We start from the raw sequence: 113,043 nt of genomic DNA, 5'->3' as shown, positions 1-113,043 counted from the left end.
GTGCGCAGCTGGTGGGCGGCGTCGCTGATGAAGCGGCGCTGCGTGGCCAGGCTGTGCTGCACCTGGCCGAGCAGCTCGTTGACGGCGCCGGCCAGCGCGCCCACCTCGGGCGGCGCGGCGCGCAGCTGCACCGGGTCCAGCGCATCGGCGCGGCGGCCTTCCATCTGGCGCTGCAGCTCAGCCAGCGGGCGCAGGCCGCGCCGGATGCCGGCCCACACGCCCATGCTCATCAGCGCGATCAGCAGCGACAGCGGCAGCGCCGTGTCCAGCAACATGCGCCGCGCCAGCAGCTCGCGCGGCTTGCTGGCGCGGGCAATCTGCACGCGCAATGGCGCGTCCACCGCGCCGGGCGCGCTCAGGCGCAGGTCCAGCGAGACCACGCGCATGGGCTCGGGCACCCGGGTGTCGAAGAACACCGGCTCGTTGAGCGTGGCGGCGCGCGGCGGCGCCGGCATGCGGGCGTCGCCCAGCAGCAGCTGGCCCGGCGGCGAGCTGACCATGTAGATGACGCGGTCGTCGGGGTTGGCCGGGTCGGCAGCCAAGATGTCCTGCGCCGAGGGCGGCAGGTCCACGAACAGGCCGCTGGCGGTGGGCCGGATCTGCCGCGCCAGCGCCCGCGCGGCCTGCACGAGCGAGGCGTCCACCAGCTCATCGGCATGGCGGGTGGCGGCCCGGTAGGCGCCAAAGGCGGCCACGCCCCACAGCACGATCTGCGGCAGCAGCAGCCACAGCAGCAGTTGCCGGTGCAGCGAGCGGCCGGCCGGCATGCTCAAGCCGCCGTGGCTTCCAGCAGATAGCCCAGGCCGCGCACGGTGCGCACGGCCAGGCCCGAGCCTTCGAGCTTCTTGCGCAGGCGGTGGATGTAGACCTCCAGCGAGCCGCCGCTGGCGCTGTCCTCGCTGCCCCAGGCCTCGGCGATCTGGGCCTTGGTGACGACGCGGTCGCGCTCGGTGACCAGCAGGTCCAGCAGCGTCCATTCGCGCGGGCTCAGCTCCACCGGCTCACCACCGATGCTGGCGCGCCGGGCCGTGCGGTCCAGCGTCAGGCCGCGCAGCTGCTGGGCCGCACCGGCCGGGCGGCCGCGGCGCAGCAGCGCGTGCAGGCGCGCCTCCAGCTCGGGGAAATCGAAGGGCTTGGTGAGGTAGTCGTCCGCGCCGGCCTGCAGCCCGGCCACGCGGTGCTCCAGCGCGTCCAGCGCCGTCAGCACCAGGATGGGCAGCGTGCGGCCCGCCTCGCGCACGCGCTTGAGCACGGTCAGGCCGTCCACCAGGGGCAGGCCCAGATCCAGGATGGCGACGTCGAAGTCCTGCTTCTTCAGCAGGTACTCGGCCACCGCGCCGTTCTCGGCCCAGTCCAGCTTGAAGCCGGCCCGCGTCAGCTGCTGCTGCAGCGCATCGGCCAGCACCGGATCGTCTTCGGCAAGCAGCAGGTTCATGGCCGCGCACTGTAGCGGCGCCAGCCCTACTGGTTAATACGATATTAAGTTTATTAACTATCGGTAATGATCAGTGCATGCTTCGCGCCGTGCTCCCTGCCCTGTTCGCCGCTGCGGCCCAGGCGGGCCCGCAGGTGGACGTGGTGCACTGGTGGACATCGCCGGGCGAGACGGCCGCCATGCATGCGCTGGCCGATGCCTACCGCGCCGCCGGCGGGCAGTGGCGCGATGTGGCGGTGGTGGCCTCGGCCCAGGCGCGGGCCGTGGTGCTGGCGCGCATGGACGCCGGCCACCCGCCGACGGCGGCGCAGTTCAACCCGTCCCAGCCCTTTCGCCAGCTGGCACGCCAGGGCCGGCTGCATGCGTTGGATGACGTCGCCCGCCGGGGCCGCTGGGCCGAGCTGCTGCCGGCCGTGCTGCTGGACGCCGTGCGCGTGGACGGCCACCTGTACGCCGCGCCGGTGGCCATCCACATGCCAGCCTGGCTGTGGAGCTCCAAGGCAGCGCTGGCGCGGGCCGGCATCAAGGCCGAGCCGCGCAGCGTGGACGAGCTGTTCGCCGCGCTGGACAAGCTGCAGGCGGCCGGCCTGATCCCACTGGCCCATGGCGGCCAGCCGTGGCAGGACCTGAACCTCTTCAACGCCCTGCTCGCCAACCAGGGCGGGCGCGACCTCTACCTCGCCGTGTTCCGCGACCGCGACACCGCCGCGCTGCAGGGCGACGCGCTGCGGCAGGTGCTCGTCAACTTCAAGCGGCTGCGCCGCTATGTCGACGCCGGCTCGCCGGGCCGCAGCTGGAGCGACACGACGGCGCTGCTCGTCAGCGGCCGTGCGGGCCTGAGCTTCATGGGCGACTGGGCCAAGGGCGAGTTCACACAGGCCGGCCAGCTGCCGGGCCGCGACTTCGGCTGCGCGCCGGGCCTGAGCCCGCGTGCGCCCTACATCGTGGACGGCGACGTGCTGGTGTTCCCCAAAGACCGCGACGGCAGCGCCCGGCCGGCCCAGGAGCTGCTGGCGCGCGTGGCCACGGCGCCGGCCACACAGCTGGCCTTCAGCGCGCGCAAGGGCTCCATCCCGGTGCGCACCGACCTCGACACCCGCTCGCTGGACGTCTGCGCCCAGGCCGGCGCCGCCGCGCTGCGCGACGCCCGCCGGCTGGTCGGCAACACCGAGATGCTGCTGGCCCCCGAGCAGCTGACGGCGCTCGAACGTGCCGTCAGCGATTACTGGAACCGCGACATCCCCGCACAGGCCGCGCAGCAGACGCTGGCCAAGATCTTGACCGACAGGAGACCTCCTTGACCCGCGTTCACATCCAGGACCTGAGCATCCGCTTCGGCAACCACGACGTCATCAAGCACCTCGACCTCGACGTGCACAGCGGCGAGTTCCTCGTGCTGCTGGGCCCCTCGGGCTGCGGCAAGAGCACGCTGCTGCACACCATCGCCGGGCTGAACCCGGTCAGCGGCGGCAGCATCCACATCGGCGAGCAGGACGCCACGCATGCCGAACCCAGCCAGCGTGGCGTGGGCATGGTGTTCCAGAGCTACGCGCTGTACCCGAACATGACGGTGAAGGAGAACCTCGCCTTCCCGCTGAAGATGGCCAAGACACCCAAGGCCGAACTGGAGAAACGCGTGGCCGCAGCGGCCGAGATGCTGCAGCTGGGCCCCTTGCTGGAGCGCCGGCCGGGCCAGCTCTCCGGCGGCCAACGCCAGCGCGTGGCCATCGGCCGCGCCGTCGTGCGCGAGGCCAAGGTGCTGCTGCTGGACGAGCCGCTGTCCAACCTCGACGCCAAGCTGCGCACCGACCTGCGCCGCGAGCTCAAGCAACTGCACCAGCGCCTGGGCAACACCATGATCTACGTGACGCACGACCAGGTGGAGGCCATGACGCTGGCCACGCGCATCGTCGTCATGCACCAGGGCGTGATCCAGCAGATTGGCACGCCGGCCGAGGTCTACGACCGGCCCAACAACCTGCGCGTGGCCGGCTTCGTCGGCTCGCCGGCCATCAACCGCCTCGAGGGCCAGGTGGGCGAAGGCGGCTGCTTTGTGTCGCCCGCGCTGACCCTGCCGCTGCCTGCGGCACTGGCCTCGCGCCAGCAGGGCGAGGCGCTGACGCTGGCCGTGCGCCCCGAACACGTGAAGCTGGGCGCCGAGCAGCCGTTCGCCGCGCAGATCCAGCTTGTCGAGCCGCTGGGCAACCAGCATGTGGTGTGGATGAACAGCGCCGGCTGCAGCGTCTCGGCCGTGCTGCAGGGCCAGCCCGAGGTGGCCGACGGCGCCAGCGTGCGCTTCGGCTTCGACACCGCCAAGGCGCTGTGGTTCAACGCCGAGGGCGAGCGCATCCCGACCTGACGTCGCTGTCACGAAGTTCTGCTGGAATGGGACTTGCGTGCTTGCCGTTCCCACTTCCCGCCTTTCGTTCATGCCCGACATCGCCCCACGGCCCCGCCTGCTGACCGCGCTGGCCCTGGCACTGCCCCTGTTCGCTGCAGCGCAGACCGCGCCCGCGCCGTCCAACGTTCCCGAGCGCGCGCTGCGCGATGCCGAGCGGGTGCTCAGCATCATCAAGTTCCATGCGGTGCGCCCGCGCCCGGCCGACAAGCCGCGCCGCCCGGCGACGACCGCCACCACGCGCCCGCCTGTCGCGGCCTCGGCGGCCTCGACGGCCGCGGCTGCAGCGACCGTGGCCGCCGCGGCGCCCGCCAGCGCGCCCCTGCCCGCCGCGGCCACGGAGTCGCCGCCGGCCGCGGTGCTTGCGGCCACGCTGACCGACACGCAGGCGGACACTCCGGCGGCGGCACCCGCCGGCCTCGCGCCCGCAACGGCAGTAGCCGCCACACCGGGCCCGACGATGGGCGAAGAAGACGCGGAGACCGAGGACCCCGAAGAGGTCGCGCTGCAGTTGCGCCATTTTGTGGCGCCGGTGTTGGCGCCCTCGGTGCAGGCCATGCTCGGCACGGGTGTGCGTCGCGTCGCGGTGCGCTTCACGGTGGCCGCCGACGGCACCGTCACCAAGGCCCAGGCCGCCGCCGACGTGCCGCCCCGGCTGGCGCGACCGGCCACCGAGGCGGTGCTGCAGTGGCAGTTCGAGCCCCTGCCCCAGCCCCGCACGGTGGACGTGGAACTGGCCCTGCGCCGCGAGTGAGGCCCAGACACCCCACCAGATGCGGGTGTCGATCAGCCTGACATGCCGGCGCAAGCAGAAACGCAACCCATTGATTTGAATAGGTTTTCCTGAGTGGCCCGCAGCTTGCTTAAGCCCCGCATCGCCATCGCTTCACCTCGAAGCCCCCAAGGAAAACGCATGAAGAACAAGATCACCCGCTGGGCCACCGCTGCCGCAGCCACTGCCGCCCTGTTGAGCACAGGCCTGGCCCAAGCCGACGCCATCCGCGTCAGCATGACGGTGGACAACTCCTACGCGCTGTACACCGGCACGGTGAACGGCGCCACCCAGTTCGTCGGCGCTGCCGGTGTCTGGGAAACGGTGGAAACCTACAACTTCAACCTGACGAGCGACGCTTACCTCTACGTGGTGACCGCGTCTGACCGGTCCACCGCGCAGGGTTTCCTGGGCCAGTTCGAGAACCTGACGGCCGGCTACAAGTTCTACAGCCATGACCCGCAATGGCAGGTGATGGCCACCGGCCTGGGTTCCAACGCGCCGTACGACGGCACGCAAGCCGCACTCGATCTGCTGTCCACCGAGATTCAGGACGCCAATGGCGGCGGCAACCAGTCCAACGGCTGGAAGAACTTCACGGCCGGCGGCACCAACGGTACTGCGCCTTGGGGTGCCCGTGCCGGCATCGACGCCGCCGCCCGCTGGGTCTGGTATGCCGGCGGCAACTGCAACGCCACCAACCCGACCCTTGGCGGATGCGACGCCGGTGAGTGGCTGGTGTTCCGCATCGCCGTGGCCGCCACGCCGGACAACCCGACCGGCACGCAACTGCCTGAGCCGGCCTCGCTGGGCCTGGTGGGCCTGGGTCTGCTGGCCGCTGCTGGCGCCGTGCGCCGCCGCCGCGCTTGACCAACCGGCAACGCTGCAACGACAAAGGGGGCCGAGGCCCCCTTTTTTCATGGCGTGGCCGGCATGACCTCAGGGCGCCGAAGCCGCTGCCGCGCCGGCTGCAGCCGGCAGCATCCAGCTGAAGCCCTCGATGCCTTGGGCGAACTGGTTCATCAGCTCTTTGTACGGACTGCTGGCCGGCCCCTTGAGCAGCACGACGAGGCGATAGCCGCCCCTGTCCGCCGTGTAGCTGATGGCGCGCACGCCATTGGGCAAGGTGCCCTCGAAGCGCGCGCCGTCCACGCCGCCGACGGCCTGCGGCTTCGCGGCGTCGCGGGTCAGCTTGCGGTCGAAGGGGTTGCCCATGCGCACGGCCGCTTCCTGCGCATCGAAAGGCTTGGCGGCATCGGGCTCGGTGTAGCTGCAGACGACGATGAAGACGGCGCGCGGCAGGTCGTTGGCGCGCGAGAACACCACCATGCCCGACGGCTTGCCGGTCTTGGCGTCGGGCTTGTCGTCACGGTCCAGCACCTGCAGACCGTCCGGTGCGGCGAAGCTGCCGCACGGCGTCTTCACGCTCTCGGCTTGGGCAGGGAGCATGCAGGCGAGGAGGGCGAATGGGACGAGCAGGCGGCGCATGGTGATGGAAAAAGCGGGCGATCATGCCCGCGCCCTCTCCTGCTCCACGCCCGGGCATTCCCTGAGCCCGCGGCCGCGTCGGGGTGCCCGCGTGCCGGGCGGCGGCCTACCGGGCTTGTCGGGCTTGTCGGGCTTCTCGTCGCGATCCACCGCGGTGACGCCGTCGCACCGGGGCCTGCGGTGGCCCGGCGCGCGGCGGGGGCGGAGATCAGTTCTCTTTGTAGATGCGCACCCAGTCGACCAGCATGCGCGACGTGGCCGGCGTGGTGGCGTCGGGCGCGCCGGGCCAGTCGCCGCCGATGGCAAGGTTCAGGATGACGAAGAAGGGCTTCTCGAACACCCAGGTGCCGCCGGCCGGCAGCTGGGCCGGCGTCAGGCGGTGGAACTCCTTGCCATCGACGTACCAGACGATCTCGTTGGGCCGCTTGATGATGGTGTAGGTGTGGAAGTCGTTGACCACCGGGGCGCCGAGGTCGACCGGCTTGCCGATGCCTTGCGCGCCCGAATAGCCGGGGCCGTGCAGCGTGCCGTAGGTCGAGTTGGGCGTCTGCGGCACGAACTCCATGATGTCGATCTCGCCCGACTTGGGCCACGGGTTGGTGGCGATGTCGGTGCCCAGCGCCCAGAAGGCCGGCCACACGCCCTTGCCGGTGGGCAGCTTCATGCGGGCCTCGACCTTGCCGTAGGTGAAGCTGACCTTGTTGTTGGTGTGGATGCGGGCCGACGTGAATTCGCAGGGCTTGCCGTTCCAGCAGGGGCCGGGGTTGGTGGCGCGCTCGGCGGTGATGACCAGCATGCCGTTGCCGTCGGTCTGGGCGTTGCGGGCGTCCTTGGTGTAGTACTGGTACTCGCGGTTGCCCCAGCCGTTGTTCTCGGCGTTGCCGAGGTCGTAGTTCCAGTGCGCGGCCTTGGGCACGGTGCCGGCGGCGTCGTCGAACTCGTCACTCCACACCAGCGTCCAGTTGTTGGACGGCGCGGGTGTGGTGGGGGTGGCGGGCGTGGCCGCCGGGGTGGCGGCAGTGGCCGATCCACCGCCGCCGCCGCAGGCGGTCAGGGCGATGGCGGCCGCAGACAGGACGCTGCGCCAGGGGCGCGTCACGCGGTTGATCGTGGGCATGGGGTGCTTGTCTCCAGGGTCGTTGTTGTCGGAAATCAGCCGCGCCACTGGCGCAGGAACTCGCGGTACCACTCGGCGCTGGCCTTGGGTGTGCGCACCTGGGTGTCGTAGTCCACGTGCACGATGCCGAAGCGCTTGAGGTAGCCGCTGGCCCATTCGAAGTTGTCGAGCAGGCTCCAGACCATGTAGCCGGCCATGGGCACGCCCTGCTGCAGGGCGCTGGCGACAGCGGCGATGTGGGTGCGCAGGTAGTCGATGCGGTCGTCATCCTGCACGCGGCCGTTCACGAGGCCGGCGTCGGGGAAGGCGCCGCCGTTCTCGGTGATGTAGACCTTGGGCAGGCGCGCATAGTCGTGCTTGAGCTGCACCAGCAGGTCGGTCAGGCCCTGGGGGTAGATCTCCCAGTCCATGTCGGACACGGGCAGGCCGCGGCCCTTGGCGTTCCAGTCCTCGCCGCTGGCGGCAATGACGGAGCGGGTGTAGTTGTTGACGCCCAGATAGTCCATGGGTTGGGCGATGACGCCCATGTCGCCGGCCTGCACCACCGGCGCGTCCGCGCCGAGGTCGGCGAGCGCGTCCTCGGGGTAGCTGCCCTTGAACAGCGGGTCGGTGTACCAGCGGCGGCCATGGCCGTCGGCCAGCTTCGCCGCGGCGATATCGGCCGGCATGGCCGTGGCCGGCACGGTGGACGACAGGTTGAGCACGATGCCCAGTTCGCTGCGCGCACCATCAGCCCGCAGCGCCTGCAGCGCCAGGCCGTGGCTGAGCAGCAGGTGGTGCGACACCTGGGCGGCCACGCGGCGGCTCTGGATGCCGGGCGCGAAGATGCCCTTGTCGTGGCCCAGCGTGGCGATGACCCAGGGCTCGTTGTGCGTGGTGAGGCCGGCGAGGCGGTCGCCCAGGCGCGCCTGCACGTGGCGGGCGTAGTCGACGAAGCGGTGCACGGTGTCGCGGTCGAACCAGCCGCCACGGTCCTGCAGGCCCTGGGGCAGGTCCCAGTGGTTGAGCGTCAACCAGGGCTGGATGCCGCGCGCCTTCAGCCCGTCGACGAGGCGCTCGTAGAAGTCCAGGCCCTGGGGGTTGAACGCGCCGTGGCCGTCGGCCTGCACGCGCGGCCAGGCGACGGAGAAGCGGTAGGCGTTGACGCCCAGCGACGCGATCAGGTCGAGGTCTTCGTCGAGGCGGTGGAAGTGGTCGCAGGCCACATCGCCGTTGCTGGCATCGGCAATGGCGCCGGGCTGGCGGCAGAAGCGGTCCCAGATGGACTCACCCTTGCCGCCCTCGGTGGCGGCGCCCTCGATCTGGAAGCTGCTGGTGGCGACGCCCCAGACGAAATCGGGCGGGAACTGGCGGTGCAGAGAATTCATGGGAGCTACTTACTTGACGGCGCCGGCCGTGAGGCCCGCGATCAGCTGACGCGACGAGATGACGAAGAGGACGATGAGCGGCAGCGTGGCGATGGCCGACCCGGCCATCAGCGCGCCCCACTCGGTGCTGGTGGTGCTGAACAGGCTGCGCAGGGCCAGCGGCAGCGTGTAGTTCTCGGCCGTGCGCATGACGATCAGCGGGTTCATGAAGTTGTTCCACGAACTGATAAAGGTGATGAGCCCCAGCGTGCCGAGCGCCGGCTTCATCAGCGGCAGCGCGATGCGCCAGTAGATGCCCAGCTCACTGGCGCCGTCGATGCGCGCGGCGCTGAGCAGTTCCTTGGGCACGGTGCTGGCGGCGAACTGGCGCATCAGGAAGATGCCGAAGGCGCTGGCCGCGCCGGGCAGGTAGAGCGCGCGGTGCGTGTCGATCCAGCCCAGCGCGTCCATGACCATGAAGCTGGGGATCATGTTCATGAACGACGGCACCATCAGCGTGGCCATGACGAGGGCGAACAGCGCCTGCTTGAAGCGGAACTCCAGCAGCGCGAACGCGTAGCCGGCCATGGAGCAGAACAGCAGCGTCAGCGCCGTGGACATCAGCCCCACATACAGGCTCCAGCCCACGTTCTTCCAGAACGGCAGCCGCGTGGTGAGCACCTGCAGGTTGTTGAGCAGCTGGTCGCTGAAGAACAGCGGCGGCGGCACGTTGAAGATGTCGGTGCGCGACTGCGTGGCGAACACGAACATGAAGTAGAACGGCGCCAGCATGAACAGCGCGCCGATGCCCACGATGGCGTAGGCCAGCAGCTTGGGTGTCTTGGTCATGCGGCCCCCTGGCGGTCGGCAAAGGCCTTGTTCGTCAGCCAGGTCAGCAACGCGATGAGGCCGAACATGATCCAGGCCAGCGCGCTGGCGCCGCCGAAGTCGCTGAAGTCAAAGGCCAGGCGGTAGAGGTACATGGCCACGGTCATCGCGGACTGGTCGGCGCCGCCCTTGCCGTTGGTGAGGATGAAGGGCTCCTCGAACAGTTGCAGCCCGCCGATGATGGACAGCGTGACGCCGAACAGGATCATGGGCTTGAGGCCCGGCAGCGTGATGCGCAGGAACTGCTGCCAGGGGCCGGCGCCGTCCAGCCGCGCAGCCTGGTAGAGGTCGTGCGGGATGGTCTGCAGCGCGGCGAGATACAGCACGAGGTTGAAGCCCACATAGCGCCAGAACACCACCATTGCGACGGCGGGCTTGATCGCCTCGGGCGAGCGCATCCAGTGGATGTTGTCGATGCCGAAGGCCGCATGCAGCGCCTGGTTGATGAGGCCGTAGTCGGTGGAGAACAGCGAGCCGGCCAGCATCGCGATGGCGACGGTGGACGTGATGTAGGGCAGGAAGTAGGCGCCCGAGAACAGCCCGCGCCAGCGGCCGAAGGCCTGGTGCAGGAACACCGCCAGCGGCAGCGCGACGAGGTGCTGCGGCAGGCCCGAGGCCAGCGCCAGCCACAAGGTGTTCCACAGCGACTTCCAGAACCAGCGGTCGGTCAGCGCGAAGATGAAGTTATCCAAGCCGACGAAGGTCATGGCCTCGATGCCGCTCGTGGGCTCCCAGGACTGGAAGGCGAGCCAGCCCGAGAAGGCCAGCGGGAACAGCCCGAACACGGCGAACAGGATCAGGAAGGGGCTGACCAGCACATAGGGCGCCCAGCGCGACGGGATGCGGAACTTCATCGGTTGGCCCTGTGAACCAGCAGCGCCTGCGCGTCGGCCAGCGCCTTCGCGATCGGCTTGCCGTACTCCAGCACGTTGTCGAGTTCGGCGTTGACCACCTCCTCGGCGAACTTGTGCTGCTTGTGCATCTTCATGACCGGGATGCGCCGTGCCGCCTCGCGCCACAGCACGCGCGCGGGCTGACCGCCGAGGAAGGGCACGGGCTGGTCGAAGAAGGCGTCGTCCTGCGCGGCCAGCAGCGCGGGGAAGGCATCCTGCGAGCGGAAGGCGTCGAGCTGGCGCTGGCGGTCCAGCGTCAGCTCCTGGATGAGCTGCCAGGCGAGCTGCTTCTTCTCGGGTGCCGAGCGGCGCGGGATGGCGTAGTAGGTGCCGCCGTACGCGCAGAAGGTGTTCTCGGGCAGCTGCGCCACGCGCCACTTGCCGGCCGTGCCGGGCGCCACCCAGTTGGCCATCTGGCCGGCCATCCAGCAGCCCGACATCTCGGTGGCCAGACGGCCGCGCTTGAGCATCTCGGCCCAGTCGTTGAACCACACCTCCACGCGCGCATCCAGGCCCTGCTGGCGCACCTGGCGGGCCAGCTCGAACGCGCGCACGAAGCGCGGCGACGTGACCTGGGCACGGCCCTGGCGATCGAAGTACTGGCCCTCGCCCGCAGGCGTGCCGGCCCGCACCACCATGTCCTTGAGCAGGCGCACATCGCCGATCAGGTAGGCGCCCGTGCGGGCCTTGAGCTGCGCGCCGGCCGCCACGTAGCTCTCCCACGAGTGCGTCAGGTCGGCCTCCTTCAGGCCCGCCTGGGCCAGCAGATCGACGCGGTAGAACAGCGAGCCCGGGCCGATGTCGGTCGGCATGGCGACGAGGCGGCCGTCGCGGTTGCGCGCGGTGTCGATGGCGAAGCTGACGAAGCGATCCTTGAAGCGCTCGGCCCCGAAGGCCGGCGCGGACAGATCCTCCAGCCCCGTGCCCAGCGAAAAGCGGCCCAGGTAGCTGGTCTCCAGCGCGATGACATCCGGCAGGTGGCCGGAGGTAGACAGCGCCGTCGTCATGGCGGTGTGGTGGTCGTCGTACTGGCGGCTCATGACCTCGACGCGCACGTCCGGGCGGGTCTGCGCCCAGCCCTTGAGCACGTCCTTGGCGATGACGTCCACCAGCGGGAAGGCGGCCACCGTCAGCGGCCGCGAGCCGGCCGCCGACACCGGGCCGGCCACGCCCCCCACCGCACCGCCCAACGAGGCGGCCAGCAGGTGGCGACGAGAGAAGGCGTGGGATGCAGACATGGTTTTGAAAGCGCTTTCAAGATTGTGCATGGACGGGCCCGCGGCCCCAGCAGCACAAACCCTAGGCCCTGCGCAGACGAAGGCTCAGCACCGGGACGCCCCATGGCGGTGCGGGTCTATCCGTCCCTGAGTTCGGCCACACGGCCCGGATTGCGGAGCCACGGGTTCAACGCGCAAACTGAAAGCGCTTTCAAGTCGCCGACACAGGCGACGGGCACCCCAAACCCTTTGTTGGAGACACCGCATGAATTGGCTGAGATCCCTGATCCGACCCGCCCTGGTGGGCCTGCTGAGCGCCACGACGGGCCTGGCCCACGCGCAATGGCAGCTGGTGTGGAGCGATGAGTTCAACGGCAGCATCGGCCCGAGCTGGGTGTTCGAGACCGGCACCGGCACGAATGGCTGGGGCAACAACGAGCTGCAGTACTACCGGCGCGAGAACGCAACGATCGAGAACAACGCGCTCGTCATCACCGCGCGGCGCGAGAACTTCGGCGGCATGGCCTACACCTCGGCGCGACTGAAGACGCAAGGCCTCAAGACCTTCAAGTACGGCCGCATCGAGGCGCGCATGAAGCTGCCCAGCTTCCTCGGCGCGTGGCCAGCGTTCTGGATGCTGGGCGCCAACCTGCCGCAGGTGGGCTGGCCGGCGTCGGGCGAGATCGACGTGATGGAGAAGATCAACGACGAGCAGAAGGTCTACGGCACCATCCACTGGCAGGACCACACCAACCAGTACGCGCAGTACAGCGGCAACCTCGCCACCACGGTGACCGACTGGCATGTCTACGCCGTCGAGTGGGACGCCAGCGCCATCCGCTGGTACGTGGATGGCGTGAAGTACCACGAGGCCAGCATCGCCAACGGCGTCAATGGCACCAGCGAGTTCCACAACGACTTCTTCCTGCTGCTGAACTTCGCCATCGGCGGCAACTGGCCGGGCTTCAACGTCAACACCGCCGCGCTGCCGGCCAAGATGCACGTGGACTACGTGCGCGTGTACGCACCGGCCTCTGGCGGTGTGGCCACCGTCTTCCAGCACTGCAACTACGGCGGCTACGCGGCTGCGCTGCCCGAAGGCAGCTACACCCGCGCGCAGCTGCAGGCCCGCGGCATCACCGACAACGACCTGTCCTCGCTGCGCGTGAATGCCGGCTACCAGGTGCAGCTGTTCGACGGCGACAACTTCAGCGGCGCCAGCGTCACCCGCAGCGCCGACAGCGGCTGCCTCGTGGACCAGGGCTTCAACGACCGCGCCACCTCGGTCATCGTGTCCAAGGCCAGCCCGGCCTGGACGCGCCAGATCGAGGCCGAGGCCTTCAACGCGCAGGCCGGCGTGCAGTTGGAGACCTGCAGCGAAGGCGGGCAGAACGTGGGCTGGATCGACGCCAACGACTGGATGGCCTACAACGGCATCACCTTCCCCAGCAGCGGTGCCTACCGCGTGGAGTACCGCGTGGCCAGCCCGGGCGGCGGCACGCTGTCGCTGGACCTGAACGCCGGCAGCGTGGCGCTGGGCCAGCTGGCCGTGCCCAACACCGGCGGCTGGCAGAACTGGACCACCATCTCCCACACCGTGAACATCAATGCCGGCACCTACAACGTCGGCCTGTTCGCACCGCGCGGCGGCTGGAACCTGAACTGGATCCGGTTCACCAAGCTGTAAGGCCGACAGCCCAGCGCCGGCCTGGCGCCGCAGCGCACCAGCCGGCCCGGGGGCGGCGCGGAATACCCGGAAGGGCCGCGTTCGCATCGACGCCTACACTCGGCCACCCCGCTCAGACCGCCGATGAACAACAAGACGCCCCCCGCCAAGAAAGCGCCTTCAAGCCGCCCCGATGGGGCGGTCACGCTGGAACAAGTGGCCGAACTGGCCGGCGTGTCGCCCAGCACGGTGTCGCGCATCCTCAACGGCACGGCCTCGGTCAGTGAGGCCAAGAAAGAAGCCGTGCAGGCCGCCATTCGCGAGCTGGGCTTCCGGCCCAACCCGGTGGCGCGCGGCCTGGCGGGCGGGCGCACGATGTCCATCGGCGTCGTCACGCAGATCATCTCCAGCCCCTTCTACGGCGAGGCGCTGCTGGGCATCGAGCGCGAGCTGGAGCGGGCCGGCTACGTGCCGCTGTTCGTATCTGGCAACTGGCACGAGGACGACGAGCGCAAAGCCATCGAGGCGCTGCTGTCGCGCCGCGTGGACGGCATCATCGTGCTGGCCGGCCGCCTGCCCGACGAGCAGCTCGTCAGCCTGGCCGGCGGCCTGCCGACCGTGGTGGTGGGGCGCCAGCTGCAGGGGCCGAAGCTGTACAGCTTCGGCTTCGATAACCGCCTCGGCGCCCGCCTGGCCACGCAACATCTGATCGAGCAGGGCCACCGACGCATCGCCTTCGTGGCCGGTGACCTGCTGCACGACGACGCGGTCGAGCGCCAGGCCGGCTACCTCGACGCCATGGCCGCTGCCGGCCTGGGCGCCGACCCCGAGCTCATCGTGCAAAGCGACTTCACCGCCGCAGGCGGCATGCTGGCCGTCAGCCGGCTGCTGGAGCGCCAGGTGTCGTTCACGGCGCTGTTCCTGTCCAACGACGAAATGGCCATGGGCGCCCGCCTCGCGCTGCACCGGCGCAACCTGCGTGTGCCGGACGACGTCTCCATGGTGGGCTTCGACGACGTCATCATGGCCCGCTACACCATGCCGCCGCTGACCACCGTGCGGCAGTCGGTCTACGAGATCGGCACCGAGGCCGCCACGGCCATGCTGGCCATGCTGCGCGGTGACAAGCCCGACGCCCGCCCGCCGGGCCCCGAACTCATCGTGCGCGAAAGCACGCGGCGCCTGCCGCGCTGACCTCCCCACCACCCGCCGCCGCTGTGGTGCGGCCCGGGAAAACCATGTGGCCGAACACCGGCCGCTGGCGCATCATCATCTGAAAGCGCTTTCAGACCATTTCTGCAAGCAGGCTTTCGACCAGACGCGCCCGCCAGAGCGCCGCAAAAGAACGCCCTTCTCCAGGGCGTCGCGGTACTTTCAGGGCGTCAAGACGTCCCTTGTTTCTGGCGCCGCTGCCGTTGTGGGCGCGCCGCAGACCAAGGGTGTTGCCTAGGTTGAAAGCGCTGCCAATCAAGTAATGTTGAAAGCGCTTTCAGTCCATCCAGGACATCACGAGAAGATCACCAACTCTGGAGACAAGTGCATGAGACAGCCCCGCCCCGCTCTTCGCCTTTCGCGCCTGGCCGCTGCCAGCGGCCTGCTTTTCGTCGGCGTGGCCGCGCAGGCCCAGGTGCCGAACGCCGGCCCCACGCCCAGCACGTCCGTGCCGCAGGCGCTGGCCAGCACCACGCAGCTGGAGACTGTCGTCGTCACCGGCATCCGCCGCTCGCTGGAGACCTCGGTCAACCTCAAGCGCCAGGCATCCGGCCTGGTTGACGGCATCGTCGCCGAGGACATCGGCAAGTTCCCCGACACCAACCTCGCCGAGTCGCTGAGCCGCATCTCCGGCGTCTCCATCGACCGCAGCAACGGCGAAGGCACGCGCATCACCGTGCGCGGCATGGGCCCGGACTTCAACCTGGTGCTGCTCAACGGCCGCCAGATGCCCGGCTCCAGCGTGGACGGCGGCGCGCCCAGCTCGCGCTCCTTCGACTTCTCCAACCTCGCAGCCGACGGCGTCGCCGCGCTGGAGGTCTACAAGACCAGCCGCGCCAGCAGCCCCACCGGCGGCATGGGCGCCACCGTCAACGTGCGCACGCAGCGCCCGTTCGACATCAAGGAAACCGTGGCCCAGTTCGGCGTCAAGCTGGTCAATGACCAGTCGGCCCGCCGCCTGCCCGGCGAGGAGCAGGGCAAGAAGCTGACGCCCGAACTCAGCGGCATCTACAGCACGCAGAGCAATGACGGCATGTTCGGCATCGCGCTGATGGGTACCTACCAGGTGCGCGACTCCGGCTACTCGCAGGCCAACGTCAGCAGCGGCTGGAAGAGCTTCGACGGCATCAAGGACAACGACTGGAACGGCCCCAACGCCGTCTGGGGCGGCCTGCCGCCGGCCTCGGGAGGCACCATCAAGAACCGCCCGGCTGCCGGCTCGATCTACAGCGTGCCGCAGAACATGAACTACTCGTTCACCGGCGTGCACCGTGAGCGCCTGAACGGCCAGCTGGTGCTGCAGTTCAAGCCCATGCAAGACCTGGTGGGCACGCTGGACTTCGTGATGTCCGAGCAGAAGTTCCGCCAGCGCCGCAACGACATCTCGGCCTGGTTCAACTACGGCGGCCAGTTCGGCGAGTTCCAGACCGGCACGCCGTCCTCGCCCATCATCTATGGCGAGAGCATCCCGGCGGGCAACGCCGACCTGGCCATGGGCGCCTCGCGCATCCAGACCAAGAACAAGAACCAGCAGATCGGCCTGAACCTGAAGTGGAAGGCCACCGATGCGCTGAACTTCGACATCGACGCCCACCACTCCACCGCCACCTCGGGCGCCAACGACCCGCTGGGCACCGCCGTCACGCTGGGCACCGCCTCGATGAACCGGGGCGACACCTTCGTCGACTTCAGCAACAAGTTCCCGGTGCTGGGCATCAAGGGCACGACGCTGGACCCCGCCAAGCAGGAGCTGCAGGGCTCGGTGTTCGGCAACAGCTACCAGAAGAACGAAGTCACGCAGCTGCAGACCCGCGGCAACTGGCGCATCGACGACGCCAGCAGCCTGGACTTCGGCCTGACGCTGACCGAAGTGCAGAACCGCTCGGCCTTTGCCAACGTGCAGCGCGACACCTGGGGCGCGAACGCTGCCGGCGGCCCGGCTGCCCTGCCGGACAACATCTGGAAGGCTGACTCCATCAGCAAGTACTTCAGCCGCATCCCGGGCTCCAATGACCCGCGGCTGTTCAACCAGTTCTTCTATTTCAACTTCGAGGACCTGCGCGCCGCGGCCATCAAGACGTTGGGCTCCGACACGCTGCTGAAGGCCTCGTTCGACTGGCAGGACGACTTCCGCACGACGGAAAAGTCGCAGGCCGTGTTCGGCCAGTACAACCTGAGCTGGGACTGGGGCGTGCCCATGGACGCTTCCATCGGCGCCCGCTACGAGCGCACCAAGGTCAGCTCGCCGTCGGTCGAGAAGATCCCGGTGTCCGTGGCCTGGGTGGCCAACAACGAAGTGCCCATCACCTTCAGCGGCACACGCTCCGCCGGCCGTGACGGCAAGTACGGCTACTTCCTGCCCTCCATCGACTTCAGCGCCGACGTCACCAGCGACACCAAGCTGCGCGCCAGCTTCGGCACGACCATCGGCCGCCCGGGCTGGAACGCCATCCAAGGCGGTTTGAAGATCGATCCGCTGGCCCGCGTGGACGGTGGCTCCGGCTCGGTGGGCAACCCCGACCTGAAGCCGCTGAAGTCCACCAACATCGACTTCTCGGCCGAGCACTACTACGCCAAGAGCAGCTACATCGCGGCCAGCTATTTCCGCAAGTCGCTGAAGGACTACAACGAAGCCATCATTGCCGAGACCAACCTGTTCGGCCTGCGCACGCCCATCGGCAGCGCGATGTACAAGGAAGCACAGACCACCGGCGGCTGCGGCGCCGACTCCGGGTGCATCCGCCAGTACATCTTCACCAAGTACGGCAACGCCCCGGGCGTGAGCGGCACGCCCAACACGCAGCTGGGCAGCATCACCGCGCAAGCCACCGATCCGCTGCTGATGTTCAAGCTGGGCACCTTCGTCAACAACAAGCGCACCAGCAAGCTCAACGGCATCGAGCTGAACGCGCAGCACGTGTTCGGCAACAGCGGCTTCGGCGTGTCGGCGAACTTCACCAAGGTCAAGTCCAACCTGGGCTACAACAACGCCAAGGTGGGCGCCCAGACCGACGTGCTGGTGGGCCTGGGGGATTCGGGCAACCTGGTCGGCTTCTTCGAGAACGAGACCTTCACGACGCGTCTGGCCTACAACTGGCGCGGCAAGTTCCTGGCCGCCAACTTCGGCGGTTCGGAAGGCGCCCAGCCGCTGTATGTGGAGCCCTATGGCCAGTTCGACCTCAGCGTGGGCTACAACTTCAACAAGCACCTGCGCTTCCAGTTTGAAGCCATCAACCTGACCGACGAGTACACGCGCACCCACCTGCGCAACGAGAACCAGATCGGCGCCGTGACCCAGCTGGGTCGCCGCGTGATGATCGGCGCGCGCTACAAGTTCTGAGCGTGAACCCCGGGGCCGGCTCAGCCGGCTCCGGGCAGACCCTCCAGGGGCAGGCGCATGCGCCCGGCCCCTACGAGACACCGTCTGGTTCGGCGGCGCTCGCCTCCTGGGGCGCCGCTCTTGTTCGCCATGTGGCGAAGCCGCGCGAGCGGCTTTTTTTGTTTGCCCCTCGTCTCACCAGGGTCGGTGCTGCACCCGGCCCGCGAGAGTGAAAGCGTCAAATACGCGCCATGAACGAACCCCTTCGCAACATCGTCGTGCTGGGCGGCGGCTCGGCGGGCTGGCTGGTGGCCGGGCTGCTGGCTGCCGAACATGGCGACACCCTTCGCATCACGCTGGTGGAGTCCAGCGACGTGCCCACCATCGGCGTGGGTGAAGGCACCTGGCCGTCCATGCGCGACACGCTGCGCCGCATCGGGCTGGACGAGACCGAGTTCATCCGCCGCTGCCAGGTCAGCTTCAAGCAGGGCTCGCGCTTCGACGGCTGGGCCCGCGGCGCGGCCGGCGAGGCCGGTGACCGCTACTACCACCCCTTCATGCTGCCCGTGGGCCATGGAGACGCCGAGCTGGTGCAGGCCTGGCTGGCGCTGCAGCCGCAGCGGCCGTTCGCCGACGTCGTCAGCCCCAGCGTGCAGGTGTGCGAGGCCGGCCGCGCGCCCAAGCAGGTGCAGACGCCGGCCTTCGGCGCCGTTGCCAACTACGCCTACCACTTCGACGCCGGCCTGTTCGGCCAGCTGCTGCGCGAGCATGCCGTGCAGCGGCTGGGCGTGCGCCACGTGGTGGACCATGTGGACGCCGTGCTCTCGCACGACAGCGGCCCGCGTGCCGGCGACATCGCGGCGCTGCGCACGCGCACCCACGGCGACCTCGACGCCGACCTCTTCATCGACTGCTCCGGCCTGCAGGCCCGGCTGATCGGCCAGCACTTCGGCGTGGCGCTGAAGAGCGAACGCGAGGTGCTGTTCAACGACGCCGCCCTGGCTGTGCAGGTGCCCTATGCCACGCCGGATGTGCCGCTGGCCCCGGTCACCATCGCCACCGCCTGGGCCAAGGGCTGGCTGTGGGACATCGGCCTGCCGCACCGCCGCGGCGTGGGCTGCGTGTTCTCGCGCGCTCATGCCAGCGAGGACGCAGCCCAGGCCGCGCTGCAGGCCTACCTCGACGCCACCGGCGCCCCGGCCGAGCGCCCCGTGCCGCGCCCCATCCGCTACGACCCTGGCTACCGCCAGCAGTTCTGGGTGCGCAACTGCGTGGCCATCGGCCTGTCCAGCGGCTTCATCGAGCCGCTGGAGGCCTCGGCGCTGGCGCTGGTGGAGCTGTCCGTGCAGCGGCTGTGCGAAGAGCTGCCCATGACGCACGCCACGCTGCCCGCCGTCGCGCGGCGCTACAACGACGACTTCGCCTACCGCTGGGCCCGCGTCATCGACTTCCTGAAGCTGCACTACGCGCTCACGCAGCGCGACGACAGCGACTACTGGCGCGCCCACCGCGACCCCGCCTCCTGGCCCGAGCGCCTGCGCGAACTGCTGCCGCAGTGGCGGCTGCGCGCACCGGCCCGGCACGACTTCGGCCGCAACGACGAGGTCTTCCCGTCGGCCAGCTACCAGTACGTGCTGTACGGCATGGGTTTTCGCCCTGACACCCGCCCGCCGTCCGCCGACAAACTGCAGGCGGCGCAGGCCTGCTTTGACGAAGCCGCCCGCCTGGCCCGCCGCTTCATCCCCGCCCTGCCCGGCCACCGCAGCCTGATCGATCACCTCCACGCCCAGAGCCCCGCCCGATGACCCGCCCTGCCCTGCTCGACAACGTCACCCACCGCCACCTGCGCGTCCACACCGAGCGCGCCGCCCACCTGGGCGACGCGCGCCAGTACTGCCTGGCCCTGCCGGCCGAATTCCGCCAGCTGCAGGCCCACTTCCCCATCGTGTTCCAGCTCGTCGACGGCGACGCCGGCTTCCAGCCGGTGGCCCTGTTCGGCCTGGAGGAAGGCCAGAACCTGTTCCTCACCGACGCCGGCTGGGACGCGCCCGCGCTGCCCATGGCGCTGCAGCGCGACCCCTTCATGATCGGCCGTGACAGCGAAGGCACGCTGAAGCTGCACATCGACCTGGACAGCCCCCGCATCGTGCGCCCCGAGGAGGGCGAGGTCGGCATGGCGCTGTTCCTGCCGCACGGCGGCTTCAGCGACTACCTGGACAACGCCGTGCAACTGATGGAGGCGCTGCACGCACAGGCGCAGCAGCTGCCCGCCTTCATCGAGGCGCTGACGCGCCACCAGCTGCTGGAACCCTTCGTCATGGACATCGAAACCACCGACGGCCAGCAGGGCCGGCTGTCGGGCCTGTTCACCATCCACGAGGAGCGCCTCGCCGCGCTGCCCGGTGCCGCGCTGGAAGCGCTGGCCCGCGACGGCCACCTGCTGCCCGCCTACATGCAGATCGCGTCGCTCGCGCAGCTGCCCGTGCTGCTGAACCGCGCCACCCGGCGCTGAATCGACGGCCACTGAGGCACCGACGATGCGAGCTGTCCCCGACTGGACCGGCCCCTTCGACCCGGCCGCGCTGCCGGCCGAACTGCTGACGGCCGCGCGCCCCTGCGTCGTGCGCGGCGGCTTTGCACACTGGCCGGTGGTGCAGGCCGCGCGCCAGTCCGACGAGGCGCTGGCCCGCTACCTGATAGGCCTGTACAACGGCACCCGCATCGGCCTGTTCCAGCTCGCCCCCGAGGCGCGTGGCCGCGTGTTCTACGCCGACGAAACGCTCAGCAGCTTCAACTTCGAGCGCTACGCCGCCACGCTGGACCAGGTGCTGTCCGGCCTGCTGGGCGTGGCGCACAGCCCCGAGCCGCCGGCGCTGTACGTCGGCTCCACGACGGTGGAGGCCGTGCTGCCGGGCTTCCTGGACGCCAACGTCATGGGCCTGGGTGAGCCCTTCGCCGATCAGGCGCTCATCAGCCTGTGGCTGGGCAACCGCACCCGCATCGCCGCCCACTACGACCTGCCCGACAACCTCGCCGTCGTGGCTGCCGGGCGGCGCCGCTTCACGCTGTTCCCGCCGGAGCAGATCCACAACCTCTACCTCGGCCCGCTGGACCCGACGCCCGCCGGCCAGCCCGTCAGCCTGGTGGACTTCGCCCAGCCCGACTTCGCCCGCTTCCCGCGCTTCGCGCAGGCGCTGGCCGCGGCCGAAGTCGTCGAGCTGGAGCCGGGCGACGCGCTGTTCATCCCCAGCATGTGGTTCCACCACGTCGAGGGCCTGGCGCCGGTCAACCTGCTCATCAACGCCTGGTGGCGCCAGACGCCCGAACACGTGGACTCCCCGCTGACCACGCTGCGCCTGGCGCTGATGACGCTGCGCGACCTGCCGGAGAAGGAGCGCCGCATCTGGCAGCACCACTTCCAGCACTTCGTGTTCGGCGCCGACGCGCACACCTGGGACCACATCCCCCCCGCCGCGCGCGGCCTGCTCGGGCCCATCGACGAGACCCTGTCCCGCCAGGCCCGCACCCAACTCCTCAACCAGCTGAAACGATGAACACCACCAAGCCCTTCAACCGCGTCGTCATCGCCGGCGGCGGCACCGCCGGCTGGATGATGGCCGCGCTCATGAGCAAGCTGCTGGGCAAGCAGCTGGACATCAAGCTCGTCGAGTCCGAGGAGATCGGCACCGTCGGCGTCGGCGAGGCCACCATCCCCGCGCTGCACACCTTCCACAACCTGCTGGGCATCAACGAAGCCGAGTTCATGGCCGCGACCAACGCGACCTTCAAGCTCGGCATCAACTTCGAGGGCTGGAAGAACATCGGCCAGGACTACTTCCACTCCTTCGGCGCGACCGGCAACGACCACTGGAGTGCCGGCTTCCAGCACTTCTGGCTCAAGGGGCTGGCCGAGGGCCTGTCCAAGACCTACACCGACTACAACCCCGAGACGGTGGCCGCCTTCGCCAACCGCTTCGCCCACCTGCCGCGCAACGGCCTGAACTACGCCTACCACCTGGACGCCGGGCGCTACGCCAAGTTCCTGCGCGCGATGAGCGAGGGCCACGGCGTGCAGCGCATCGAGGGCAAGATCGCCCGCGTGCTCAAGCACGAGGCCGATGCCGGCGCCGCCCGCGCGGGCGACATCGCGGCGCTGCAGATGGACGACGGCAGCCGCATCGACGGCGACTTCTTCATCGACTGCACGGGCTTTCGCTCGCTGCTGCTGGGCGAGGCGCTGGGCGTGGGCTACGAGGACTGGTCCTACTGGCTGCCCTGCGACCGCGCGGTGGCCGTGCAGACCGCGTCGGTGCGCGAGGCCTGGCCCTACACCCGCTCCATCGCCCACCCCTTCGGCTGGCAATGGCGCATCCCGCTGCAGCACCGCGTGGGCAATGGCCTGGTCTACAGCAGCAAGGAGCTCAGCGACGCCGATGCGCCCGAGGTACTCAAGCGCAATGTCGAGGGCGAGCTGCTGACGACGCCGCGCGTCATCCGCTTCACGCCCGGCCAGCGCGACAAGGTCTGGGAACGCAACTGCGTGGCCGTGGGCCTGGCCAGCGGCTTCGTCGAGCCGCTGGAGTCCACCAGCATCCACCTGATCCAGCGTTCGGCCATCCGCCTCATGCAGCTGTTCCCGGCCGGCGGCATCCAGCAGTCGGACGTGGACGAGTTCAACCGCCAGTCCAAGCGCGAGCTGGAGCACATCCGCGACTTCATCGTGCTGCACTACCACGTCAACGAGCGCACCGACTCCGCGCTGTGGCAGCACGTGCGCGAGATGGACATCCTGCCCACGCTGCGCCACCGCATCGACCTGTTCCGCGAGACAGCGCGCGTGTTCCGCCCCAGCGACGAGCTGTTCGCCGAGATCTCCTGGGTGCAGGTCATGATGGGCCAGGGCATCCTGCCGCAGCGCTACCACCCGGTGGCCGACCAGATGAACCGCGAGGAGCTGGCCCGCTTCCTGGGCGACATCCACCTCAAGGTCGCGCGCATCGTGGGCGCCCTGCCCCAGCACCAGGCCTACGTGGAGCAGCTCTGCGCGCCCTACCGCCAGGCCAGCGTGGCCCAGCTGGCCGCGACCCCGCTGCAGGCCTGACGACCTGACGGCCGCTCGGCCCGCCCGTCACGCGGCGGGCCAGGCCAGCTCGGCGCGCAAGCCGCCCAGCGGCGCATCGGCCAGCCGCACGGCCGCCCCCTGCTGGCGCGCCGCCGCGCGCACGATGGCCAGGCCCAGGCCGCTGCCCTGCACGTCGGCATGGTCCTCGCCGCGCTGGAATCGGTCGAACACGCGCTCGCGCTGATCGGGCGGGATGCCCGGGCCGTCGTCGTCGACGCGCAGCAGCGGCGCGCCGCGCGGGCCGCGCAGGGCGCTGACTTGAACCGTGGTGGCGCCGTACTTCACCGCGTTGTCGATGAGGTTGCGCAACGCCCCGCGCAGCGCCTGCGGGTCGCCGGTCAGCGGCAGCGGGTCGGGCGCCGTCAGCGACAGCGCCACGCCGGCCCGCTCGGCCAGCGGCTGCACATCGGCCACCGCCTCGCGGGCCAGCTCGGCCAGGTCCAGCGGCAGCGCGGGCGCGCCCGCACCAGGCTCGGCGCGGGCCAGCGCCAGCAGCTGCTCCACCAGGCGCACCGCGCGGTCGATGCCGCTGCGCAGCCGCGCGATCGCCGCGTCCTGCTGTTCGCCGGGGGCCGAGTCGCGCAGCAGGCCCAGCTGCAGCTTCAGCGCCGTCAGCGGCGAGCGCAACTCGTGCGCCGCGTCGGCGACGAAGCTGCGCTGCGCGTCGAAGGCATCGGCCAGCCGGGCCAGCAGGCCGTTGAAGGCGTCCACCAGCGGCGCCACCTCGCCGGGCAGGCCGGCCATGGGCAGCGCCTCCAGCGCCGTCGCGCCGCGCGCCTGGGCCGCATGCGTCACGCGCGCCAGCGGCGCCAGCGACACGCCAATCAGCCACCACATCGCCGCGCCCACCAGCGGCAGCGCCACGGCCACCGGCACCACGCTGCGCAGCGCGGCCAGCGCGGCCAGCCTCTGCCGCACTGCCAGCGGCTGCGCCACCTGCACCACGCGCAGCGGCGTGGCCGCGCTGAACACGCGCCAGTCCTGCCCGCCCAGGCGCAGGTGGGAGTAGCCCAGCACGGCACGCGCCGGCAGCGGCTCGGTCATGCCCTGCGGCCGGCTGGAATACAGCTCCAGGCCCTGCAACGACCAGATCTGCACCACGTAATCCAGCCCCGGGTCGGCCAGCGCGGCGGCTTCGTCGGGCGCGACCTGGCCCTGGTCGCGCAGCGACAGCGCGGTCTGGCGCAGCTGGTAGTCGAACAGCTGGTCGGCCTCGGCGCGCACGCTGACGTAGGTGGCGCCGGCCACGGCCAGCGCCGTCACGGCGCCCAGCACCGCGAGCAGCGCGAACAGTCGGCCGCGCAGCGTGGAAAGGAGCCGCCTAGCCATGGCGTCGTGTCTTGATCGGGCCGAGCGCCGGGCCGCCCCCAAGCCGGCCCGGCAGGCGATGTGCTTGCGGCTCGATGCCGCAAGCATCGCCGCCCCCTCGGGGGGCCGGCCAAGGTATTCCTTGGACGAGGGGCGTCACTTCTGAGGCCCCGCGTAGTAGCCCAGGCCGCGCACCGTGTGCAGCAGGTCCGCGCCCAGCTTCTTGCGCAGCTGGTGCATGTAGACGCTGATCGCGTTGCTCTCCAGCTCCTCGCCCCAGCCGTAGAGGCGGTCCTCCAGCTGCGCGCGCGACACGATGGCGCCGGGCCGCTCCAGCAGCGCCTGCAGCAGCGCGAACTCGCGCGCCGACAGCAGGATGGGACGGCCCGCACGGGTCACCTCGCGGGTGGCCGGGTCCAGCCGCAGGTCGGCCACGGCCAGCGCCGTGTCGGTGCGGCCGCTCTGACGGCGCGCGACCACGCGCAGCCGCGCCAGCAGCTCGTCCAGTTCGAAGGGCTTGACGAGGTAGTCGTCGGCACCGGCGTCCAGCCCGGCCACCTTGTCGGACGTCGCGTCGCGCGCGGTCAGCACGATGACCGGCGTGGCGTCGCCCCGGGCCCGCAGCGCGCTCAGCACCTCCAGCCCGCCGCGCTTGGGCAGGCCCAGGTCCAGCAGCACCGTGTCGAAGCGCTCGCCGCTGGCCAGCACGGCCTCGGCGGCCTGGCCGTCGCGCACCCAGTCGGCCGCAAAGCCCTGGCGGCGCAGCGCCTCGCGCAGGCTCTCACCGATCATGGGGTCGTCTTCAACAAGCAGCAGGCGCATGGCGGGCACGGAGGTGGCGTGCGCCGCATTGTGCGGCGCTCAGCGCGGTGGCGCGCCCACCGGCACCTGGTCGCGCAGCGCGATCAGCGCCGGCGCATGTGCCAGGAAGGTCTCGACGACCTCGGGGTCGAAGGCCGTGCCCGCCTGCTCAGCCAGCATGGCCAGCGCCACGTCGTCGGCGCGCGCCGGGCGGAAGTCGCGGCGCATCGTCAAGGCATCGAAACAGTCCACCACCGCCACGATGCGGGCCGACAGCGGAATCTCCCGGCCCTTCAGGCCGCGCGGGTAGCCACTGCCGTCCCAGCGCTCGCGGTGATGCAGCGCGATCTCGGCCGCCAGCGCAAACAGCGGCAGGCGCGACTGGCTCAGCAGCGCGGCGCCGCGCTCCGGCGGGGTCTGGCGACGGCGCTGAGCCTCGGCCGCCGTCAGCGGCCAGGCGGGCTCGAAGGCGGCCGCCGCGTCGGACTCGCCCACATCGTGCAGCGGCGCTGCCAGCCGCAACAACTGCGCCGCGTCGGCATCCAGCCCCAGCCGACCAGCGAGCGCCTCGGCCAGCCGCCCCAGGCGCACCCGATGCGCAGCCATCTCCGCCGGCGTCACCGCATGGCCCGTGGCGGCACCTGCAGCAGTGATCAGTTCAGGCTGGGCGGGGAACAACATGCGGGACCTCCGAAATTTGAACTAATTGTCTATCAACAGTGTTTTTATCAAATATTGCACAACCGCATCCCCGCGCAAAAACGGCAAAATATGTCGCGTGAACACGCCAACCGCCGTCCCCGACACCTGCTCCACCACCGAAGCCGCCCAGCGTCTGGGCTTGGCGGTGCGCTCCGTCCAACTGATGGTGGACCGTGGCGAGCTGCAGGCCTGGAAGACGCCCGGCGGCCACCGCCGCATCCTGCTCAGTTCGCTGCAGGCCTGGCTGGCCTCGCGCGGCGGTGCCGCCGTGGCCAGCGGCTCGCCGCCGGCTGCGCCCCTGGCATCGGCTGCACGGCCGCTCACGCTGCTGCTGATCGAGGACTCGGTGCACTTCCAGAACCTCATCAGCCTCATCGTCAAGCGCGAGCTGCCCGAGGCCGAACTGCACATCGCCTCCGACGGCATCGCCGGCCTGGCGCTGGCCGGCCGGCTGGAGCCCGACGTGCTGCTGATCGACATCCTGCTGCCAGGCATCGACGGCGCCGCGCTGATCACCAGCCTGCGCTCGCACCCGCAGTTCGCGCGCAGCCGGCTCATCGTGGTCACCGCGCTGGACGAAGCCCAACGCGAGCCCTACCGCTTCGCGCTGGACGGCGTGCCACTGGTGCACAAGACCGGGCTGGTGAACGAACTCCCGCGCCTGCTGGCCCAAGCCCAGGCGCCCGCAACGGCCTGACCGCCATGACCGCACGCCTGCTGCTCATTGAGGACGATGCCTCGATTGCCAGGTTTGTGGAGATGGCGCTGGAAGACCTGCCTGGCGTGGAGCTGCACGTGGCGACCCGCCTGTCGCAAGCCCGCACGGCGCTGGCCAGCGGCCGCTGGCACCTCGTCATCAGCGATCTGATGCTGCCCGACGGCTCGGCAGAAAGCTTGCTGGCCGAGGGCCGCGCCCAGGCTACGGGCGCGCCCCCCTGGGTGGTGTTCAGTGCCGGGCTGCAGCCCGAGCGGCTGCTGGCGCTGCAGGCGCTGGGCGTCACGCGCACGCTGCGCAAGCCCGTGCCGCTGGCCGAACTGTTGAGCACCGTCACCGAGCTGCTGCACGGCCAGGCCTCGGCAGCCAGCCCGGCGCCCGCACCGGCGGCGGCAGCAGAACACGCGCTGCCCGCCACGCTGCACACCCATTTCGGCGGAGACCGGGCCTTGTTCGAGCACTTCCGCGCCGGCTGCCTGGAGCGCTTCGCCGACGACATCGCCCAAGGCGACGCGGCGGTCGCTGCCGACGACGCCGACGAGCTGCGCCGCGTGGCCCACGGCCTGAAGGCGGTGCTGGAACTGCTGGGCCACCCCGACCTCTCCATCCAGGCCCTGGTGCTGGAGGAGGCCGCGGCCCACAGCTCAACGCTGCCCACCACCGGTTGGACCGTGCTGCGCCGCAGCCTGCAGGCGCTGCGCAACGCCCGCCACTGAACGCCGCCGCCGCGGGTGAGGGCCCGGGTTTACACCAGTTTTACAGAACTCCTCGGTTCGACCTTATCAATAAATTTGATAATGGCGGCAATCAACGTTCGCCCACACGATGCCCGCCTGCCCGCACGACGCCCCGCGCCCGACCGTCCCGCCCATACAGCCTGCCCAGGCCCGGGAGCGGTGATGCGGGTGGTCCTGTACGTCGAGGATGACCCGATCAACGCGATGCTCATGCAGGGCATCGTGGAGTTGCAGGGGGGATGCCGCGTGCAGGTGGCCCGCAGCGGCGCCGAGGCGCGGCTCTTCGTGGCCAGCCAGCGCGTGGACATGCTGCTGTGCGACCTGCGACTGCCGGACGTCAGCGGAGACGAACTGCTGCAGGAGCTGCGCGACGCCGGCCTGGCAACGAACGCGCCGGCGCTGCTGGTGACCGCTGAGCCCGAGGACGTGGCGGCCGACCTGGCCCGCCGGGGCGGGTTTGACGGCTACTGGTCCAAGCCACTGGACGTGGCGGCCACGCTGCGCAGCCTGGAGCGCTGGCTGGACTGACACAAATCTTTGCGCAGGGGCCACACCGGCTTGCGCAAAGCGCGGGATGCTGCGGCCCTCACGACGACGGAGACCGCCGATGAACCCCCGACGCCGCCTCATGCTGGGTGCTGCCGCGCTGGCCGGCCTGCGCCTGCCGGCCGCGCAGGCCAGCAGCGCCGCACCGCTGAGCGCCGAAGAGCGTGCGCTACACGCACTGAACCGCCTGGGCTACGGCCCGCGGCCGGCCGACGCAGCCGCCATCGCCGCCCAGGGCGCCGAGGCCTGGCTGGAGCGCTTCCTGACCGAGCAGCTGACGCCGCGCCGCCTGGCCGCGCCGGCGGCGCTGAGTGAGCGCCTGGCCGGCATGGAAGCGCTGCAGCTGGGCCAGGCCGAGCTGCTGGGCCGCTACCGCGAGGCCGTCAAGGCCGCCCGCGAGGCGCGCCGCGAGCAGGCCCAGGGCGGCAAGCCCGAGGCCGATGCGCTGAACGCCGTGCGCGAGCAGGTGCGCCCGCTGGTGGCTCAGGCCGCCACCGCGCGGCTGGCCCGTGCGCTGCACAGCCCGGCCCAGCTGGAGGAAGTGCTGACCGAGTTCTGGTTCAACCACTTCAACGTGTTCGCCGGCAAGAACGCCGTCGGCGTGCTGATCGCGAACTACGAGCAGCAGGCCATCCGGCCGCATGTGCTGGGGCGCTTCCGCGACATGCTGGGCGCCACGGCCAAGCATCCGGCCATGCTCATCTACCTGGACAACGCGCAGAGCGTGGCGGCCGACCGCGCTCAGCGCCGCGCCGCCGCCAACCCGCAGCGCGCCAGCGGCCTGAACGAGAACTACGCCCGCGAGCTGATGGAGCTGCACACGCTGGGCGTGGACGGCGGCTACACGCAGCGCGATGTGACCGAGCTCGCCCGCATGCTGACCGGCTGGGGGCTGGAGCCGCGCAAGCTGCTGGCCGGCGCGACGGGCGACGCCTTCGCGTTCGACCCGCGCCGCCACGACAACGGCGCCAAGACCTGGCTGGGCCAGAGCATCGCGGGCGCCGGCCAGGCCGAGGGCGAGCGGGCGCTGGACGTGCTGGCCGCCCACCCGGCCACCGCGCGTCGACTGGCCCACAAGTTCGCCCAGGCCTTTGTGGCCGACGAGCCGCCGGCCAGCCTGGTGCAGAAGCTGGCCGACAGCTTCCTGGCCAGCGGCGGCGACCTGCGCGAGTTCACGCGCGTGCTGATGCGCGCCGACGAGTTCTGGCAGCGCGAGGCCTTCCAGGCCAAGTTCAAGACGCCCTACCAGTACCTGCTGTCCAGCCTGCGCGCGCTGGACCTGCCGCTGGCCAACCCGCAGCCGCTGCTGCAGGCACTGGCCCAGGCCGGCCAGCCGCTGTACGGCGCGCAGACGCCGGACGGCTACAAGACCATCGCCGCCGCCTGGCGCAACCCCGAGGCGCTGACGCAGCGCGTGCAGCTCGCCGCCACACTGGGCCAGCGCAGCGGCGTCAGCGCCGAGCGGCTGGGCAACACGCTGGGCGCCTCGGTCAGCGCGGCCACGCGCCGCACGCTGGCCAGCGAGCCCGCCGGCCAGCAAGTCGCCTTGCTGCTCGCATCGCCCGACTTCATGAAGCGCTGACGCCCATGTCCATGCACCCTCGTCACCCGGAGCCGTCCATGCACCGCCGCCAACTCCTGCAGGCCAGCGCGCTCGCGCTGGGTGGCCTGCCCGTGTCCCTGCTGCGCGCGCAGACCGCCGCGCCGAAGAAGCTCGTCGTCGTCATGCTGCGCGGCGCGGTGGACGGCCTGTCCGTCGTCGCGCCCTATGGCGAGCGCGACTATGCGGCCGGCCGCCCGCAGATCGCGCTGCCCGCGCCCGGCGCCGAGGACGGCCTGCTCAAGCTGGACTCGCTGTTCGGCCTGCACCCGTCGCTGTCCATGCTCAAGCGCCACTGGGACGGCGGCCAGCTGGCCTTCGTGCATGCCAGCGGCTCGCCCGACGCGACGCGCTCGCACTTCGACGCGCAGGACTACTTCGAGTCCGGCACGCCGGGCCGCAAGTCCACGCCCGACGGCTGGATGAACCGCCTGCTGGCCGCGCTGCCCGGCGAGCCAGCGCCCACGCGCGGCGTCAGTCAGGGAAGCACGCCGCCGCGCATCTTTGCCGGCACGGCCAGCGTCGCCAACCTGGGCCTGGGGCCCAACGCGCTGCAGCGCCGCAGCATCGACAACCCGCAGATGCAGGCCGGCCTGGCCAAGCTGTACGCGCAGGACCCGGCGCTCAGCGCCACGCTGCGCGACACCACCGAGGGCCGCGGCGAGATGGCGCGCAGCATGGCCTCGGGCATGGCGCCGGGCGAACGCAGCATGGACCCGACGGCCGATGCCGGCGCGCCGTCGGCCCGCAGCTTCGCCGCCGATGCGCTGCGGCTGGGCACGCTGATCCGCAAGGACCCGCACACCCAGCTCGCGTTCACGGCCGTGGGCGGCTGGGACACGCATGTCAACCAGGGCGCCGCGCGCGGCCAGCTGGCCAACCGCCTGGCCAGCCTGGGCCAGGGGCTGGACGCACTGGCCACGGGCCTGGGCGACGCCTACCGGGACACCGTCATCGTCGTGGCCAGCGAGTTCGGCCGCACCGTGCGCCAGAACGGCAACGGCGGCACCGACCACGGCCGCGGCAATGTCATGTGGCTGCTGGGCGGCCCGGTGGCCGGCGGGCGTGTGCTGGGCGAATGGCCGGGGCTGGACCGCGCCGCACTGGCCGACGGCCGCGACCTGGCCGTGACCACCGACTTCCGCCAGGTGCTGGCCGCCGTGCTGCAGCGCCACCTGGGCCTGCCGGACAGCGCACTGGCCAGCGTGTTCCCGCAGCCCGGCGCCGCATGGCGGCAGGCGGGCGAGCTCGTCCGCAGCTAGGCGGCCGGCATGCGCCGCACCACATCGCCCCTGTTCGGCCTGTGCCTGTGCGGCGCGGTGCTGGCCTACTGCGTGCTCGTGCTGGCCGCCTGAGCGGCACCGCGCCTCACAGGCCGCGCTTGGCCTGGGTCAGCAGCGTCGACACCTCGGTGGAGCGGCTCGCAAACACCGAGCCGGCGCCGATCAGGCGTTCGGCCTGCTCGTACTGCCCGCCGTTGATGCGGCGCGCCACATCGCCGGCTGCCGCGTGGAACTGGGCATGCTTGTCCAGCAGCGCCACGAAGGTGGGGCGCGCGCCCCAGCGGCGCTGACCATCGCCGTGCAACCAGCGGCCCAGCGGGCACTGGTCGTCACGGCAGATGGTGTCGGCATCCAGCTTGGCGCGGTCGGCGATGGCCTGGCGCAGGCGCACCTTCCAGTCGCGGTGGGCGTTGATGGCACTGTCGAAATCGAAGTCCGCGCGCTCGGCGGGCTCGTCCTCGACGTCCAGCGACAGCCCCGCCGGCATCTCGAAGCGCGACACCTCGCCCACCAGCGTGTTGGCCTGCGTCTGCATGGACGCGGCGGCCGCGGCCGTCTCCTCCACCAGCGCGGCGTTCTGCTGCGTGGCGCGGTCCAGCTCCTGCACGGCCTGGCCGATCTGGGCGATGCCCTGGGCCTGCTCGCGCGAGGCCTGGGCCACGTCGCCGAGCAGCTGGTCCACGCGCTGCGAGCCGTCGACGATTTGCGCGATGGTCTCGCCCGCGCGGCCCACGATGGCCGTGCCGGACTCCACCTGCTCCACGCTGCGGCTGATCAGCGTCTTGATCTCCTTGGCCGCCTCGGCGCTGCGCTGCGCCAGCATGCGCACCTCGCTGGCCACCACGGCAAAGCCGCGGCCCTGCTCACCGGCGCGCGCGGCCTCGACCGCGGCGTTCAGCGCCAGGATGTTGGTCTGGAAGGCGATGCCGTCGATGGTGCCGATGATGTCGGCGATGCGCGTGGACGAGGCGCGGATGTCCTGCATGGTCTGCACCACCTCCTCCATCACGCGGCCGCCATCAGCGGCGATGTCGGCGTTCTGGCGTGCCAGCTGCGAGGCCTCGGCCGTGTGCTCGGCGCTGTGCCGCACGGTGGCCGAGATCTCCTCCATCGACGCGGCCGACTCCTCCAGGTTGGCCGCCGCCTGCTCAGTGCGGGCCGACAGGTCCAGCGCGCCGCTGGCGATCTCGGCACTGGAGTGCAGGATCTGATCACTGGAGCGGCGCACACGCTGCACCATGTGGCGCAGCGAGTCCTGCATGGTGGCCAGCTCGCGCATCAGGTCGGCCGCCTCGTCGCGGCCCCAGGGCGCGGGCGTGGTGGTCAGGTCGCCGGCCGTCATCGCGCGCAGGTGGCGGCGCGTCTCGTCCAGGCCACCATCCATCACCTTGTAGAAGCTCAGGAACAGGTAGCCCGCCACGCACAGCATGAGCGCCAGCACCACGCCGGTCTCCACCAGGATGTGCTGCTGCGCCGCACGCAGATCGTCCACATACAGGCCCGAGCCCACCACCCAGCCCCAGGCGTCCAGGCCCTTCACAAAGGCGATCTTGTCGGCCGGCTCGGCCTGGCCCGGCTTGGGCCACTGGTAGCTCACGAAACCCTGGCCGTTGCGCCGCACCTGGGCGACGAAGGCGCTGAACAGCGCGACGCCGTTGGGGTCCTTGATGCCGCTGCCGTCCTTGCCGTCGAGCTCGGGCTTGAACGGGTGCATGACGATGCGGGCCTGCATGTCATTGATCCAGAAGTACTCCTGGCCGCCGTAGCGCAGCTTGGAGATGGCCTGGCGCGCCTGGGCCTGGGCCTCCTCGCGCGACAGCCCGCCGGCTTCCAGGCCGTGGGCCCAGCTCAGCACCTGGTGCGCGATCTCGACATGCTGGCGCAGCGCCGCCTGGCGCTCCTGCAGGCGGGTCTCGGCCTCGTCCTGGATGAGCCAGGCCACCAAGCCGAGCAGCGGCACCAGAAACGCCGCCGAGATGATCATCGCCTTGGCACCGAAACGCAGGCTGCGGAACAGCCGCACGCCGGGCGCCCAGAAACCGTGGTGGGAGAAGAAACCGCCAGCCGCTGGCGCGAGCGATGAACGGGGCGAACGGACAGGCACAGGCAGCCCCGGGCGGGCTGCAGCGAGATTCGACATGGCAGGCTAGGGAACCAGAACGGGTTCATCCTAGGGAGCCCGACAGCGATAGCGTTTGACCTGCATCAAACGCCGCGAGCCCCAGCTCCGCTACCGAGACATTTGCCGCACTTGGGCCGCACCGGCGCACGCCGGCCGCATGCCGTGCGGACTGTCCGCACGCTGTCCGCGGACAGCGGCCACGCGCGCAAGTGCTTGATGCAGCACAGTGCCGGGCCGGGCATGGGGCTTGCGGTAAGCGACGCATGAACTCGCGCTTCCGTGACACCTCCGAGCAGGACCGCCCGCTCGCCCCCCGCGCCCGCCGCTGGCCGCTGCTGCTGGGCGGCGGTGCGCTGATCGTCATCACCGCCATCGCGCTGGGGACCGGCGGTCGCCTGCGTCAGGCGCTGTCCGCCGACGCCGCCGTCAGCGCTGCGCGCCTGGGCATTGCCACCGTCCGCGTCGGGCCGCTGACGCGCGACGTGGCCGGCGAGGGCCGCGTGGTCGCCGCGCAAAGCCCGACGCTGTACGCCCAGGGCGGCGGCACAGCGACGCTGCTGGTCAAGGCCGGCGACCCGGTGCGCCAGGGCCAGGTGCTGGCGCGCGTGGACTCGCCGGAGCTCACCAACCGCCTCGCGCAGGAGCGCAGCAACGTCGACGCGCTGCGCGCCGACCTGGCCCGCGCCGAGGTCGACGCGCGCCAGCAGACGGCGGCCCTGCACAGCGCGTACGAGAACGCCCGCATCGACCACCAGACCGCGCAGAACGACCTGGCCCGCCAGACCCAGGCCTTCGAGGCCGGCGCCACCGCCCGCATGCAGGTGGATCGCGCGCAGGACGCGCTCGCCAAAGCCAAGCTGGCGCTGGACCAGGCCGCCAGCCTGCGCGGCCTGAAGACCGACAGCCTGAAGCTGGACGTGCAGGCCAAGCACAGCGCGCTGGCGCGCCAGCAGCTGCTGGTGGCCGACCTGGAGCGCCAGGTGGCCGAGCTGCAGGTGCGCTCGCCGGTGGACGGCCAGGTGGGCCAGCTCTTCGTGGCCGACCGCACCAACGTCACGCGCGACGCGCGGCTGCTGTCGGTCATCGACCTGTCGGCGCTGGAGGTGCAGATGCAGGTGGCCGAGAGCTTTGCGCGCGAGCTGCAGCCGGGCATGCCGGGCGAGATCTCCGGCGGCTCGGCCGCCGGCCAGCGCTGGGCGGGCCAGGTCAGCTCGGTGTCACCCGAGGTCGTCAACGGCGAGGTGGCCGCACGGTTGCGCTTTGCCGGCGCTCAGCCGGAGCAGCTGCGCCAGAACCAACGCCTGTCGGTGCGCGTGCTGCTGGATCGGCGCGACCAGGTGCTGGGCGTGGCGCGCGGCAGCTTTGTGGACGAAGGCGGCGGCAGCCATGCCTACGTGGTGCGCGACGGCGTGGCCGAGAAGGTCGCCATCCGGCTGGGCGCGCGTTCGCTGGAGCGGGTCGAGGTGCTGTCGGGCCTGAAGGCCGGCGACCGCGTCGTCATCTCCGGCGCCGATAACTTCAAGGGCGCGGACCGCGTCCTGATTGCTGATTGAGAGACAAGGACACCCCATGCTCCAGATGGACAAGCTGCAAAAGGTCTACCGCACCGAGATGGTCGAGACCTACGCGCTGCGCGACTTCAACCTCACCGTCCGCGAGGGCGAGTTCGTCGCCGTGACCGGGCCGTCCGGCTCCGGCAAGACGACCTTCCTCACCATCGCCGGGTTGCTGGAAGCCTTCAGTGCCGGCACCTACAGGCTCGACGGCATCGACGTCAGCCGCATGGGCGACGCGGAGCGCTCGCGCATCCGCAACCAGAAGATCGGCTTCATCTTCCAGGCCTTCAACCTCATTCCTGACCTGAGCGTGCTCGACAACATCGAGGTGCCGCTGCGCTACCGCGGCATGGGTGGGGCCGAGCGCCGCAAGCGCGCCGCCGACGCGCTGGCCCGCGTGGGCCTGTCGGCGCGCGGCAAGCACTACCCGGCGGAGCTGTCCGGCGGCCAGCAGCAGCGCGTGGCCATCGCCCGCGCACTGGCCGGCGAGCCCCGCCTGCTGCTGGCCGACGAGCCCACCGGCAACCTGGACAGCGCGATGGCCCGCAGCGTCATGGAGCTGCTGGAGGAGCTGCACCGCGACGGCGCCACCATCGTCATGGTCACGCACGACCCGCAGCTGGCCGCGCGCGCGCAGCGCAACGTGCATGTCATCGACGGCCAGGTCGTGGACCTCGCCGCCACCGCATGAAGACGCCGCTGCGCTTCGCCGCCCTGAAGCTCTCGCTCACGCTCGCACTGCTGGCTGCAGGCACGGCCCGTGCCGACGATCTGCTGCAGGTCTGGGCCCTGGCCCGCGCTGCCGACCCGCTGCTGCGCCAGGCCGCCGCGCTGAGCGGCGCGCAGGACGCCAGCGCCCGCGAGGCCCGCGCCGCACTGCTGCCCCAATGGCAGCTGGCGCGCAGCGAGCAGCGCGAGCAGGGCGGCGCGCGCTGGAACGTCACCACCAGCCACGTCAGCCAGGCCCTGGTCGACCTCGCCGCGCTGCGCGACTGGGATGCCAGCCGCAGCCTCGCGTCGGCGCAGGCCGCCCGCCTCGTCGCGGCCGAGCAGAGCGCGCGGGCCCGCGTGGCCGAGGCCTACTTCGCCCTGCTGTCGGCCCAGGCCCAGCTGGCCACCGCGCGCGCCAACGAAGACGCCTTTGCCCGCCAGGTAAGCGACGCGGACGCGCGCTTCCAGTCCGGCCTGTCGGCGCAGGTGGAGACCGACCAGTCCCGCGCCTACCGCGAGCTGGCCCGCACCAGCACACTCGCCGCCGAAGCGCAGCTGGCCGATGCCCAAGAAGCGCTGGCCCAACTGACCGGCGCCGCGCCGCCCGCGCTGCAACCGCTGCGCGCCACGCTGGCCGCGCAGCCGCTGCCCGACAGCGCCGACGCCTGGGCCGCGCGCGCGCTGCACGCCAACCCCGAGCTGCAGGCGCTGCGCCTGGCCGTGCAGGCCAGCGAGCAGCGCGTGGCCGCGGCCCGTGCCGGCCACCTGCCCACGCTGAGCCTGGGGCTGGACACGCAGCGCCAGCGCGGTGACGGCGTGCCGCTGGCGGACGCCGGCCGCACGCCCACGCAGCTGGCCCTGCGGCTGACCGTGCCGCTGTTTGCCGGCGGCGCGACCGCCGCGGCGGCCGACCGCGCCGGCTTCCAGCGCGAGGCGGCGCGTGAACAGTTGGAAGCCGGCCGTCGCGCCGTGCTGCGCGAGGTGCGCGCCCGCCACCTGGCCGTCGGCCAGGGCGAGGCCCAGCTGCGCGCCACGCAGGCCGCCGTGGCCGCCGCACAGCGCGCGCTGGACGCCACCCGCACCGGCCTCACGCTGGGCACGCGCTCGACGACCGACCTGCTGCTCGCCATCCAGACCCTGGCCGCCGCGCAGAACGCGCAGACCCAGGCCCGCCACCACCACGTGCTCGCGCTGCTGGCGCTGCACCAGGCCGCCGGCTCGCTGGGCGACACCGAGCTGGCCGCCGTCAACGCCTTGCTGGAGACCCGCTGATGCTGCTGCACTACCTCGAACTCGCCTGGCGCAACGTGCTCGCCAGCAAGGGCCTGTCGGCGCTGATGGTGCTGGCGCTGGCCCTGGGCATCGGCGCCTGCATGACCACGCTGACCGTCTACCACGTGCTGGCCGGCGACCCCATTCCGCACAAGAGCGAGCGGCTGTTCAACGTGCAGCTGGACGCGGGCGACAAGGTCGGCTGGAAGGCCGGCAGCGAGCCCACCTTCGACCTGACCCGCTTCGACGCGACCGCGCTGCTGCGCGACGCCAAGGCCAAGCGCCAGGTCATGTCCAGCGCCTTCAACACCGCAGTCGGCCTGCCCGATGCGACCAGCAAGCCGGTGTTCGCGCCCACGCGCTACACCTCGGCCGACTTCTTCGCGATGTTCGACGCGCCCTGGCAGTACGGCAGCGGCTGGAACGCCGCCGACGACGCGGCCGAGGCCCGCGTGGCCGTCCTCTCGGCCAGCCTCAACGACCAGCTGTTCGGCGGCGCCAACAGCGTGGGCCGCGAGCTCATCGTGCGCGGCCAGCCGCTGCGCGTCATCGGCGTGCTCAAACCCTGGCGCGTCAAGCCGCACTATTGGGACCTGACGCTGGGCAGCTACACCGACACGGAGGACCTGTTCCTGCCCTTCTCCACCGCGATGGCGCTGAAGATGGGCCACTGGGGCAACATGGACTGCTGGGGCCGCGGCGCCAACGGCGGCAGCCCGCTGGACTTGACGGCCTCCTGCGCCTGGGTGCAGTACTGGGTGGAGTTCGACAAGCCCGAGGACGCCGCCGCCTACCGCGACTACCTGGTCGCCTACTCCGAGGCCCAGCGCGCGGCCGGGCGTTTCGAGCGTCCCGCCAACGTGCGGCTGCGCAACGTGATGGACTGGCTGAGCGCGCAGCAGGTGCTGCCGGCCGACGTGCGGCTGCAGACCTGGCTGGCCTTCGGCTTCCTGGCGGTGTGCGTGGTCAACATGGTGGGCCTGCTGCTGGCCAAGACGCTGCGCCGCAGCGGCGAGATCGGCGTGCGCCGCGCCTTGGGCGCCACGCGCGCCGACATCTTCCGGCAGTTCCTCGTCGAGGCGGCACTGTTAGGCGGGGCGGGTGCGCTGCTGGGCCTGCTGTTCGCGCAAGGCGGCCTGTGGCTGGTGCGCCAGAGCCCCAACGACTACGCGCCGCTGGCCGAGCTGGACGCCGCCATGCTCGCGCTGACCCTGGGCCTGGCGCTGTTGGCCAGCCTCATCGCGGGCTTGCTGCCGGCCTGGCGCGCGGCGCTGGTGACCCCCGCGGTTCAGCTGAAAGTGCAGTGATCATGTTCAAGGACCTGATGCCCATCCTCTCCACGCTGCGCCGCCACAAGATCGCGGCCGGCCTCATCGTGCTGGAAGTGGCGCTGACCTGCGCCATCGTCACCAATGCACTGCACCTGATCCAGACCCGCGTCGAGGCGCTCGCCACGGACAGCGGCCTGGCCGAGTCCGAGCTCATCGTGCTGAACCTGCGCGGCGCCAAGCCGCTGCCGCGGGAGCAGGTGGCCGGCGTCGTGGCCGCCGACCTCGCGCGGCTGCGGGCCCTGCCAGGCGTGCAGGCCGCCACCGCGACCAACCAGATCGCCTACGGCCACAACAGCAACAACAGCGGCGTCTCGCTGAGCCCGGACAGCAACAACCGCCTGTTCGTCGCCGCGCAGTACGAGGGTGACGAGCAGTTCATCCCGGCCCTGGGCCTGCGGCTGGTGGCCGGGCGCAACTTCCAGCCCGACGAGGTGCTGGACGCCGCCAAGGTCTTCAGCGCACCCGAGCCGCGCATCGGCCAGGTCATCGTCAACCAGCTCATGGCCCGCAAGCTCTTCCCGGATGGCGCGGCGGTCGGGAAGGTGATCTACGTGTTCGGCGGCACGCCGTCCACCATCATCGGCGTGGTGGACACGCTGACGCACCCGCAGCTGCACCGCGCCATGCGCACCGACGCCGGCCCGGCCATGATCTTCCCGCTGCGCGGCGGCGGCAGCTACGTGCTGCGCGTGGACCCAGCCCAGCGCGACGCCCAGCTCAAGGCCGCCACGGCCGCGCTGGAGGCCGACGACCGCACCCGCGTCGTCACCCAGGCCGAGACGCTGACCGAAATGCGCGCTCAGTTCTACGCCCAGGACCGCGCGATGGCCTGGCTGATGGGCGGCGTCTGCGTGGCCCTGCTGCTGGTCACGGCCATGGGCATCGTCGGCCTGGCCTGCTTCTGGGTGCAGCAGCGCACCCGCATGATCGGCACGCGCCGCGCCCTGGGCGCCACCGAGGGCCAGGTCTTGCGCTACTTCCAGCTGGAGAACCTGCTGCTGACCACGGCCGGCATCGCCCTCGGCCTGGGCGGCGCCTGGGGCCTGAGCCAGCTGCTGATGCAAGCCTACGAGCTGCCGCGCCTGCCCTGGCTCTACCTGCCGGCCGGCGCGCTGACGCTGTGGGCGCTGGGCCAGGCCGCCGTGTGGGCGCCGGCACGCCGCGCCGCGCGGCTGTCGCCGGTGGCGGCGCTGCGCAGCTGAGCAGCTGAGCAGCGCGCCGGGCTGACTCCCGGCACGGGCCAGGTCTTTGCGGCGCTGGCACCATGGGCGCATGACGCGCACCGCATCCCCGCGCCGGCTCGCCGGCATCGCCGTGCTGGCGCTGCTGGCCCTGGGCCTGCAGGCTGGCTGCGCCTCGCTGGACGAGCGCCAGCGCGGCTGGATCTTCCAGCCCAGCGACCGCACCTGGGCCGGCGGCCTGGCGGCAGCCGAGGGCATGGAGGATGTCTGGATCAGCTTCAAGAGCACGGCCGACGGCAGCGATGTGCGCCTGCACGGCCTGTGGCTGCCGCAGCCCGACGCCCAGGCGCCCGTGCTGCTGTACCTGCACGGCGCCCGCTACGACGTGCGCGGCAGCGCGCCACGCATGCGCCGCCTGCATGCCCTGGGCTTCTCGGTGCTGGGCGTGGACTACCGCGGCTTCGGCAAGAGCACGCCCGGCCTGCCGTCCGAGGCCATGGCGGCCGAGGACGCGCGCGCTGCGTGGGACTGGATGGCGCAGCGCCACCCGGGCGCGCGCCGCTTCATCTTCGGCCACTCGCTGGGCGGTGCCATCGGCGTGGACCTGGCCAGCCAGGTGGGCGACGAGGCCGGCCTCATCGTCGAGGGCAGCTTCACGTCCATCCCCGACGTGGTCTCCACCTTCCGCTGGGGCTGGCTGCCGGTGTCGCCGCTGATCACGCAGCGCTTCGATGCCGCCTCGCGCGTGGCCGACATCGGCTCGCCGCTGCTGGTGGTGCACGGCAGCCGCGACAGCCTGATCCCGCCCCGGCTCGGCCAGCAGCTCTACGAGCGCGCCCGCGAGCCCAAGCGCTTCGTGCTGGTGGAGGGCGGCTCGCACCACAACACCAACGCGGTGGGGCAAGGCCAGTACCGCGAGGCGTTGCAAGCCCTGTTCGGGCTGTGACGTGCTCAGCCGCCGGACTGCAGCCGCCCCAGCTCACGCTCCCAGGCACGCCAGTGGCGGTGCACAGCCTCGCGCTGGCCGGCATCCAGCCCGTTGAGCAGGCGCAGCACGGCGGCCAACGCCTGCTCCCGGTAGGCCAGTTCGGCCGGCTGTGGCTGCAGGTTGCGCATCAGCAGCGCAACGCCCGCACCGTGCTCCTGCTGCGCCCAGGCCCGCAAGGCCTCGAGCGTGCGCGCTTGGCGGGCCGCACGCACCTGGGCCTGCGCTGGCAGGTCGACCTGCCAGCGGGCGGCTTCGGCCTGGGCGGCGCGACGCACGGGCCGGTCCAGATCGCCCAACCAGCGCGCCAGGCCGGCCGCCCAGCGCTCGCCGCGCGCCTGCGCTGCATCGGCGCCGGCCTCGCGCTCGCGCCATTGCGTCAGCCGCGCGTCCAGGGTCTGCTGCAGGTGCTGCCACTGCGCCGGGCGCAGTGACGCCAGCACCGGCGCGGCGAGCGGCGCCGCCTGCTGCAGGCTGCGCTCGGCGCTGGCCAGGGCGCCCTGCTCCAGCGCCAGCAGCTCCTCGCGCGTGACGCCGCCCTCCAGCGCCTGGTGCGCCTCGCGCAACAACGCCAGCCACTGCGGCAACTCCTCGCGGCGGTGCCAGGCCTGCCACTGGCGCAGGTGCTCGCGCAGCCGCTGGCGCTGCGGGCCGTCCAGGTCCAGGTAGCGGTCGGCCCACAGGCTCGCGGCCAGCGGCAGTTGCTGATAGAGCAGCGTCAGGCCGGAGCAGCCCGCCAGCACCAGCAGCAGGCCCAGCGAGATCAACGCGGCAAATCGGCGAAGTGCATGCATCTGAAAGCCCCGGCACGCCCTGTGCCCACGCGCAGGGCCCCATTCTGAGGGGCACGGTTATCGTTGGGCCCCATTGCAACGTTTGCCCCTGCCCGTGTCTCGCCCGGACCTGCCCCACACCTTCAAGCTGATGACCGTCTGGCTGGTGGTCACGCTCGTGGTCTTCCTGGGCTTCAAGTACTGGGAGCGCGAGCGCGAGGCCAGCCGCTTCCAGCTGGCCGGCAACGTCATCGTGCTGACGCGCTCGCCCGACGGCCACTTCCACTGGCCCGGCCGCGTGGGCGATGTGGAGGTGGACTTCCTCGTCGACACCGGCGCCACCACCACCGCGCTGCCCCAGGCCCTGGCCGAGCGCGCCGGCCTGCAGCCGCTGGGCACGCTGAGCACCCGCACGGCCGGCGGCCCCGCCCAGGGCTTTGCCGCGCGGGCCGACATCGCGCTGGACGGCGGCGTGCGTGCGAACCGCCTGCCGGTGGCCGTGCTGCCGCAGTTGCACGCGCCGCTGCTCGGCATGGACGTGCTGGGCCGGCTGCACTTCACCCAGAAGCCCGGCGAGCTTCGCATCCAACCGCAACCATGATCCGCACCACCCTGCTGCTGCTGGCCCTGTTCGTCGGCAGCGCCCGTGCCGACTGCCCACCCACCCCGGTGCCGCCCAACGCCGCGCAGGCCGCCGCCTGGGCCGCCCAGGCGCCCGACCGCGGGCCGCTGTGGCGCATCACGCGCGACGGCCGCAGCAGCTGGCTCTACGGCACGCTGCACCTGGGCAAGGCCGACTGGCCCTACGCCGGCCCGGCGCTGCGCCGCGCCTGGGCGGAGACCGAGGTGCTGGCCGTCGAGCTGGACCCGGCCGACCTGATGCCCGTACTGGCCGCCCGGCCGCCCGCAGCGCCGCTGCCCGCGCCGCTGGCCCAGCGCATGGCCGCCCAGGCTACCAAGGCCTGCCTGCCGCCGGGCGTGCTGACGGTCTTCCCGCCGGTGCTGCAGCTCAGCACGCTGACCCTGCTGGAGGCGCGCCGCGACGGCTTCGACGCCAGCTTCGGCCAGGACATGGCCCTGATGGCCCGCGCCCGCGCCGAAGGCCGGCCCGTGCGGGCGCTGGAGAGCGCGGCCGAGCAGCTGGCCGCGCTGGAACCCGCCGCCGACGAGCTGCCCGACATCGTCGACGGCGCGCTGACCCAGCTGCAGCGCGGCCAGGTGCGCGGCCCGCTGCGCCGCCTGGCCGACGCCTGGGCGCGCGGCGACATGCAGGCGCTGGCCGACTACCCCACCTGGTGCCAGTGCGCCGAGACGCCGGCCGAGCGCGCCTGGCTGACCCGCCTCAATGACGACCGCAACGGCCCGCTGGCCGAACGCATCACCGCGCTGCACGCCCAGGGCCAGCGCGTGCTGGTGGCCGTGGGCGCGCTGCACATGAGCGGGCCGCAGGCCCTGCCCCGGCTGCTGGCCAAACGCGGTTTTCACGTGGAAGCCATCGTGCCCGCCAAGTAGGATCAGGGACCACGCCCAGGAGACCGCGATGACCGACAACAGCTTCACCAAGTTCGTGCCCGGATTCGATTTCCTGCAAGGCCTGGTCAAGAACGCCGGCTCCGCGCTGCCGGGCATCGGCCAGTGGGTGGCGCCCACGCTCAACCCCGAGGAGCTGGGCAAGCGCATCGAGGAGCTGCGCACCGTGCAGTTCTGGCTGGAGCAGAACGCGCGCATGCTGGCCGCCACCATCCAGGCTCTGGAGGTGCAGCGCATGACGCTGTCCACGCTGCAGACCATGAATGTGCCGCTGGCCCAACTGCGCGACAGCCTCAAGCTGCCCACCGGTGCCGAGGCGCCCGCCTGGCCGGGCGTGCCGCCCGAGATCGCCGCAGCCGCGGCAGCAGCGATGCCGGCAGCCAAGACGGCGGCGAAGTCGGCGGCCAAGACCGTGGCACGCGGCGCAGCCAAATCAGCCCGCGTGGCAGCCAAAGCCGCGCAGGACGCCGCCGCCAACCCGGCCGCTGCCATCGACCCCACGCAGTGGTGGACGGCGCTGAGCCAGCAGTTCACGCAGCTGGCCACCACCGCCATGAAGGACACGGCCACCGACGCGGCCAAGAACCTCGCCGGCACGCTGGTCAAGCAGAGCTTCGACGCCGCCAGCGACACGCTGCGCCGTGCCGCTGCGGTGCCGGCCAGCGTCGTCGGCAGCGTGACCAAGGGCCTGACCGGCAGCGCCGAGGCGCCGGCGCCTGCCCCGGCCGCGCGCCCCCGCCGCGCACCGGCACGCCGCAAGGCCTGACCCCCGGCCGGCGACCTGTGCACGCCGCATCGCCATGAAACGCCGCCCCCTGCTGCTCACCGCCCTGGCCGCGCCGGCCCTGGCCCAGGCGCGCCGCCGCATCGTCTACCCGCAGCACGACGCCGGCCGCACGCCGATCTGGAACTATCTGCAGCAGGTGCTGCAGCTCGCCATCGAGCGCAGCGGCGTGGCCTACGAGCTGGTGGAGTCGCGCGAATTCATGACCCAGGCCCGCGTGGTGCGCGAGCTGGCCGATGCCAGCGGCCGGCTCGACCTGGGCTGGACCATGACCAGCATCGAGCGCGAGGCGCAACTGTTGCCGGTACGCGTGCCGCTGGACCGCGGGCTGATCGGCTGGCGCATCGCCTTCGTGCGCTCGGCCGACGCGCAGCGCTGGGCCGGGGTGGGCAGCCTGGACGATCTGCGCCGCTACGTGGCCGTGCAGGGCCATGACTGGCCCGACACCGAGATCCTGCGCACCAACGGCCTGCCGGTGCGCGAGGGCAACCGCTACGAGGCGCTGCTGGACATGCTGCGCCTGGGGCGCGCCGACTACTTCCCGCGCGCGCTGTTCGAGATCGACGACGAGGCGGCCTCCGGCCTGGCCCAGGATCTCGTCATCGAACCCCACGTGCTGCTGCGCTACCCGGCGGCGTCCTACCTGTTCGTGCGACCCGACCAGCCCGCGCTGGCGGCCGACCTGCAGCGCGGCCTGGAGGCCGCCGTGGCCGATGGGAGCCTGAAGCGGCTGTTCGACAAACGCTTCGGCGACCTGCTGCAGCGCCACCAGGTGGCCAAGCGCGTGCAGCTGCGCCTGAACAACCCCCTGCTGCCCCCAGCCACGCCGCTGGACAAACCCGCCTATTGGCTGGTGATGGGCGGCTAAAGTCAGCCCGCCATGAATGCCCCGCTGGACCTGAACGCCCGTCGCGCCGCCCTGATCGACGCCCTCGCGCCCCTGCTGCCGGCGCATGCACTGCTGTGCCAGACGGAGCAGACCCGCCCCTACGAGTGCGACGGCCTGACCGCCTACCGCCAGCGCCCGCTGGCCGTGGCGCTGCCCGAGACCGAGGCGCAGGTGGGCGCCGTGCTGAAGGCCTGCCACCGGCTGGGCGTGCCGGTCGTCGCGCGCGGCGCGGGCACCGGGCTCTCCGGCGGCGCGATGCCGCATGAGGCCGGCGTGACGCTGGCGCTGGCCAAGTTCAACCAGATCCTGGCCATCGACAAGCTGGCCCGCACGGCGCGCGTGCAGTGCGGCGTGCGCAACCTGGCGATCTCCGAGGCCGCGGCCGCGCACGGCCTGTACTACGCACCCGACCCCAGCAGCCAGATCGCCTGCACCATCGGCGGCAACATCGCCGAGAACTCCGGCGGCGTGCACTGCCTGAAGTACGGCCTCACGCTGCACAACGTGCTGCGCGTGCGCGGCTTCACGGCCGAGGGCGAGGCCGTCGAGTTCGGCTCGGAGGCGCTGGACGCGCCGGGGCTGGACCTGCTGGCGCTCGTCGTCGGCAGCGAGGGCATGCTGGCCGTCGTCACCGAAGTCACCGTCAAGCTGGTGCCCCGGCCGCAACTGGCGCGCTGCCTGATGGCCAGCTTCGACGACATGCGCAAGGCCGGCGACGCGGTGGCCGCCATCATTGCGGCCGGCATCATCCCGGCCGGGCTGGAGATGATGGACAAGCCCATGACGGCGGCTGTCGAGGACTTCGTGCACGCTGGCTACGACCTGGACGCAGAGGCCATCCTGCTGTGCGAGAGCGACGGCACGCCCGAGGAGGTGGCCGAGGAGGTCGCCCGCATGGAAGCCGTGCTGCGCGCCAGCGGCGCCACGGCCGTGCAGGTCAGCGCCGACGAAGCCCAGCGCCTGAAGTTCTGGAGCGGCCGCAAGAACGCCTTCCCGGCGAGCGGCCGCATCAGCCCCGACTACATGTGCATGGACTCCACCATCCCGCGCAAGCACCTGGCCACCATCCTGCTGGACATCCAGCAGATGGAGAAGAAGTACGGCCTGCGCTGCGCCAACGTCTTCCACGCGGGCGACGGCAACCTGCACCCGCTGATCCTGTTCGACGCGAACGACCCCGACCAGCTGCACCGCTGCGAGCTGTTCGGCGCCGAGATCCTGGAGCGCAGCGTGGCCCTGGGTGGCACCGTGACGGGCGAGCACGGCGTGGGCGTCGAGAAGCTCAACTCCATGTGCGTGCAGTTCAGCGCCGAGGAGCGCGAGCAGATGCTGGCGCTGAAAGCCGCCTTCGACCCCGCCGGCACCTTGAACCCCGGCAAGCAGATCCCGTCCCTGAGCCGCTGCGCCGAGTACGGCCGCATGCATGTGAAGCGCGGCCTGCTGGCGTTTCCCGAACTGGAGCGGTTTTGAACTTCGCCGACCTGCAAGCGCGCATCCGCGAGGCCCGCACACCGCTGCGCATCACCGGCCACGGCAGCAAGGACTTCTACGGCGAGGCGCCGCAGGGTGAGCCGCTGTCCACGCTCGAACTCAACGGCGTGACGGCCTACGAGCCCAGCGAGCTCTACATCAGCGTGCTGGCCGGCACACCGCTGTTCGATGTGGAGGCGCTGCTGGCGCAGCACCGGCAGCGCTTCGCCTTCGAGCCGCCGCGGTATTCCGGCGGGCCGGGGGGCACCGGCACCGTCGGCGGCATGGTGGCGGCCGGCCTGTCCGGCCCGGCCCGCGCGGCGCTGGGCTCGGTGCGCGACCACCTGCTGGGCGCCGTGCTCATCAACGGCGCCGGTGAGCTGCTGAGCTTTGGCGGCACGGTCATGAAGAACGTGGCCGGCTTCGACGTGAGCCGCGTGCTGGCCGGGTCGATGGGGCAACTCGGCCTCATCACCGAGGTCACGCTGAAGGTGATGCCGCTGCCGGCGGCCGTCACCACGCTGCGCTTCGAGTTCGACCAGGCCGCCGCGTTGATGGCGATGAACCGCTGGGGCGGCGAGCCGCTGCCCATCGAGGCCAGCGCCTGGTGGGACGGCGCGCTGCTGCTGCGGCTGGCCGGTGCGCAGGCCGCGGTCGAGGCCGCGTGCGCCAAGCTGGGCGGCGACGTGATCCCGCCCGAGCTGGCTGGCGCCTTCTGGCTGGGCTTGCGCGACCAGCGCGACGAATTCTTCGTCGGCGCCGAACGCGCGGTGGCCGGCGGTGCGCGGCTGTGGCGGCTCAGCCTGCCCAGCACGGCGCCGGAGCTCCGGCTGCACGGCGAACAGCTGGTGGACTGGGGCGGCGCCCAGCGCTGGGTGGTCACGCCCATGGAGCCAGCGGCGCTGCGCGAGGCCGTGGCGGCCGTGGGCGGCCACGCCACGCTGTTCCGCGCACTGGACAAAACCTGCGGCGTGTTCGCGCCACTGAGCCCACCGCTGGCGGCCATCCATCAGCGCCTGAAGGCGAGCTTCGATCCGAACGGCGTCTTCAACCCCGGCCGCCTCTACCCCGACCTCTGATGCAGACCACGCTCGCCCCCGAATTCGCCGGCACGCCCGAGGGCGCCGAGGCCGAGGCCATCCTGCGCCGCTGCGTGCACTGCGGCTTCTGCACCGCCACCTGCCCGACCTACCAGCTGCTGGGTGACGAGCTGGACGGCCCGCGTGGCCGCATCTACCTGATCAAGCAGGTGCTGGAAGGCGAGACGCCGACGCGCGAAACACAGACGCACCTGGACCGCTGCCTGACCTGCCGCAACTGCGAGACCACCTGCCCCTCGGGCGTCGAGTACGGCCACCTGCTGGACATCGGCCGGCGCGTGGTGGACGCCAAGGTCGAGCGCCCCGCCGCCGAGCGGCGCAAGCGCTGGCTGCTGAAGGAAGGGCTGACCTCGCCGCTGTTCAAGCCGGCGCTGCGGCTGGGCCAGGCGTTGCGGCCGCTGGTGCCGGCCGCGCTGAAGGACAAGGTGCCGGTACGACCGCCGGCCACGGCGCATGACTGGCCCACGCGCCAGCTGAACCGCAAGGTGGGGCTGCTGCTGGGCTGCGTGCAGCCGGCCATGGCGCCCAACATCAACAGCGCCACCTCGCGCGTGCTGGACGCCGCCGGCATCCAGACCGTGGTGGCCGACGGCGCCGGCTGCTGCGGCGCCATCCGCGAGCACCTGGGCGACCGCGCCCGCGCGCTGGACGACATGCGCCGCAACATCGACGCCTGGTGGCCGCTGGTGGCGGGGCCAGGCGAGCGCGTGGAGGCGCTGGTGATGAACGCGTCGGGCTGCGGCGTCGCGGTCAAGGGCTATGCCCACGCGCTGCGCGATGACCCGGCCTACGCCGACAAGGCCCGGCGCATCAGCGAGGTCACCAAGGACCTCAGCGAGCTGCTGCCCGAGCTGGTGCCGGCGCTCAAGCCCCGGCTGCATCACGCGGGCGCCGGCCAGCACCTGGCCTACCACCCGCCCTGCACGCTGCAGCATGGGCAAAAGCTCAAGGGCGGCGTGGAGGCGGCGATGCGCGAGCTGGGCTTCCGGATCGATTGCGCGCCCAGCGACAGCCACCTGTGCTGCGGCTCGGCCGGCACCTACTCGGTGCTGCAGCCCGCGCTGTCCAAGCAGCTGCGCGACCGCAAGCTCGCGGCGTTGGCGCCGCTGCAGGCTGGGCAGATCGTGTCAGCCAATGTGGGCTGCATCCAGCACCTGCAGAGCGGCACCGACACGCCGGTGCGGCACTGGGTGGAAGTGCTGGACGACGCGCTGCGCGGCGTCTGACCCGCACGCGCCGGCCAGCGCGTGCCGGCGTGTCAGGTCTTGAAGGTCGACACCAGCTTCACCAGCTCATCGGCCTGGTGACGCAGGCTCTCGGCCGCGGCGGCGCTTTCCTCGACGAGGGCGGCGTTCTGCTGCGTGGCTTGGTCCATCAGCGCGATGGCTTCACCGACCTGGCTGACGCCGGAGCTCTGCTCCTGGCTGGCCGAGCTGATCTCGCGCACGATCTGCGCCACGCGGCCGATGGCACCGACCACCTGGCCCATGGTCTCGCCCGCACGGTTGACGAGGGACGCGCCCTGCTCCACGCGCTCTACGCTGTCGCCGATCAGCACCTTGATCTCCTTGGCTGCCTCGGCCGAGCGCTGCGCCAGCGTGCGCACCTCGCCGGCCACGACCGCGAAGCCCCGACCCTGCTCGCCCGCGCGCGCCGCCTCGACGGCCGCGTTCAGCGCCAGGATGTTGGTCTGGAACGCAATGCCATCGATGGTGGTGATGATGTCGGCGATGCGGCGCGAGCTTTCCTCGATGCCACGCATGCGCTGCACGGCCTCGCCCACCACCTCACCGCTCTGGCGCGCCACCGCGCTGGCATCCTGGGCCAGCCGGTCGGCCTGGCTGGCGTTGTCCGCATTCAAGCGCACGGTTGCGGACAGCTGCTCCATGGAGGCGGCCGTCTGCTGAATGGCGCTGGCCTGCTGCTCGGTGCGGGCGGACAGGTCGTTGCTGCCCGTCGCAATCTCGGCGCTGGCCGTTGACACCTCGTTGGCATTGGCCCGCACGGAGCCCACCAGGTTGCGCAGCGCCTGCTGCATCTGGCCCAGGGCCTGCGTGAGGTCGGCCGTTTCGTCCTGGCCCTCGGAATGGATGGAGCGCGACAGATCGCCCTCGCCCACCAACCGTGCCTCCTCGACCGCGGTCGCCAGCGGCCGCACCACCGAGCGCGTGATCAACCACGCCGCCGCGATGCCCATCGCCAGGCAGCCCGCCGCCATGAACACCATGATCAGCTGCGTGCGCCGCGCCTCGGCGCGCACCACCTCGGTCTCCTGGTGAACGCGCTTGGACTGGTAGTCGGCCATGGCCGTCAGCTTGGCGATGTAGGCGTCGGACGCCGGGCGCATGGTGCCGTCCAGCATCTTCACGGCCGACTCGGCATTGCCCTCCTTGAGCTGGGCGAAGACCTGATTGCGGACGTCGACGTAAGCCTTGCGGGCCTGGGCGATATCCGCCATCAAGGCCTTGCCCTCATCGCTGTCGACCGCCTTGGAAAGCTGCTCCTGCAGCTCGTTGATCTTGGCACTGGTGGCCTTGATGAGTGGCGAGAAGAACTCCGCCACCGGCCCCGTGCCGCCGGCCCGGGCCACGGCGTCGGTGCGCGTCACATTGAGCTGCGTCAGCGATCGCCAGTCCTGCGCAATCTGCTGGCGCTTTTCCAGCTCCAGCAGCAGGTCCAGGTGCGGTGCCACCTGGCCCACCTCCCGGTAGCTCAGGCCCACGGCCAGCGCCAGCAACATCAGGACCACGCCGAACCCCGTGGCCAAACGGGTACCGATGCGGAGTGAAACCAGCTTCATGGAGGATCCTTGCTGCGGCGCGGCCGCGAATGACGGTGCTAACGAACTGACACGACTGTACGCAAATTCTGCAAATTTGATTGAATCGATTGGCGCGCCACACGACCTTGGCGCGGCAGTTTTCAACATATCGCGCGACTTCGGGCGTGGCAAGGCATGTTGCACCACGATGGCGCGCAGCTACCACGCATGCATGGCCGGGCCCCGCGTTCACGGCGCTGCGCCAGGTGAGCGTCGCCCGGATGTTGAGCCGCGCCTGGCGCGGTGGCGCTTACAGGGCGGCTGCCGCACGCAGCGCGGCAGCGTTGTCCGTGCGATGGCTACGGCCCTTCACTTCGCTGCGCGAAGCGAGCCTGCGCCGAAAACCGGCCCCGCTCGCTTCGCTCGGGGCCTTACAGGCCCGCGGCAGCGCGCAGCGCCGCCGCCTTGTCCGTCCTTTGGTCTCCGTTCACATCGCTGCGCGATAAGAACTTCGCCCACGCACCGAAGCGCGCTTCGCGCGGCGGCCTTACAGGCCGGCAGCAGCCTTGAGGGCTGCAGCTTTATCGGTGCGTTCCCACGTGAACTCGGGCTCCTCGCGGCCGAAGTGGCCGTAGGCCGCCGTCTTGGAGTAGATCGGGCGCAGCAGGTCCAGCATCTGGATGATGCCCTTGGGGCGCAGATCGAAGTGCTCGTTCACCAGCTTGGCGATCTGGTCGTCGGGGATGACGCCCGTGCCTTCGGTGTAGATCGTCACGTTCATCGGGCGGGCCACGCCGATGGCGTAGGCCACCTGAACCTGGCACTGGCGCGCTAGGCCGGCAGCCACAACGTTCTTGGCGACATAACGCGCCGCGTAGGCGGCGGAGCGGTCGACCTTGGACGGGTCCTTGCCCGAGAACGCGCCGCCGCCGTGCGGGCAGGCGCCGCCGTAGGTGTCGACGATGATCTTGCGGCCGGTCAGGCCGCAGTCGCCCTGCGGGCCGCCGATGACGAAGCGGCCGGTCGGGTTGATCAGGTACTTGGTGTCGGCCGTCAGCCAGTCCTTGGGCAGCACGGGCTTGATGAGCTCTTCGCGGATGGCCTCGTAGAACTCGTCCGTCATGCGGTCGCCCAGCGAATACTCGGGCGCGTGCTGGGTGGACAGCACGACGGTGTCGATGCTGTGGGGCTTGCCGTCCACGTAGCGCATCGTGACCTGGCTCTTGGCGTCCGGGCGCAGGAACGGCAGGCGGCCGTCCTTGCGCAGCTGGGCCTGGCGCTCCACGAGGCGGTGCGCGTAGTAGATCGGCGCGGGCATCAGCTCGGGCGTCTCGTCGCAGGCGTAGCCGAACATCAGGCCCTGGTCACCGGCGCCGAGGTTCAGGTAGTCGTCGCTGGCGCGGTCCACGCCCTGGGCGATGTCGTTGCTTTGCTTGTCGTAGGCCACCAGCACCGCGCAGCCCTTGTAGTCGATGCCGTATTCGGTGTTGTCGTAGCCGATGCGCTTGATGGTGTCGCGCGCGACCTGGATGTAGTCGACGTTGGCCTGCGTCGTGATTTCGCCGGCCAGCACCACCAGACCGGTGTTGCACAGGGTTTCGGCAGCCACGCGGGAGAGCGGGTCTTGCTCGAAGATGGCGTCGAGGATGGCGTCCGAGATCTGGTCGGCCACCTTGTCGGGGTGCCCTTCAGAAACGGATTCAGACGTGAAGAGGAAATCGTTGGTGGCCACTTTTAAACTCCTGTTTGTTGGTCGGTCGGCGTTGCCTGACCTCAGGAGGTGCGGCGAACGCTTTAGCAGGATTTGTGAATCGCCCCGCAAGTAGTTCATTAACTCGGCGATGTGCCAAGTATAGAAAACATGGGCTGGTTCTTTCGCAGCATGTCCCGGGTGCCCCTGGCGCTATTGCACGCTTTGGGCGCCTGGCTGGGCTGGCTGGTCTATGCCGCCTCGCCCACCTACCGGCGCCGCTTCCGGGCCAACGTGGCCCAGGCCGGCCTGCCCTGGGCGGCGGCGCGCCCGGCCATCGCCGCGGCGGGCCGCATGGCGGCCGAGCTGCCCTGGCTGTGGATCGCCACCAAGCGCCAGCCGCTGGGTGAGCGCCTGCGCTGGGAGGGCGCCGAGCTCATCGAGGCCGCCCTGGCCGAGCGCCGCGGCCTCATCGTCATGACGCCGCACCTGGGCTGCTTCGAGATCTGCGCGCAGGCGATCGCCGAACGTTTCACGACGCCGCAGGCGCCCATCACGGTGCTGTACCGCCCGGCCCGCCAGGCGGCGCTGCGCGAGGTGATGGCGGGCTCGCGCGAGCGCCCGGGCCTGGCCACGGCGCCGGCCTCGCTGGCCGGCGTGCGGCAGATGATCCGCGCGCTGCGCCGTGGCGAGGTCATCGGCCTGCTGCCCGACCAGGTGCCGCCCGACGGCCTGGGTGTGTGGGCGCCCTTCTTCGGCAAGCCGGCCTACACGATGACGCTGGCGGCACGCCTGGTGCAGCAGACCGGCGCGGCCGTCGTGCTGCTGTGGGGCGAGCGTCTGCCGGCGGGCCAGGGCTATGTGGTGCATGTGCTGCCGGCGCCCGAGATCGCTGCGGATGCGCCGCCCGAGGCCGCGGCCACCACCATCAACCAGGCCATGGAAAGCCTGATCCGCCGCGCGCCTGGCCAGTACCTGTGGGGCTATCACCGCTACAAGGCGCCGCGCGGGCTGGACATCGGCGCCGCGCCGGAGTGATGGGCCCAACGTGTCCGCTGAACGGGGCGCCACTGGCAGCCCGGCAAAGCCGGCGCTGTGGTGGCCGCTTGATCGATTCATGCCGCGCAGCCCAGGCCCGTACGGCGCCAGATAATCACCGCCCATGAGATTGCGCTTCACCAAGATGCACGGCGCGGGCAATGACTTCGTCGTCATCGATGCGACGCAGCAGCCCTTCAGCCTGAGCCCCGAGCAGATGCGCCGGCTGGGCGACCGGCGCTTCGGCGTCGGCTGCGACCAGATCCTCGTCATCGAGCCCGCCACGAGCGCCGACGCGGACTTCCGCTACCGCATCTTCAACAACACCGGCGACGAGGTGGAGCACTGCGGCAACGGCGCGCGCTGCTTCGTGCGTTTCGTCGTCGATGCCGGCCTGACGGCCAAGCGCGACATCCAGGTCGACACCATGAACCGCCGCCTGCGGCTGACGCTGCAGGACGACGGCCGCGTGACGGTCAACATGGGCGCGCCGGTGTTCGAGCACGCGGCCTTGCCCTTTGACGCCGAGGGGCTGACGCCAGCGCCGGTGAACGGTTTCCCGCTCTGGCCTGTCGAGGGTGTGTCGCTCGCCGTGGTGTCCATGGGCAACCCGCATGCGGTGCTGCGCGTGACGGACGTCGAGACCGCGCCGATCGAAACGCTCGGGCCGCTGATCGAGCGGCACGCCCGCTTTCCGCGCCGCGTCAACGTGGGCTTCATGCAAGTCATCGCTCGCGACCGCATCGCGCTGCGCGTCTACGAGCGCGATGCCGGCGAGACGCTGGCCTGTGGCACCGGCGCCTGCGCGGCCGTCGTGGCAGGCATCCGCGCCGGTTGGCTGGACGCGGCCGTGGAGGTGCAGACCCGTGGCGGCCTGCTGAAGATTGAATGGGCGGGCGGCGACGCCCCGGTGCTGATGACCGGCCCCGCTGTGAAAGTTTTTGACGGAGAGATCACGCTGTGAGTTCCAACCCGGCCGCCGACGCGGTGCAAGGCATCACCGAAACCGACATTGCCAACTACCTGGCGGCCACGCCTGGCTTCTTCGAGCGCCACGCGGCGCTGCTGGCCACGGTGCAGCTGCAGCACCCGCACGGCACCCGCGCCGTGTCGCTGCAGGAGCGCCAGGCCGAGATGCTGCGCGACAAGATCAAGGGCCTGGAGCTGCGCATCGTCGACATGATCCGCAACGGCCAGGACAACGTGGCCATCGCCGATCGCCTGCACCGCTGGACGCTGTCCGTCATGCGCGCCGCGGGCACGCCGGCCGAGCTGCCCGAGGTGCTGCTGTCCGAGCTGCGCCACCAGTTCATGATCCCGCAGGCCGGCCTGCGCCTGTGGGGCGTGGCGCCCGAGCATGCGTCGGCCGAGTTCGCCGCCGGTGTCGGCGCCGATGTGAAGAGCTTCGCGGCCAGCCTGAGCCAGCCTTACTGCGGCGTGAACTCCGGCTTCGAGGCGGCGCGCTGGCTGGGCCTGAGCGAGAGCGGCGGCACGGCGACCTCGCTGGCGCTGATCCCGCTGTCGCTGGCCAAGATCAACGAGGGCAAGCCCTTCGGCCTGCTGGTGCTGGGCTCGCCCGACCCGACCCGCTACACGGCCGAGATGGGCACGGACTTCCTGACCCGCGTGGGCGAGATCGCCAGCGCCGGCCTGGCGGGGCTGCTGGCCTGATGGAGCCGGCCGAGCGCCGGGCCGTCCCCTCGGGGGACCGGCCGACGTCCTCGGCGGCCGAGGGGCTTCATCTCTGCGCGGACTACCAGGAGTTCTTGCAGCACGCCCGCGTGCAGCAACGCCTGAGTCCGCGCACGCTGGCGATCTACACCGACGGCCTCGTGCGCCTGCAAGGCCTGCTGGCCGAGGCGTCGCTCGACGGGCGCACGCTCTCGCTCGCACACGCGAGGCGCCTGGCCGCGCAGCTGCACCGCGAGGGGCTGGCGCCCAAGTCCATTGCGCTGCTGCTGTCGGTCTGGCGCAGCTGCTACCGCTGGCTGGGCCTGCAGGGCCGCGTGGCGCTGAACCCCTTCGACGGCCTCAAGGCCCCCAAGGCGCCCAAGCCGCTGCCCAAGGCGCTGGGCGTGGACGATGCCGTGCAACTGGCCAGCCATGTGCCCGACGAGATCGCCGATTCGCGCCTGGAAGCACGTGACCGCGCCATGGTGGAGCTGCTGTACGGCGCCGGCCTGCGCGCGGCCGAGCTGATCGGTCTGGACGCCCAGGCCAGCGCCCACGCCGCCGGCTGGGTGGACCGTCAGGCCGGCGAGGTGCATGTGCTGGGCAAGGGCGGCAAGCGCCGCAGCACGCCGCTGGGCCGCGCCGCCGCCGAGGCGCTGGGCGACTGGCTGGCCGTGCGCGGGCAGCTGGCCGCGCCGGGCGAGCCGGCGCTGTTCGTCGGTGCACGCGGTCATCGCGTGGCCGGCTCGGTGCTGCGCACGATGCTGAAGACGCGCGCCGTCAGCGCCGGCATGCCGGCCCATGTGCACCCGCACATGCTGCGGCACAGCTTCGCGTCGCACCTGCTGCAATCCAGCGGCGACCTGCGCGCGGTGCAGGAGCTGCTGGGCCACGCCCACATCACGACGACCCAGGTCTACACGCAGCTGGACCACCAACACCTCGCGCGCATCTACGACGCCGCGCATCCCCGCGCAAAAAAATGACCTACCCCTTCCACGCTGCGCGACGGCCGGGCAGCAACATCAGCCCGGTGACGTTCGCGCGATGCGCTGTGGCACTTGCCGCGCTGACGGCGCTGGCGGCCTCGGCCACGCCCGACGACGCGCCCTTCGCCAACCCGGCGCGCATCGACACCGTGCGCCCCGCCGCGATCGAGGGCAACTGGACGGCCATGAAGATGCCCGACGGCGGCCGCACGGCGTTCGCATCCCTCAGCTACCTGATGGCCTTCGACGACGACTGGGGCTTCGGCCCCGGCTTCTACGGCACGGCCAAGGGCAATTACGGCGGCATCTTCACGGTGGGCTTCACGGGCCAGCGGCGCTGGCGCCTGTCCAGCAACACGCACCTGGCGGCCAGCCTGTACGTGGGCGCGGGCGGCGGCCTGTCCAGCCAACGGATGAGCTTCGGCGGCGGGCTGATGCTGCGCCCCGAGATCTCGCTGCGCACCGAGCACGGCGCCTGGTACACGGGCGTGGGACTCTCGCAGATCCGCTTCCCCAGTGGCAACGTCAAGAGCGGCGTGGGCTTGGCCTTCACGATGGGCCGGGCGATGGACTTCGTCAGCTTCTCGCCCGAGGACGCCGGTCGGCAAGGCCGCGCGGGGCGCCGGGCCGGCATAGGCTTCGACGAGATCGCGCTGACCGGCGGCATCGAGAAGCCCTCGGCCGGCAGCCGCACGCGCGGCGGGCGCGCCTACACGGGCCGCGTCGGCAAGGCCGGCGCGGACATGCGGCAGTACATCGCCGACGGCAGCTGGTGGGGCTTCGAGGCAGCCGGCGCTGCCCAGGGCGGCGTGGACGGCTACATGGAGGTGCTGGGCCAGATCGGCCAGGACTGGGCGCTGTTCGGCACGCCCCGGCTGCGCATGGGCGGCCAGCTGGCCGGCGGCCTGGGCGGCGGCGGCGATGTGGACACCGGCAACGGCTGGCTGCTGCGCGCCGGGCCGACGCTGCGCTGGATCACGCCCTGGGGGCCCACGCTGCGGCTGGACGGCGGCTACACCTACGCGCCCAGCGGCGCTTACCGCGCACCCTTCCTGCGCGCCGTGCTGGCCATGCCGCTGGACCGCACACCCACGCTGATCGGCGACGACCCCGGCGGCACCGTGCGCGAGCAGCAGCTGGGCATCAGCGTGATGCGCCTGCCGCGCGTGCGCTTCAAGGACGGCCGCGAAGAAGCCGTCAGCCACTTGGCCGTCAACATGTCGCGCGAGCTCTCGCGGCACACCTACGGCGCGGCCCAGGCCGGCAGCGCCGCGGTGGGCAGCGCCGGCGCCTATTCCTTCGGCCTGTTCGGGCTGGGCGTGCAGAGCAACCCGCTGTGGGGCAACCTGCGCCTGGGCGCCGAGTGGCTGGTGGGCGCGGCCGGCGGCGGCGGCATCAAGGTTGGCGGCGGCGCCGTCACGCAGGCCGAACTGTGGGCCCAGTGGCAACCCGCCGAGCGCCTGCGGCTGCGCGCCGGCCTGGGCCAGTTCCGCACACTGCGCAGCGACGACCAGTCAGCACCGCTGACCCATCTGCAACTCAACTACGCCTTCGGCGCACTGCAACGATGAGATCCCTCTCACCAGCGGCCACACGGCGTGTGGCCACCGTCGCCCGAGCGGGCGCGGCTCAACTCGGGATGGCCCGGCGATGAAGAAGATCCAGCTGCGCCCTGGCAAGGAGCGCTCACTCGTCAAGCGCCACCCCTGGGTGTTCGAGAGCTCCATCGCCCGCGGCGGCGGCGACTCGGGCGAGACCGTGCGCGTGGAGTCGGCCGACGGCCAGTTCCTCGCCTGGGCGGCGTTCAGCCCCCAGTCGCTGATCCGGCTGCGCGCCTGGAGCTTCGACGAGGCCGAGCGCATCGACGCGGCCTTCTTCCGCCGCCGCATCGCCAAGGCCGTGGCCATGCGCACGCGGCTGGCTATTGCGTCCGACGCCTGGCGGCTGATCCACGGCGAAGCCGACGGCCTGCCGGGCCTGGTGGTGGACCGCTATGGCGACACGCTGGTGGCCCAGTTCGGCAGCGCCGGTGCAGAGCGCTGGAAGGCCGTGATCGCCGACGCGCTGCTGGCCGAGACGGGCCTTGCGCGGCTGTACGAGCGCTCCGACGCCCAGGCCCGCGAATGGGAAGGCCTGCCCGCGCAGACCGGCTGGCTGCGCGGTGAGGGCGAGACGGCGCTGACCATCCAGGAGCACGACTGGCAGCTGACGCTGGATGTGGCCGAAGGCCACAAGACCGGCTACTACCTCGACCAGCGCGACAGCCGCAAGCGCTTTGCCGATGCGGTGAAGCAGTACGGCTGCCAGACCGTGCTGAACTGCTTCAGCTACACGGGGGGCTTTTCGGTGGCGGCGCTGGCCGGCGGCGCGAGCCAGGTCGTCAGCGTGGATTCATCCGGCCCGGCGCTCGAACGGGCGAAAGCCCATGTCGCACTCAACGGTTTCGACGCCGCCCGCCACGAGGCCTGGGACGCCGACGTGAATGCGACCTTGCGACGCTGCCTGCAGGAAGGCCGGCGCTTCGACGCCATCGTGCTCGATCCCCCCAAGTTCGCGCCGACCGCCGCGCATGCCGAGCGCGCCTCGCGCGCCTACAAGGACATCAACCGGCTGGCCTTCATGCTGCTGAACGAGGGCGGGCTGCTCTACACCTTCTCGTGCTCGGGCGGCATCGCGCCCGACCTGTTCCACAAGATCGTCGCGGGCGCCGGCCTGGACGCGGGCGTGGACGGCTACATCGTCGAGCGCCTCGCCGCCGCGGCCGACCACCCGCAGACCGTGTGCTTCCCGGAAGGCGACTACCTCAAGGGCCTGGGCATCCTCAAGCGCTGAACGGGCCGAACTGAGGCCCGCCAAGCCCTCAACGGTCCAGCGCCGGCAGGGGCACCTGCGTGGTGAACTTGGCCCGCTTCACGCTGAAGAAGGCCTTGATGTTGCGCACGTTGGCATGCTGGGTCAGCAGCCGCTGCGTGAGGGCGTGATACGCGGGCATGTCGGCCACCTGCAAGACGAGCACGAAGTCCGGGCCTGGCGACACCCGCCAGCACTGCTGCACGGCGGGCTCGGCGACGGCCAGTGCCTCGAAGGCGTCCAGGTGCTCGGCGCCCTGGCGGTCCAGCGTGATCTCCAGCAGCGCCTGCAGCCCGGCGCCCAGCTTGGCCGGCGACAGCAGCGCCACGCGGCGCTCGATGACGCCCTCGTCCACCAACCGCTTCACGCGGCGCAGGCAGGTGGCCGGCGACACGGCCACGCGGGCGGCGAGATCCTGGTTGCTGAGCGCGGCATCGTCCTGCAGCACGGCCAGCAAGCGCAGATCGACAGCATCAATTTCAGTCATAAGCGGCCGCATTTTGAATGAATATTTCACCAACACATCGCGGAGAAATATTCCATCGAAGATGGCCGAATTTTGCACACATCCGCCACCACACAGTGCCTAGCATGCGCGCCATTCCTCAAGAACGGAGAAGCCATCCATGTGCGGCATCGTCGGCGCGGTCAGTCAGCGCAACATCGTTCCCATCCTCGTCGAGGGCCTGAAGCGGCTGGAGTACCGCGGCTATGACTCCTGCGGCGTGGCGGTGCACCAGGACGGCGCCCTGCGCCGCGCCCGCAGCACCTCGCGCGTGGCCGAACTGCAGCAGCAGGCCGACCAGGACGGCATCGCCGCCGGCACCGGCATCGCCCACACGCGCTGGGCCACGCACGGCGCGCCGGCCGTGCACAACGCCCACCCGCACTTCTCGACCGGCCCGGGCGCCGACACGCAGGCCGTGGGGCGCATCGCGCTGGTCCACAACGGCATCATCGAGAACCACGACGAACTGCGCGCCGAACTGAAGGCACGCGGCTACGTGTTCCACAGCCAGACCGACACCGAGGTCATCGCCCACCTCGTCGACCACCTCTACAGCGGCGACCTGCTGGACGCCGTGCAGCAGGCCCTGCCGCGCCTGAAGGGCGCCTACGCGGTCGCGGTGTTCTGCCGCGACGAGCCGCACCGCGTGGTGGCGGCCCGTGAAGGCTCGCCGCTGGTGCTGGGCGTGGGCCAGACCGACGGCGAGAACTTCGTGGCCTCCGACGCGATGGCGCTGGCTGGCGTGACCGACCAGATCGTCTATCTGGAAGAAGGCGACGTGGTGGACCTGCAGCCGGGCCGCTACTGGATCAGCCGCCTGGACACCGCCACCGGCCGCTACGCCGCCGTGACGCGCGAGGTCAAGACCGTGCACGCCCACAGCGGCGCCGCCGAGCTGGGCCCTTACCGGCACTACATGCAGAAGGAAATCTTCGAGCAGCCCACAGCCATCGCCAACACGCTGGAAGCCATCACCGGCATCAGTCCCGAGCTGTTCGGCGACGGCGCCTACCGCGTGTTCAAGGAGATCGACAAGGTCCTCATCCTGGCCTGCGGCACCAGCTACTACTCGGGCTCCACGGCCAAGTACTGGCTGGAGAGCATCGCCAAGATCCCGACCTCGGTGGAGATCGCGAGCGAGTACCGCTACCGCGACAGCGTGCCCGACCCGAAGACGCTGGTCGTCACCATCAGCCAGAGCGGCGAGACGGCCGACACCATCGCCGCGCTCAAGCACGCGCGCAGCCTGGGCATGCCGCACACGCTGACCATCTGCAACGTGGCCACCAGCGCCATGGTGCGCGAGTGTGAGCTGGCCTACATCACGCGCGCGGGTGTGGAGATCGGCGTGGCGTCCACCAAGGCATTCACGACGCAGCTGGTGGGCCTGTTCCTGCTGACGCTGGCGCTGGCCCAGACGCGCGGCCACCTGACCGAGGCGCAGGAGGCCGAGCACCTGAAGGACCTGCGCCACCTGCCCGTGGCCGTCCAGGCCGTGCTGGCGCTGGAGCCGCAGGTCATCGCGTGGAGCGAGGAGTTCGCGCGCAAGGAGAACGCGCTGTTCCTGGCCCGCGGCCTGCATTACCCCATCGCGATGGAAGGTGCGCTCAAGCTCAAGGAGATCACCTACATCCACGCCGAGGCTTACGCCGCGGGTGAGCTCAAGCACGGCCCGCTGGCGCTGGTGACGGCCGAGATGCCGGTCGTGACCGTGGCGCCGAACGACACACTGCTGGAGAAGCTCAAGAGCAACATGCAGGAAGTGCGCGCCCGCGGCGGCCAGCTCTACGTCTTCGCCGACGGCGACACCGCCATCGAGAGCGAAGCCGGCCTGCACGTCATCCGCATGCCCGAGCACTACGGCGCGCTGTCACCCATCCTGCACGTCGTGCCGCTGCAGCTGCTCGCGTACCACACGGCCTGCGCGCGCGGCACCGACGTCGACAAGCCGCGCAACCTGGCGAAATCGGTGACGGTGGAGTGAGGTTGATCAAGCCTCAAAGAGCGTCAGCAGGGGCCGCAAGGCCCCTTTTTCATGGGTGCGCCACGCCACCTGCAGGCAGCCCTGCAGCCGTGGCGGGCCGCGCCGGGCTTGACAGGCGTGCTACCCTGCCTGCATAGATTCGCACAAGACCGCTTTCTCAAGGTCTTTACTGCAGCCCCGCAGGCCACCTCCTGGCCCTTCTTGCGAGCGGCTCGCTTCAGCAACTCCCCGGTGATTGTTCTTGAGTGTTTCTGTCTCCGCCAGGCCTGAGCGCCTGCGGAGGGTTTTCTCCATCTCTACTTTTCCAAAGGAAACACCATGACAACCCAGACCGGCACCGTGAAGTGGTTCAACGACAGCAAGGGCTTCGGCTTCATCTCGCCGGACAACGGCGGCAAGGACCTCTTCGCCCACCACAGCGAGATCAAGAACGGCGGCGGCTTCCGCACGCTGGCTGAGGGCGCGAAGGTGGAATTCGAAGCGACGCAAGGCGCCAAGGGCCCGCAGGCGTCCAACATCCGCACGCTCTGAGCGTGCCCAGGGGCGCCCACCGGGCGCCCGTCTCACACAACAAGAACAACTTGCACAACAACAAGAACAACATCGAACTCGGGCGCTTCGTGATCTGCCCGATGTCCCAAGCGCGAGACGACGGTGCCTTTGACGCGCTCGTCTCCATCCGGTCCGGTCGCGGCATGGCCAGCGTGGACCGCGTCATGCGCTTCATCCCGACCTTCAGCAGCACGCACGCGGCGCTTCGCTATGCGCGCAAGCACGGCCTGGCCTGGGCGCGCTGCCACTGACCTGGCCCGGCCGCCTGGGCGAACGCTGATGGCCGCCGCTCCTCCACGCGAACGTCCCGTTCGCACACCTGCATCGCGACGATGCCTCTTCATTCCTAGAAAGCCGCCACCATGAGCCGCAAGATCTACGTGGGCAACCTGCCCTACTCCGTCACCGACGCCAGCCTCAAGAGCAACTTCGCCGAGTTCGGTGGCGTGTCCTCGGCCCGGGTCATGATGGACCGCGACACCGGTCAGTCCAAGGGATTCGGCTTTGTCGAGATGACCTCGGTCGAAGCCGCGCAAGCCGCCATCACTGCACTGCACGGCGTGTCAGTCGACGGTCGCAGCATCGTCGTCACGCTGGCCAAGCCGCGCGAGGAACGCACCGCTCCCAGCACGCGCAGCGACACCGGCTACCGCGCCAGCAACCGCCGCGACGTGGGCTACGGCAACGGCGGCTTCGGCGGCGGCCGCTACTGAATTCACCCCGCGCGGCTGCGCACCGCACGCCATTCAGCGCAGGCGTGGGCATCGGCGCAGCCCGCGCACGCACCGTGCGGCACTGCGCTGATCCCTGTCCCGCAGCCATTCGAGAAAGTCGATTTCATCGATCGTCAGCTTTGGGCACATACCTGCCGCCCACATCTTCCGATGCTATGCCTTCTCGGCCAACTGAATCTTCACGAGATTTCTATCCGTACAGGCTGACGTGCGTTCCGAAGGATAACCCAAGCAGGCTGATAAATAGTGGGCGCTCGATCTAGGATTCCTTACGACGGTGCCCGGATAGGTAGTAGTCGAGTATGGAAACGCGAGTGGCGACGCCAAAACTTAAGCACCCTCGATTTACAGCCAAAACGACCCGCCAGAAACACTAGCCCCAGAATAAAATGCAGTGCTTTGGCAGGTTCGGGAACCGGGCTTGCTGCCAAAGCAATCACGCCAACTGACGCGGTGTCTAGAGGCAATTCCCGCGCCAAGCCTGTGATTGGATCGAACTCTACCGTCTTCGCGAATAGAGTCGATGCACTATAAAGCCTCCCATTTCCAAAGGCTAAGGCGATATCGCCAGATGAGGCAGTGACAAGATCCAGCCTTCTGGATGCGCCTGCTACTGGGTCAAACTCTATCGTCGAGTTAAAAAGAGTTTTGGCGCTGTAGAGCTTCCCATTTCCGAATGCCAAGGAAATTGCACCACCAGTGGCGAACTCAAGATCGAGTTTTCTTGATACGCCAGTAGCCAGATCAAACTCCACTGTTTCTCCAAACAGAGTAGATGCACTGTAGAGCTTTCCGTTTCCGAAAGCCAATGAAATCTTGCCCGCAAAGGCTGTTACAAGGCCCAGAACCCTTGTTAATCCTGTCAATGGGTCAAATTCCACTGTCCGACCAAACAGGGTCGATGCGCTGTAGAGCTTGCCATTTCCGAATGCCAAGGCTATGTCGCCACCTGAGGCGGTATCAAGTTCCAATTTTCTCGACACTCCGGTTGCGGGGTTAAATTCAATTGTCGAGTGAAAAAGAGAATTTGCGCTATACAGTCTTCCGTTTCCAAACGCTAGCGCAATCTCCCCGCCGGAAGCAGCCTCAAAACCCAGCGTTTTTGATGGTCCGGTAGGCAAATCAAATTCTGTCGTCTTGGCAAACAAAATCGATGCACTGTAGATGGCGCTGCCTCGATGTTCTTCACTGGCGTTGGCGGAGCTTATTCCCATTGATGCCAATAATATGGCAGAGAAAAGGCGTTCAATAATTTTGAATGAATTTTTTGAAATCTTCATTTGATGGCGAATGATCCGGAACCACCTAAAATCAGGCTCGGCGGCAATCAGAAAATGTAAATGGAGTCTGTGACAAATTTCCACAGTGCGGCAAGCGGAATTGCGTTTCGCATGCGGACTGGCTTTCAGCATTGCTGAGGCTGCGGCGGCTCACTGGGTGCCCGCAATGGGCACAACGCTGCCATTCGCGTCCCGGAGCCAGAATCGGGGAGCTGCCGGGAGCCTCGACCTGCCCCGGTACCCGGAAGCAGCCGTTGCAGCGAGCCGATCAGCCTCTGGCAAACGGCGGCCACCAGGTGGCCGCTCTCAGATTTCCGTCTGCTCTGAAATCTCGAGTGCGTCATCCACTTCGATGCCAAGGTACCGGACCGTCGACTCCAGCTTGGAGTGCCCAAGCAGCAACTGCACGGCTCGCAGGTTCTTGGTCCGCCGGTAGATCAGCGTCGCCTTTGTCCTTCGCATTAAATGCGTCCCGTAGTCGGCAGGGTCAAGCCCAAGGGTCAGCTTTTCGACGCCTGGATGGCCGCACGCTGTCGGCCAAATATGGACTTCGCCGTGTGACAGGTGTCGGTGTACTCATTCGCCGGGTAAGAATCGCTGACGGTCTACCCTCAATCGTGCCTCACCGCAAATGCGTCGTCCCATTCCAGCGCCCGTAATAGCAGCTTGCGCGGAGGTCATCTCGCAACGAGAGACCCACGCCTCGCTCGACAACCTTTTCATGTATGCAGGTGCTCCCGGCGATCCGCCCGAAGGTAGTAAATGGGTGAAGTCCCAAGAATGGATACGCAGAATCAACCTCGACGAGTCTGTTCAACCGCTCCAGGTGCTCGGTAGGCTGATCGAGGCTTACATGGAGGAAGAGCCGCCCTCTGGCAGCCCATTCGACGACTTCCCACCAGCGAAAGAAACGCCTGAACAGCAGAAGATCCTCAAAGCGCTTGCTCGGTACGACCTTCAGTACGTGCGCGGAGGATTGATCACCGGCACACTAGGTACGCCAACTCGGGCACTTGAGGACTTCATCAAGGAGCGGGACATTCCGGCGCTGGATCAGGAGTTCACCCGCGCGCTGGCAAACGTCGATCAGAACCCAAGAGAAGCGGTTTCCGCAGCGAGCAACATTCTGGAGAGCGTTTGCAAGGTCTATATCGCTGAGCGCGGCCTCGAGATGCCGGCCAAGTTGGATCTGAAGCCCATTTGGACCGTCGTACGGAAAGACCTTGGCTTTGATCCTGGCGCCGTCGAAGATCAGGATCTTCAGGTCATCCTTACCGGCCTCTTTGCCGTGGTCGACGGGATCGGTGCGCTGCGCACACATGCCAGCTCAGCTCACGGAGCTGGAAAGAAGCAGTACAAGCTTGAGCCTAGACATGCGCGCCTGGCCATCCATTCAGCCCATACGGTCACCTTGTTCATCCTGGAGTCGTGGGCGAGGCGCTCACGATGACGGCTAGCGTCGCAGCAAGCTTGAGTCGCAGCGGCCCGGCGTCATTCAGGCGATCCCGAATTAGTAGGACGCTGACCGCTTCGGGTCGGGAGCGCCATTCCAACCCTTCAAGCAGCAGACCTTCGACGACTGCGGCGGGCAGCCTGGGTGAGCGACCGTAGCACTCTTGACACCGGTCGTTGAACCCGTCAGCTGGCCTGGTGCGTCGGCGTCTGCTTCATGCAAGACAGCGTGAACTCGGTGGCTGAACGCCGATGACGGTCTCCGCTGCAGGGCAGGCCTTGAACAATGGTCGCCACCGCACAGTCAACCCAGCTCGTGCCCATGCCGTGCCCAAGGTTTGCCCAGACAAGCGGCCCGGTGGACCAGCGCTCCGTGCCCAACTTCACCCAATGGTCTCCAAAGTTGCCCAATGGTCAGAGCAAGCGATGACCGTTGGTCCCGCGACCCAACGGTCGGAAATTGACCCAATGGTCATCGCGTGGGCACAAGCCCAATGGTCGTTTTTCCTGCCCGACAAATCAGGGGGCACGGGCCGGGCACAAAGTGGGCACAGGATGGGCACGAAGGCCCAGACGCGACAAAGCCCGCACTTGGCGGGCTTTGCTAAGTCCTTGTCGGACTTGGTATTTTTTGGTTGCGGGGGCCGGATTTGAACCGACGACCTTGGTTATGAGCCCGAAAGTAGCTACCGATGTTGCTTCACGTTAATCGGCGCTGAGCGGCACTACATGGGCAGTCTCGCCAAAATCATGAACGGAGCCCCCTGTCCGATTGACGCCGATTGTGCCAGACTGAACCCTCACGGGCCAGCCCACACGAAGGTGACAAGATGACCATTGGGCGAGACGAGCTACCTGAGCCTGCCACATCGAGTGGCCGAACCAGCGCTGAAGGACAGGCTGCCACATCACGCACACGCGCCTCCGGACGCGTCCAGCTCGGCAGTGATGCGCGCCTGTCGCTTGCATCGGTGAGGCTTGCTGATATTCGTGGCCCACACCCGGTGCTCCAAGCCCGTGATGTTCGCCTTGACCTCGCGAGTGGAGGCCTCATCGACTTCACATGCTGGACGCGTGAGAACCTCGATATTGTTCTGAGCGCTTCACCAATGTGGTGCGTCGAGCGAGGGCACGCCGAAGATCGACACTTTCTGGTTGTCTGCGGGGGCCACCTGCTGCCTGCACTTCGCCAAGCTCTTCCCTCGACCACCCGGATCACCGTCATTCTTGTAGACGCACGTCTGAGTGATCGACGCTGGCTACAGATCGCCGCAGTGCACGCGGCTGCCATCGCCGCCTGTGCATCGGATATTTCGGATACCTTCGTTCAAGCCATTCTCAACGACGCCGAGTCCACCGGGATGCCCGTTTTCAAGGATCGCAATTCAAACAGCAGCGGCGACCTCGCGGCATCGCAGCCAGCGGCCAAACGCCAGCCAAGATAAGTGTCATGAAGGGATCGCCAAGTTCCGAATCCCGAAGCCCTCGTGCAGTTTCTTGGACTACGCCACGGGCGTCGAAGAACTTTCAAGCGGTACGGAATGGATTCGTCGGCCTAGGTCACGATGGCGCCTGTTTCGACAGGCTGGCGTTTTCCCTTGGTTTACTGCCGACGCTAGCTGTCCATGGACCCGCGCTCCAACGCGTAGCTGAACTGTTCGCCACGCCGGTATTCTCAAATGCTGCGACCTGGACAAAGCAGGCCTGGATAGGCGAATTACCGGCTTGGATCGCGCTGCTGACAGATTGGGCAAAGGTTAGGCGTGCCCTCGGCAGCAACCACAGATACCTAGACCAGAAGCGACGCTTGAGCTTAGACAGCGTTAACAGGCACCCATTGCTCGGACACGGCATAGATGTCGCACCGTTAGTCTCCGTTTTAGTCGTCCGTCACCCCTACCGCACCCGCGATGATTCGGCGCAGGTCGCCCTGTCCCATTGCTTCGATCACCTCCAGGCGATGCTAACCGCGGCGTCAATCGACTACAGATGGGCATCGGGTTCCACAGTCGATGAGTATCTGGACTGGCTACCTGACTCGCGCAGAGAGTTCAGCTCCTTTCCTATCGAGTCCCATCGCGCATGCCGCACGGTGCGCTGGCTGAGCCAGGTGAAACAGGCGCCTTTGCTGCGGTCCCTCGGTCAAAGCAGCGATCCGAAGGAGTTCGTCGGGCAAGTGAGTCAATGGGTAAAAGTCGTCACCCCCACAGACTCCAACCTAGGCCACCAGGGATTCGGGCCAGCTGAGGAGGACAGGCGCCGCACATATCCCGCTGCGCTTGACGCCTATTTCAATTACTGGTCTGCCATGGTGATCGACGGCCAGCCCGCTGGCCGTCGAAAGAGTCTCGGGCAACGTGAGGAGGCGCCCGGAGGCAACTCTGACCCCGACGGCCAAATGCCGCCGGCCGCCGGAAAGACACCGAAAGGTCAATCGAGCCCGTCGCCATCGCCGAGCGGCACGCCAGCCGGCGGAGAGGCGGCAACGGGGGGAGGAATCGCGAGGGACGATGACGCACCAGTTCGTTTACCCCTGGTGCCAGTACGCGAGATTGATGCGCTTCTGTCAGGCCAAAAGTGGCGCGCCATGCGGGCCGCCATGGCAGCCACCGTCACTCCATTCGACCTCCGATACCTGGCCGCGCCAGACGCGGACCGCGTCGCGCGCCACGGCCTGGCACGCGCCGAAGCTGCGCTGGCCGCACCTGTCCGAGGTCATCACGACGCCGAAGACGCGCTGCTGGCACTGCTGACCCTGTGTTTGGGGCAGTCGCCAGCCGTTCTCTCAAAGCTCCGGCTGGCGGCAATCCAGCCGTCGTCCGCAGATGCCGCGAGCGTGCGGCTACAGGGATGGAGCGACACGCCGGTGCTCTCACTGGAAGAGGCGCTGGACCTGCAAATTGATGCACCGGTGCTGCTGGTCCGGCCAGAGAAGCAGCCAGCGAACGCCACCGGCCGGCCACTCGACCAGCACGGTCGCCCGATGGCAGTGGGCAACCCAAATCTGTGGCCAGCGCCCGTGGAAGCGGTAGCCTTCCTCGTGCCAGCGATTCAGCCCAACTTGGCAGGCACCGACGCCGAGGTTGTCGAAGGACGCCCAAAGCAGACCGTACGAAACCTTCTGATTCCGGCCGCCGAGACGGGACGCTTGCTCTGGAAATACCACCAGAGCAGCTTGCCCAAAGGCCTGGAAGCCAGTCAGCGCGAACCGTGGCCCGCCATGCCAACGATCGAGGGAGTGGGGGCAGATGAAGCCTTCGATCGTCCTACTGGCATCAGGCTGTTCCGAAGCTTCGATGACGCCGCACCGCCATCGACTTCGGCGCAGCGCTCAGGCGTCAGCCTGACCGAAAGGCGGATCACCGACTTCCTGAACTCAATCAACGGCTGCTCGCTGCCGGCCGGCCATGAGCGCTGGTCCAGCCGGCTGCTGCAGGACCTCATGCCGGCACATGTCGAAGCCGTCACCGGCGACCGCACGCTGGCTTGGCTCCTGAGTTGTGATTCGGCTGGCGCGAGCCAGGCTCGGCTGTACTACACGCAGCACACACTGGCACGACTCGCCGAGGTCTGGGTGCAGGCCATGCACTCGGCCGGTCTGGGCGTGCTGGCCGCAGCAAACGACGGTCGCCCACCCGTCGCCGGCACGAGTAGCGAAGGAGCGCCTCCTGAATCACCTCATTGATTCGCGCCGGCCGGCCGTGCAGCTTCCGAACACTTGGCCTTGGCAAACACCGGCTCTGGCCACCGCTCGCGTCGGCGCCGCCTTTGTGCCGACGATTGACGACGTGGGTAGATTGGTCAAAACCTTGCAGGCCAAAGTGAGCGAGCCGGTCGCACTCGAGCGCCGCTCCGCCTTGCGCAAGCACCACACCCATGTGCTTCTTCTGACCATCGTTTATCAAGGCTTGTGCACCGCCATGCGCGCCTTGCGCTCGCCGGTGGCTCTGCTGCGGGCCGTTGAACAGAGCGATCGGGTACGTGCCAAGGCTGGCCTACCCCCGACCGATGACGTGTTCGTCGGGCTTGCGGACAAGGAATCGTTCTACAACCAGCGAGCTCGGCTCGTGGCAGTGCCGCCGCTGCTGGTCCGGCAGCTGCGCATCCTGCAATCTCACCAGATTGCTCTGGTGACGCGGCTGACCCGTTACGAACAGTGGCAGTCCGCGCCGGCCAGGGTCCGCACCATGTTCCGGCTGGACGAGAGCGATGTTCCCGTCGAGGTGTCAGTCGCATGGGTCGAGAAAGAGCTCGCCGATCTCGGATTTCCATGGCCGGCCAACTTTGCGCGGGCGTTTCTCCGGACCCACCTGCTGGAGCGGGGATGTGCCGCGGCGGATCTCGACGCCATGCTGGGTCACCGTGACGCCGGGGGCGGCGCTGTCGGCCTCCACTCGACGTTCGACTTCGACAGCAGCCTGCGCCGGCTTCAAGCAGCCTTGGCCGCCCTGCACGCCGACATCGGCTTGAAGGTGATGCCCAGCGCGTTGGTCAAAGACAAGATTCCGTTGAGCGGTGACGTGCTGCTGGCCCCGATGCACCGCGCCGGGCCTGTAGGCCGGGGGCGGTCGGACCGCCCGCGCCAGCAAGGTCGCCTCGAAAGGCTGCCGGCTTTCTGGCAGTCGATCCATGAACGCGCAACCGACGATGACCGGCGCCAGGTCCCCACGCTTTACCGGCTGCTTCGAAGCTGGGCACGCCACGGCAATGTGCTTGCGCGACTGCTCTGCGCGGCTGATCCTGAGTCATTTGCGACAGAGTGGGGCTTGGTTGGCAATGCCATTCGGTCAAAACCAAAAGCGGGCGATGAAGACGACACACTCGAGACGGCAGGGTCACTGACAGCCGGGGCTGCAAACATCATCCACCGGCTGACGCTCCAGGCAGAGAACGACAGTCGCGCACGGTTCCACATGGCCGCCAGCTGGTTCCGTCTGCTGGTGCGAGCGCGCAACATGCTCCGGACCCGCGGCATCGAAGTGCCAGAGTTCCCCGTGGTGGCGACTGTTCGGCCGCCATCGAGCCCATTTGTGGAGACGTCGGTCCTGGCAGTCCCGCTCGTCGATGGGTGGCGCACGGCATTGCTGAACTGGACGAACAGGGCACTGTCGCAGGCTCGCGACTGGCGCGCCAGTGAGTCGAAGCACGCGGAGGATGGCAGCCTCGGCAAGGCTGCCATGCCCATGCCTGCGCCCCCATCGGAGCTCGCCGCAGAGGGTTGGGCCACGGCGTTGGTCATGAGCGCCGTGTTGAACGGCATGCTTCTGGACCTGACGCAGCTCATCATGCTGCTGAGGCGCTTCAGCACGCCGGGCGGTCGCGACTTGCCCGTCTCCGGCCCGTACCGTCGCGCTCACCTGGACTTCCACGTTGCCGCGGGCGGTTCGATGGACCGGCAAACGCACCGCTGGTGGTTCGACCCGCTATCGGAACTGATCTGGCTGAACGCGCCGCCCATGCCGCGCGAACTTCGCCTTGGCGATCTGCACCGGTGGTTGCGCCGCATTGCCCTGATGGCTTTCGAGGGATCAGTCGCCATGCCTTTCGAGCCTCAGAGTTTCAGTGACTTGATCCGCTGCGCCGAGGTGTGGTGGCTCACGCGCGCCAGCAGAACGGTGGTGGCAAGCCAGAGGCGCCAAATCGATGCGAGCTCAATCTTGACCGACCGCTGGGCGCGGCTGGTCGGTGCACGACGTCTCGCCGCGCCGGCATGTCACGACAGCCAAGCCAACGCGCAACTGGCCAGCGGCAGAACCGAGTTGGAAGATGCCGCGCCCGGCTCAGGGAAACGGCGCCGACGCCGCAGCGCTGCGATCTCCACGGATTCCCCGCTCAGCGCGCTGGCGCTCGTTCGGTCTGCCCGGGATCCTGCGGTTGACCAGTCCAGCGCGTGGGACCCTGAGCCCGGGGATGCCGAGTTGCTGGCCACACTGTCGGTGGCGCATCCGTGGATCGAGCGGGTTGCGCGGTCTCTCATGGCAGTGGCCGAAACTGCCCCGCCATGGGACTTGGGCGGACTGCGCGAACTACCCGGCTCCACGGACGCGGTGCGCATCAACACGCTGGTGGACTTCGCCATGTGGCTGGCGAACCCGGCCGGCGGAGGATTCACAGGGCCACCGCTGGTGCGGACATTCACCGCTGCCGCTCAGTCATTGGCCGTGCACGGAGAACTGGGCGAGGACTCCGGTCCGCTTCAACTAGAAGTGATTGCTCGCATACTTCGTGAGATCGATGACCTGCCGATGTCAGCGGGTTCCACGCCTCGCAGCGTCCGGCAGGCGATGCGCAAGCTGGCGGAGTTCCTGCAGTTTGAGGTCGAAGTGCTCGAACTGCTCGACGCAGACGAACGCGCCGAGCTCGATGGCGACGAACAGCAGTCGCACGCTGACGCCTGCGTGATCAGCTTCGAGGAATACGCGCAGATCCAGCGTGCGCTTGACGAAGGTCTGTATGCGGGCTTGGCCCGTGGCGATCGGACGCTGGGCCGGTTGTTGCTGACGCTGTGCTTCCGCCTCGCATTGAGACCCGGAGAAGCCTACGGACTCCGGCTGCGCGACGTACAGGCAGACGCCGTCTACGTGCTGCCTTACGGGCACCACCAACTCAAGTCGAGCAATGCGCGGCGCCGGATACCGCTGGACCTGTTGATGCCCGGCGATGAACGCGAGCGGCTGCAGCGATTCGTGCGCACGCGCCTGGATCGAGGCGCTTCTCCTGACGATCTTTTGCTCTCGCAGCCCGCCAGCGGCCCAGCCCATCGCCAGCGGGTGGACCGGTGGGTCCACCGGGTGATGCGCGATGTGACGCTGGACCCGAGCGTGCGCCTCTACCACGCCCGGCACTCGCTGAGCACTTGGTCGGACCTTGCGCTGCGTGCGGTGGATCATCCTGAGGTGCTACGGTTCTTCGCAGACCTTCCGCAGACCAGCGCCTTCCTTGGGCAGGGCAATCAACTTGCGGCGTCACTGTTTGGATCTATCCAGGCGGCGTTGGGGCGCACGTCCTTCGCGCTGGCCCGACTGGTGGGACACGTGGGCCCTGCCGTGACCCACATGCATTACATCCATGGTGACGACCTGGTGCGCGCCGCAGTCGTCGAACGCGAGGCCGGCCGGCTGGACAAGACCACCTGGATGCAATTGACCGGGCTGGCGAGAAGCACCACCTTTGCGCTGCTCAAGGGCGGCGGATTCCACGGCCTGATGGATCACGCACGCCGTGCCGCGGGCTGGCGAACTCAGGCTATCCCCTTACTTGGTGCCAAGCCTGTCGGAAGTTCGGGCGGCGGCCTGGAGGAGGCCGCCGCGGCAGCCACAGCAGGTCAGATCGGCCCGAAGGTCGAAGCAAGCACTCCACCAACTAGGTCTGCGTCTACTGGCCCCAGCTCGTCGGAATGGATTGCTATCTCGCGCGTGTGCGAGATCTCAGCGATCGTCGCCACGGGCAAGCGTACGGCGGAACAGGCGGCCGCGCTCTTCGGGCTGGAGACACCGCGCGTCGAGGCGCTGATGACCTCGCTCAAGCGCTGGCTGCCCGAGGTCGCTCAGCCGGGCAAGCGCGCCACAGAGGAGGCCACGAAAGGGCTGGTGACGCTGGCACTGTCCGCCGAAACGTCTATGGCAGTTCAACGTGCAGAAGTCGCCGCGCGGGCACGGGCGCTGCACGATCCTGTCAGCCTTCGTTCTGATCTCGAGTTCCTGATCGCTTGCTACGACCGCCGCGACAGGGACTTCCATGTCCGAGATTCGGAAAGTCTGCGGCGACTGGTGTACGCGGCATCTGCGCTGGGGTTTCAGCCGGCGAGTACACAGTTGATAGTCAGAGCGCTGGACCCCTCGAAAGAAGAGCCTCGGCTGCCATCGTGGACGCGCACAGGAGACCTGGGGCCGTTTGACTCCTGCCAGATCCGTTGTGTCGGTGTTCGGTCAGCGGCGAAGGCAGATAGTTATGCCAAATGGCTCGGCTTGATGCCAGTCACAGCGGCACAAGAGGGATGCGGTAGTGCTTTCGCAACCTTTGCAGCGTTGGCTATCACCTCACTGGTGTGATGACGGTATCTTGCGGCACGCGTCCGCCACCGCCATGCCGAGCTCAACCTGCTTGAGCACCGCCACGATCTGCTCCACTGAAAAACGACTCGGTCTCACGACTTCTCCTGCGCCCGTTGCTCGGGGCCGAATCGCCGAAAGACTAACGCTCTGCGTGGCTCGATTTCTTCAATGCAGATCATCCTTTTGGAGAATGACGGACATGAGAACGAGCAAGTACAGCGAGCAGCAGATCATTGGCTTCCTGAACTAGGCCACGGCCGGGATGGGCATCAAGGAGCTGTGCCGCCCACCCCGGCGTCAACCACAAGCGCGTGTACCGGCTGTACCGGGCGGCAGACCTAGCCGTACGCAAGCGCGCCAAGGCCAAGCGCCCGGTCGGGGAGCGCACGCCGCTGGTGGCGCCCAACTGATTCGACTTTGGCTGAGACCTCACCATCATCGGTCTCGAGTTCTGCGAACCTATTCTCGTGCTTCCAGCGGCGGTTTTTGGCGTCGCGACGATCCGCCGCGACCGCGCCGTTGAAGTTGACCTCGTAAAAGTCGAGGCGGTCGTCGTACTGCTCCCGGTCGCTGAGCAGGAGGTCGACGAAGTGATCGTGGACCTGCTCGCGGGTGTTCAGAGGTGCCCATAAGTCACCATATCGCCAGTGTCAACACAGTGGCAGATTCGATCCAACCTCTACGACAGAGCGTATTTCGTGCCCACCTCCCAGACCGGCTGCATCAACGCTAGCAGCGAAGCCGGTATGCGCTCATCTCCTTGAGCCTTTGCCAGGGTTTCATGCATCGCATCGGCGATGCGCTCCAACACCGCGCGCGGCCTGACCACGCCGCAGACCTCTGTGCCGAATTGGAGCAACTCCTCGGTCGTCGGGTACGCCTTGCTGTGGTGCTTGCCGGCGAACAGCTTCAGGGCCATCGTGCGATCGGTTTGCTCCTCATCGCCGACGAAGCGGGTGTAGGTGTAGACCGCCGTCGTCACGACGTCGAACAGCGGCGACAGCCGCGGCGTGCCATCCCGCTGAATCAGCACGCCGAAGTTTTTCAGGTGCGCATCTCCATTGCGTACCATCACGCTCAGTGCCACCTGCTCGAAGAACCGCTGGAGATCCTCGCCCGGCAGCTGCAGGTACCGCAACAGCTCGCCGATGCGTTGGTAGCTCCCGCGGTACTTGCGTTCGGACAGCACATCGCGAACGCGCAGGTTCATCAGCGAGGCAATGTCTTCAAAACCCAGGCGCTCGATCTGGCCATCTGGTCGAGGGTTCAGGTCAAAGCGATCGACGATCAGCATCTGGCCGTCATGGGACAGTTCGAAGCCAGGCGTCGGTATCTGCGCCTTCTTCGCCGCCGACAAACACAGGAACTCGTTCGCTGCCAGGCCCGCATAAGCTGCGGACGCTACCTTCACGATCACCGACGGGATGGGCACGGTTGCCCGATCGGCCACCATGATCTTGGGCTGCACGCCCGCAATGCCGACACCTGAACTCAAATACGCCCGCACCAGGTCTTCGTACAGCTCTGGTGTGAAAGGCAGCGCCAACAACGATTCCCGTTCGATGTGGGTCGGCGCGGAAGTTGGCGCAGCGCCTGGCAACGTGTAGCCCAGGTTGCCGATACCGTTCTGCCCCATCATCGCCAGCAGGTGCATGGGCTGCAGCTGATGCTTCGGGAACATCATGCTCAACCGCAGTAGCAACTCGCCCTCGGGCAAGGACTGGTCCATCACGGCGAAAAGCGCGCCGTCCTGCCAGGTCGGCTGCTCGCGCGCCGGCATAAGCAGCGCAACGCTCGGCTGATCGGGATCCGGCGTGGCATACCGGAATTCATAGTTCGAGGTCTTGAGCAACTGACCCGCCGCTCGTCCGTCGATGGACACCTCCAGCGCCCGGATCTTGTCAGGCAAAGCCATCACTCGTCCTCATCGTCCAGGCCGAATCGGGCTTGAACCTGGCTCAATGTCGGACGCCCCGCCGGTTCCAGGCGCAGCGTCAGCTTCAGGACCGCCAAGACCGCAAACAGCGAGCTCAAAGATGTTTCCTTGCCCGCTTCCAGCCGGTAGATCACGTCGCGAACGCGGCCCGATTGGCTTGCCAGCTCTGTGATGCTCAGGCCCATGGCCAGCCGTGCGGCTCGGATTGCCGCCCCGAGTTCTGTCGCCAAACGAATTTCGTCGTTCATGAGCGACATGATGCCAGATTCTACCGGGAATATGAGTCGCAACGTCGTCCATAAAAGACGCATCAAGCCGTTGGCACAACTGGAGGGCCTGAAGGCCCTCAGTGATCCTGTCCCGACTCGGCTGTCCGCCGTGGCACGCTGAGTAACCCGCGCATCTCAGCCTGTCCGGGCTGTGGACTTACACCACGCGCTGGGACATCACCGGCAGCATCAACGCGCACCTCGTGCAGGCGTCGACCAACGACCCGAGCCGCTTGCATCACACCGCAACGAATTCGACCGACGACTTGCTGTTCCGTGTCGGGTCCCGCGAGTACCGAGCGTACGAGCCTGGAAAGGACCCAACGCCCATCCACTTGCCAAACAAAGTGCAAGTCCCCAGCGCTGGCGGCGGGACCGTCACTGTTGTGGAGGACGATGACGAGGCCGTGCCTGCGCCCGAAGTGACCTTGGCGGGGTCGAGCCAGTTCGCGCTTGAAAAGGACCTGCAACGCTACTTGTCGGACAACCTCCACATCATCGAGCCAGGCCTGACGCTGTTCCAAGACGAAGACATTAGCAAACGCAGCGCGCTGCGTGAGCTACTGCTCTTTGGGCCATGTCGGTAGTTGTCCTGGCGCTGGCCTCCCGAGCCAGTACAAGCATCGTCCGGTCAAGGCTCGATCTTCAACGCCACGTCAACCGAAGCCGTCGCGGGCGTCTTGTTGGACCACAGCCAGCAGTGAACCTGCTCGGCCTGTACTTGCAAGGTCTGCGCTGCCTCCTTGACCTCCGTGAGCTTGGCTGGATAGATCGTCTCCTTGCCCAGGTGGTAGTGGATGTTGAAGTTCATCGCCGCGCTGCCCTGAAACGACCAGGCGATCTTCTGACCCGGCTTGAGCTTTGCGCAGACCTCGACAAACTTGGTCGGTTGAACTTCCGCCTTGTGCGTGAACTGCCCGTTGGCATCCCACTGGACGTCGACGATGTGCCCCGACGCAATTGCGCTCAAGGGCACCAACAACAGAGCCGCGACGCCCGCGACAGGCTTGATCAGGGTGCTCAGCACCTTCACTGCACGACCTTCAACTCGGTCACGACGAACTTGCCACCCTCGTTGGCAGCCTTGAACTGGATGCGCGTGCCAGGCTGCAGCTTGTCCAGCATGGCCTTGTCGCGCACCTGGAAGACCATCGTCATGGCGGGCATGTCCAGGCTCTTGATGTCGGCGTGCTTGAGCGTCACCTTGCCGGCTTCGCGATCGACCTTGCGCACTTCGGCGTCGGTCATGTCTGAGCTGGCCGCTGGCGCACTGGCTTGTGCGGACGGCGCGCCAGGGGTGGCGGCCCATGCTGCCGGGCTGAGCAAGCCGACGGTGAGCATCGTTGCGGCGAACAGGCCGAGACGGCGTTGGTTGTTGCGGTTCATGTCAGTTCCTTTCGGGGATGTGAAGCGGGGGATGCGGCGGCTTGAGGCGTGCGTCATTTGGCGCTGACCAGAATCTTGCCGACCATGCCGGCCTGGTAGTGGCCGGCGATCAGGCAGGCGAAGTCGAACTCGCCGGCGCGGTTGAAGGTCCAGACGATCTCGCCCTTCTTGCCCGGGTCGACATGCGCCATGTAGGGCTCGTCGTGTTCCATGTTCGGGAACTTGAGCATCAGCGCGGCGTGCTCGTCGAGTTCCTTCTTTGTGCCAATGACCAGCTCGTGGAGCATCTTGCCGTCGTTCTGCACGACGAAGCGGATGGTCTCGCCCAGCTTGACCTCCACGCGATCCGGTGTGAAGCGCATGTTGTCGGTCATCTTCAACGTGACGGTGCGGGTGACTGCCTTGGCGTCACCCGCAATGCCCCAAGGCTTTTGTTCCTTCTTCACCTGGGTCGCAGGCTTGCCGTGCTTCTCGTTGCCGTGTGCCCAGGCCGAGCCGCTGAGTGCGGTAAGCGAGAGCACGACCGCGATGACGATTTGCTTCATGGTTGTCTTCATGTGGGGTGATGAACGAGTTCTCAGTTGCTGCCGTGGCCGCCGCTGGGCTTGCGGATCTTGACCTCGACATCGGTTTTCGGGCGCTGGACCGGCGGCATCAAGCCCGGGCTTTCCGACTGGAAGCGCGCGGCGTCTGGCAGGCTGCCCTTGAACTCGTACGCCACGGTGCCGGCGGGGTGCTGGTACCAGCCCGGATCGCTGTAGTCGCCCTTCTTCTGGCCCTTGCGCACCTTGACGACGCTGAACATGCCGCCCATGCCCACGGCGCCGAAGGGGCCCTGGCCGGCCATCATGGGCGCGGTGTTGTCGGGCAGTGGCATGTCCATCTCGGTCATGTCCTTCATGCCGCGCTCGCCCATCACCATGTAGTCGGGCACCAACTTGCGGATCTTGCTTGCGACACCGGTGTGGTCCACGCCGATCATGGTCGGCACGTCGTGGCCCATGGCGTTCATCGTGTGGTGGCTCTTGTGGCAGTGGAAGGCCCAGTCCCCCTCTTCATCGGCCAGGAAGTCGATCTGCCGCATCTGGCCCACTGCCACGTCTGTGGTGATCTCGGGCCAGCGCGCGCTCTTCGGCGTGGGGCCGCCGTCGGTGCCGGTGATGAGGAACTCATGCCCGTGCAGGTGGATGGGATGGTTGGTCATCGTCAGGTTGCCGATGCGGATGCGCACCTTGTCCTTGAAGCCGACGACCAGCGGGTCGATGCCCGGGAAGATGCGGCTGTTCCAGCTCCACAGGTTGAAGTCCAGCATCGTCATGATCTTGGGCGTGGCCGCGCCCGGATCGATGTCGTAGGCATTGAGCAGGAAGCAGAAGTCGCGGTCCACCTCGTCGATGAGCGGATGCTTGCCCTTCGGGTGAGTGACCCAGAAGCCCATCATCCCCATCGCCATCTGCACCATCTCGTCGGCGTGCGGGTGGTACATGAAGGTGCCGGGCCGGCGCGCCACAAATTCGTAGACGAATGTCTTGCCGGGCGGGATGCCGGGCTGGTTCAGGCCGGTAACACCGTCCATGCCGTTGGGCAGACGCTGGCCATGCCAGTGGATGCTGGTCAGCTCGCCGAGCTTGTTGGTGACGAAAAGGCGCACACGGTCGCCTTCGACCACCTCGATGGTCGGGCCCGGGCTCTGGCCGTTGTAGCCCCACAGGTGCGCCTTGAATCCGGGCGCCATCTCGCGCACCACGGGTTCCGCCACCAGGTGGAACTCCTTGACGCCCTTGTTCATGCGCCATGGCAAGGTCCAGCCGTTCAGCGTGACCACGGGGTTGTAGGGCCGGCCCGTGTTGGGAACCAGGGGCGGCATGGTGTCGGGCTTGTCCTGCATCACCGGTTCGGGCAAGGCGGCCATGGCCACCTTGCTGACGGAGGCCATCGAGGCGGCTGCAGTGATCGCACCGGCACCGCCCAGGAGAGAGCGACGATTGAGAGACATGTCAGTTCCTTGGGAAGCTTCAGTGACCAGCGCCTGCTTCGGCGCTGGCGGCGCCGGCAGATGCGGTCGGCATGGAGAGGGAGGCGCGGCCGATCAGCGCGGCGTCGAGATCCGCCTTGGCGAGCCAGAAATCACGCAGCGCGTCGATGGACGCATTGACGCTGCTGATCTGAGAGCGCGCGTCGGCGAGCAGCTCGAACACCCCGATCAGCATGCCGTTGTAGCGAAGCACCTGCTCCTCGGAGATGCGCTTTTTCAAAGGCACGATCTCGTCCCGGTGATGACGGGCGATGTCGTAGCTGGCGCGGTAGTTGCCGTAGGCCTCGCGGACCTCCGAGCGGGCGTTGATCGCCGTCGCTGCGGCCTGATGCAGGGACTGCATGTAGAGACCCTCGGCCTTGGCAGTGCGCGCGCCGCCCCAGTCGAATAGTGGCAGCTCCAGGCCGACCTCCCAGCCGGTCTGGCGTGGCGCTTCGTTCGACGTGTTGCGGACGAGGCCCAGTTCGAAAACGCTGATGAAGCGCGTCACCCGGGTCAGCCGCAGGTTCTTCGCCGTTTGTTCGGCCGACAGACGCGCCGCCTGCACATCGAGACGCTGGCTCAGAGCCTGGTGCTCGATGTCCGGCTGGTCCTTGGGCGCGTCCGGCAGGTCCGGCAGGCGCTCGGGGAGCTTGAAGGCCAGCTGCTCGCCCCACAGCCCGAGCAGACGGGCCAGGCGCTCACGGGCGGAGCGATGGATCTGCTCTGAGCGGGCCAGGCCAAGCGCTGCATCGGCGTAGAAGCCCTGCTCGCGCAGGCGCATCAGCGCGCTGACGTTGCCGGCCTGCTGCAGCCGGCGAGCCAGCTCGGCGCTGGCCTCCGCGGCCTCCTGCACCTGATGCATGTAGCGCAGGCTCTCGCCAGCTGCCACGGCCTGCACCCAGGCCTTGCGCGTGTCGGCGGCAAGGGTCAGCACATCCATCGCCACTTCACGCTGGACCGACTGCAGCCGGCGCTCCTCGAGCCGGCTGACCAGCGGCAGCGTCAGCAAGCGGGCGAGGTTGACATGCAGCCCCCGCTCCAGCTCGACCTCGTCGCCCTTGGTGAGGCGGCCAAAGCTGAACCCGGGGTTGGGCAGCCTGGACGCCTGGCTGACTTCGGCCTCGGTGATGCCCAGCTGTTGCAGCCGCGCCTGCAGGTTGCGGTTGTTCAGCAGCGCGATCTGCACTGCGGCGTCGACACCGAGGGGTTGGCGTAGCAGCTCCGCCACCTTGCCGTTTGTGCGAGTCAGGTCTTCGGGAGAGCGATCGACCGTCAGCGTTTGATCGGTGTGCGTCTTGGTCAGCGACTGCACATTCTTGAGCGCCGCGCCGCGCTCCACGGAAGCGCATCCCGCCAGCACGGCGACGGCCAGCAGGGAAAGGGGAAGTCGGAATCGTGTCATGGGTGGGGCTCCTTCAACGGGGCGCATGGCCTTCATGGCCCTTTGCAGCGGGAGCGGGTTTTGCGACTTGGGAAGCCGGGGAGGCAGGGGCGGCCGGGCCTGCCGGCCGGTCATCCGCCTCCGCTTTCTCGCGGGCGTAAGCCCGCCATCCACCGGCCTGGTTGGCCTTCTCGTTGGCTTGCCGCCACGACACAGGCGGCGTTTCCTGGATGGGGCGGTAGCGGGCGAGCGCGCTGGAGTATTGAACCGCTGGCACGCTGGCTCGCGAATCGGTGGGGTCGGCCGGACCGGCCTTTGCGGTGGCCGTCTGCGCCTGCGCAGGCAAGATGGCCGCGCACAGGATCAAGCTCAAGCTCAAGCTCATGGCCGCGGCGCAGGATGGCTTGGCCGCGCGGACGTCAGAACGCCCGTCGTTCGGTGAGAAGCGGGACATAGATTCCTCTCGGGAAAGTAGATCGAAGTGCCGCCGGCAGCCCCTGCCGATTCAGCAGGCGCACGGGGTCACGCGGTCGAACAGGGCCAGCTCGCGGATGGGCGCTCAGGCACATCCGCTAGGTCGACTCAGGAGTGGCTTCGAGGGGGGCGATCAATGCGGTCGATCCGGCCGCCCACGGCAAGGTAGCGGATGTCCTGCAATACCGTATCGGCGTTGAACGCCGTCGCCAGCGTGGGTGACCCGGCATGGGGCATTGCAGCGCCGCAGCACGGCGCGCACTTCATGCACTTGGTGGCTGGTGACACGTCCGCCTTGCTCGAGCTGTGTTCACCATCGGCCAGCATTGCACCCGACACTTCATGCGCCACGGCAAGCGTGATGACCGCGTGCGCGTGGTGATGGTCTGAAGCGCTGTCCGCCGCGTGGTGATGCTCACCCGATTCGGTACCCGAATGCGCTGGGCCGCAGGCCATGTCGCCGGCAGCCGCCAGCCCCTTGAGGGGCAAAGCCAGGATCAGCAGGCTGATCAGGAAGCAGCGAAGCGTTGCGCGCATCCAGAAACTCTATCTCAGCCGGCGGCTGCTGAACACGGGATGGTCGTAACGACCAGGCTGCATGCCAGACCAGTTCACCGTCTGCGGCACCAAGCGGCCACCCAGCCTTCAGCTCACCCCGTATGCCCGTCCTTCAGCAGGCGCTCCAGGCGGGCGACTTCGTTGCCGACGGCGGTGATCTGTCGACCGTCCTTGGCAGTGAGAACCTCGCCTCGCTTGAGGTAAACCGCGCGGCCAAAAGCGTCTTCCTTCGCCATCTTTCCGTCCTTGAAGATGTGGAGCGTCGAGCCATCACGAAGCTCGACGGACGCCTGGACAGCGTTGGCCAGTGCGTCGCTTGCTTGGGCCTGAGCGGCCATGCCCGCGAGCGCGACGGCGACAGTTGCAGAGATCAGGAAGGTCTTCATGGTGGGGTCCTTTCAAAGGCGTGCCTTGTGCACACAATTGACTCTAGAAAAACCTCACCAACACCAAGGCCACGGGCGCATTACAAGTTCGTCATCCAGCGCTCGTGGTCCCGGATGGCCACTCCAGGCCGATCTCTGTCCACCCGTTGTCCGACCGAGCGAAGACCCGCCCTCCGTGCATCACGGCAATCGCCCGCACGATGGCAAGGCCCAACCCCTGGTGACTGCCGGAATGCTGCCTGGCGCTGTCGCCACGCACGAAACGGTCGAACAGCCGTGGCAACAGCTCCGCTGGGATGCCGACCCCTGGATTGCGCACAGCCATGCGCACCTGGTCGCCGTGCGCGCCAATTTCGACGTGAATGGCGCCGCCATCCGCGGTGAACCGGGTGGCGTTGCCGACCAGGTTCACCAGGGCCCGGCGTATCAGCGTCGGGTTGGCGACCGCTCTTGCATCGCCCTCGATCAGCAGCCGAAGGTTCTGCTGATCCAGCAGCGGCTCGAAGTACTCCGCCACATGCTCAGCCTCCGCGCGAAGGTCCGTGGCACACAGTTGCTCCGCCAGCTCCCCTTTGTCCGCGCGCGCCAGAAACTGCATGTTGGTGACGAGACCCGCCAACTCCCGCAGCACCTCCAGATTCACTTGCAGCGTCTCTCGCAGCTCTGAGGCCGGGCGCTCCCGGTGCAGCGCTACTTCAGCACCCTGGATCATGGTCGCCAAAGGCGTGCGCAGCTCGTGGGCGACATCGGCACTGAAGCCCTCCAGCTGTTCGTAAGCCGCCTCGACCCGGTCGAGCGCGCGGTTGAAGGCGTGGACCAGCGTCTGAAGCTCAGTGGTTTCGACCGGGGACAGCCTCGCTGACAGCGATTGCGGGTTGAGCGCGGCCGCTTCCCGCGAGAGGCGCTGTACCGGCCGTAACGAACGCCACGCGATCGCCCCCGCCAACAGCACCGTCAACGCGACGCCTGCGCTGCATACCGTGGCCAAGCGAGCCCCATAGCGCCTCAGCAGCGCCTGTTGAGGGCGGGTGTCCACAGCAACGATCAGCTCGCGCGCGCTGAGCACCGCATCCGGCTGCAACAGCACGAGGCGGCCTTCCATGACGAGGCCATCCTCGCGAACCACCTCCATCAGGCCCGGGCGGCGATGGGTCGCGGGCCTCACGAGCGGCCGTTTCTGGCCGCCGTAGAGCAGGCCGCCGTCCGTGGACAGCAGCCAGATGCGGATCCGTCCGTCGCCAATCAACACGTCGTTGAGGTGATGCGTGAACGACTCCAGGTCCTGCGGCTGCTGCACTTCTTCCAGCAGGTGTCGCACGATGTCGACCTTGCCCTCCAGGTCTTGCGCTCGGGCATTGCCGATCTCTTCTTCCAGACCCTGATGCAGCAGTAAGGCGACGCTGGCAAACACGGCGATTGCGAGTGCAGCAAGGGCCAGGGTCAGTCGCAGCGCCATGGAGCGCGGTAGCAAATGGTTGCCGGGTGCGGACCCGCTCACTCACGCACCTCGAGCACATAGCCGACGCCACGCACCGTGTGCAGCAAGGGTGTTTCGAAGCCTTCGTCGAGCTTCGCGCGAAGTCGCCGGACCGCCACATCAATGACATTGGTCTCGCTGTCGAAATGCAGGTCCCACACCTGCTCAGCCAGCACGGTGCGGGACAACACCTCGCCGTGACGACGCATCAACAGCGTCAGCAGACCAAACTCCTTCGGCGTGAGGTCAAGGCGCTTGCCCGCGCGCGTGACCTTGCGGCGGGCCAGATCCACCTCCAGATCACCAAGGCGCATCAGCGTCGAGGCCTGCGCCGAGACCGACGACCCGCGGCGCAACAACGCCTCGACCCGGGCCAGCAGTTCAGAGAACGCGAACGGCTTGACCAGATAGTCGTCGGCACCGCCTTTGAGACCCTGGACGCGGTCCTCCACCTTGTCGCGGGCAGTGAGCATCAGCACAGGCGTCTGCTTTTGCGCACGCAAGTCGCGCAGGACGCCGAAGCCGTCGATCCCAGGCAGCATCACGTCCAGCAGCACGAGGTCGTACTCGCCCTCCAGCGCCATGTGTCGGCCATCAATGCCGTCATGGGTGACATCGACCACATAGCCGTTTTCTGACAGTCCTTTTCGGAGGTACTCCGCCAAGCGGACCTCATCTTCGATCACCAGGATTCGCATGGCGCCAAGTGTGACGCAGGGTCACAAGTCGGTGAAGGTTTTGAACATTACAGAACTGTCATGTTCAAGTGGGCTTGATGTTCCTCCGGCCTCACTAAAGTGGTTTCCGTGTGCTCCGACGCTGGCTGCGAAGGGGGATGCTCCCCCGGACTGCCCTGTTGTATGAAGGAAAAGCCGCCATGAAACTCCGCATCATTTCCCTGGCCGTCGCGCTGTCCAGCGCTTTCGCTGCATTGCCATGGTCCGCGATGGCCGCCAACGACACTCCGGCGGCCAGCGCCCCGGCAGGCGCTGCCTACGCCGTTGGCGAGGTCAAGAAGATCGATGTCAGCCAAGGCAAGATCACGCTCAAGCACGGTCCGATCGACAACCTCGGCATGCCTGGCATGACGATGGTGTTTCGCGCCGATCCGGCAGTGCTCGGGAGCGTGAAGGTCGGTGACCAAGTCAAGTTCAAGGCCGACAAGGTCGACGGCTCGATCAAGGTCACCGAGCTGTTGAAAGCACCCTAACGCGCTTCGCCACTGCGCCACCTGCGCATCGCCAAGTCACCTCCCGACACGCGCCAGCAACCCCAACCCAGAGTAACGACTGATGAAGCTCCGCACTTTCACCGCCATGGTCACCCTTTGCGCGGCCAGCAGCATGGCCTTCGCCGGTGGCACCCACGCCGGCGGCCACGGGCATGACAAAGGTGGCGACAACGCCATCGGCGTGCCAGGCAAACCCGCCTTGGTCACGCGCACCGTGGATGTGGACATGACCGACGGCATGCGTTTCAACCCGGCCAGCATTGAGGTGAAGCAAGGCGAGACGGTCCGCTTCCGAATCAAGAACTCCGGCAAGCTCAAGCACGAGTTCGTGCTCGGCACTGACAAGGAACTCAAGGAGCACTACCAGCAGATGCTCAAGTTCCCGGAGATGGAGCATGAAGACCCGAACATGATCACGCTGGCTGGCGGCAAGACCGGCGAGGTGGTCTGGCAGTTCACGAAGGCCGGCAAGGTCGACTTCGCCTGCTTGCAGCCCGGCCACTACGACGCTGGCATGAAGGGCGCGGTCACCGTCGCCAAAGGCGGTGGCAAACCCGCCTCCAAGAGCGCCAAGGCGGCTGACGGCCACGACCACAAGCACTGATGGCGGGCATCAAGATGAATCGCCGCCGCATCCTCAAATCCAGTGTGGGCATCGCCGTGGCGTTGTCCTTGCCAGCGCTCGCGAGCGCCAAGCCTGCCAAGGTCGAGGTCTGGAAGTCTCCTGACTGCGGCTGCTGCAAGACCTGGCTCAAGCACCTGGAGGCCCAGGGCATCGGCGTTGGAACGATCCACGACATCGGCAACGCTGGTGCGCGCCAGGCCTTGGGCATCCCCGTCAAGCTGGGCTCATGCCACACGGCAAAGATCGAAGGCTATGCCATCGAAGGGCATGTGCCTGCGCGCGAGATCAAGCGCTTGCTAAAGGAGAAGCCCGCGGCCATCGGCTTGGCCGTGCCAGGCATGCCCCTGGGCAGCCCCGGCATGGATGGCCCCGACTTCGACAACCAGACGCAGCCCTACGACGTGCTGCTCGTGCTCAAGGACGGCAGCACCCGCGTGTACCAGTCCTACTTCCGTTGAGCCTCTCGGAAGGAATCCTCGTGGACGCCAAGACCCTTCTTTTCCGCCCTGGTCGTGACTCAGATTCAGCCCGCGCGGCGATTGCAGCGTCGTTCGGTCCGGCAAGTACGTTTGTAGATATGACCTGAGCGTCTGCACCGCCTGCCGGATTCCCGCCTCATGCCGCGCCCGATGCGCTGGCAGGGGGCGGTTCCGGCTGACGCGGGCGTCTTGAGCGGGTTTCGCCGGGACCGTGCCTTGCCGCCTGTGCGACGCGGAATCCTCCGCGTTCAAGGAGCATCCCATGGCTCACCAACTGCATGCAACCTGCATCGCAGCATGCGACCAATGCGCTGTCGCGTGTCACCACTGTTCAACTGCATGCCTTCAAGAGCAGGACGTCAAGATGATGGCGCGCTGCATCGCGCTCGACATGGACTGCGCGGCCATCTGCCAACTCGCTTCAGCGGCGATGGCGCGGGGCAGTGAACACGTTCAGGCGATCTGCGCACTGTGCGCTGACATCTGCGACGCGTGCGCCGACGAGTGCGGCAAGCACACGATGGACCATTGCCTGGCCTGCGCCGAAGCTTGCCGTCGTTGTGCACAGGAATGCCGTCGCATGGCGCAGTCCCCGCGGGCAACGGTACGGTCGACCAGCGAGCACGGGCATTGACGTGCTGAACCTGCCACCCGCCTTGGCGCCTATCGCGCAATGAGCATGGCTGGCGCTCTGGTCGCTGACCTCCTTCCAAGCGGAGACCTTTCAGTGATGCGGCGTTCATCCAGCGAGCATTCGGTTTTCAAAACCCCACCGAAGGGACGCATGGTTCTTCCCCGCCACATCGGCTTCATCCCGGACGGGAACCGTCGCTGGGCGACAAGCAAGACGCTTCCCAAAGAGGCCGGCTACGCGCACGGCATCGCGCCGGGCCTGGGCTTGTTCGAGCAGTGTCAGCAACTCGGCGTGGAAGAAGTCTCCGTGTACGGCTTCACGCAGGACAACACCCGCCGGCCCAGTGTGCAGACCGAGCATTTCCGATCTGCCCGCGTTGCGTTCGCGCTGGAAGTCGCCCGTCGCGGCGCTGCGCTGCTGGTGGTCGGTGATGACCGTTCACCGGTGTTCCCGCCCGAGCTCAAGCCCTTCAGGCAACGATGCAGCGGCGGCATCAAGGTCAACTTCCTCGTCAACTACGGCTGGGAGTGGGATCTCGACGGGCTGCGCACCGGCCAGCTGCAATCCGATCAGGTCTCCAGGATGGAACTGATCGTCCGGTGGGGCGGTGGTCGCCGGCTGAGCGGCTTCCTGCCGGTGCAGTCGGTCTATGCGGACATCTATGTCGTCGATGAGCTGTGGCCGGATTTCCAGCCGTCTCATCTCGACGATGCGCTTGCGTGGTTCCAGCGGCAGGACCGCACGCGGGGCGGCTGAGTCTGGTCGCCCCTCAAGACCCTGCTGACCGGAGGGGTTAGCGCAGAGACTGCTGGACCTTGCCACGGGGGGAAGCTTCAAAGTGGCGCCACTGGATGCCAGGAACGTTTTTGTAGGAGATGGACATGGTTGCTTTTGAAGTGAAGGACATGACGTGTGGCCACTGCGTCAGCATGATTACGAAGGCCGTCAAGTTCTTGGACGGTGACGCGCAGGTCGCCATCGACCTGGCGAGCAAGCGGGTTCAGATCGAATCTCGCGCCGCCGACGAGGCGGAACTCAAGACCGCCATCGAAGAGGCGGGCTACACCCCAACGCCCGTTGCTGCAGTCGCAGCCGAGCCGCCGCAGAAGGCAGCCGGCAGCTGCTGCGGGTGCAGCCGCTGAGACCCGCCACGCTGGCGTATTGCAGTTCTAACGGAGCGACCCCATGGATCCACACCGCCACGATCACGCCAGCCATGACAAGCATCCGGCGGAGCCCACTGGAGCGCGGGAGTACAGCTGCCCCATGCATCCGGAGGTCCGTCAAGACACGCCCGGTGACTGTCCCAAGTGCGGCATGCACCTGGCAGCCGTTGGTGGCGACGTGCCGGAGTCGCAGCACGCTCACTCGCACCACCACCACGGGCATGGCACGTCTACTCACGCGGTGCATGGATCTGCTCACGCACCCCAGCAGCGTGACCCGCTGGACGCCAGAACGCCGCCAGCGAACCTGCGACCGACGGCGGCCGCAGTCGCAAGTCCGAGCGAAGCGAACAGTCCGGGCGCGATCTACACCTGCCCAATGCACCCGGAGATCCGCCAGGACCATCCGGGCAACTGCCCCAAATGCGGCATGACGCTGGAGCCGCTCATCCCCGAAGCGACGGCGGATGACGACAACCCTGAACTGCGCGACTTCTCGCGCCGCTTCTGGTGGACTCTGCCGCTGACGGTCGTCATCACGACGCTCGCGATGGCCGGCCATCGCCTGGGCTGGATGGCACCGGCCACACAAAGCTGGGTTGAACTGCTGCTGTCCTTGCCCGTCGTCCTGTGGGCGGGCTGGCCATTCTTCGTGAGGTGCGCGCAGTCGATGCTCCATCGCAGTCCCAACATGTGGACGCTCATCGGCATCGGCACGGGTGCTGCGTTCATCTACAGCGTGGTGGCGACAATCGCGCCGCAGCTGTTCCCGATCAGCTTCGTGGCGCATGGCCGCGTCGGTGTCTATTACGAGGCGGCGGCGGTCATCATCTCCCTGACCCTGTTGGGTCAGATGCTGGAGTTGCGGGCCCGTTCACAGACCTCGGCAGCCATCAAGTCGTTGCTGAACCTCGCGCCGAAGACGGCCCGCCGGATCGAACCTGACGGCTCCGAGGCCGACGTGCCGCTGACGCATGTCCATGTGGGCGACCGTCTGCGCATCCGCCCGGGCGAGAAGGTGCCGGTGGACGGCGTGGTCATCGAAGGCTCCAGTGCCATCGATGAAGCGATGCTGACGGGTGAGCCGGTGCCGGTCACCAAGCGACCGGGCGACAAGGTCATCGGCGCCACCATCAACACCTCCGGCTCGCTGGTGATGCGCTCCGAGCGCGTGGGCTCGCAGACCATGTTGTCGCAGATCGTCCAGATGGTCTCCCAGGCCCAGCGCTCCAAGGCACCCATGCAACGCATGGCGGATCAGGTCGCTGGCTGGTTCGTGCTCGTGGTTGTCGGCATCGCCCTGGCGTCGTTGTTCGGCTGGGGACTGTTTGGTGGCGACCAGGGGTGGCAGTTCGGCATGATCAACGCCGTGTCGGTGCTCATCATTGCCTGCCCTTGCGCGCTCGGGCTGGCAACGCCGATGTCGATCATGGTGGCCACGGGCAAGGCGGCCACGCAGGGGATCCTGTTTCGGGACGCCTCCGCCATCGAGCACTTCCGGCGTGTCGACACGATGATCGTGGACAAGACGGGCACCTTGACGGAAGGCAAGCCGGCGTTTGACCGCGCCGTTCCGGTTCCTGGGCAGTCCGAAGACGAAGTGCTGCGCCTCGCCGCCAGCCTGGACCAGGGCAGCGAGCATCCGCTGGCTCAGGCGATCGTCGCGGCGGCACACGACCGCAAGCTGTCCCTGTCGGCGGCCATCGACTTCGAGTCGTCGACTGGCATCGGTGTACGCGGCCAGGTCGACGGTCGCCAGATCGCTTTGGGAAACACCGCCCTGATGGAGCAGGACGGCGTCGACGTGGCCACGCTTAGCGGCATGGCGGAAGCGCTGCGCCAGCAGGGCAGCAGCGTCATGTTCCTGGCCGGCGATGGCCAATTGCTCGGATTGCTGGCGGTGTCGGACCCGATCAAGCAGAGCACGCCGGAGGCGGTACAGAGCTTGCATGACGCCGGGATGCGCGTGGTGATGGCCACGGGCGATGGCCTGACCACGGCCCGGTCGGTCGCCCAGCAGCTTGGCATCGACGACGTACACGGTGAAGTCAAACCTGCGGACAAGCTGGCGCTGGTCGAGCGGCTGCAGCGCGAAGGCAGAGTCGTCGGCATGGCGGGCGATGGCATCAACGACGCTCCGGCGCTGGCCAAGGCCGATGTCGGCGTCGCGATGGGCACGGGTACCGACGTGGCCATGAACAGCGCGCAGGTCACCCTCGTCAAGGGCGATCTGCGCGGCATTGCCCGGGCGCGAGAAATCTCTCAGGCGACGGTGGCCAACATGCGGCAGAACCTGTTGTTTGCCTTCGTCTACAACGGCCTGGGCGTGCCGCTTGCCGCCGGCCTGCTGTACCCGTTCACCGGCTGGCTGCTGTCGCCCATGATTGCGGCGCTGGCCATGAGCCTTTCATCGGTGAGTGTCGTGGCGAACTCGCTGCGATTGCGGGCGACGACTTGATGCCACTTCCCCTGCACGGTTGAGCCTTTCCTGGGGACCTGGGCCCCATCACCGGCAGATGGCGACCGTCTTGAAACCAGCAACAGGAGTTCGACATGGATCATCAAGCTCACCACCCCGCCCAATCCGGCAAGCACGGCACCGCTCACGACGGTTCGTCGGCACGCGCCTATTGGATGTTTGCGCTCAACCTCGCGTTGAGCCTGATCCCGATGTACCTCGCCATGTTCACCATGATCGACGGCGGGCGTGACTACCGGAACAACGTGAACATGCTCTACATGGCGCTGACGATGCTCGCCCCGATGGGGGTGATCATGCTGGCAACGATGGGCAAGATGTACGGCAACAAGCCGCTGAACCTTGCGCTCTATGCCGGCCTGACGGTCCTGTTCTTCGCCTCACTGCTGGCAACGCGCCGCCAGGCTCTGGTTGACGACCGGCAGTTCATCGACTCGATGATTCCCCACCATTCCGGAGCGATCCTCATGTGCCGGGAAGCAAACCTTGCCGACCCGGAGCTTCTGACGCTCTGCGGTGAGATCGTCAAAGCGCAACGCGCAGAGATTGAGCAGATGGAAGTGATCGCCGCACGCTTGCGTGCGTCGAAATGAACCTTCCCTGGCGGCAGATGTCTATTGGCGCTTCAATCTGACAAAGCCGCAACCTGCGCACTCGCAGCGGTCATGCCCGCTTCATAGGCTTCCATCCGCTGGTGACGCCAGAACGCATCCACTAGGGGATGCCGGAAACATTGCGGCCCCTGAAGGTGATTGCATCTGCGTGGTGATGACCTCGGGCCAGCTGTGCTTCCATTGCAATGGTGGCTGCAAGCCTAAAAAAAATGTACGAACCCCTTGACCCTCCAATCATGGCAAGCTTGAGACTTCCGTTCACGAGTTGGCACGCCAGCCGACCAGGAAGGAAGACATGAACTCTCTTGCTCAAACCCCGCCATCGGCAGACGTTCGCCGCTGGTCGTTCCCGATCTCCGGGATGACCTGCGCGTCCTGCGTCGCCCGCGTTGAAAAGGCGCTCGTCAAGGTGCCTGGCGTCCGCGAAGCCAGTGTCAACCTGGCGACCGAGGCGGCAGCCGTTGAGGCTGCACCTGAAGTCGATCTCGGCGTACTGCGAGCCGCCGTCGAGAAGGCCGGCTACGAAGTGCCCGAGCAGGCACTGAGCCTGCAAATCGAAGGTATGACCTGCGCGTCCTGCGTCGCCCGCGTCGAGAAAGCGCTGTTGAAGGTTCCCGGCGTGATTGCGGCCGAGGTGAATCTGGCGACAGAGCAAGCCCAAGTCCGCTTGGCTGCCAGGGAGATCGACATGGGCGCGGTACTGCGCGCCGTCGAGCGGGCCGGCTATGCCGCGCGCGCAGTGACCGAGTCCGGCGCTGTGACCGAAGGCGCTGCCGAGGCTGCGCCCAACAGGCATCGTCTTCCCGAATGGTGGCCCGTCGCGGTCGCCGGCGTGCTGTCGGCCCCGCTGGTGCTGCCCATGTTCACGGCCTTGTTCGGCCTGCCTTGGATGTTGCCCGGCTGGCTGCAGCTTTTGCTCGCGACGCCCGTCCAGTTCTGGCTGGGCGCGCGCTTCTATCGGGCCGGCTGGAAGGCGCTGCGCGCGGGTGCCGGCAACATGGACCTGCTGGTCGCCTTGGGCACCTCCGCTGGCTATGGTCTCAGTGTCTACCAGCTCTTGGTGCACGGCGAGCACGCCATGCACCAGCTGTACTTTGAGGCATCGGCCGTGGTCATCACGCTGGTGCTGCTGGGCAAATGGCTGGAGGGGCGCGCCAAGCGCCAGACGACCGAGGCGATCCGCGCGCTGCAGGCATTGCGGCCGGACCGCGCCCGCGTGCGCCGCGACGGGACCGATGTGGATGTGGCCCTTGCAGACGTTCGTGTCGGCGATCTGGTCGTTGTCAGGCCTGGCGAGCGCGTGCCCGTTGATGGCGAAGTCGTCGAGGGTGCCAGCGAGATCGACGAGTCCATGATCACCGGGGAGAGCCTGCCGGTCCCCAAGCACCCGGGTGACCGGGCGACGGGCGGGTCGGTCAACGCCGAGGGCTTGCTGCTCATTCGGACCTTGGCCGTGGGAGCCGAGTCCACCTTGGCCAGGATCGTCCGCCTCGTCGAGTCGGCGCAGGCCAAGAAGGCGCCTATCCAGAGACTGGTCGACCGCGTCAGCGCGGTCTTCGTCCCGGTGGTCATCGGCATCGCGTTGGTGACGCTGCTCGGTTGGGGACTGGGCACCGGTGACTGGGAAGGAGCCATCCTCAACGCCGTCGCGGTGCTGGTGATTGCCTGCCCCTGTGCCCTCGGCCTGGCCACGCCGACCGCGATCATGGCCGGTACCGGCGTCGCGGCGCGTCATGGCGTCCTCATCAAGGATGCCGAAGCGCTGGAGGTGGCGCACGGCGTCGGGGTCGTCGCTTTCGACAAGACCGGCACGCTGACTGAAGGCAAGCCGGAGCTCGTGGCCTTTGAGGCGGTGGACGGCAACGACGCTGGATTGCTGGGGGCAAGCGCGGCGATTCAGGCGAATAGCGAGCATCCGCTGGCTCGCGCGGTCATGGGCGCCGCGAAGCGGGAGCGTGTCGGCGTGCCTATGGCCAGTGAAGTCCGGGCCGTTGCCGGACGCGGCATGGCGGCAGTCGTACGCCAGCGCCAGCTGAGGCTGGGCAGCAGTCGCTACATGCAGGAGCTGGGTGTCGACCTGACTGCGTTGGAGGCGCGTGCGCAGGCGTTGCGGGCGAGCGGTAGAACCGTGTCGTGGCTGGCGGACGTGGGGGACAAACCGCAGCTGATCGGTCTGCTGGCCTTCGCAGATGCGCCGAAGGCGTCGGCGGCACGCGCGGTTCAGGAACTGCACCGGCTGGGCATCAGAACCGTCATGCTGACCGGGGACAACCAGGGCAGCGCCGATTCGGTCGGCCAGCAGTTGGGCATCGTTGAGATCCGCGCCGAGGTGCTCCCTGAAGACAAGGCCGAGATCGTCACCGCGTTGAAGAACGGTGGCCACCGGGTGGCCATGGTCGGTGACGGCATCAACGACGCGCCGGCGTTGGCGGCGGCCGATGTCGGCATCGCGATGTCCACCGGCACCGATGTGGCCATGCATGCCGCTGGCATCACACTCATCCGTGGCGACCCGGCGCTCGTCGCCGATGCGATCGACATCTCACGGCGCACTTACGCCAAGATTCGCCAGAACTTGTTCTGGGCCTTCGTCTACAACGTCATCGGAATCCCGCTCGCGGCCTTCGGGCTGCTCAGCCCCGTGGTGGCCGCTGCCGCTATGGCCTTTAGCAGTGTGAGCGTCGTCACCAACGCGCTGATGCTGCGCAGCTGGAAAGGGAGTCAGCAATGAGCACCGCCACCTCGCATACCGACGGCCCCTTCAACATCGGGGAGGCCGCGGCACGCTCCGGCGTGTCGGCCAAGATGGTGCGCCATTACGAGTCGCTCGGGTTGCTGCCCAAGGTGGGCCGCACCGATTCCGGGTACCGGCAGTACACCGGCAAGGAAATCCACACGCTGCGCTTCGTCAGGCGAGCACGCGACCTGGGTTTCAGCATGGCGGAGATCGCCGAGCTGCTGAAGCTTTGGCAGGACCGCCGCCGGGCGAGCGCCAATGTCAAGCGAATAGCCCTCACGCATGTGGCAGACCTGGACCGGCGCATGAAAGAGCTTGAGGCCATGAAGCGCACGCTGGAGCGCTTGGCCGACTGCTGCCACGGCGATCAGCGGCCGGATTGCCCGATCCTGGATGAGCTCGCTGATTGAACTTACCAGCGGGAGCGTTGATTGCCGGCGATGGGCTGGCGGGTCATCCGCCAGCCACCCAGGAGACTTCTCCATGAATCGTTCTGTCGCTGCACTACGGCTCGCACTTTGCTCAACCGGCCTCATCCTCGGAATGAGCGGCGCCGCTACCGCCCAATCTGCCAACCACGGCTCGGAGCAAATGCACAAAAGCATGATGTCCGGCATGCAGCAGATGCAGGGCATAAAGATGACTGGCGACACCGACAAGGACTTCGCCATGATGATGAAGATGCATCACCAGCAGGCGCTGGACATGGCCAAGGTTCAGGTCGCGCACGGCAAGTCGCCAGAGTTGAAGGCGATGGCCGAGAAGATGATCAAGGATCAGTCCAAGGAAATTGCCCAGCTCGAGGCCTGGCTGCAGAAGAGCAAGTGAGTCTCCTCGCCTCATTGCACCGCACCGCGCCCATATGTCGCATGGCCTTGCGTTGGCGCAAACGAAGGCCAGCACATCGGTAGGCTTGCTCTGTAAACTGGTGACATGAGGTTGACGAAGGTGTACCGGCGCTGGATCGCAAGCATGCTTGCGACGGTCTTGGTATGCCTTCAGTTCGCCACGGCCGCGTACGCGTGCCCCGCTCCGCAGGGCGTCGCTGGTGAGCCGGCCATGGCAGCAATGCCTGACTGCGAAGCCATGTCCAGCATGGACCCCGAACAGCCGCAGCTGTGCAAGGCGCACTGCGACCGCGACAAGCAGACGGTCAACAACGCGCCCGTGGCGGACGTAGCGCCAGCGGTTCTGCTCGACCGGCTGCTCACGCGACTGGCGCTGTGGATAGCGCCCCAGGCGGCCCAGGCGTTGCCTGCGATCGTTGCCGCCCACACCGGCCCGCCCGATGGCGCACCGCCGGTCTATCTCGCACTCCAGGTCTTCCGCATTTAAGCCCTGACGCCGGCGTTGCCGATTGCTCGGTAGCGCGATGAAGTCAGCGCGATCACTCGATCGCTTCCAGGGCTTTTGTGGAGTGCCGTCATGGCCATCTTCTTTTCGGCGGGATCACGCTTCCGCCATCAGGGCGCGTGCTCAGCCTCGCGCCGCACACGCGTGGCCGTCCTGGCCACGGTGTTCCTGACCGTCGTCGGGACAGTCCGCGCCGCACCCATCAGCTTCGAGCAGGCGCTGCTGCTTGCCGAGCAGCATTCGGCGGCGCTGGCCGCGCGCCAGGCAACCGCCGACGGCGCCCAGCAGGCACGAACGGCGGCCGGGCAACTGCCCAACCCCAAGCTCGCCGTCGGGATCGAGAACTTCCCCGTCTCCGGCCCGGAGCGTTTCAGCTGGAACCGAGACTCGATGACGATGCGCCGGGTCGGGCTCATGCAGGACGTGCCAAACGCCGCCAGGCGGGCGGCCCAGCGGGAGGCGGCCGATGCCAAGACCGCGCGAGAACGGGCGATGCTGGAGTCCGAACGGCTTGCAGTGCGGCGCGAAGCGGCGCTGGCCTGGCTGGGGCTGCACTTCGCGCAACGCCGGCTGGCGGTGTTCGCGGCGCTGGAGCAGGAAGACCGACTTCTACAGGACACGCTGGCCTCACGCCTCGCCTCTGGAGGCGCAATGCCGGCAGACGCACTGATGGCACGGCAAGAGACGCTGGAGCTCGCCGACCGTCGCGACGAGCTACAGGCTGCCGTCGAGCAGGCACGTGCTCAGCTGCGACGGTGGACGGGCGAGCAGCCCGAGCTGTCGGCCCAGGCCGAACCGCCTGCGCTTCGACTGGACCTCGCCCGACTGCTGGACAGCCTGGATCGTCACGCAGACCTGCTGGCCTTCGCGCCCATGCTGGCCATGGCCCGGGCCGACGTTGAAGAAGCCGTCGCCATGCGCCGTGGCGACTGGGGCTGGGAAGTCGCCTACGGCAACCGCGCCCGGGCTTTTGGGGACATGGTGTCGGTGCAGCTCACCTTCGAGCTCCCAGTCTCGCGCGCGACGCGCCAGGAGCCGGTGGTGGCCTCGCGGCAGAAGGAAGTGGAGCGGCTGCAGGCCGAGCGGGAGGATGCGCTGCGCCGCGTGCGCGCCGAGGTCGATGCGCTGGTCGCCGACCTGCAGCGCGCCGAGCGCGTGCTGCAACGCCTGCAGGCTGCCGCGATGCCGCTGGCCAAGGAGCGCGTGCAGGTGACGCTGGCCAGCTACCAGGCCGGCCGCGCCGACCTCGGCACCGTGCTGACGGCACGCAGGAGCGCCGCCGAGGTGCAGCTGCGCGCCCTGGACTTGCAAGCCCAGGTGCTGGCCCAGCAGGCCCGCCTGGCCTATCTCATCGCGGAGTGAACCCCATGTCGCCTCAAAAGAAGTTGTTCACGGTGGTCCTGCTCGTCGCCATCGGCGCGGGCCTGGGTTATGGCGTCGCACGATGGACTACCGGCCCGTCTCCCGCAGCTGACGGGCAAGGTGCGTCCAGTCAGTCGCCAGCAGACGACCGCAAGGTGCTCTATTGGTACGACCCCATGGTGCCGCAGCACAAGTTCGACAAGCCGGGCAAGTCGCCATTCATGGACATGCAGCTGGTGCCGAAGTACGCCGGCGAGGCAGACGCCAGCGGCGTTGCCGTCGACCCGCGCGTGGCCCAGATGCTGGGCGTGCGCACTGCGACCGCGGAGAAGCAGCGCATCGGCGCCTCCGTCCAGGTGCCCGCCACCGTTCAGCTCAACGAACGCGACGTGGCGATCCTGCAGGCCCGCACCGCAGGCTTCGTGCAGCGCGTGGCGCGTGTGGCACCGGGCGACGTGGTGGCCGCAGGCGCCTTCATCGCCGAGCTGCTGGTGCCCGAGTGGACCGGCGCCCAGCAGGAGTTCCTCGCCCTGCGCCGCACGGGCGACGCGGCGCTGACTGCAGCCGCGCGCCAGCGCCTGGTCCTGCTCGGCATGCCCACCGCGCTGGTGCAGCAGGTGGAGCGAACCGGCGAGGTGCAAGCCCTGACCACGGTCCATGCGCCGACCGGCGGCCTGGTGCAGGAATTGATGGTGCGGCCGGGGATGACGGTGTCGCAGGGCATGAGCCTGGCGCGCATCACCGGCTTGTCGACGGTCTGGCTGGAGGCGGCGCTCCCCGAAGTGCAGGCAGCGACGGCGCGCGTGGGCGAGCCGGTCGAAGTGACGCTGGCCGCCTTCCCGGGCGAGACGCTGAAAGGCAAGGTCACGTCAGTGCTGCCCGAGGCCAGCAGCGAGACGCGCACGCTGCGCGTCCGGGCGGATCTGCCCAACCCGCGGGGTCAGTTGCGCGCCGGCATGTTCGCGCAGATGCGGCTGGGCGGGCCGGCCGAGGAGGCGCTGGTGGTGCCGGCAGAGTCGGTGATTCGGACCGGCGAGCGCGCCATCGTCTACGTCGTCGACCAGCCCGGCCGCTTCACCCCCGTGCCCGTGCGCATCGGCCGCGAATGGGGCGACAAGCTCGAGGTGCTGGCCGGCCTGCAGGCGGGCCAGCAAGTCGTCGCCTCGGGCCAGTTCCTGATCGATTCGGAAGCCAGCATGCAGGGCCTGCTGCAGCGCCAGGCAGGCCCGAGTGCGGCGCCGGCCAGTGCCGCGGCGTCGGCGGCATCGCAGGGGGCTTCGTCTGCCACGGTTCATCAGGGCGAGGGGCGAATCGTCGGGCTCACCCCACAGGAGGTGACCCTGGACCACGGTCCGGTGCCCAGCCTGAAGTGGCCGGCCATGCAGATGGGCTTCAAGCTCGCGCAGCCGGGGCTGGTCGATAGCTTCAAGGTCGGCGACAAGGTGCAGTTCACGTTCAGGGAGAGCGCCGAGGGCTACGAAGTCACCCGCGTTCAGCGCGATCCCAAAGGGGGCGCCCGATGATCGCCGCCGTCATCCGCTGGTCGGTCGGCAACCGCTTCTTGGTGCTGCTGGCCACACTCTTCATGGCCGTCGCCGGCGTGCTGTCGCTTCGTTCGACGCCGATCGATGCCTTGCCCGACCTGTCCGATGTGCAGGTCATCATCCGCACCAGCTACCCGGGCCAGGCGCCGCAGATCGTCGAGAACCAGGTCACCTATCCGCTGGCGACCACCATGCTGTCGGTGCCCGGCGCCAAGGCCGTGCGGGCGTTCTCCTTCTTCGGCGACTCCTTCGTCTACGTGCTGTTCGAGGACGGCACCGACCTCTACTGGGCACGCTCGCGCGTGCTGGAGTACCTCAGTCAGGTGCAGGCGCGCCTACCGGCAACGGCCAAGCCGTCGCTCGGGCCCGATGCGACGGGCGTGGGCTGGGTGTTCCAGTACGCCCTGGTGGACCGGACGGGCCAGCACGACCTGTCACAGCTGCGCGCCCTGCAGGATTGGTTCCTGAAGTTCGAGTTGAAGTCGGTCGCCGACGTTGCCGAGGTGGCCACGGTGGGCGGCATGGTCAAGCAGTACCAGGTGGTGATGGACCCCGCCAAGCTGTTCGCCTACGGCATCACGCACAGCCAAGTGCGGGAGGCGCTGATGAACGGCAACCAGGAGGCTGGCGGCGCGGTGCTGGAACTGGCCGAGGCGGAATACATGGTGCGCGCCAGTGGCTTCCTGAAGTCGCTGGACGACTTCCGCAGCATCGTGCTGGCCAGCCGCAACGGCGTGCCCGTGCTGCTGGGCCAGGTGGCCACGGTGCAGACCGGCCCGGAGATGCGCCGCGGCATCAGCGAGCTGGACGGCGAGGGCGAAGCCGTGGGCGGCGTGGTGATCCTGCGCACCGGCAAGAACGCGCAGACGGCGATTGCCGCGGTCAAGGACAAGCTCAAGCAACTGCAGGCCAGCCTGCCCAAGGGCGTGGAGATCGTCACGACCTATGACCGCAGCTCGCTGATCGAGCGGGCCATCGACAACCTGGCGACCAAGCTGGTCGAGGAGTTCATCGTCGTGGCGCTGGTCTGCGTCGCCTTTCTGTGGCACCTGAGGTCGGCCCTCGTGGCCATCATCTCGCTGCCGCTGGGCGTGATGGCGGCCTTCCTCGTCATGCAGCAGCAGGGGCTCAACGCCAACATCATGTCTCTGGGCGGCATTGCCATTGCCATCGGCGCGATGGTGGACGCGGCGGTCGTGATGATCGAGAACGCTCACAAGAAGCTGGAAGCCTGGCAGCACGTCCACCCGGGCGAAGAGCTCAAGGGTGAGGCGCGCTGGGCCGTCATCACCGACGCTGCCGTGGAGGTGGGCCCGGCGCTGTTCTTCTCGCTGATGATCATCACGCTGTCCTTCGTGCCCGTCTTCACGCTGCAGGCGCAGGAGGGCCGGTTGTTCGGGCCGCTGGCCTTCACCAAGACCTATGCGATGGCGGCGGCGGCCGGCCTGTCGGTCACCTTGATTCCGGTGCTGATGGGCTACTGGATCCGCGGTCGCATCCCGGACGAACAACGCAACCCGATCACGCGCGCCTTGATCGCGCTGTACCGGCCTGCGCTGGAATGGGTGCTGCGCTGGCCCCGGCTCACGCTGGTGCTGGCGGTCGCGATGCTGGCGACCACCGCCTGGCCGCTGATGCGCCTGGGCGGCGAATTTCTGCCACCGCTGGATGAGGGCGACCTGCTCTACATGCCCTCGGCGCTGCCTGGGCTGTCAGCGCAGAAGGCCGCGGAGCTGCTGCAGCTCACCGACCGCATGATCAAGACGGTGCCCGAGGTGCAAAGGGTCTTCGGCAAGGCCGGCCGCGCCGAGACTGCGACCGACCCCGCGCCGATGGAGATGTTCGAGACCACGGTGCAGCTCAAGCCGCGCGACCAATGGCGCCCGGGCATGACACCGGAGAAGCTCGTCGAGGAACTCGACCGCGCGGTGAAGGTGCCGGGCCTGTCCAACATCTGGATCCCGCCCATCCGCAACCGCATCGACATGCTGGCCACCGGCATCAAGAGCCCCATCGGCGTGAAGGTGTCAGCCACCGATCTGGCCGCCATCGACCGCGTCGCTGCTCAGGTCGAGACGGTCGCCAAGACCATCCCGGGCATCAGCTCGGCGCTGGCCGAGCGGCTGACGGGTGGCCGCTATGTGGACGTGCAGATCGACCGCGCGGCCGCAGCGCGCTACGGCATGAACGTGAGCGATGTGCAGGCGGTGGTGTCTGGCGCGATTGGCGGCGAGAACGTCGGCGAGACGGTCGAAGGGCTGGCGCGCTTCCCGATCAACCTGCGCTATCCCCGCGAGCTGCGCGACACGCCGGAGAAGCTGCGCAAGCTGCCGGTGCTGACGCCGTCCGGCCAGCAGCTGACGCTCGGCTCGCTGGCCACGGTGGCCATCATCGACGGGCCGCCGATGCTCAAGAGCGAGAACGCTCGCCCGTCGGGCTGGGTCTACATAGACGTTCGCGGGCGTGACATTGCGTCCGTCGTCGGGGATCTGCGGCGTGCGGTGGCCGAGCAGGTGAAGCTGGAGCCCGGCATGAGCCTGGCGTACTCCGGCCAGTTCGAATTCATGGAGCGGGCCAACGAGCGGCTGAAGGTGGTCGTGCCTGCAACGCTGCTCATCATCTTCGTGCTGCTTTACCTGACGTTCCGCAGCGCCAGCGAGGCGGCGCTCATCATGGCGACCTTGCCACTGGCGCTGACTGGCGGCGTCTGGTTCCTCTACCTGCTGGGCTACAACCTGTCGGTCGCCACCGGGGTGGGCTTCATCGCGCTGGCGGGCGTGTCGGCCGAGTTTGGCGTGGTGATGCTGCTGTATCTGAAGCACGCGCTGGAGGACCGGGTACGTGCAGGCTCGGCAATCTCTTGGGAGGTCGTGCTGGACGCGATCCGCGAGGGCGCGGTGCTTCGGGTGCGGCCGAAGGCCATGACCGTCGCCGTCATCCTTGCCGGCCTGTTGCCCATCGTCTGGGGCTCGGGCACCGGGTCCGAAGTCATGAGCCGGATCGCTGCACCCATGCTCGGTGGCATGGTGACGGCGCCGCTGCTGTCACTGTTCGTCGTGCCGGCGGCTTTTGCGCTGATGCGTCGGCAGTCGGCTGGGTCGCGCGCGGACAAGCCCGAGAGCTTCGGGAAGTGATTGCCCCATGGCGGCCATGTCGACGAATACGTTGGTACGGTCCATGTGTCGCTGACCGACGGGCGCGGTGGAGTCTTCGCCTGCCAGTTCCGCTTGATGCGTAGCTTGGCCAACGCGTTCTTGCCCCAACGCCTGGTCGACCAGGCCTGTTGGCGCCGACTGAAATTTGACCCACGGGGATGCGGACAAAAACTTGGACTGGTTATGTGGCGACCTGATTAGCAATGAACCTCCGTATTCCCTCGGATGACGCGTTCGGTGCGAGGTTGGCAGCGAGCCACGTCGACGATCAGGCGCGCGGTCAGGGCGCGCAGATCGAAGCGACGGTTGAAGCGGTAGGCGAAGCCAGCGAGGTAGCTGGTGGCGTACTTGGCGAAGTCGAAGGCGTGGTGCGTACCGGCCAGGGCGGTCTTGAGATTGCCCAGCACGGTGTTGACCCAGTGGAATTGCGGCAACTCGCGCGGCAGGCGCTGGCCGACGACGACGGCCTCATGCAAGCAGCCCGCAGCCGCCACCGCCGTGAAACAGCTCAACCCGTCGCTGAGCACACGCGTTCCCGGCAGGAGATGCGCCTTGGCCCAGGCCTGGATCGCCTGCGAGGTGAAGCCCGCGACGGGCGAGAGCTTCAGATGCCGTGGTCGCCCGGCTGCGTCCAGCGACACCGCCGCGACGAAGGGCACCTTGTTCTCGGAGCCGCGACCGGCCTTGCCGCCGGCGCGTTCACCGCCCAGGTAGGCATCGTCGAGTTGAACCGCGCCGTCGAGTCGATGCTCGGCGTCGCGCTGCCCCATGGCCGCCAGGATCTTCTGGTGCAGCAACCAGGCCGTGGGGTAGCTCACGCCGAGTTGGCGCTTGAGCTCCAGCAAGGACATGCCGTTCTTGGCCTGACCGATCAGATGGATCGCGAGGAACCAGGTGGTCAACGCCAGCTTGGTGTCGGCCATCAACGTGCCGGCCGTCAGCGACGTCTGATGCTGGCAGGCCTGGCACTGGAACAGCCCATGCGACTGGCGCGCCAGCTTGTAGTGCGCGTCATGGCCACAGCGCGGGCAACGCCAGCCATCCGGCCAGCGCGCCGCCATCAGGGCCTGCTCGCACTGCGCCTCGCTGCCGAAGCTGCGGTTGAACTCCGGCAGCGACATCCCAGGCTGAAACTGGATGCGGTTCATGGCCATGTGCGTGCACCGGCGCTGAAATCTCGGTTCAGCACGTTGTCGGGCGCTGGACTGATCTCGCCCATATAGGAGCCGTACCGGCGGCGTTTGCTCGTCACGGCGATCAGGCATTCCTGCTTCATGAGGCGGCGCACGACCTTTTCCGAGACCTTCACGCACTGATCGCTCAGCGATGCGTGGAGTCGCCGGTAGCCGTAGCAGCGGTAGTTGCGCTCGAAGATGTTGGCCATGGCCTGACGCACGTCGGCGTACTTGTCGGCCACATCGAGCCGGGCCCGATGGTAGAAGTAGGAACTGCGCGGCAGGTTCAATTCGCACAGCAGTTCCGTCACCGTGTAGGTCGACTTCAGGGCATCAACCATCAGCGTCTTCTACCGGTTCGTCAGGGGCTGGTGATCGATGCCCAGCTCTTTTTTTAAGAGTTCATTCGCCTTCTTCAGCAGGTCCTTCTCGAGCTGCAGCCGCCTGATGTCCAGGCGCAGCGTCTCGAGTTGCTGTTCCAGGTCCGCGCGGTCAGAACTTGCAGGGGCGTCTTGCTTGCGCTTCATGGATGCGGGTGCGTCGTGGCCGAGCAATTGATTCTTCCACTTGTACAGCGAGCCCAGCGACACGCCAACCTCGTCTGCCACGGTCTGCGCGCTGGCTGGGCGCGTGCAGAAGGCAATCACAGCAGACTGCTTGGCCTCGGGCGCTAGCTCCTGTGATCGACCGACGACGCGCGTGGCCCGCGGATGTAGCTCTTGAAGCCAGGCCGACAGCAATGACCTGCAGGGATAGCCCAGCGACTTGATCGTCGCCGCGATGCACTTGCCGTGCTCGAGGTAGTGCTCGACAGCCCGTTCCTTCTGGACCTGGGAAAACTTCGCCGGCCGCGTGTAGCCGGCGCGCAGCTCGTGGCTCTGTTCGTACTCGCGGTACCAGGTCTTGAGCGCGTTCTTCGTCGGATATCCAAGCTGCCGGATGGTCAAGCCGATGCGCTTGCCCAGCTTGATGTACAGCTGCACGGCTCGAAGCCGGTCCTCGTATGAGTACATGAACTACCTCCAGGTAGTCCAAGAAATCGTCCGCATCCCCGTGGCTCAGTTTTCGGTCGGCGCCAACAGCCAACCCATCATCGATGCGTTGCCGCGCCAGCGCGGACTGGCTAGCGCACCTGCTGCCTGAAATTCAGATGCGTCACGACCTGCTGACCCTGGAATTGCTGCTGGCCATTGCACAGACCCGGTCAATCACACGTGGCGCTGAGCAGGTTCACCTTGCACTAGCAGCAGCCAGTAAACGCGTGAGCGACCTGGAGGCGCGACTGGGCGTCCGGCTCTTCGTGCGTCCGGCTCTCGGCGTCGATCCGACGCCAGCGTGCCGGTCCCTTCTGACGCATGTTCGGACGGTTACAGAGGGCGGATTCAACCGGTCGACGCAACACACTAGAGGCCACCCAGGCCGAAGGAGTGTTGAACATGAGGCAACGACCGCGCATCTACTACTCGGATAGCCAGAAGGCGCTGGACTTCCCCTTCCGAATGAGTTGATGAGAGATCGCACTTCCCATCGTGGCACCTGGTTGCGGTTTGCCGCAACGCGGCTAGTTCAGGACGGGGAAGTCCCCTTCATTCGTTAGGGTTGTACCGAGCGACGCACCTGCAGCCCCTTGCGTGCAGCCAGACCGCGCAGTGCAGCCGCGCCCAGCAGCATCAGCAGCGGCACCGAGTAGCCGGCCATCGCAGGCACCCGCTTCGCGTAAGCGACCACGAAGCTGAGCCACAGGAAGTGCAGGCCAGCCGTGTGCAGACGATGCCATGCGCGTTCACCCAGCCAGCGCCGCGGGGTGGGCCACGACGTCGCCACCATCGCAGCGATGAACGCGTAGGCGACGGCGCCGCTGGCGATGCTGAACGGCGTCGTCGCCCGCTGGAACCCCGCGGGGTCCAACGCCGCATACGCGAGCACTGCGACTAGGTGCACGCCATGCGACGCGGCGAAAGCCAGCCCCAGCCGCCGCCGCTGCGCGCGCCACCCCTTGCTCCCCGTCAGCCGGGGCAGCGGCACAGCAAGGTAGACCAACAAGAAGAGCAGCAGCGACAGCGTCGCTGTAGTGCGGATCAGTAGCCTCGCGATCATCACGACGTCGTCCATACCTACTCCTCTGCCGTCAATGTGAGCACAGATTACATTGATGATCTGGCGGTCCGTGAGCGGCTGCGAACAGGTGATCACATGGCACTTTCCGCACCCGAAACGCGTCCCTACCATCACGGTGACCTGCGCCGCGCGCTGATCGATGCGGCGCTCGATCTCGCGGAGCGTCACGGCGCCGAGCGCGTGACGCTGCGCGAGGTGGCCCGCCAGCTCGGTGTGTCGGCGGCAGCGCCGTTCCGCCACTTCGCCAGTCGCAAGGCGCTGATGACGGCGGTCGGTGTTGAAGCCAACGAGCGCCTCGCGCTAGAAATGCGGCGGGCACTTGCACGAGCCGGCGCGTCACCGCTGGCGCGGCTGCGCGCACTCAGCCGCGGTTACGTGGGCTGGGCACTGCGCCACGCTGGGCACTTCCGCATCGTCTCGGCGCGTGACGAGCTTGACGTCGACGGCACGCCCGCGCTGCAGGCAGGCATGCACGCGCTACGCGATCTGACCGAAGACACGGTACGCGCCGCGCAGGCCGCCGGCGAGCTACGGCCGGACGACGATGCCGAGCGCCTAGCGCTTCTGGCGCGTGCTGCAGCTTATGGCTTGGCGCGTATGCACCACGATGACCACTTTCGTCAGTGGGGCGTAGCGCCTGGCCGCGAAGCTGAGGCCATGGAGGGGACTTTGAACCTGCTGCTCTCCATGATGGCACGCCGCTGAAATGCAGCGCCGGGACTGCCCTGTGGCAGTCTCTTTACGCTGAGGCCGCATGGAGGGGATGCGGAACTTGACTCATGCCGTCATGCTGCCGTGCGGTGATGTCCCTGCGCGTGGTGTAAGTCCACAGCCCGGACAGGCTGGGATGCGCGGGTTACTCAGCGTGCCACGGCGGACAGCCGCTGTGGGCCAGCGCAAACTGGTACAGCCGGTGCGGGAAAGCTAGCCCGCCCAGGCTGACGTCCAGATCGTCGGCCACGGTGAAGTCCGACAGCCCCAGCCGGCCCGGCGGATGCTCCTGCGCGAAGAACACCTCGCGCTCATCGCCGTGCTCGGCACGCCACTGGCTGACGCGCCGCTGCAGCGTACGCAGCACGCCATCGGCAAACCGCTCGGGGTGACGGCGCTGCAGTTCTTCCAGCACCGTGACGGCCATCAACGATGGCGCACCTTCCAGCATGGGCACGACCTCACTGGCCCACACCTCGGCTAACGGGTCGGCACGCGTACGCCAGTGCCGCGGGGGCCGCTGCGATGGCAGCGCCACCGCCGATTCCAGCCGCCGCGCGCTGGCCACGCTGATGCCCGTCTTGGCTGCTGCAGCCTCCTGGCTGTGCTTGCCTCTGAGTTCCTTGTACTTGATCACTTGCAGGTCCGTAATGCGTTTGCCGGGCACCGTGGCAGCCTCCTTCTGGAAGCCAACCACTGTAGGAACCCACCCGCAAAACGCTCCCCGGCGGCCTGCGTCAACCGCTCACGATAGTTGTCGCTGAGCGCTCAAGATAATTGTCCGCCGCCACACAGCAGCTCCGTCACCGTGTAGGTGGACCTCAGGGCATCAACCAGCAGCGTCTTCTCCCGGTTCGTCAGGGGCTGCTGATCGATGCCCAGCTCTTTTTTTAAGAGTTCATTCGCCTTCTTCAGCAGATCCTTCTCGAGCTGCAGCCGCCGGATGTCTTGTCGCAGCTTCTCGAGCTGCTGTTCGAGGGCAGCTCGATCTGAGCTTGCAGGGGCGCCTTGCTTGCGCTTCATGGATGCGGGTGCGTCGTGGCCGAGCAATTGATTTTTCCACTTGTACAGCGAGCCCCGTGACACGCCGACCTCGTCGGCCACTGCCTGCGCGCTGGCCGGGCGCGTGCAGAAGGCAACGACAGCCGATTGTTTGGCTTCGGGCGCCAGCTCCTGCGACCGACCGACGACGCGCGTGCGCTGCGGATGAAGCTCTTGAAGCCACCCGGACAGCAATGAACGGCAGGGATAGCCAAGCGCCTTGATCGTCGCCGCGATGCACTTGCCGTGCTCGAGGTAGTGCTCGACAGCCCGTGCCTTCTGCGCCTGGGAAAACTTCGCCGGCCGCGTGTAGCCGGCGCGCAGCTCGTGGCTCTGTTCGTACTCGCGGTACCAGGTCTTGAGCGCGTTCTTCGTCGGATATCCCAGCTGCCGAACGGTCAAGCCGATGCGCTTGCCCAGCTTGACGTACAGCTGCACGGCTCGAAGCCGGTCCTCGTATGAATACATGAACTACCTCCAGGTAGTCCAAGAAATCGTCCGCATCCCCCAGTGGCAGATTCGATCCAACCTCTACGACAGAGCGTATTTCGTGCCCACCTCCCAGACCGGCTGCATCAACGCCAGCAGCGAAGCCGGTATGCGCTCATCTCCTTGAGCCTCTGCCAGCGTTTCATGCATCGCGTCGGCGATGCGCTCCAACACCACGCGCGGCCTGACCACGCCGCAGACCTCCGTGCCGAACTGAAGCAACTCCTCGGTCGTCGGGTACGCCTTGCTGTGGTGCTTGCCGGCGAACAGCTTCAGGGCCATCGTGCGATCGGTTTGCTCTTCATCGCCGACGAAACGGGTGTAGGTGTAGACCGCCGTCGTCACGACGTCGAACAGCGGCGACAGCCGCGGCGTGCCATCCCGCTGAATCAGCACGCCGAAGTTTTTCAGGTGCGCATCTCCATTGCGTACCATCACGCTCAGTGCCACCTGCTCGAAGAACCGCTGGAGATCCTCGCCCGGCAGCTGCAGGTACCGCAACAGCTCGCCGATGCGTTGGTAGCTCCCGCGGTACTTGCGTTCGGACAGCACATCGCGAACGCGCAGGTTCATCAGCGAGGCAATGTCTTCAAAACCCAGGCGCTCGATCTGGCCATCTGGTCGAGGGTTCAGGTCAAAGCGATCGACGATCAGCATCTGGCCGTCATGGGACAGTTCGAAGCCAGGCGTCGGTATCTGCGCCTTCTTCGCCGCCGACAAACACAGGAACTCGTTCGCTGCCAGGCCCGCATAAGCTGCGGACGCTACCTTCACGATCACCGACGGGATGGGCACGGTTGCCCGATCGGCCACCATGATCTTGGGCTGCACGCCCGCAATGCCGACACCTGAACTCAGATACGCCCGCACCAGGTCTTCGTACAGCTCTGGTGTGAAAGGCAGCGCCAACAACGCTTCCCGTTCGATGTGGGTCGGCGCGGAAGTTGGCGCAGCGCCTGGCAACGTGTAGCCCAGGTTGCCGATACCGTTCTGCCCCATCATCGCCAGCAGGTGCATGGGCTGCAGCTGGTGTTTCGGGAACATCATGCTCAAGCGCAGCAGCAGCTCGCCCTCGGGCAAGGACTGGTCCATCACGGCGAAAAGCGCGCCGTCCTGCCAGGTCGGCTGCTCGCGCGCCGGCATAAGCAGCGCAACGCTCGGCTGATCGGGATCCGGCGTGGCATACCGGAATTCATAGTTCGAGGTCTTGAGCAACTGACCTGCGGCGCGTCCGTTGATCGACACCTCCAGCGCCCGGATCTTGTCAGGCAAAGCCATCACTCGTCCTCATCGTCCAGGCCAAATCGGGCTTGAACCTGGCTCAATGTCGGACGCCCCGCCGGTTCCAGGCGCAGCGTCAGCTTCAGGACCGCCAAGACCGCAAACAGCGAGCTCAAAGATGTTTCCTTGCCCGCTTCCAGCCGGTAGATCACGTCGCGAACGCGGCCCGATTGGTTTGCCAGCTCTGTGATGCTTAGGCCCATGGCCAGCCGTGCGGCTCGGATTGACGCCCCGAGTTCTGTCGCCAAACGAATTTCGTCGTTCATGAGCGACATGATGCCAGATTAGACCGGGAATACGAGTCGCAACGTCGTCCATAAAAGACGCATCAAGCCGTTGGCACAACTGGAGGGCCTGAAGGCCCTCAGTGCTCCTGTCCCGACTCGGCTCTCCGCATTGGCACGCTGAGTAACCCGCGCATCCCAGCCTGTCCGGGCTGTGGACTTACACCACGCGCTGGGACATCACCGACATCACCCCTTTTATAAAGGGGATGGGAATCGAAACGGAGGATGGGCAAGGGTCATCGCGGGCTGGGAACTTCGACTCCCGGGGATGGGAATTCGGCGCGACCAGCCACTCAGCTGAGCTCAGGCGGTTGGCGACAAAACCCGGGGCGATTCAGCGAGCGACGCAGTGACTGCGCTGCAACGCCGCGAGAGACGGCCACAGCCGGGATCCTTGGACTCAGCCATGGTGTTGCGAGTAGCGGCGGGATAGAGGACCCCCACGCGTCGAGCACTTCCGTGTCGTTTCGGCTGCCAAAGTAGCCGGTTAGATGCCTAGTGGCACTCGGACTATAAATTCCTGCCAAACCATCCGAAATACACCTGAGCCGGTGTCATTTCATATAATCCTGCCAAACCAGGAGAGATGATGCGCAAGGTGAAGGCAGAGCCGTTTCCCGCCCCTCTGATCCGCGACGCCGGAGCCTTTGGCCAAGCCGTGCGCGCCGCACGCACTGGCGCGGGCATCAGTCTGGAAGCGGCAGCACAGGCACTCAGCATCAGCAAGGCGACCCTCAGCGACCTGGAAGGTGGCAAGGGTACGGTCGCGCTCGGCACTGCGCTCCGCGTGGCACGCGACCTCGGCGCTGTCATGTTCGCCACGCCACTGGCAGTGCACTTCGAAGCGTCAACAGTTCTGCAGGGTCTGCGCAACGCCCATCCGGAGCCCTGGGGCGGCATCGACTCGGAACGACCGGCTTCGTCAAGGCAGCCACTGGAACGTGAGCGTTCGACATGATTCAGCTCGCCGTCTGGGCCGGTCACGATCGCGTTGGCACGCTGTCTCATGACGCGCAGAGCAACCTCTTCGACTTCAGCTACGCCCAAGCCTGGCGAGAGTCGCCTCGCGGCTTCCCACTCAGCCCCCAGATGCCTATGTTCGCCGCAGCGCACGCGGCGGATGCGAGGGCCTTTGCTGAACTGCCCGCGGAAACTCGTTCGGCGATCGTCCGCGCCTTCTTCCAGAATTTGCTGCCGGAAGGTCAGGCACTCGAAGTTGCTGCGCAGGCCAATGGCGTCGCCCGGGGCAACCTTGCCGGCTTGCTCGTCGCGCTCGGCGCAGAGACTGCCGGCGCGCTGCGCGTCACGCTCGCTGAAGGCACGACACCGGCTCCGCCAGCAGAGCAGGCCCGCCGCCCGCTGCCACTGACCGAACTGAGTGAGCGGATTCGCAACCGCCCTGAGCTGCCCTTCGCCATCTGGGACGGCAAGGTACGCCTGTCGATTGCCGGGCTGCAGGACAAGATTGCCGTGCTCGAGGACCAGGGCGACCTGTTCCTTGCCAACGGCGATGGCTATGCCTCCACCGTCATCCTCAAGCCAGCACCCACGGACGGCCGCTTTGCCAGTCTGCCGGCCATTGAACACACCTGCATGCACCTGGCCGCAGCCGCTGGCATTGCAACAGCCAGGACGCGGCTGCTGCACGTGCCGGAGCCGGTACTCCTCGTCGAGCGCTTCGACAGGAGGCGCAGCAGCGATGGCCGCGTTGAGCGCCTGCACATCATTGATGCCTGTCAGGCTCTCGGCCTCTCGCCGGAGCTGAAGTACGAGCGCGCCTACGGCGACCAGGACGCCGTGAGGCACCTGCGTGATGGTGCTTCGTTGCCGCGTCTTTTTGGCCTGGCCGACCTCAGTCCGGCTCCGCTGGCGATGCGCAACCAACTGGTGGATCGCACGCTCTTCAACGTCCTCGTCGGCAACACCGACGCTCACGGAAAGAACTGGTCATTCTTTGTCGGCCCGCAGGCCGGCCTGCTCACGCTTGCCCCCGCCTACGACCTCATCGACGTCGAGTCGGTGGCCCACGCCCACATGAGCACGACCTTCGCCATGGGGATCGGGGATGCCTTCACGCCTGATGAGCTCACGCCCTTCGAGTGGGCCAGCATGGCCGCGCAGTGCAATGTCGCGCCTCGACACCTCGCGACACGCCTCAAGGCCCTGAGCGGGACGCTGCCTCGACTGCTTCGCGACGCGCGTGTCGCGTTGGAGCAGCAAGGCGTTCCGCCCGAACTGCTTGCAAGCATGGCGCTGCGGCTGCAGGAGCGCTGCACGACCGTGTCAGCCAAGGTTGACGAAATCGCCCGGGTCCCGAAGCGCCTCCTTTGACCTCGCGGGACACCACCACCACTGCTCGTAGTAGGTCATCGCGGACTTGTGGTCTGGGGCAGCACCGATCTGGTTGAGGCGTTCATGGCGATCAGCGGGCGTCAGCTCTGCAGCGTTAGCCGACGCCAACTTGCGACTGGCAGCTCTGCAGCTTGACCAGACGGTCGTCGTACACAATTCCCCCCGGGGAGCTTGATGTACTGCAGTGGCTGGTGTTCTCCGTCATCGAGAGCAAGCGTGATCTGGTGAGGCCTATCGGGGCGTGACCGCCGTGCCTCGACTGAGCCTAAGTTGACGAAATCGAGGGCGTATGCGCAGCAACAAAGCGGCAGCGCCAAACGCGGCCAAGACGCCAGCACTCGGCTCCGGAACAGGACTCACGGCCCACACTCCGATGGTGGTAGTACGAAAGCGCGGCTGAGTGGTGCCGTTGCCCGGCGCGAATGTGACGTTCTGCAGGGTGTTGTCCATGTCGACGTCAGTGGTCCAGTACAGACCTAAGTACGCTGGGAATGGCGCCGTTCTCATGGCGGTCCCGGTCTGACCCTGCGTCGCGTAAAGCGCTTGGAACTCTGCCTTCGTTGGCAAGCGCCAATTGGTGCGACCTTCCAGCTCCAAGGAGCCGATGGCGCTCGTCGCGCTGGCGTAGCGCGCTGCCGCAATGACGTCCGGCCTTGACCAGTACAGTCCGTTGGCGACATCAAGAAACGCGAATGAGTGCCCATCACCATTCAGGTCAACCGCAACCATTTGCGCCGAGGTCACTCCACTGGCCACGGACAACAGCAGAGAGACGGAAGCAGCGGCAATGGCTTTGATGTTCATGTTTTCTCCCTCGGCGAACGCCATTCACAGTGATGGTAACTGTCCCGTGCAGGCTCTTTTCTCCCTAAAGCCGGGGATGAATGCCTGGGATGCCAAGGCGTTCTGAATCTCCTTGGGTTTCCTAGACCCTTGAGCCAACGGAGTGACGGTCCCTTAACGTCGCCCCGGATGTTCGCTTCAGGTCGGCTGCCGTCAGCCATGGGCCAGGCGCCGAGGTCCGCTATCAGCCTGAAGCCGTCGTCGCTAGTTGAGCGGCAGCTCCGCAGGGCGGATTCAACCGGTCGACGCAACACATTCACTGAATCGCTCAGCGGGCGTTTGGAAGCCGAGCGTCTTGCGCGGCCTCTCGTTCAATTGTCTGGCGATCGCGTTGAGCTGGTGTTGTGAGTAGCCCGAGATATCGATGCCCTTGGGCAGGTACTGCCTGAGCAGGCCATTAGTGTTCTCGTTGCTGCCTCGCTGCCAAGGGCTTTGCGGGTCACAGAAGTAAACCTGGATGTCAGTGGCCATAGTGAATCGCTTGTGCCCATGCATCTCCGTGCCTCGGTCCCAGGTGAGCGATTTGTAGAGCTCCTGCGGCAGCTTGCGGGCATGCTTGATGAGCGCGTTGACGACTGTCTGCGAGTCCTTGCCGTCCAGCTTCACCAGCATCACGTATCGCGTCTGGCGCTCAACCAGCGTTGCGATCTGGCTATTGCCGCTGCCGAATACCAAGTCACCTTCCCAATGCCCTGGCACTGCGCGGTCTTCGGCTGACGCTGGCCGCTCGCTGATCGAGACCGCGTCGACGATCTGGCCATGGATCGCCGTCTTCTGGGTGTAGGAGCGAGAGCGCCGCATGCCGCGCGTGCGCCGTAGATGCTCCAGCAACTCCTTCTTCAAGGCGCCACGCGCTTGAACGAACAGGCTTCGGTAGATCGTCTCGTGTGACACGTGAAGGCGCTGATCGTTCGGATAAGTATGCTTGAGCCAACCCGCGATCTGCTCGGGCGACCACAGCATCCGAAGCATGTCTGACACGACACCAGCCAGCGCGCGGTTCTTGGCCAGCTTGCACAGCTTGGGTCGAAGCGCGCGCTCCCACGCAGCCTGGTCTGCCAGGGTTGCCCGATAGCCCTCTTGACCGCCGTTACGACCGACCTCGCGGCAGATCGTCGATGGCGATCTTCCAAGACGCGCGGAAATCGAACGCATCGATTGACCAAGCGTCAGGCCCAGCGAGATCTCTTCCCGCTCTGCCAACGTCAGTGCACGTTGTGAGCGGCTGCGTTCCACTGGGCGAATGCCGCCGGTCTCAGAAATGATCCGGTGAATCGAGGAGTGGCCTCGGTCGAAGAGTTTTCCAATCTCGTGCAGCGTCCAACCTGCTCGCCAGCGCTCCCACATCAGCGCCTTCTGGCTATCCGAGTAGTAGATGCGCGGTCGTTGCCTCATGTTCAACACTCCTTCGGCCGGGGTGGCCTCTAGTGTGTTGCGTCGACCGGTTGAATCCGCCAGCGAGTGCGGTCGCTCAGATGCCGCACCTCGATGGCGGCTTTGTGCCCAAAGCAGAAGGTCAGATCGACGACGAAGGACGGCGCCGCAGCGACTGCTGTGACTTGCAGCGGAGACCTGGGCTCACAATGCGTCGCGCAAAGCGGTCATCAACTCGTCCGCCCGATCAAAGGCTTCGATGACCGGTCAAGGTCGGCAGGCCACCGTTTCTGCCAAGGTGGCGAACTTGCTGAAGAGTGGCGCCGGGGAACGCGACGTAAAGCGCTGCGTCCAAGCGTCAAGGTTCATAAGAAACTCTCTCCAGCGACTATAGAGTGCGCCGATGAAGGAGGAACGAATCATGCGGTTGACCCGTCAGCAACGCGATCACCTGGAGGATTGTGCGCTCAAAGCCTTCACTGGGAGTCTTGGCAATCTCGTCAACGGATTCAGGATTCAAACGCCTGCCGGCCAAGTCGCCGCGATTTACTGGAGTGACTTGGCGCCAGGCAACGAACTCGAGATTGCGCTCGCGCCGGTTCGCTTGACCGAGCGCTACGATTTGGCGACGACCCTAGCGTGGGTGTCTGCCTTGAAGGCAAAGTACCCAGCTACTTGCAATGTGCATAAGCACGGCAGTGACTGGCCGATCTTTGGCGTTTCTTATGCGCAGGCCCTCTCCGTATTGGCTGACTGCCAGAGGCTTCGTACAGGGTGGATGTCCGAGGGGCAGGTTGCTGATATCGACCGTTACCGCTTACAGCAATCACCGCTGGCAGAAGCTGCCTCTTTGCTGAACGCTCAGCTCGAGAGTCTGCGACCACGCGCCCGGCATGCGGTCATAGATCTAGTCCGTCAGGCAAAGGTATCGGTTCAACGCTGGCATACGAAGGCGGATGGGACACCTGCAGCCAATCCGCGCAGCAATCCGGCCTACTGCTACGACTGGTCATTTGGCGGGGGACAGGAACCTTCGGTGGCCTGTCTTTGGCATGCTTCGATGAAGGTAGTCGATGGGCACATCGAGTTCGTGGGTAACTTGCTCAGTTCTGCGACGAGGCTTGAACAAATTGCAGCGGATACAGATAGGCCAGTCGAGCATCGTGAGCGTGCCCGGCCGCAGGCCGCCCGTGCCCGGCGCTTGGACAAGCTGCTACGCGAATGTCATGGTTCAGGTGCAGAGGTTCGCGTCATCGTCAATGAAGGCAACATGCGCGATGAGTCCGCGCTTGGCGAGGAAAGCTCGTGGGTCAAAGTCAGACTGCTGGACCCCGTTGCCTGGAACGTCTTGTCCTATGACTTGATGACGGGCGAATGTCGTCTGCGGCGCAAGCCCGCCAATTCCAGAGGTGAGGCTGCTCCGATCACTGCGGTCAGGTTTGCGGACCAGCACGATCTGCTTGGCGCAGACGCGCCTGAGCGAGTTTCAACAGTTGTGCAGGCGACTTCTCGTGACCCCAAAGTGAGACTCGCCGTCTTGGAGCGTGCTGATGGTCACTGCGAACTGTGCGACACGCAAGGGTTCTTGATGGACGACGGCAGGCTCTACCTTGAAACTCATCACGTACAGCCCCTGGGAAAAGGCGGGAAGGACCGCGTATGGAATGTGGTCGGCCTTTGCCCGAACCATCATCGGGAAGCACATCACGGCAAGCGGCGTTCTGAGATTACAAATGAACTGGTGAGCCTGCTCACGTCCATGTATCCAGACAAAGGGCGAGATGGTCCTGACATGCCGCTTATGTAGTCGCACGCTGGTAAAGCCAGCAGAACAGGGCGCTGCAGCGCCGGCTGTCGCGGCCGATCTCGACCTTCTGCTTCGGGCACGTTGCCGTCACTTGAATGTCGGATCCGAACGACCGAGATCAGCCTGTAGCCGCTTGTTGATCTTGACCGGCGGTTGCTGCACGGTTCACGGTGCTCACGCGGCAAGGATCGTCGCCATCCGGTAGGTACTAGGCAGCATGTGAGCCACACACAGCTGGCATGCCAGCGGATCCATCGATCGTTGCTACGTGAGCGCTGAGGGCGCGCTTTAAGCCAGTTGCATGTCGCAAATAACTGTTGCATAGTGCGGCCATGCATCAGCCCCCGACAGACGGCGCCTTGGAGCGCTTGTCCATTGACGCTCTGGCCAGCCTGGCGGGCGTCAGCCCGCGCACGATCCGCTTCTATATCGCCCAAGGCCTGCTGGATCGACCCGTTGGTGAGAAGCGG

The 113,043-nt window shown here is 67.8% G+C and carries 100 protein-coding genes and 5 pseudogenes (1 of these 105 only partly in view); 66 read left to right on the top strand and 39 right to left on the bottom strand.

Annotated elements, in window-relative coordinates; all coding sequences use genetic code 11:
• Positions 1–767: the 5' portion of a sensor histidine kinase gene (locus tag NYO99_RS18395; protein ID WP_268168981.1), read on the bottom strand. It extends 622 nt beyond the left edge of the window; 767 of the gene's 1,389 nt are visible here — the first part of the coding sequence; the start codon lies at positions 765–767; the stop codon falls past the left edge of the window.
• 2 nt (positions 768–769) lie between these two features.
• Complete coding sequence (locus tag NYO99_RS18390) at positions 770–1,435, bottom strand: response regulator transcription factor (RefSeq protein WP_268168733.1); 666 nt, start codon at positions 1,433–1,435, stop codon at positions 770–772.
• Positions 1,436–1,512: 77 nt separating this feature from the next.
• Between NYO99_RS18390 and NYO99_RS18385 the strand changes: the two genes are divergently transcribed.
• The 4 genes from NYO99_RS18385 to NYO99_RS18370 all read left to right on the top strand — a co-directional run bounded on the left by NYO99_RS18385 (position 1,513) and on the right by NYO99_RS18370 (position 5,475).
• Positions 1,513–2,736: an ABC transporter substrate-binding protein gene (locus tag NYO99_RS18385; RefSeq protein ID WP_268168732.1), complete on the top strand. Its 1,224-nt coding sequence runs from the start codon at positions 1,513–1,515 to the stop codon at positions 2,734–2,736.
• Positions 2,733–3,794 (top strand): ABC transporter ATP-binding protein, encoded by a 1,062-nt coding sequence (locus NYO99_RS18380; RefSeq protein ID WP_268168731.1) that lies wholly within the window; start codon positions 2,733–2,735, stop codon positions 3,792–3,794. The genes NYO99_RS18385 and NYO99_RS18380 overlap by 4 nt, the downstream gene beginning before the upstream one ends.
• A gap of 70 nt (positions 3,795–3,864) precedes the next feature.
• Complete coding sequence (locus NYO99_RS18375) at positions 3,865–4,587, top strand: energy transducer TonB (protein ID WP_268168730.1); 723 nt, start codon at positions 3,865–3,867, stop codon at positions 4,585–4,587.
• A 159-nt stretch (positions 4,588–4,746) separates the two neighbouring features.
• Positions 4,747–5,475 carry a PEP-CTERM sorting domain-containing protein gene (locus NYO99_RS18370; protein ID WP_268168729.1) on the top strand — a complete coding sequence of 243 codons (729 nt, stop codon included), beginning with the start codon at positions 4,747–4,749 and terminating at the stop codon, positions 5,473–5,475.
• A gap of 69 nt (positions 5,476–5,544) precedes the next feature.
• Here NYO99_RS18370 and NYO99_RS18365 read toward each other — a convergent pair whose 3' ends face one another.
• The 6 genes from NYO99_RS18365 to NYO99_RS18340 form a co-directional block, all read right to left on the bottom strand.
• Positions 5,545–6,054, bottom strand: a complete 510-nt coding sequence (locus tag NYO99_RS18365; RefSeq protein WP_268168728.1) for a hypothetical protein — start codon at positions 6,052–6,054, stop codon at positions 5,545–5,547.
• Positions 6,055–6,301: 247 nt separating this feature from the next.
• Positions 6,302–7,210 (bottom strand): glycoside hydrolase family 16 protein, encoded by a 909-nt coding sequence (locus NYO99_RS18360; RefSeq protein ID WP_268168727.1) that lies wholly within the window; start codon positions 7,208–7,210, stop codon positions 6,302–6,304.
• Between the two features lie 35 nt (positions 7,211–7,245).
• Entirely contained in the window at positions 7,246–8,577 is a 1,332-nt protein-coding gene (locus tag NYO99_RS18355; protein ID WP_268168725.1) for a GH1 family beta-glucosidase, read from the bottom strand.
• Positions 8,578–8,586: 9 nt separating this feature from the next.
• On the bottom strand, positions 8,587–9,405 hold the full coding sequence (locus NYO99_RS18350) for a carbohydrate ABC transporter permease (RefSeq protein ID WP_268168724.1): 819 nt from the start codon (positions 9,403–9,405) through the stop codon (positions 8,587–8,589).
• Positions 9,402–10,298, bottom strand: a complete 897-nt coding sequence (locus tag NYO99_RS18345; RefSeq protein WP_268168723.1) for a carbohydrate ABC transporter permease — start codon at positions 10,296–10,298, stop codon at positions 9,402–9,404. The genes NYO99_RS18350 and NYO99_RS18345 overlap by 4 nt, the downstream gene beginning before the upstream one ends.
• Positions 10,295–11,575, bottom strand: a complete 1,281-nt coding sequence (locus NYO99_RS18340) for an ABC transporter substrate-binding protein (RefSeq protein ID WP_268168722.1) — start codon at positions 11,573–11,575, stop codon at positions 10,295–10,297. The genes NYO99_RS18345 and NYO99_RS18340 overlap by 4 nt, the downstream gene beginning before the upstream one ends.
• 244 nt (positions 11,576–11,819) lie before the next feature.
• Between NYO99_RS18340 and NYO99_RS18335 the strand changes: the two genes are divergently transcribed.
• The 7 genes from NYO99_RS18335 (at position 11,820) to NYO99_RS18305 (ending at position 22,852) form a co-directional block, all read left to right on the top strand.
• Positions 11,820–13,241, top strand: a complete 1,422-nt coding sequence (locus NYO99_RS18335) for a carbohydrate-binding protein (protein WP_268168721.1) — start codon at positions 11,820–11,822, stop codon at positions 13,239–13,241.
• A gap of 123 nt (positions 13,242–13,364) precedes the next feature.
• On the top strand, positions 13,365–14,414 hold the full coding sequence (locus NYO99_RS18330) for a LacI family DNA-binding transcriptional regulator (protein WP_268168720.1): 1,050 nt from the start codon (positions 13,365–13,367) through the stop codon (positions 14,412–14,414).
• Between the two features lie 346 nt (positions 14,415–14,760).
• Positions 14,761–17,772: a TonB-dependent receptor gene (locus tag NYO99_RS18325; protein WP_268168719.1), complete on the top strand. Its 3,012-nt coding sequence runs from the start codon at positions 14,761–14,763 to the stop codon at positions 17,770–17,772.
• Between the two features lie 230 nt (positions 17,773–18,002).
• On the top strand, positions 18,003–19,556 hold the full coding sequence (locus NYO99_RS18320; RefSeq protein WP_268168718.1) for a tryptophan halogenase family protein: 1,554 nt from the start codon (positions 18,003–18,005) through the stop codon (positions 19,554–19,556).
• Positions 19,553–20,263 carry a SapC family protein gene (locus tag NYO99_RS18315; protein WP_268168717.1) on the top strand — a complete coding sequence of 237 codons (711 nt, stop codon included), beginning with the start codon at positions 19,553–19,555 and terminating at the stop codon, positions 20,261–20,263. The genes NYO99_RS18320 and NYO99_RS18315 overlap by 4 nt, the downstream gene beginning before the upstream one ends.
• Positions 20,264–20,288: 25 nt before the next feature.
• Positions 20,289–21,305, top strand: coding sequence for a cupin-like domain-containing protein (locus NYO99_RS18310; protein WP_268168716.1), 1,017 nt, complete (start codon positions 20,289–20,291; stop codon positions 21,303–21,305).
• Complete coding sequence (locus NYO99_RS18305; protein ID WP_268168715.1) at positions 21,302–22,852, top strand: tryptophan halogenase family protein; 1,551 nt, start codon at positions 21,302–21,304, stop codon at positions 22,850–22,852. Before NYO99_RS18310 ends, NYO99_RS18305 begins: the two co-directional genes overlap by 4 nt.
• 27 nt (positions 22,853–22,879) lie before the next feature.
• On the opposite strand, the gene NYO99_RS18300 is transcribed toward NYO99_RS18305, so the two are convergent.
• From NYO99_RS18300 to NYO99_RS18290, 3 genes are all read right to left on the bottom strand, one after another.
• Entirely contained in the window at positions 22,880–24,202 is a 1,323-nt protein-coding gene (locus NYO99_RS18300; protein ID WP_268168714.1) for an ATP-binding protein, read from the bottom strand.
• 135 nt (positions 24,203–24,337) lie between these two features.
• A complete protein-coding gene (locus NYO99_RS18295; protein WP_268168713.1) occupies positions 24,338–25,003 on the bottom strand; it encodes a response regulator transcription factor in 666 nt (221 codons plus the stop codon).
• 39 nt (positions 25,004–25,042) lie between these two features.
• Complete coding sequence (locus NYO99_RS18290; protein ID WP_268168712.1) at positions 25,043–25,663, bottom strand: HD-GYP domain-containing protein; 621 nt, start codon at positions 25,661–25,663, stop codon at positions 25,043–25,045.
• 88 nt (positions 25,664–25,751) lie between these two features.
• Here NYO99_RS18290 and NYO99_RS18285 point away from each other — a divergent pair, with 88 nt between their 5' ends.
• The 5 genes from NYO99_RS18285 to NYO99_RS18265 all read left to right on the top strand — a co-directional run bounded on the left by NYO99_RS18285 (position 25,752) and on the right by NYO99_RS18265 (position 30,544).
• Entirely contained in the window at positions 25,752–26,381 is a 630-nt protein-coding gene (locus NYO99_RS18285; protein WP_422395519.1) for a helix-turn-helix domain-containing protein, read from the top strand.
• A 5-nt stretch (positions 26,382–26,386) separates the two neighbouring features.
• Positions 26,387–27,115 carry a response regulator gene (locus NYO99_RS18280; protein ID WP_268168710.1) on the top strand — a complete coding sequence of 243 codons (729 nt, stop codon included), beginning with the start codon at positions 26,387–26,389 and terminating at the stop codon, positions 27,113–27,115.
• A gap of 183 nt (positions 27,116–27,298) precedes the next feature.
• Entirely contained in the window at positions 27,299–27,664 is a 366-nt protein-coding gene (locus NYO99_RS18275) for a response regulator (RefSeq protein ID WP_268168709.1), read from the top strand.
• A 79-nt stretch (positions 27,665–27,743) separates the two neighbouring features.
• Positions 27,744–29,264 (top strand): DUF1800 domain-containing protein, encoded by a 1,521-nt coding sequence (locus NYO99_RS18270; RefSeq protein WP_268168708.1) that lies wholly within the window; start codon positions 27,744–27,746, stop codon positions 29,262–29,264.
• A gap of 5 nt (positions 29,265–29,269) precedes the next feature.
• Positions 29,270–30,544, top strand: coding sequence for a DUF1501 domain-containing protein (locus NYO99_RS18265; RefSeq protein ID WP_268168707.1), 1,275 nt, complete (start codon positions 29,270–29,272; stop codon positions 30,542–30,544).
• A gap of 106 nt (positions 30,545–30,650) precedes the next feature.
• On the opposite strand, the gene NYO99_RS18260 is transcribed toward NYO99_RS18265, so the two are convergent.
• Positions 30,651–32,588, bottom strand: coding sequence for a methyl-accepting chemotaxis protein (locus NYO99_RS18260; RefSeq protein WP_268168706.1), 1,938 nt, complete (start codon positions 32,586–32,588; stop codon positions 30,651–30,653).
• 362 nt (positions 32,589–32,950) lie between these two features.
• Between NYO99_RS18260 and NYO99_RS18255 the strand changes: the two genes are divergently transcribed.
• The 6 genes from NYO99_RS18255 (at position 32,951) to NYO99_RS18230 (ending at position 39,684) form a co-directional block, all read left to right on the top strand.
• Complete coding sequence (locus NYO99_RS18255; protein ID WP_268168705.1) at positions 32,951–34,240, top strand: efflux RND transporter periplasmic adaptor subunit; 1,290 nt, start codon at positions 32,951–32,953, stop codon at positions 34,238–34,240.
• A gap of 16 nt (positions 34,241–34,256) precedes the next feature.
• Positions 34,257–34,934: an ABC transporter ATP-binding protein gene (locus tag NYO99_RS18250; protein ID WP_268168704.1), complete on the top strand. Its 678-nt coding sequence runs from the start codon at positions 34,257–34,259 to the stop codon at positions 34,932–34,934.
• Positions 34,931–36,226, top strand: a complete 1,296-nt coding sequence (locus NYO99_RS18245) for a TolC family outer membrane protein (RefSeq protein ID WP_268168703.1) — start codon at positions 34,931–34,933, stop codon at positions 36,224–36,226. The genes NYO99_RS18250 and NYO99_RS18245 overlap by 4 nt, the downstream gene beginning before the upstream one ends.
• The gene (locus NYO99_RS18240) at positions 36,226–37,533 is read left to right on the top strand and encodes an ABC transporter permease (protein WP_268168702.1); all 1,308 of its coding nucleotides are present in this window, start codon (positions 36,226–36,228) and stop codon (positions 37,531–37,533) included. The genes NYO99_RS18245 and NYO99_RS18240 overlap by 1 nt, the downstream gene beginning before the upstream one ends.
• Positions 37,534–37,535: 2 nt before the next feature.
• Positions 37,536–38,759, top strand: coding sequence for an ABC transporter permease (locus tag NYO99_RS18235; protein ID WP_268168701.1), 1,224 nt, complete (start codon positions 37,536–37,538; stop codon positions 38,757–38,759).
• A gap of 70 nt (positions 38,760–38,829) precedes the next feature.
• Entirely contained in the window at positions 38,830–39,684 is an 855-nt protein-coding gene (locus NYO99_RS18230) for an alpha/beta hydrolase (protein WP_268168700.1), read from the top strand.
• 5 nt (positions 39,685–39,689) lie between these two features.
• Here the strand turns inward: NYO99_RS18230 and NYO99_RS18225 are convergent, their stop codons facing one another.
• Positions 39,690–40,517: a DUF6279 family lipoprotein gene (locus NYO99_RS18225; protein ID WP_268168699.1), complete on the bottom strand. Its 828-nt coding sequence runs from the start codon at positions 40,515–40,517 to the stop codon at positions 39,690–39,692.
• A gap of 94 nt (positions 40,518–40,611) precedes the next feature.
• Between NYO99_RS18225 and NYO99_RS18220 the strand changes: the two genes are divergently transcribed.
• The 7 genes from NYO99_RS18220 to glcF are packed head-to-tail and all read left to right on the top strand — an operon-like array spanning position 40,612 to position 47,495.
• Entirely contained in the window at positions 40,612–41,097 is a 486-nt protein-coding gene (locus NYO99_RS18220) for a retropepsin-like aspartic protease family protein (protein ID WP_268168698.1), read from the top strand.
• Positions 41,094–42,008, top strand: a complete 915-nt coding sequence (locus NYO99_RS18215) for a TraB/GumN family protein (protein WP_268168697.1) — start codon at positions 41,094–41,096, stop codon at positions 42,006–42,008. Before NYO99_RS18220 ends, NYO99_RS18215 begins: the two co-directional genes overlap by 4 nt.
• Positions 42,009–42,036: 28 nt before the next feature.
• Entirely contained in the window at positions 42,037–42,792 is a 756-nt protein-coding gene (locus NYO99_RS18210; RefSeq protein WP_268168696.1) for a PhaM family polyhydroxyalkanoate granule multifunctional regulatory protein, read from the top strand.
• A 34-nt stretch (positions 42,793–42,826) separates the two neighbouring features.
• Positions 42,827–43,678, top strand: a complete 852-nt coding sequence (locus NYO99_RS18205; protein WP_268168695.1) for a substrate-binding periplasmic protein — start codon at positions 42,827–42,829, stop codon at positions 43,676–43,678.
• A 12-nt stretch (positions 43,679–43,690) separates the two neighbouring features.
• The gene (locus NYO99_RS18200) at positions 43,691–45,169 is read left to right on the top strand and encodes an FAD-linked oxidase C-terminal domain-containing protein (protein ID WP_268168694.1); all 1,479 of its coding nucleotides are present in this window, start codon (positions 43,691–43,693) and stop codon (positions 45,167–45,169) included.
• On the top strand, positions 45,166–46,248 hold the full coding sequence (gene glcE, locus NYO99_RS18195; protein WP_268168693.1) for a glycolate oxidase subunit GlcE: 1,083 nt from the start codon (positions 45,166–45,168) through the stop codon (positions 46,246–46,248). The genes NYO99_RS18200 and glcE overlap by 4 nt, the downstream gene beginning before the upstream one ends.
• On the top strand, positions 46,248–47,495 hold the full coding sequence (glcF, locus tag NYO99_RS18190) for a glycolate oxidase subunit GlcF (RefSeq protein ID WP_268168692.1): 1,248 nt from the start codon (positions 46,248–46,250) through the stop codon (positions 47,493–47,495). The genes glcE and glcF overlap by 1 nt, the downstream gene beginning before the upstream one ends.
• 32 nt (positions 47,496–47,527) lie before the next feature.
• Here glcF and NYO99_RS18185 read toward each other — a convergent pair whose 3' ends face one another.
• Complete coding sequence (locus tag NYO99_RS18185; RefSeq protein WP_268168691.1) at positions 47,528–49,069, bottom strand: methyl-accepting chemotaxis protein; 1,542 nt, start codon at positions 49,067–49,069, stop codon at positions 47,528–47,530.
• A gap of 508 nt (positions 49,070–49,577) precedes the next feature.
• Entirely contained in the window at positions 49,578–50,762 is a 1,185-nt protein-coding gene (metK, locus tag NYO99_RS18180; protein ID WP_268168690.1) for a methionine adenosyltransferase, read from the bottom strand.
• A 129-nt stretch (positions 50,763–50,891) separates the two neighbouring features.
• On the opposite strand from metK, the gene NYO99_RS18175 reads away from it, so the two are divergent.
• The 6 genes from NYO99_RS18175 (at position 50,892) to NYO99_RS18150 (ending at position 57,250) form a co-directional block, all read left to right on the top strand.
• Entirely contained in the window at positions 50,892–51,758 is an 867-nt protein-coding gene (locus tag NYO99_RS18175) for a lysophospholipid acyltransferase family protein (protein ID WP_268168689.1), read from the top strand.
• A 124-nt stretch (positions 51,759–51,882) separates the two neighbouring features.
• Positions 51,883–52,722: a diaminopimelate epimerase gene (gene dapF, locus NYO99_RS18170; RefSeq protein ID WP_268168688.1), complete on the top strand. Its 840-nt coding sequence runs from the start codon at positions 51,883–51,885 to the stop codon at positions 52,720–52,722.
• Entirely contained in the window at positions 52,719–53,429 is a 711-nt protein-coding gene (locus NYO99_RS18165) for a DUF484 family protein (protein ID WP_268168687.1), read from the top strand. Before dapF ends, NYO99_RS18165 begins: the two co-directional genes overlap by 4 nt.
• Before the next feature lie 95 nt (positions 53,430–53,524).
• On the top strand, positions 53,525–54,415 hold the full coding sequence (locus tag NYO99_RS18160) for a tyrosine recombinase XerC (protein WP_268168686.1): 891 nt from the start codon (positions 53,525–53,527) through the stop codon (positions 54,413–54,415).
• Complete coding sequence (locus NYO99_RS18155; protein ID WP_268168685.1) at positions 54,412–55,989, top strand: hypothetical protein; 1,578 nt, start codon at positions 54,412–54,414, stop codon at positions 55,987–55,989. Before NYO99_RS18160 ends, NYO99_RS18155 begins: the two co-directional genes overlap by 4 nt.
• A 79-nt stretch (positions 55,990–56,068) precedes the next feature.
• A complete protein-coding gene (locus tag NYO99_RS18150; RefSeq protein WP_268168684.1) occupies positions 56,069–57,250 on the top strand; it encodes a class I SAM-dependent rRNA methyltransferase in 1,182 nt (393 codons plus the stop codon).
• 28 nt (positions 57,251–57,278) lie between these two features.
• On the opposite strand, the gene NYO99_RS18145 is transcribed toward NYO99_RS18150, so the two are convergent.
• Positions 57,279–57,755 (bottom strand): Lrp/AsnC family transcriptional regulator, encoded by a 477-nt coding sequence (locus NYO99_RS18145; protein ID WP_268168683.1) that lies wholly within the window; start codon positions 57,753–57,755, stop codon positions 57,279–57,281.
• A gap of 139 nt (positions 57,756–57,894) precedes the next feature.
• On the opposite strand from NYO99_RS18145, the gene glmS reads away from it, so the two are divergent.
• From glmS to NYO99_RS18125, 4 genes are all read left to right on the top strand, one after another.
• On the top strand, positions 57,895–59,760 hold the full coding sequence (glmS, locus tag NYO99_RS18140; protein ID WP_268168682.1) for a glutamine--fructose-6-phosphate transaminase (isomerizing): 1,866 nt from the start codon (positions 57,895–57,897) through the stop codon (positions 59,758–59,760).
• A gap of 318 nt (positions 59,761–60,078) precedes the next feature.
• On the top strand, positions 60,079–60,291 hold the full coding sequence (locus tag NYO99_RS18135; RefSeq protein ID WP_268168681.1) for a cold-shock protein: 213 nt from the start codon (positions 60,079–60,081) through the stop codon (positions 60,289–60,291).
• A 50-nt stretch (positions 60,292–60,341) separates the two neighbouring features.
• Complete coding sequence (locus tag NYO99_RS18130; protein ID WP_268168680.1) at positions 60,342–60,563, top strand: hypothetical protein; 222 nt, start codon at positions 60,342–60,344, stop codon at positions 60,561–60,563.
• Between the two features lie 111 nt (positions 60,564–60,674).
• Positions 60,675–61,025, top strand: coding sequence for an RNA recognition motif domain-containing protein (locus NYO99_RS18125; protein WP_268168679.1), 351 nt, complete (start codon positions 60,675–60,677; stop codon positions 61,023–61,025).
• A gap of 290 nt (positions 61,026–61,315) precedes the next feature.
• On the opposite strand, the gene NYO99_RS18120 is transcribed toward NYO99_RS18125, so the two are convergent.
• The gene (locus NYO99_RS18120; protein WP_268168678.1) at positions 61,316–62,458 is read right to left on the bottom strand and encodes an NHL repeat-containing protein; all 1,143 of its coding nucleotides are present in this window, start codon (positions 62,456–62,458) and stop codon (positions 61,316–61,318) included.
• Positions 62,459–62,632: 174 nt separating this feature from the next.
• Positions 62,633–62,824, bottom strand: a pseudogene (locus NYO99_RS18115) (tyrosine-type recombinase/integrase); the annotation flags it as partial.
• Positions 62,825–62,957: 133 nt separating this feature from the next.
• Here NYO99_RS18115 and NYO99_RS18110 point away from each other — a divergent pair.
• The 4 genes from NYO99_RS18110 (at position 62,958) to NYO99_RS18095 (ending at position 71,829) form a co-directional block, all read left to right on the top strand.
• On the top strand, positions 62,958–63,776 hold the full coding sequence (locus tag NYO99_RS18110; protein WP_268168677.1) for an abortive infection family protein: 819 nt from the start codon (positions 62,958–62,960) through the stop codon (positions 63,774–63,776).
• A 1,006-nt stretch (positions 63,777–64,782) separates the two neighbouring features.
• The gene (locus NYO99_RS18105) at positions 64,783–65,223 is read left to right on the top strand and encodes a hypothetical protein (RefSeq protein WP_268168676.1); all 441 of its coding nucleotides are present in this window, start codon (positions 64,783–64,785) and stop codon (positions 65,221–65,223) included.
• A gap of 1,154 nt (positions 65,224–66,377) precedes the next feature.
• Positions 66,378–67,463 carry a hypothetical protein gene (locus tag NYO99_RS18100; protein WP_268168675.1) on the top strand — a complete coding sequence of 362 codons (1,086 nt, stop codon included), beginning with the start codon at positions 66,378–66,380 and terminating at the stop codon, positions 67,461–67,463.
• A 16-nt stretch (positions 67,464–67,479) separates the two neighbouring features.
• Entirely contained in the window at positions 67,480–71,829 is a 4,350-nt protein-coding gene (locus tag NYO99_RS18095) for a site-specific integrase (RefSeq protein WP_268168674.1), read from the top strand.
• Here the strand turns inward: NYO99_RS18095 and NYO99_RS21435 are convergent.
• The 3 genes and pseudogenes from NYO99_RS21435 to NYO99_RS18085 form a co-directional block, all read right to left on the bottom strand.
• Positions 71,821–71,928 (bottom strand): annotated as a pseudogene (locus tag NYO99_RS21435) (transposase); the annotation flags it as partial. The gene NYO99_RS18095 and the pseudogene NYO99_RS21435 sit on opposite strands and share 9 nt — an antisense overlap.
• A gap of 583 nt (positions 71,929–72,511) precedes the next feature.
• Positions 72,512–73,747 (bottom strand): type II toxin-antitoxin system HipA family toxin, encoded by a 1,236-nt coding sequence (locus tag NYO99_RS18090; protein ID WP_479685368.1) that lies wholly within the window; start codon positions 73,745–73,747, stop codon positions 72,512–72,514.
• Entirely contained in the window at positions 73,747–74,025 is a 279-nt protein-coding gene (locus NYO99_RS18085; protein ID WP_268168672.1) for a helix-turn-helix domain-containing protein, read from the bottom strand. Before NYO99_RS18085 ends, NYO99_RS18090 begins: the two co-directional genes overlap by 1 nt.
• Positions 74,026–74,270: 245 nt before the next feature.
• On the opposite strand from NYO99_RS18085, the gene NYO99_RS18080 reads away from it, so the two are divergent.
• The gene (locus tag NYO99_RS18080) at positions 74,271–74,624 is read left to right on the top strand and encodes a PDDEXK family nuclease (protein WP_268168671.1); all 354 of its coding nucleotides are present in this window, start codon (positions 74,271–74,273) and stop codon (positions 74,622–74,624) included.
• A gap of 44 nt (positions 74,625–74,668) precedes the next feature.
• On the opposite strand, the gene NYO99_RS18075 is transcribed toward NYO99_RS18080, so the two are convergent.
• The 9 genes from NYO99_RS18075 to NYO99_RS18035 form a co-directional block, all read right to left on the bottom strand.
• A complete protein-coding gene (locus NYO99_RS18075; protein WP_268168670.1) occupies positions 74,669–75,070 on the bottom strand; it encodes a hypothetical protein in 402 nt (133 codons plus the stop codon).
• Positions 75,067–75,423, bottom strand: coding sequence for a copper-binding protein (locus tag NYO99_RS18070; RefSeq protein ID WP_268168669.1), 357 nt, complete (start codon positions 75,421–75,423; stop codon positions 75,067–75,069). Before NYO99_RS18070 ends, NYO99_RS18075 begins: the two co-directional genes overlap by 4 nt.
• Before the next feature lie 53 nt (positions 75,424–75,476).
• On the bottom strand, positions 75,477–75,968 hold the full coding sequence (locus tag NYO99_RS18065) for a cupredoxin domain-containing protein (protein WP_268168668.1): 492 nt from the start codon (positions 75,966–75,968) through the stop codon (positions 75,477–75,479).
• 32 nt (positions 75,969–76,000) lie between these two features.
• Positions 76,001–77,419 (bottom strand): multicopper oxidase family protein, encoded by a 1,419-nt coding sequence (locus NYO99_RS18060; protein WP_268168667.1) that lies wholly within the window; start codon positions 77,417–77,419, stop codon positions 76,001–76,003.
• Positions 77,420–77,438: 19 nt separating this feature from the next.
• The gene (locus NYO99_RS18055; protein ID WP_268168666.1) at positions 77,439–78,956 is read right to left on the bottom strand and encodes a TolC family protein; all 1,518 of its coding nucleotides are present in this window, start codon (positions 78,954–78,956) and stop codon (positions 77,439–77,441) included.
• 447 nt (positions 78,957–79,403) lie between these two features.
• A complete protein-coding gene (locus tag NYO99_RS18050) occupies positions 79,404–79,832 on the bottom strand; it encodes a hypothetical protein (RefSeq protein WP_268168665.1) in 429 nt (142 codons plus the stop codon).
• 113 nt (positions 79,833–79,945) lie between these two features.
• Positions 79,946–80,239: a CopK family periplasmic copper-binding protein gene (locus NYO99_RS18045; protein ID WP_268168664.1), complete on the bottom strand. Its 294-nt coding sequence runs from the start codon at positions 80,237–80,239 to the stop codon at positions 79,946–79,948.
• 91 nt (positions 80,240–80,330) lie between these two features.
• Positions 80,331–81,695, bottom strand: coding sequence for a heavy metal sensor histidine kinase (locus tag NYO99_RS18040; protein ID WP_268168663.1), 1,365 nt, complete (start codon positions 81,693–81,695; stop codon positions 80,331–80,333).
• Positions 81,696–81,733: 38 nt separating this feature from the next.
• Positions 81,734–82,414 carry a heavy metal response regulator transcription factor gene (locus NYO99_RS18035; protein WP_268168662.1) on the bottom strand — a complete coding sequence of 227 codons (681 nt, stop codon included), beginning with the start codon at positions 82,412–82,414 and terminating at the stop codon, positions 81,734–81,736.
• A 179-nt stretch (positions 82,415–82,593) separates the two neighbouring features.
• On the opposite strand from NYO99_RS18035, the gene NYO99_RS18030 reads away from it, so the two are divergent.
• The 15 genes from NYO99_RS18030 (at position 82,594) to NYO99_RS17960 (ending at position 99,074) form a co-directional block, all read left to right on the top strand.
• Positions 82,594–82,926 carry a copper-binding protein gene (locus tag NYO99_RS18030; protein ID WP_268168661.1) on the top strand — a complete coding sequence of 111 codons (333 nt, stop codon included), beginning with the start codon at positions 82,594–82,596 and terminating at the stop codon, positions 82,924–82,926.
• 82 nt (positions 82,927–83,008) lie between these two features.
• Positions 83,009–83,551: a cupredoxin domain-containing protein gene (locus tag NYO99_RS18025; RefSeq protein WP_268168660.1), complete on the top strand. Its 543-nt coding sequence runs from the start codon at positions 83,009–83,011 to the stop codon at positions 83,549–83,551.
• On the top strand, positions 83,551–84,030 hold the full coding sequence (locus tag NYO99_RS18020) for a DUF411 domain-containing protein (RefSeq protein ID WP_268168659.1): 480 nt from the start codon (positions 83,551–83,553) through the stop codon (positions 84,028–84,030). The genes NYO99_RS18025 and NYO99_RS18020 overlap by 1 nt, the downstream gene beginning before the upstream one ends.
• Positions 84,031–84,313: 283 nt before the next feature.
• A complete protein-coding gene (locus NYO99_RS18015; protein ID WP_268168658.1) occupies positions 84,314–84,685 on the top strand; it encodes a four-helix bundle copper-binding protein in 372 nt (123 codons plus the stop codon).
• A gap of 150 nt (positions 84,686–84,835) precedes the next feature.
• Complete coding sequence (locus NYO99_RS18010) at positions 84,836–85,441, top strand: undecaprenyl diphosphate synthase family protein (RefSeq protein ID WP_268168656.1); 606 nt, start codon at positions 84,836–84,838, stop codon at positions 85,439–85,441.
• A 125-nt stretch (positions 85,442–85,566) separates the two neighbouring features.
• Positions 85,567–85,827, top strand: a complete 261-nt coding sequence (locus NYO99_RS18005; protein ID WP_268168655.1) for a heavy-metal-associated domain-containing protein — start codon at positions 85,567–85,569, stop codon at positions 85,825–85,827.
• 43 nt (positions 85,828–85,870) lie between these two features.
• Positions 85,871–88,309 carry a copper-transporting P-type ATPase gene (locus NYO99_RS18000; RefSeq protein WP_422395517.1) on the top strand — a complete coding sequence of 813 codons (2,439 nt, stop codon included), beginning with the start codon at positions 85,871–85,873 and terminating at the stop codon, positions 88,307–88,309.
• Positions 88,310–88,404: 95 nt separating this feature from the next.
• A complete protein-coding gene (locus NYO99_RS17995; RefSeq protein WP_268168653.1) occupies positions 88,405–88,923 on the top strand; it encodes a DUF305 domain-containing protein in 519 nt (172 codons plus the stop codon).
• Positions 88,924–89,239: 316 nt separating this feature from the next.
• Positions 89,240–91,675, top strand: a complete 2,436-nt coding sequence (locus tag NYO99_RS17990; RefSeq protein WP_268168652.1) for a heavy metal translocating P-type ATPase — start codon at positions 89,240–89,242, stop codon at positions 91,673–91,675.
• On the top strand, positions 91,672–92,091 hold the full coding sequence (gene cueR / locus NYO99_RS17985; protein WP_133611119.1) for a Cu(I)-responsive transcriptional regulator: 420 nt from the start codon (positions 91,672–91,674) through the stop codon (positions 92,089–92,091). Before NYO99_RS17990 ends, cueR begins: the two co-directional genes overlap by 4 nt.
• A gap of 73 nt (positions 92,092–92,164) precedes the next feature.
• Positions 92,165–92,509 carry a DUF305 domain-containing protein gene (locus tag NYO99_RS17980; protein ID WP_133611118.1) on the top strand — a complete coding sequence of 115 codons (345 nt, stop codon included), beginning with the start codon at positions 92,165–92,167 and terminating at the stop codon, positions 92,507–92,509.
• A gap of 231 nt (positions 92,510–92,740) precedes the next feature.
• Complete coding sequence (locus NYO99_RS17975; protein WP_133611117.1) at positions 92,741–93,016, top strand: hypothetical protein; 276 nt, start codon at positions 92,741–92,743, stop codon at positions 93,014–93,016.
• 90 nt (positions 93,017–93,106) lie between these two features.
• The gene (locus tag NYO99_RS17970) at positions 93,107–94,396 is read left to right on the top strand and encodes a TolC family protein (protein WP_268168651.1); all 1,290 of its coding nucleotides are present in this window, start codon (positions 93,107–93,109) and stop codon (positions 94,394–94,396) included.
• 5 nt (positions 94,397–94,401) lie between these two features.
• A complete protein-coding gene (locus tag NYO99_RS17965) occupies positions 94,402–95,919 on the top strand; it encodes an efflux RND transporter periplasmic adaptor subunit (RefSeq protein ID WP_133611115.1) in 1,518 nt (505 codons plus the stop codon).
• Positions 95,916–99,074 carry an efflux RND transporter permease subunit gene (locus NYO99_RS17960; RefSeq protein WP_268168650.1) on the top strand — a complete coding sequence of 1,053 codons (3,159 nt, stop codon included), beginning with the start codon at positions 95,916–95,918 and terminating at the stop codon, positions 99,072–99,074. The genes NYO99_RS17965 and NYO99_RS17960 overlap by 4 nt, the downstream gene beginning before the upstream one ends.
• A gap of 218 nt (positions 99,075–99,292) precedes the next feature.
• On the opposite strand, the gene NYO99_RS17955 is transcribed toward NYO99_RS17960, so the two are convergent.
• Both NYO99_RS17955 and NYO99_RS17950 read right to left on the bottom strand, forming a co-directional pair.
• The gene (locus tag NYO99_RS17955) at positions 99,293–100,249 is read right to left on the bottom strand and encodes an IS1595 family transposase (protein WP_268168649.1); all 957 of its coding nucleotides are present in this window, start codon (positions 100,247–100,249) and stop codon (positions 99,293–99,295) included.
• A 5-nt stretch (positions 100,250–100,254) separates the two neighbouring features.
• A pseudogene (locus NYO99_RS17950) lies at positions 100,255–101,283 on the bottom strand (IS3 family transposase); the annotation flags it as partial.
• On the opposite strand from NYO99_RS17950, the gene NYO99_RS17945 reads away from it, so the two are divergent.
• Positions 101,282–101,413, top strand: coding sequence for a hypothetical protein (locus tag NYO99_RS17945; RefSeq protein WP_268168648.1), 132 nt, complete (start codon positions 101,282–101,284; stop codon positions 101,411–101,413). The pseudogene NYO99_RS17950 and the gene NYO99_RS17945 sit on opposite strands and share 2 nt — an antisense overlap.
• Positions 101,367–101,741 (top strand): LysR family transcriptional regulator, encoded by a 375-nt coding sequence (locus NYO99_RS17940; RefSeq protein ID WP_326494842.1) that lies wholly within the window; start codon positions 101,367–101,369, stop codon positions 101,739–101,741. The genes NYO99_RS17945 and NYO99_RS17940 overlap by 47 nt, the downstream gene beginning before the upstream one ends.
• Before the next feature lie 122 nt (positions 101,742–101,863).
• Here NYO99_RS17940 and NYO99_RS17935 read toward each other — a convergent pair whose 3' ends face one another.
• The gene (locus NYO99_RS17935) at positions 101,864–102,382 is read right to left on the bottom strand and encodes a ferric reductase-like transmembrane domain-containing protein (protein WP_268168646.1); all 519 of its coding nucleotides are present in this window, start codon (positions 102,380–102,382) and stop codon (positions 101,864–101,866) included.
• Between the two features lie 81 nt (positions 102,383–102,463).
• On the opposite strand from NYO99_RS17935, the gene NYO99_RS17930 reads away from it, so the two are divergent.
• Positions 102,464–103,093, top strand: coding sequence for a TetR/AcrR family transcriptional regulator (locus NYO99_RS17930; RefSeq protein ID WP_268168645.1), 630 nt, complete (start codon positions 102,464–102,466; stop codon positions 103,091–103,093).
• A 154-nt stretch (positions 103,094–103,247) separates the two neighbouring features.
• Here the strand turns inward: NYO99_RS17930 and NYO99_RS17925 are convergent.
• From NYO99_RS17925 to NYO99_RS17910, 4 genes and pseudogenes are all read right to left on the bottom strand, one after another.
• Positions 103,248–103,766 (bottom strand): annotated as a pseudogene (locus NYO99_RS17925) (IS21 family transposase); the annotation flags it as partial.
• A gap of 125 nt (positions 103,767–103,891) precedes the next feature.
• A pseudogene (locus NYO99_RS17920) lies at positions 103,892–104,608 on the bottom strand (transposase); the annotation flags it as partial.
• A 63-nt stretch (positions 104,609–104,671) separates the two neighbouring features.
• Positions 104,672–105,907, bottom strand: coding sequence for a type II toxin-antitoxin system HipA family toxin (locus NYO99_RS17915; protein ID WP_479685367.1), 1,236 nt, complete (start codon positions 105,905–105,907; stop codon positions 104,672–104,674).
• Entirely contained in the window at positions 105,907–106,185 is a 279-nt protein-coding gene (locus NYO99_RS17910; RefSeq protein WP_268168643.1) for a helix-turn-helix domain-containing protein, read from the bottom strand. Before NYO99_RS17910 ends, NYO99_RS17915 begins: the two co-directional genes overlap by 1 nt.
• Positions 106,186–106,786: 601 nt before the next feature.
• Between NYO99_RS17910 and NYO99_RS17905 the strand changes: the two genes are divergently transcribed.
• A complete protein-coding gene (locus tag NYO99_RS17905) occupies positions 106,787–107,155 on the top strand; it encodes a helix-turn-helix domain-containing protein (RefSeq protein WP_268168642.1) in 369 nt (122 codons plus the stop codon).
• Positions 107,152–108,528: a HipA domain-containing protein gene (locus NYO99_RS17900; RefSeq protein ID WP_268168641.1), complete on the top strand. Its 1,377-nt coding sequence runs from the start codon at positions 107,152–107,154 to the stop codon at positions 108,526–108,528. The genes NYO99_RS17905 and NYO99_RS17900 overlap by 4 nt, the downstream gene beginning before the upstream one ends.
• A gap of 252 nt (positions 108,529–108,780) precedes the next feature.
• Here NYO99_RS17900 and NYO99_RS17895 read toward each other — a convergent pair whose 3' ends face one another.
• Both NYO99_RS17895 and NYO99_RS17890 read right to left on the bottom strand, forming a co-directional pair.
• Positions 108,781–109,353 (bottom strand): Lcl domain-containing protein, encoded by a 573-nt coding sequence (locus tag NYO99_RS17895; RefSeq protein WP_268168640.1) that lies wholly within the window; start codon positions 109,351–109,353, stop codon positions 108,781–108,783.
• A gap of 273 nt (positions 109,354–109,626) precedes the next feature.
• Positions 109,627–110,787, bottom strand: coding sequence for an IS30 family transposase (locus tag NYO99_RS17890; RefSeq protein WP_268168639.1), 1,161 nt, complete (start codon positions 110,785–110,787; stop codon positions 109,627–109,629).
• A gap of 382 nt (positions 110,788–111,169) precedes the next feature.
• Between NYO99_RS17890 and NYO99_RS17885 the strand changes: the two genes are divergently transcribed.
• Positions 111,170–112,573, top strand: a complete 1,404-nt coding sequence (locus NYO99_RS17885) for an HNH endonuclease (RefSeq protein WP_268168638.1) — start codon at positions 111,170–111,172, stop codon at positions 112,571–112,573.
• Between the two features lie 332 nt (positions 112,574–112,905).
• On the top strand, positions 112,906–113,043 hold a 138-nt coding region (locus tag NYO99_RS21405), incomplete at its 3' end, for a MerR family transcriptional regulator (protein WP_422395518.1).

The sequence above is a fragment of the Roseateles hydrophilus genome, assembly GCF_026712245.1.
Classification (GTDB): domain Bacteria; phylum Pseudomonadota; class Gammaproteobacteria; order Burkholderiales; family Burkholderiaceae_C; genus Pelomonas; species Pelomonas hydrophilus.
The sequence above is the reverse complement of the archived record's forward strand: the minus strand, read 5'-3'. Positions and strand labels throughout refer to the sequence as shown.

Bases quoted from the DNA above. Each gene is read 5' to 3' on its own strand.
- NYO99_RS18390 (WP_268168733.1), bottom strand. From the start codon at position 1,435: ATGAACCTGCTGCTTGCCGAAGACGATCCGGTGCTGGCCGATGCGCTG.
- NYO99_RS18385 (WP_268168732.1), top strand. From the start codon at position 1,513: ATGCTTCGCGCCGTGCTCCCTGCCCTGTTCGCCGCTGCGGCCCAGGCG.
- NYO99_RS18375 (WP_268168730.1), top strand. From the start codon at position 3,865: ATGCCCGACATCGCCCCACGGCCCCGCCTGCTGACCGCGCTGGCCCTG.
- NYO99_RS18370 (WP_268168729.1), top strand. From the start codon at position 4,747: ATGAAGAACAAGATCACCCGCTGGGCCACCGCTGCCGCAGCCACTGCC.
- NYO99_RS18365 (WP_268168728.1), bottom strand. From the start codon at position 6,054: ATGCTCCCTGCCCAAGCCGAGAGCGTGAAGACGCCGTGCGGCAGCTTC.
- NYO99_RS18360 (WP_268168727.1), bottom strand. From the start codon at position 7,210: ATGCCCACGATCAACCGCGTGACGCGCCCCTGGCGCAGCGTCCTGTCT.
- NYO99_RS18355 (WP_268168725.1), bottom strand. From the start codon at position 8,577: ATGAATTCTCTGCACCGCCAGTTCCCGCCCGATTTCGTCTGGGGCGTC.
- NYO99_RS18350 (WP_268168724.1), bottom strand. From the start codon at position 9,405: ATGACCAAGACACCCAAGCTGCTGGCCTACGCCATCGTGGGCATCGGC.
- NYO99_RS18345 (WP_268168723.1), bottom strand. From the start codon at position 10,298: ATGAAGTTCCGCATCCCGTCGCGCTGGGCGCCCTATGTGCTGGTCAGC.
- NYO99_RS18340 (WP_268168722.1), bottom strand. From the start codon at position 11,575: ATGTCTGCATCCCACGCCTTCTCTCGTCGCCACCTGCTGGCCGCCTCG.
- NYO99_RS18335 (WP_268168721.1), top strand. From the start codon at position 11,820: ATGAATTGGCTGAGATCCCTGATCCGACCCGCCCTGGTGGGCCTGCTG.
- NYO99_RS18330 (WP_268168720.1), top strand. From the start codon at position 13,365: ATGAACAACAAGACGCCCCCCGCCAAGAAAGCGCCTTCAAGCCGCCCC.
- NYO99_RS18325 (WP_268168719.1), top strand. From the start codon at position 14,761: ATGAGACAGCCCCGCCCCGCTCTTCGCCTTTCGCGCCTGGCCGCTGCC.
- NYO99_RS18320 (WP_268168718.1), top strand. From the start codon at position 18,003: ATGAACGAACCCCTTCGCAACATCGTCGTGCTGGGCGGCGGCTCGGCG.
- NYO99_RS18315 (WP_268168717.1), top strand. From the start codon at position 19,553: ATGACCCGCCCTGCCCTGCTCGACAACGTCACCCACCGCCACCTGCGC.
- NYO99_RS18310 (WP_268168716.1), top strand. From the start codon at position 20,289: ATGCGAGCTGTCCCCGACTGGACCGGCCCCTTCGACCCGGCCGCGCTG.
- NYO99_RS18305 (WP_268168715.1), top strand. From the start codon at position 21,302: ATGAACACCACCAAGCCCTTCAACCGCGTCGTCATCGCCGGCGGCGGC.
- NYO99_RS18300 (WP_268168714.1), bottom strand. From the start codon at position 24,202: ATGGCTAGGCGGCTCCTTTCCACGCTGCGCGGCCGACTGTTCGCGCTG.
- NYO99_RS18295 (WP_268168713.1), bottom strand. From the start codon at position 25,003: ATGCGCCTGCTGCTTGTTGAAGACGACCCCATGATCGGTGAGAGCCTG.
- NYO99_RS18290 (WP_268168712.1), bottom strand. From the start codon at position 25,663: ATGTTGTTCCCCGCCCAGCCTGAACTGATCACTGCTGCAGGTGCCGCC.
- NYO99_RS18280 (WP_268168710.1), top strand. From the start codon at position 26,387: ATGACCGCACGCCTGCTGCTCATTGAGGACGATGCCTCGATTGCCAGG.
- NYO99_RS18275 (WP_268168709.1), top strand. From the start codon at position 27,299: ATGCGGGTGGTCCTGTACGTCGAGGATGACCCGATCAACGCGATGCTC.
- NYO99_RS18270 (WP_268168708.1), top strand. From the start codon at position 27,744: ATGAACCCCCGACGCCGCCTCATGCTGGGTGCTGCCGCGCTGGCCGGC.
- NYO99_RS18265 (WP_268168707.1), top strand. From the start codon at position 29,270: ATGTCCATGCACCCTCGTCACCCGGAGCCGTCCATGCACCGCCGCCAA.
- NYO99_RS18255 (WP_268168705.1), top strand. From the start codon at position 32,951: ATGAACTCGCGCTTCCGTGACACCTCCGAGCAGGACCGCCCGCTCGCC.
- NYO99_RS18250 (WP_268168704.1), top strand. From the start codon at position 34,257: ATGCTCCAGATGGACAAGCTGCAAAAGGTCTACCGCACCGAGATGGTC.
- NYO99_RS18245 (WP_268168703.1), top strand. From the start codon at position 34,931: ATGAAGACGCCGCTGCGCTTCGCCGCCCTGAAGCTCTCGCTCACGCTC.
- NYO99_RS18240 (WP_268168702.1), top strand. From the start codon at position 36,226: ATGCTGCTGCACTACCTCGAACTCGCCTGGCGCAACGTGCTCGCCAGC.
- NYO99_RS18235 (WP_268168701.1), top strand. From the start codon at position 37,536: ATGTTCAAGGACCTGATGCCCATCCTCTCCACGCTGCGCCGCCACAAG.
- NYO99_RS18230 (WP_268168700.1), top strand. From the start codon at position 38,830: ATGACGCGCACCGCATCCCCGCGCCGGCTCGCCGGCATCGCCGTGCTG.
- NYO99_RS18225 (WP_268168699.1), bottom strand. From the start codon at position 40,517: ATGCATGCACTTCGCCGATTTGCCGCGTTGATCTCGCTGGGCCTGCTG.
- NYO99_RS18215 (WP_268168697.1), top strand. From the start codon at position 41,094: ATGATCCGCACCACCCTGCTGCTGCTGGCCCTGTTCGTCGGCAGCGCC.
- NYO99_RS18210 (WP_268168696.1), top strand. From the start codon at position 42,037: ATGACCGACAACAGCTTCACCAAGTTCGTGCCCGGATTCGATTTCCTG.
- NYO99_RS18205 (WP_268168695.1), top strand. From the start codon at position 42,827: ATGAAACGCCGCCCCCTGCTGCTCACCGCCCTGGCCGCGCCGGCCCTG.
- NYO99_RS18200 (WP_268168694.1), top strand. From the start codon at position 43,691: ATGAATGCCCCGCTGGACCTGAACGCCCGTCGCGCCGCCCTGATCGAC.
- glcF (WP_268168692.1), top strand. From the start codon at position 46,248: ATGCAGACCACGCTCGCCCCCGAATTCGCCGGCACGCCCGAGGGCGCC.
- NYO99_RS18185 (WP_268168691.1), bottom strand. From the start codon at position 49,069: ATGAAGCTGGTTTCACTCCGCATCGGTACCCGTTTGGCCACGGGGTTC.
- NYO99_RS18175 (WP_268168689.1), top strand. From the start codon at position 50,892: ATGGGCTGGTTCTTTCGCAGCATGTCCCGGGTGCCCCTGGCGCTATTG.
- dapF (WP_268168688.1), top strand. From the start codon at position 51,883: ATGAGATTGCGCTTCACCAAGATGCACGGCGCGGGCAATGACTTCGTC.
- NYO99_RS18155 (WP_268168685.1), top strand. From the start codon at position 54,412: ATGACCTACCCCTTCCACGCTGCGCGACGGCCGGGCAGCAACATCAGC.
- NYO99_RS18150 (WP_268168684.1), top strand. From the start codon at position 56,069: ATGAAGAAGATCCAGCTGCGCCCTGGCAAGGAGCGCTCACTCGTCAAG.
- NYO99_RS18145 (WP_268168683.1), bottom strand. From the start codon at position 57,755: ATGACTGAAATTGATGCTGTCGATCTGCGCTTGCTGGCCGTGCTGCAG.
- glmS (WP_268168682.1), top strand. From the start codon at position 57,895: ATGTGCGGCATCGTCGGCGCGGTCAGTCAGCGCAACATCGTTCCCATC.
- NYO99_RS18135 (WP_268168681.1), top strand. From the start codon at position 60,079: ATGACAACCCAGACCGGCACCGTGAAGTGGTTCAACGACAGCAAGGGC.
- NYO99_RS18125 (WP_268168679.1), top strand. From the start codon at position 60,675: ATGAGCCGCAAGATCTACGTGGGCAACCTGCCCTACTCCGTCACCGAC.
- NYO99_RS18120 (WP_268168678.1), bottom strand. From the start codon at position 62,458: ATGCTGAAAGCCAGTCCGCATGCGAAACGCAATTCCGCTTGCCGCACT.
- NYO99_RS18110 (WP_268168677.1), top strand. From the start codon at position 62,958: ATGCGTCGTCCCATTCCAGCGCCCGTAATAGCAGCTTGCGCGGAGGTC.
- NYO99_RS18100 (WP_268168675.1), top strand. From the start codon at position 66,378: ATGGCAGCCACCGTCACTCCATTCGACCTCCGATACCTGGCCGCGCCA.
- NYO99_RS18090 (WP_479685368.1), bottom strand. From the start codon at position 73,747: ATGGCTTTGCCTGACAAGATCCGGGCGCTGGAGGTGTCCATCGACGGA.
- NYO99_RS18085 (WP_268168672.1), bottom strand. From the start codon at position 74,025: ATGTCGCTCATGAACGACGAAATTCGTTTGGCGACAGAACTCGGGGCG.
- NYO99_RS18070 (WP_268168669.1), bottom strand. From the start codon at position 75,423: ATGAACCGCAACAACCAACGCCGTCTCGGCCTGTTCGCCGCAACGATG.
- NYO99_RS18065 (WP_268168668.1), bottom strand. From the start codon at position 75,968: ATGAAGCAAATCGTCATCGCGGTCGTGCTCTCGCTTACCGCACTCAGC.
- NYO99_RS18060 (WP_268168667.1), bottom strand. From the start codon at position 77,419: ATGTCTCTCAATCGTCGCTCTCTCCTGGGCGGTGCCGGTGCGATCACT.
- NYO99_RS18055 (WP_268168666.1), bottom strand. From the start codon at position 78,956: ATGACCGGCCGGCAGGCCCGGCCGCCCCTGCCTCCCCGGCTTCCCAAG.
- NYO99_RS18050 (WP_268168665.1), bottom strand. From the start codon at position 79,832: ATGCGCGCAACGCTTCGCTGCTTCCTGATCAGCCTGCTGATCCTGGCT.
- NYO99_RS18045 (WP_268168664.1), bottom strand. From the start codon at position 80,239: ATGAAGACCTTCCTGATCTCTGCAACTGTCGCCGTCGCGCTCGCGGGC.
- NYO99_RS18040 (WP_268168663.1), bottom strand. From the start codon at position 81,695: ATGGCGCTGCGACTGACCCTGGCCCTTGCTGCACTCGCAATCGCCGTG.
- NYO99_RS18035 (WP_268168662.1), bottom strand. From the start codon at position 82,414: ATGCGAATCCTGGTGATCGAAGATGAGGTCCGCTTGGCGGAGTACCTC.
- NYO99_RS18030 (WP_268168661.1), top strand. From the start codon at position 82,594: ATGAAACTCCGCATCATTTCCCTGGCCGTCGCGCTGTCCAGCGCTTTC.
- NYO99_RS18025 (WP_268168660.1), top strand. From the start codon at position 83,009: ATGAAGCTCCGCACTTTCACCGCCATGGTCACCCTTTGCGCGGCCAGC.
- NYO99_RS18020 (WP_268168659.1), top strand. From the start codon at position 83,551: ATGGCGGGCATCAAGATGAATCGCCGCCGCATCCTCAAATCCAGTGTG.
- NYO99_RS18015 (WP_268168658.1), top strand. From the start codon at position 84,314: ATGGCTCACCAACTGCATGCAACCTGCATCGCAGCATGCGACCAATGC.
- NYO99_RS18010 (WP_268168656.1), top strand. From the start codon at position 84,836: ATGGTTCTTCCCCGCCACATCGGCTTCATCCCGGACGGGAACCGTCGC.
- NYO99_RS18005 (WP_268168655.1), top strand. From the start codon at position 85,567: ATGGTTGCTTTTGAAGTGAAGGACATGACGTGTGGCCACTGCGTCAGC.
- NYO99_RS18000 (WP_422395517.1), top strand. From the start codon at position 85,871: ATGGATCCACACCGCCACGATCACGCCAGCCATGACAAGCATCCGGCG.
- NYO99_RS17995 (WP_268168653.1), top strand. From the start codon at position 88,405: ATGGATCATCAAGCTCACCACCCCGCCCAATCCGGCAAGCACGGCACC.
- NYO99_RS17990 (WP_268168652.1), top strand. From the start codon at position 89,240: ATGAACTCTCTTGCTCAAACCCCGCCATCGGCAGACGTTCGCCGCTGG.
- cueR (WP_133611119.1), top strand. From the start codon at position 91,672: ATGAGCACCGCCACCTCGCATACCGACGGCCCCTTCAACATCGGGGAG.
- NYO99_RS17980 (WP_133611118.1), top strand. From the start codon at position 92,165: ATGAATCGTTCTGTCGCTGCACTACGGCTCGCACTTTGCTCAACCGGC.
- NYO99_RS17975 (WP_133611117.1), top strand. From the start codon at position 92,741: ATGGCAGCAATGCCTGACTGCGAAGCCATGTCCAGCATGGACCCCGAA.
- NYO99_RS17970 (WP_268168651.1), top strand. From the start codon at position 93,107: ATGGCCATCTTCTTTTCGGCGGGATCACGCTTCCGCCATCAGGGCGCG.
- NYO99_RS17965 (WP_133611115.1), top strand. From the start codon at position 94,402: ATGTCGCCTCAAAAGAAGTTGTTCACGGTGGTCCTGCTCGTCGCCATC.
- NYO99_RS17960 (WP_268168650.1), top strand. From the start codon at position 95,916: ATGATCGCCGCCGTCATCCGCTGGTCGGTCGGCAACCGCTTCTTGGTG.
- NYO99_RS17955 (WP_268168649.1), bottom strand. From the start codon at position 100,249: ATGGCCATGAACCGCATCCAGTTTCAGCCTGGGATGTCGCTGCCGGAG.
- NYO99_RS17945 (WP_268168648.1), top strand. From the start codon at position 101,282: ATGAACTACCTCCAGGTAGTCCAAGAAATCGTCCGCATCCCCGTGGCT.
- NYO99_RS17940 (WP_326494842.1), top strand. From the start codon at position 101,367: ATGCGTTGCCGCGCCAGCGCGGACTGGCTAGCGCACCTGCTGCCTGAA.
- NYO99_RS17935 (WP_268168646.1), bottom strand. From the start codon at position 102,382: ATGGACGACGTCGTGATGATCGCGAGGCTACTGATCCGCACTACAGCG.
- NYO99_RS17930 (WP_268168645.1), top strand. From the start codon at position 102,464: ATGGCACTTTCCGCACCCGAAACGCGTCCCTACCATCACGGTGACCTG.
- NYO99_RS17915 (WP_479685367.1), bottom strand. From the start codon at position 105,907: ATGGCTTTGCCTGACAAGATCCGGGCGCTGGAGGTGTCGATCAACGGA.
- NYO99_RS17910 (WP_268168643.1), bottom strand. From the start codon at position 106,185: ATGTCGCTCATGAACGACGAAATTCGTTTGGCGACAGAACTCGGGGCG.
- NYO99_RS17905 (WP_268168642.1), top strand. From the start codon at position 106,787: ATGCGCAAGGTGAAGGCAGAGCCGTTTCCCGCCCCTCTGATCCGCGAC.
- NYO99_RS17900 (WP_268168641.1), top strand. From the start codon at position 107,152: ATGATTCAGCTCGCCGTCTGGGCCGGTCACGATCGCGTTGGCACGCTG.
- NYO99_RS17895 (WP_268168640.1), bottom strand. From the start codon at position 109,353: ATGAACATCAAAGCCATTGCCGCTGCTTCCGTCTCTCTGCTGTTGTCC.
- NYO99_RS17890 (WP_268168639.1), bottom strand. From the start codon at position 110,787: ATGAGGCAACGACCGCGCATCTACTACTCGGATAGCCAGAAGGCGCTG.
- NYO99_RS17885 (WP_268168638.1), top strand. From the start codon at position 111,170: ATGAAGGAGGAACGAATCATGCGGTTGACCCGTCAGCAACGCGATCAC.